Annotated in this window: 77 protein-coding genes, 3 pseudogenes and 2 riboswitches (1 of these 82 running past the window's edge); of the genes and pseudogenes, 55 read left to right on the forward strand and 25 right to left on the reverse strand. The window is 37.0% G+C overall.

Annotated elements, in window-relative coordinates; genetic code table 11:
- Window positions 1-628, reverse strand: partial view of a zinc-binding dehydrogenase gene (locus tag A4245_RS00320; RefSeq protein WP_067724548.1) — the 5' portion only. The gene continues 326 nt to the left of window position 1, outside the view; the window shows 628 of its 954 coding nt (coding positions 1-628); it begins with the start codon at window positions 626-628; the stop codon falls past the left edge of the window.
- 115 nt (window positions 629-743) lie between these two features.
- Window positions 744-1478: an SDR family NAD(P)-dependent oxidoreductase gene (locus A4245_RS00325; RefSeq protein WP_067724550.1), complete on the reverse strand. Its 735-nt coding sequence runs from the start codon at window positions 1476-1478 to the stop codon at window positions 744-746.
- Between the two features lie 151 nt (window positions 1479-1629).
- On the opposite strand from A4245_RS00325, the gene A4245_RS00330 reads away from it, so the two are divergent.
- Together A4245_RS00330 and A4245_RS00335 are read left to right on the forward strand one after the other, a co-directional pair.
- The gene (locus A4245_RS00330; protein WP_067724553.1) at window positions 1630-2214 is read left to right on the forward strand and encodes a TetR/AcrR family transcriptional regulator; all 585 of its coding nucleotides are present in this window, start codon (window positions 1630-1632) and stop codon (window positions 2212-2214) included.
- 173 nt (window positions 2215-2387) lie between these two features.
- A pseudogene (locus A4245_RS00335) lies at window positions 2388-3719 on the forward strand (PQQ-dependent sugar dehydrogenase).
- A 17-nt stretch (window positions 3720-3736) separates the two neighbouring features.
- Here the strand turns inward: A4245_RS00335 and A4245_RS00340 are convergent.
- Window positions 3737-4303, reverse strand: a complete 567-nt coding sequence (locus A4245_RS00340) for a hypothetical protein (RefSeq protein ID WP_067724555.1) — start codon at window positions 4301-4303, stop codon at window positions 3737-3739.
- 764 nt (window positions 4304-5067) lie between these two features.
- Here A4245_RS00340 and A4245_RS00345 point away from each other — a divergent pair.
- Both A4245_RS00345 and A4245_RS00350 read left to right on the forward strand, forming a co-directional pair.
- Window positions 5068-6348 carry an aconitase X gene (locus tag A4245_RS00345; protein WP_067724557.1) on the forward strand — a complete coding sequence of 427 codons (1281 nt, stop codon included), beginning with the start codon at window positions 5068-5070 and terminating at the stop codon, window positions 6346-6348.
- Window positions 6345-6761, forward strand: a complete 417-nt coding sequence (locus tag A4245_RS00350) for an aconitase X swivel domain-containing protein (RefSeq protein WP_067724559.1) — start codon at window positions 6345-6347, stop codon at window positions 6759-6761. Before A4245_RS00345 ends, A4245_RS00350 begins: the two co-directional genes overlap by 4 nt.
- Window positions 6762-6830: 69 nt before the next feature.
- Here A4245_RS00350 and A4245_RS00355 read toward each other — a convergent pair whose 3' ends face one another.
- The 3 genes from A4245_RS00355 to A4245_RS00365 form a co-directional block, all read right to left on the reverse strand.
- Window positions 6831-7634: a MetQ/NlpA family ABC transporter substrate-binding protein gene (locus A4245_RS00355; RefSeq protein ID WP_067724561.1), complete on the reverse strand. Its 804-nt coding sequence runs from the start codon at window positions 7632-7634 to the stop codon at window positions 6831-6833.
- Between the two features lie 600 nt (window positions 7635-8234).
- Window positions 8235-8350: riboswitch (SAM riboswitch) on the reverse strand.
- A gap of 592 nt (window positions 8351-8942) precedes the next feature.
- Window positions 8943-9986 (reverse strand): 5-methylcytosine-specific restriction endonuclease system specificity protein McrC, encoded by a 1044-nt coding sequence (gene mcrC / locus A4245_RS00360; RefSeq protein WP_067724563.1) that lies wholly within the window; start codon window positions 9984-9986, stop codon window positions 8943-8945.
- A complete protein-coding gene (locus A4245_RS00365) occupies window positions 9983-12460 on the reverse strand; it encodes an AAA family ATPase (protein WP_067724565.1) in 2478 nt (825 codons plus the stop codon). The genes mcrC and A4245_RS00365 overlap by 4 nt, the downstream gene beginning before the upstream one ends.
- 391 nt (window positions 12461-12851) lie before the next feature.
- Between A4245_RS00365 and A4245_RS19915 the strand changes: the two genes are divergently transcribed.
- Together A4245_RS19915 and A4245_RS00370 are read left to right on the forward strand one after the other, a co-directional pair.
- The gene (locus tag A4245_RS19915) at window positions 12852-13016 is read left to right on the forward strand and encodes a hypothetical protein (RefSeq protein ID WP_157087613.1); all 165 of its coding nucleotides are present in this window, start codon (window positions 12852-12854) and stop codon (window positions 13014-13016) included.
- Between the two features lie 51 nt (window positions 13017-13067).
- Window positions 13068-13475, forward strand: coding sequence for a hypothetical protein (locus tag A4245_RS00370; RefSeq protein WP_067724566.1), 408 nt, complete (start codon window positions 13068-13070; stop codon window positions 13473-13475).
- A 172-nt stretch (window positions 13476-13647) separates the two neighbouring features.
- Here the strand turns inward: A4245_RS00370 and A4245_RS20720 are convergent, their stop codons facing one another.
- Together A4245_RS20720 and A4245_RS20725 are read right to left on the reverse strand one after the other, a co-directional pair.
- The gene (locus A4245_RS20720; protein WP_267886886.1) at window positions 13648-13728 is read right to left on the reverse strand and encodes a hypothetical protein; all 81 of its coding nucleotides are present in this window, start codon (window positions 13726-13728) and stop codon (window positions 13648-13650) included.
- 47 nt (window positions 13729-13775) lie between these two features.
- Complete coding sequence (locus A4245_RS20725) at window positions 13776-13964, reverse strand: 2-hydroxycarboxylate transporter family protein (RefSeq protein ID WP_067724568.1); 189 nt, start codon at window positions 13962-13964, stop codon at window positions 13776-13778.
- Between the two features lie 312 nt (window positions 13965-14276).
- Here A4245_RS20725 and A4245_RS19485 point away from each other — a divergent pair, with 312 nt between their 5' ends.
- The 5 genes from A4245_RS19485 (at window position 14277) to A4245_RS00395 (ending at window position 18724) form a co-directional block, all read left to right on the forward strand.
- Window positions 14277-14411, forward strand: a complete 135-nt coding sequence (locus tag A4245_RS19485) for a YvrJ family protein (RefSeq protein WP_084268606.1) — start codon at window positions 14277-14279, stop codon at window positions 14409-14411.
- A gap of 382 nt (window positions 14412-14793) precedes the next feature.
- Window positions 14794-15522, forward strand: a complete 729-nt coding sequence (locus A4245_RS00380) for an AraC family transcriptional regulator (RefSeq protein ID WP_067724569.1) — start codon at window positions 14794-14796, stop codon at window positions 15520-15522.
- A gap of 209 nt (window positions 15523-15731) precedes the next feature.
- A complete protein-coding gene (locus tag A4245_RS00385) occupies window positions 15732-17105 on the forward strand; it encodes an MFS transporter (protein ID WP_067724571.1) in 1374 nt (457 codons plus the stop codon).
- Window positions 17106-17169: 64 nt separating this feature from the next.
- On the forward strand, window positions 17170-18021 hold the full coding sequence (locus A4245_RS00390; protein ID WP_067724573.1) for a creatininase family protein: 852 nt from the start codon (window positions 17170-17172) through the stop codon (window positions 18019-18021).
- Between the two features lie 475 nt (window positions 18022-18496).
- On the forward strand, window positions 18497-18724 hold the full coding sequence (locus A4245_RS00395; RefSeq protein ID WP_067724575.1) for a YdbC family protein: 228 nt from the start codon (window positions 18497-18499) through the stop codon (window positions 18722-18724).
- Window positions 18725-18759: 35 nt separating this feature from the next.
- On the opposite strand, the gene A4245_RS00400 is transcribed toward A4245_RS00395, so the two are convergent.
- Window positions 18760-23898 (reverse strand): AAA domain-containing protein, encoded by a 5139-nt coding sequence (locus tag A4245_RS00400; protein WP_067724577.1) that lies wholly within the window; start codon window positions 23896-23898, stop codon window positions 18760-18762.
- A 598-nt stretch (window positions 23899-24496) separates the two neighbouring features.
- On the opposite strand from A4245_RS00400, the gene A4245_RS00405 reads away from it, so the two are divergent.
- Together A4245_RS00405 and A4245_RS00410 are read left to right on the forward strand one after the other, a co-directional pair.
- Window positions 24497-25315: a hypothetical protein gene (locus tag A4245_RS00405; protein ID WP_067724579.1), complete on the forward strand. Its 819-nt coding sequence runs from the start codon at window positions 24497-24499 to the stop codon at window positions 25313-25315.
- Window position 25316: 1 nt separating this feature from the next.
- On the forward strand, window positions 25317-25751 hold the full coding sequence (locus A4245_RS00410; protein ID WP_067724581.1) for a GIY-YIG nuclease family protein: 435 nt from the start codon (window positions 25317-25319) through the stop codon (window positions 25749-25751).
- A gap of 148 nt (window positions 25752-25899) precedes the next feature.
- Here the strand turns inward: A4245_RS00410 and A4245_RS00415 are convergent, their stop codons facing one another.
- Window positions 25900-26583 (reverse strand): HAD family hydrolase, encoded by a 684-nt coding sequence (locus A4245_RS00415; protein ID WP_067724966.1) that lies wholly within the window; start codon window positions 26581-26583, stop codon window positions 25900-25902.
- Window positions 26584-27074: 491 nt separating this feature from the next.
- Window positions 27075-27645 (reverse strand): annotated as a pseudogene (locus A4245_RS00420) (DUF4256 domain-containing protein).
- A gap of 427 nt (window positions 27646-28072) precedes the next feature.
- On the opposite strand from A4245_RS00420, the gene A4245_RS00425 reads away from it, so the two are divergent.
- The 3 genes from A4245_RS00425 (at window position 28073) to A4245_RS20880 (ending at window position 31180) form a co-directional block, all read left to right on the forward strand.
- On the forward strand, window positions 28073-29488 hold the full coding sequence (locus tag A4245_RS00425; RefSeq protein WP_324609829.1) for an MFS transporter: 1416 nt from the start codon (window positions 28073-28075) through the stop codon (window positions 29486-29488).
- Window positions 29489-29661: 173 nt separating this feature from the next.
- Window positions 29662-30321, forward strand: coding sequence for a sulfite exporter TauE/SafE family protein (locus tag A4245_RS00430; protein WP_234402314.1), 660 nt, complete (start codon window positions 29662-29664; stop codon window positions 30319-30321).
- A 487-nt stretch (window positions 30322-30808) separates the two neighbouring features.
- Entirely contained in the window at window positions 30809-31180 is a 372-nt protein-coding gene (locus A4245_RS20880) for an SEC-C metal-binding domain-containing protein (RefSeq protein WP_407668339.1), read from the forward strand.
- 169 nt (window positions 31181-31349) lie between these two features.
- Here A4245_RS20880 and A4245_RS00440 read toward each other — a convergent pair whose 3' ends face one another.
- Entirely contained in the window at window positions 31350-32639 is a 1290-nt protein-coding gene (locus A4245_RS00440) for a 2-hydroxycarboxylate transporter family protein (protein ID WP_067724583.1), read from the reverse strand.
- Window positions 32640-32879: 240 nt separating this feature from the next.
- Between A4245_RS00440 and A4245_RS00445 the strand changes: the two genes are divergently transcribed.
- From A4245_RS00445 to A4245_RS00455, 3 genes are all read left to right on the forward strand, one after another.
- Window positions 32880-33863 carry an L-lactate dehydrogenase gene (locus tag A4245_RS00445; RefSeq protein WP_067724585.1) on the forward strand — a complete coding sequence of 328 codons (984 nt, stop codon included), beginning with the start codon at window positions 32880-32882 and terminating at the stop codon, window positions 33861-33863.
- A 115-nt stretch (window positions 33864-33978) separates the two neighbouring features.
- On the forward strand, window positions 33979-34476 hold the full coding sequence (locus A4245_RS00450) for a GNAT family N-acetyltransferase (protein ID WP_067724587.1): 498 nt from the start codon (window positions 33979-33981) through the stop codon (window positions 34474-34476).
- 145 nt (window positions 34477-34621) lie between these two features.
- Window positions 34622-35314, forward strand: a complete 693-nt coding sequence (locus A4245_RS00455; protein WP_067724589.1) for a phosphoribosylaminoimidazolesuccinocarboxamide synthase — start codon at window positions 34622-34624, stop codon at window positions 35312-35314.
- 297 nt (window positions 35315-35611) lie between these two features.
- Here the strand turns inward: A4245_RS00455 and A4245_RS20885 are convergent, their stop codons facing one another.
- The 3 genes from A4245_RS20885 to A4245_RS00465 form a co-directional block, all read right to left on the reverse strand.
- Window positions 35612-35683 (reverse strand): SEC-C metal-binding domain-containing protein, encoded by a 72-nt coding sequence (locus A4245_RS20885; RefSeq protein ID WP_407668342.1) that lies wholly within the window; start codon window positions 35681-35683, stop codon window positions 35612-35614.
- A complete protein-coding gene (locus tag A4245_RS20490; protein WP_067724591.1) occupies window positions 35674-36405 on the reverse strand; it encodes a HEAT repeat domain-containing protein in 732 nt (243 codons plus the stop codon). The genes A4245_RS20885 and A4245_RS20490 overlap by 10 nt, the downstream gene beginning before the upstream one ends.
- Before the next feature lie 145 nt (window positions 36406-36550).
- Entirely contained in the window at window positions 36551-36784 is a 234-nt protein-coding gene (locus tag A4245_RS00465; protein WP_067724593.1) for a hypothetical protein, read from the reverse strand.
- 408 nt (window positions 36785-37192) lie between these two features.
- On the opposite strand from A4245_RS00465, the gene A4245_RS00470 reads away from it, so the two are divergent.
- The 3 genes from A4245_RS00470 to A4245_RS20890 all read left to right on the forward strand — a co-directional run bounded on the left by A4245_RS00470 (window position 37193) and on the right by A4245_RS20890 (window position 40789).
- The gene (locus A4245_RS00470) at window positions 37193-38161 is read left to right on the forward strand and encodes an NAD(P)-dependent alcohol dehydrogenase (protein WP_067724595.1); all 969 of its coding nucleotides are present in this window, start codon (window positions 37193-37195) and stop codon (window positions 38159-38161) included.
- 115 nt (window positions 38162-38276) lie between these two features.
- Window positions 38277-40532 carry an ATP-binding cassette domain-containing protein gene (locus tag A4245_RS00475; protein WP_067724597.1) on the forward strand — a complete coding sequence of 752 codons (2256 nt, stop codon included), beginning with the start codon at window positions 38277-38279 and terminating at the stop codon, window positions 40530-40532.
- A gap of 176 nt (window positions 40533-40708) precedes the next feature.
- Window positions 40709-40789 (forward strand): putative holin-like toxin, encoded by an 81-nt coding sequence (locus tag A4245_RS20890; RefSeq protein ID WP_407668343.1) that lies wholly within the window; start codon window positions 40709-40711, stop codon window positions 40787-40789.
- 211 nt (window positions 40790-41000) lie between these two features.
- Here A4245_RS20890 and A4245_RS00480 read toward each other — a convergent pair whose 3' ends face one another.
- From A4245_RS00480 to A4245_RS00490, 3 genes are all read right to left on the reverse strand, one after another.
- Entirely contained in the window at window positions 41001-41645 is a 645-nt protein-coding gene (locus A4245_RS00480) for an FMN-dependent NADH-azoreductase (RefSeq protein ID WP_067724599.1), read from the reverse strand.
- 20 nt (window positions 41646-41665) lie between these two features.
- Window positions 41666-42499 (reverse strand): NAD(P)-dependent oxidoreductase, encoded by an 834-nt coding sequence (locus A4245_RS00485; RefSeq protein WP_084268609.1) that lies wholly within the window; start codon window positions 42497-42499, stop codon window positions 41666-41668.
- A gap of 138 nt (window positions 42500-42637) precedes the next feature.
- Window positions 42638-43957, reverse strand: a complete 1320-nt coding sequence (locus A4245_RS00490; protein ID WP_067724603.1) for a GntP family permease — start codon at window positions 43955-43957, stop codon at window positions 42638-42640.
- Between the two features lie 600 nt (window positions 43958-44557).
- Between A4245_RS00490 and A4245_RS00495 the strand changes: the two genes are divergently transcribed.
- From A4245_RS00495 to A4245_RS00560, 16 genes are all read left to right on the forward strand, one after another.
- Window positions 44558-45436 carry a LysR family transcriptional regulator gene (locus A4245_RS00495; protein WP_067724605.1) on the forward strand — a complete coding sequence of 293 codons (879 nt, stop codon included), beginning with the start codon at window positions 44558-44560 and terminating at the stop codon, window positions 45434-45436.
- A gap of 297 nt (window positions 45437-45733) precedes the next feature.
- Window positions 45734-46951: an MFS transporter gene (locus A4245_RS00500; protein ID WP_067724607.1), complete on the forward strand. Its 1218-nt coding sequence runs from the start codon at window positions 45734-45736 to the stop codon at window positions 46949-46951.
- A 959-nt stretch (window positions 46952-47910) separates the two neighbouring features.
- Window positions 47911-50133 carry a helix-turn-helix domain-containing protein gene (locus A4245_RS00505; protein ID WP_067724609.1) on the forward strand — a complete coding sequence of 741 codons (2223 nt, stop codon included), beginning with the start codon at window positions 47911-47913 and terminating at the stop codon, window positions 50131-50133.
- Between the two features lie 240 nt (window positions 50134-50373).
- Window positions 50374-50529: a hypothetical protein gene (locus tag A4245_RS20265; protein WP_199860628.1), complete on the forward strand. Its 156-nt coding sequence runs from the start codon at window positions 50374-50376 to the stop codon at window positions 50527-50529.
- Window positions 50530-51436: 907 nt separating this feature from the next.
- Complete coding sequence (locus A4245_RS00510) at window positions 51437-52645, forward strand: M20 metallopeptidase family protein (protein ID WP_067724611.1); 1209 nt, start codon at window positions 51437-51439, stop codon at window positions 52643-52645.
- Between the two features lie 13 nt (window positions 52646-52658).
- The gene (locus A4245_RS00515; protein WP_067724613.1) at window positions 52659-54251 is read left to right on the forward strand and encodes an ABC transporter substrate-binding protein; all 1593 of its coding nucleotides are present in this window, start codon (window positions 52659-52661) and stop codon (window positions 54249-54251) included.
- Window positions 54252-54327: 76 nt separating this feature from the next.
- Entirely contained in the window at window positions 54328-55242 is a 915-nt protein-coding gene (locus A4245_RS00520; RefSeq protein WP_234402315.1) for an ABC transporter permease, read from the forward strand.
- Between the two features lie 46 nt (window positions 55243-55288).
- Window positions 55289-56128: an ABC transporter permease gene (locus A4245_RS00525; RefSeq protein WP_234402316.1), complete on the forward strand. Its 840-nt coding sequence runs from the start codon at window positions 55289-55291 to the stop codon at window positions 56126-56128.
- Between the two features lie 90 nt (window positions 56129-56218).
- Window positions 56219-57205 carry an ABC transporter ATP-binding protein gene (locus tag A4245_RS00530; protein ID WP_067724619.1) on the forward strand — a complete coding sequence of 329 codons (987 nt, stop codon included), beginning with the start codon at window positions 56219-56221 and terminating at the stop codon, window positions 57203-57205.
- On the forward strand, window positions 57202-58233 hold the full coding sequence (locus A4245_RS00535) for an ABC transporter ATP-binding protein (RefSeq protein WP_067724621.1): 1032 nt from the start codon (window positions 57202-57204) through the stop codon (window positions 58231-58233). Before A4245_RS00530 ends, A4245_RS00535 begins: the two co-directional genes overlap by 4 nt.
- Window positions 58214-58912, forward strand: a complete 699-nt coding sequence (locus tag A4245_RS00540) for a hypothetical protein (protein ID WP_067724623.1) — start codon at window positions 58214-58216, stop codon at window positions 58910-58912. The genes A4245_RS00535 and A4245_RS00540 overlap by 20 nt, the downstream gene beginning before the upstream one ends.
- Window positions 58902-60404 carry a gamma-glutamyltransferase gene (gene ggt / locus A4245_RS00545; protein ID WP_067724624.1) on the forward strand — a complete coding sequence of 501 codons (1503 nt, stop codon included), beginning with the start codon at window positions 58902-58904 and terminating at the stop codon, window positions 60402-60404. Before A4245_RS00540 ends, ggt begins: the two co-directional genes overlap by 11 nt.
- Before the next feature lie 143 nt (window positions 60405-60547).
- Window positions 60548-62980: a golvesin C-terminal-like domain-containing protein gene (locus A4245_RS00550; RefSeq protein WP_067724626.1), complete on the forward strand. Its 2433-nt coding sequence runs from the start codon at window positions 60548-60550 to the stop codon at window positions 62978-62980.
- 244 nt (window positions 62981-63224) lie between these two features.
- On the forward strand, window positions 63225-63530 hold the full coding sequence (locus A4245_RS00555; RefSeq protein WP_157087614.1) for a biotin/lipoyl attachment domain-containing protein: 306 nt from the start codon (window positions 63225-63227) through the stop codon (window positions 63528-63530).
- A 40-nt stretch (window positions 63531-63570) separates the two neighbouring features.
- Window positions 63571-63744, forward strand: coding sequence for an aspartyl-phosphate phosphatase Spo0E family protein (locus A4245_RS19500; protein ID WP_084268611.1), 174 nt, complete (start codon window positions 63571-63573; stop codon window positions 63742-63744).
- Window positions 63745-64075: 331 nt separating this feature from the next.
- The gene (locus A4245_RS00560; protein ID WP_067724630.1) at window positions 64076-64783 is read left to right on the forward strand and encodes a gamma-glutamyl-gamma-aminobutyrate hydrolase family protein; all 708 of its coding nucleotides are present in this window, start codon (window positions 64076-64078) and stop codon (window positions 64781-64783) included.
- Between the two features lie 143 nt (window positions 64784-64926).
- On the opposite strand, the gene A4245_RS19930 is transcribed toward A4245_RS00560, so the two are convergent.
- Window positions 64927-65100 (reverse strand): hypothetical protein, encoded by a 174-nt coding sequence (locus A4245_RS19930; protein WP_157087615.1) that lies wholly within the window; start codon window positions 65098-65100, stop codon window positions 64927-64929.
- Between the two features lie 220 nt (window positions 65101-65320).
- Between A4245_RS19930 and A4245_RS00565 the strand changes: the two genes are divergently transcribed.
- The gene (locus tag A4245_RS00565) at window positions 65321-66988 is read left to right on the forward strand and encodes a ribonuclease J (protein ID WP_067724632.1); all 1668 of its coding nucleotides are present in this window, start codon (window positions 65321-65323) and stop codon (window positions 66986-66988) included.
- 677 nt (window positions 66989-67665) lie between these two features.
- Here A4245_RS00565 and A4245_RS00570 read toward each other — a convergent pair.
- Window positions 67666-68445: an acetoin reductase gene (locus A4245_RS00570; protein WP_067724634.1), complete on the reverse strand. Its 780-nt coding sequence runs from the start codon at window positions 68443-68445 to the stop codon at window positions 67666-67668.
- A 242-nt stretch (window positions 68446-68687) separates the two neighbouring features.
- On the opposite strand from A4245_RS00570, the gene A4245_RS00575 reads away from it, so the two are divergent.
- On the forward strand, window positions 68688-68933 hold the full coding sequence (locus tag A4245_RS00575) for a hypothetical protein (protein ID WP_067724636.1): 246 nt from the start codon (window positions 68688-68690) through the stop codon (window positions 68931-68933).
- Between the two features lie 86 nt (window positions 68934-69019).
- Entirely contained in the window at window positions 69020-69310 is a 291-nt protein-coding gene (locus A4245_RS00580) for a retropepsin-like aspartic protease (protein ID WP_234402317.1), read from the forward strand.
- Between the two features lie 434 nt (window positions 69311-69744).
- Here the strand turns inward: A4245_RS00580 and A4245_RS21010 are convergent.
- Window positions 69745-69847 (reverse strand): annotated as a pseudogene (locus tag A4245_RS21010) (DUF1569 domain-containing protein); the annotation flags it as partial.
- A gap of 265 nt (window positions 69848-70112) precedes the next feature.
- On the opposite strand from A4245_RS21010, the gene A4245_RS00585 reads away from it, so the two are divergent.
- On the forward strand, window positions 70113-70388 hold the full coding sequence (locus A4245_RS00585) for an acylphosphatase (protein WP_067724640.1): 276 nt from the start codon (window positions 70113-70115) through the stop codon (window positions 70386-70388).
- Window positions 70389-70450: 62 nt separating this feature from the next.
- On the opposite strand, the gene A4245_RS00590 is transcribed toward A4245_RS00585, so the two are convergent.
- From A4245_RS00590 to A4245_RS00600, 3 genes are read right to left on the reverse strand one after another with little or no spacing between them, the layout of a single operon-like run.
- Window positions 70451-71245, reverse strand: a complete 795-nt coding sequence (locus A4245_RS00590; RefSeq protein WP_067724642.1) for an ABC transporter permease — start codon at window positions 71243-71245, stop codon at window positions 70451-70453.
- A gap of 6 nt (window positions 71246-71251) precedes the next feature.
- Window positions 71252-72019, reverse strand: coding sequence for an ABC transporter ATP-binding protein (locus A4245_RS00595; RefSeq protein WP_067724644.1), 768 nt, complete (start codon window positions 72017-72019; stop codon window positions 71252-71254).
- Window positions 72020-72028: 9 nt separating this feature from the next.
- Window positions 72029-73081 carry an ABC transporter substrate-binding protein gene (locus tag A4245_RS00600; RefSeq protein WP_067724646.1) on the reverse strand — a complete coding sequence of 351 codons (1053 nt, stop codon included), beginning with the start codon at window positions 73079-73081 and terminating at the stop codon, window positions 72029-72031.
- A 488-nt stretch (window positions 73082-73569) separates the two neighbouring features.
- Between A4245_RS00600 and A4245_RS00605 the strand changes: the two genes are divergently transcribed.
- The 3 genes from A4245_RS00605 to A4245_RS00615 are packed head-to-tail and all read left to right on the forward strand — an operon-like array spanning window position 73570 to window position 76129.
- On the forward strand, window positions 73570-74832 hold the full coding sequence (locus A4245_RS00605) for a M20/M25/M40 family metallo-hydrolase (protein WP_067724648.1): 1263 nt from the start codon (window positions 73570-73572) through the stop codon (window positions 74830-74832).
- Window positions 74833-74855: 23 nt separating this feature from the next.
- Window positions 74856-75644 (forward strand): DUF3100 domain-containing protein, encoded by a 789-nt coding sequence (locus tag A4245_RS00610; RefSeq protein WP_067724650.1) that lies wholly within the window; start codon window positions 74856-74858, stop codon window positions 75642-75644.
- On the forward strand, window positions 75644-76129 hold the full coding sequence (locus tag A4245_RS00615) for a hypothetical protein (RefSeq protein ID WP_067724652.1): 486 nt from the start codon (window positions 75644-75646) through the stop codon (window positions 76127-76129). Before A4245_RS00610 ends, A4245_RS00615 begins: the two co-directional genes overlap by 1 nt.
- Before the next feature lie 267 nt (window positions 76130-76396).
- Here A4245_RS00615 and A4245_RS00620 read toward each other — a convergent pair whose 3' ends face one another.
- Entirely contained in the window at window positions 76397-78169 is a 1773-nt protein-coding gene (locus A4245_RS00620) for a putative bifunctional diguanylate cyclase/phosphodiesterase (RefSeq protein WP_067724654.1), read from the reverse strand.
- A 405-nt stretch (window positions 78170-78574) separates the two neighbouring features.
- A riboswitch (cyclic di-GMP riboswitch) is annotated at window positions 78575-78659 on the forward strand.
- A gap of 164 nt (window positions 78660-78823) precedes the next feature.
- Between A4245_RS00620 and A4245_RS00625 the strand changes: the two genes are divergently transcribed.
- From A4245_RS00625 to A4245_RS00670, 10 genes are all read left to right on the forward strand, one after another.
- Window positions 78824-78997: a 6-carboxytetrahydropterin synthase gene (locus A4245_RS00625; RefSeq protein WP_234402324.1), complete on the forward strand. Its 174-nt coding sequence runs from the start codon at window positions 78824-78826 to the stop codon at window positions 78995-78997.
- Between the two features lie 23 nt (window positions 78998-79020).
- Window positions 79021-79329: a hypothetical protein gene (locus tag A4245_RS20270; RefSeq protein WP_067724658.1), complete on the forward strand. Its 309-nt coding sequence runs from the start codon at window positions 79021-79023 to the stop codon at window positions 79327-79329.
- A gap of 17 nt (window positions 79330-79346) precedes the next feature.
- Window positions 79347-80270, forward strand: a complete 924-nt coding sequence (locus A4245_RS00635) for an ATP-binding protein (RefSeq protein WP_067724660.1) — start codon at window positions 79347-79349, stop codon at window positions 80268-80270.
- 14 nt (window positions 80271-80284) lie between these two features.
- Window positions 80285-80569 carry a hypothetical protein gene (locus tag A4245_RS00640; RefSeq protein ID WP_067724662.1) on the forward strand — a complete coding sequence of 95 codons (285 nt, stop codon included), beginning with the start codon at window positions 80285-80287 and terminating at the stop codon, window positions 80567-80569.
- Entirely contained in the window at window positions 80562-82148 is a 1587-nt protein-coding gene (locus tag A4245_RS00645) for a methyl-accepting chemotaxis protein (RefSeq protein ID WP_067724664.1), read from the forward strand. The genes A4245_RS00640 and A4245_RS00645 overlap by 8 nt, the downstream gene beginning before the upstream one ends.
- A gap of 4 nt (window positions 82149-82152) precedes the next feature.
- Window positions 82153-82479 carry an STAS domain-containing protein gene (locus A4245_RS00650; protein ID WP_067724666.1) on the forward strand — a complete coding sequence of 109 codons (327 nt, stop codon included), beginning with the start codon at window positions 82153-82155 and terminating at the stop codon, window positions 82477-82479.
- A gap of 1 nt (window position 82480) precedes the next feature.
- Entirely contained in the window at window positions 82481-83314 is an 834-nt protein-coding gene (locus A4245_RS00655; RefSeq protein WP_067724668.1) for a PP2C family protein-serine/threonine phosphatase, read from the forward strand.
- A 20-nt stretch (window positions 83315-83334) separates the two neighbouring features.
- Complete coding sequence (locus A4245_RS00660) at window positions 83335-85401, forward strand: FapA family protein (protein ID WP_067724670.1); 2067 nt, start codon at window positions 83335-83337, stop codon at window positions 85399-85401.
- Window positions 85402-85423: 22 nt separating this feature from the next.
- Complete coding sequence (locus A4245_RS00665) at window positions 85424-85744, forward strand: STAS domain-containing protein (protein WP_067724674.1); 321 nt, start codon at window positions 85424-85426, stop codon at window positions 85742-85744.
- 398 nt (window positions 85745-86142) lie between these two features.
- A complete protein-coding gene (locus tag A4245_RS00670) occupies window positions 86143-86772 on the forward strand; it encodes a YczE/YyaS/YitT family protein (protein WP_067724676.1) in 630 nt (209 codons plus the stop codon).
- Window positions 86773-87487 lie beyond the last annotated feature (715 nt).

The raw sequence follows: 87487 nt of genomic DNA on the forward strand, positions 1-87487 counted from the left end.
GTGCGATATCTGCTAATTCACGAACATCTTCGAAGACTTCCTTTACACCAAGTTCTTTTGCTAGTTCACGTGCTTTTGGACTAACATCTACTGCATATACATCGATGCCTTTAACAACTGCTGCACGGGCAGCAATCTGACCGAGTCCGCCGATTCCGATAACGCCAACTTTCATTCCAGGTTTAGCTTGACCTGTTTGGAACATTGCGTGATAAGAAGTCATACCAGCATCTGTTCCTGCTGCAGCTTGTGCGAAGGAGATTTCGTCTGGCATTGGAACTAAATCTACAGCCGGTGCGGAAACAAGATCAGAATATCCACCATCATAACCGTAACCTGGACCCATACCTACTTTACTTACTGGACAAACGCCAACACGGTCCCCAACTTTATAGTCTGTTACACCTGGTCCAACTTCTTTAATGACTCCAGCAACTTCATGTCCCATAATAATAGGCGTATGTTCAATTATGTCAAGCCATTTCTTATCGCGTAATGCACCTACATCCGAGTGACATAGGCCCGCTGCTTTTACTTCAATGACGACGCGCCCTTCTGTTGCTTTTGGATCTGGTTTTTCCACAAGTTTTAGTGGTTCGTTTGTAGTTGTAAACTCCCAGCCTTTCATATCTTATCCCTCATTTCTAAAAATTTAATAACCTATATTATTAGTCTATCGAATTGTCAATATCTACGTCAAAGAACCCGTTTACAATTAAAAACTACATGTTTATCGTAAAGAATTAAATTGTATCTTTCCCACCATCAACAATGTAAGTTTGTCCAGTCACATAAGAGGCTTCATCTGATGCTAAGAAACAAGCGACATTTGCAAGTTCAGAAGGTTCACCAATTCTTCCCATCGGAATGGCTTCGGAGTATACGTTTAACATGTCTTCGTCTACATCTTTTAAAATACCAGTGTTAACTACCCCTGGAGAGATTCCGTTGACACGAATGTTATCACGAGCATAATCGTGACCAGCCTGACGCGTTAACATGAGAACGGCACCTTTTGAAGTAACATAGGCTGGTGATCCCGGAGTAGCATGTTTAGATGAAATAGATACGGTATTCACAATGGAACCGCCGCCATTTTGTTTCATATAAGGAACAGCATGTTTTATACCAAAGAAAGGACCATTTATATTGATGCTGATTACTTTATTCCATTGTTCTTCTGTATATTCCTCGATATTTGCATATGCTCCAATAATACCTGCATTGTTACATAAGATATCGAGTTTGCCAAACGTAGTTACTGCTGTATCAATCAGATTTTTTACGTCTGCTTCTTTTGAGACATCCACTTTTACAGCTTTTACGTTGTCACCAAACGTTTTTTCTAAGTCAAATATATTATCTGTTATATCTCCAGCAACCACTTTGGCGCCTTCTTTAACAAATTTCTTTACCATTGCGTAACCGATCCCAGAGGCAGCTCCAGTTACTACAGCGATTTTGTTTTCTAATTTCATAAAAGATTCCTCCTTAATTTCGTTTAAAATACCCCACAACTTCAATCTAACATCTACTGGGAAAAGTTAGATAAACAAAAATACTTCAAATGAAGCTTTAACAACAGTTATACTAAGATTGTTGAGTATTTTTCTAATAGGAGCTGGACATATGGAAATTAAAATTGATCGAAGAGTTAAAAAGACGAAACTCTCTTTGATAAATGCATATATTGATTTAATTGAACAGTACTCGGAACATGAAATTACGGTATCCATGATTGCGCAATATGCAGATTTGAATCGAGCTACCTTTTATGCGCACTATTCAAACAAGGAAGAGTTTCTGGAAGAGGCTTTGTGTGATGTGTTAGAGGGTTTTAGAGAAGCCATTTTGTCCCCATTTGAAAATAAAAATACGATTAATGTTAATTCTCTAGCACCTACAACTGTTCAAATATTTGATTATATCGAAAAGAATAAACGAATGTTTTATGCATTGTATACGAGTCGTTCCGATTTTAAAAAGCGTATCGAGGAGTTGTTTTACGATATTTTTTCCAAAGATATTCTAATTGAGGTGCATTCCACAGTGAGTAAGATAGATTATGACATGTTTTTACATTACCAATCGAATGCCACCCTAGGATTAATTTTTTATTGGATTCAAGGTAAATTCCAATATTCGGCGAAGTTTATGATGGAACAGCTTACTGTTCTTTCTAATGCTCAGGTAGTGGATTTGAAGAGAATATAAGACGAGATAATGGATAGATGGAGAGGTGCATTTTGACACGGTACCTTTTCCTCCCTCTAACAGTTTTAATCATACTCTTATAAAAAGGAAACAATAAGAGGAGGTTAAGATAGTTGAAAGCCGTTAACGTTAGATTACAACCCATTGTAAGTAATATTAATTTACCCACAGTCTTGACATCGACCATACTTCCAGGTGATTCCATGGAAACATTATTTGTGGCAACCCAAGTAGGAGAAATATTTTACATAGGGAACCGCGATATAAGGGTATTTTTAGATATTCGCTCTTCAATAATAGAACTAGGTGCTGGTGGTGGATATGATGAACGGGGATTGTTAGGACTGGCATTTCATCCGGAATTTTATTATAATGGTTTGTTCTATCTTCATTATTCGGTGGCTGGAACACAAGGACAGGGGCTCTTCCTAAAGCCTTTCATCCTGACCCGTGTGATCCGAATACGTTAAATTTAAAGTGGGTAAACAGAGAATCGTTATATGATCATATTGATACCGTTGAAGAATGGGGTTTACAGGTTAATGGTATGCCTCAAAAACGACGTACATTACTTAACCTAAGAAGACCATTTTCCAATCATAATGGTGTTAATAGTTTAAACTTCTCGCCTGAAACAGGAAAACTTGCGCTAACAACTGGAGATGGTGGATCAGGCTATGATCCATTTAATTTAAGTCAGGATAATATGGAAATAGCCGGTAAAATCATTGAAATCGATGTGAGCAAGAATACATTGATCAACAACCCACCCCGTTGTTACACGTTTTAATGAACTTCCCGCAACGATTCAGGATACACTTACCGTAATGGCCAAAGGGGTTCGCAACATACCGGGGATTTCGTTTCAACGGGTTGATAATCGGTACATGAAATATACGGGGAATGTCGGACAGGACTTTGTAGAGTCAATTTTTTCATTCGGAAGTTATCAACCAATACCGGTTACGCAGCTTCTCGATTCTGAAACTCACCAGCAAGGATTGGTTAACTTTGGCTGGCGAGGATGGGAAGGTGTTTTTCCTACGTCGATTCTAAAAGGCTGCAATCATAATTCGTCCATAGATAAGAAGACAATTTCTTATTATGATGAAGCAGTAGCACTTTCAGCGAGTCGTCTTCAGCCTTTAACTAGTTATTTTCATCAAGATAAAAGACCCGATAAGTTTGAAGGAACTGCACTTACAGGAGTGCAATCCTATATGGGAACTGCAATTCCAAGTTTAACAGGAAGTGTTGTATTTACCGATATCGCAAGGAAAGAATCTCAATCTCCGGATAGAGGTGCTTTAGCCTATACCAGAGTGAGACCAGACGGTAAACAAAATGATTTTGGTGTGATCCAAACCGATTATGATTTTGGGTCACAATCTGCTTATTATGTTAGTCTGGGAACGAATCTGAATCAAAGTCGGCTATTTTTAGGGGTTTACAACTCTATGCTAGTGACTGATTTTAACCAGGGTACCATTTTTGAGATAGTTTGATGAACCAGAGAGAATTACTAAACAATCATCATCATTTTTATCCTTTTGAAAATGATTAAAGCAACCTCAACCCATAACCAGCTATAAAGGAAAGCAAATAAAGCAATACCTCCAATTGTTAGAAAAGAAAAGGAATAATCAGAGGCGACTGGGCCTAAAACTGGAAAGCGGAAAATATATAGCAGAATTATAATCCCCAGCATTAAAACGATTGCACCAGAAGCAGTCATACTTATTCTCTTTCTAAAAATGGAAAAAGCTGCGCCTATGCCAAGTCCTAACAATCCTGTAGTAAAGGGAAATATAATTAGTTCAGTTGGCTGTAAGATGAATAACAGCATAATGGTCAGAAAATAGGTCATTACTCCAAATCGAATAGAAAACATGGAACATAGCAAGATAGGTGCAGTGGCAAGCGGACTTATCAAATATCCTATACCTGGTAGAAAACCCCCTGAAGCCTGGAGAATAGCGGCAATACAGGCAAAAATAGACACTATAAGGAGCTTCCTTACTTTTTTATAGTTGCTGAATATTTCTTGAGACAAATGAACTTCATCAGAAATAGATTTAAAAAAATACAACTTCCCACCTCATTTTTAATAATTTATATGTTCTATACATTATATTTCTATTTATCAATGGTGGAACTTATGATTGTCCAAAGATTCATATCTTTAATCAGGTGCCTGTCCCCCCATAGCTTTAATCCTGTAAAGCGGTGGGGGACAGGCACCAATTTTGTGGAAAAACTCCCTCACCAAGGTCAACATAACCATTTTCTTCAAGTACAGTTGTATCAAAGGTAAATAATGTTCATTAATCAGTTTATTTTCATCCGTCCATAAATTTCATTTCATTGAAGTATTACAAAATGCGATAACAACGTGGTATAATAGGAAATTAAAAGTGAATATTGATATATTTGTAATAGATTCAATTTTAGGAAGGTGTCTAATTGGGAATACAAATAGCATTAGTCTATATTACTCTAAAGTTAAGTGTGAGGGAAAACTATAATTAACTAAAGTTAAAAACTAAGGTTTAATTAAACTCTTGAGAAATTGGAATATTTAATGTGAAATCCTAACAATGTGAAATATAGATAAAACTAAGGCTATTTGAGTTAGGAAACTTAGTAGTTCAAAAGATGATTTCTGCTAATTTAGTGGTAGGAATACCCTACAGAATTACTAATGATGATTTTAGTGAAGTTTCAGAGAAGCTAGGTTGTCTCTAGGTAATGTAAACCATAGGGGTTGGGTATATTGACATTCTAGAATAGGTTTTTTCTAGTCATTTATAGGATGAATAGAAAGCCTAAATATAAAATACGAGGAGGAATTTTATGAAACTGAGTCCTGAGGAATCTTATATGCTAAGTGGGGAAGCTGGGCCTGCAAAGCAATTTGCGATGAATATAATTGTATCAGTTGGAAAGGCGCTTGGGGCGCCATGCCTACAGGAGATAACGGCTGCTCACGTCGTCGATACTTTGATGACTGGTACTGGAGAGACCGGCCCTGATTTTGCTCGGGCGCTTGCAAAGAAGGGTGCAAAAGTTGCAGTTCCTACAACCATCAATGTCGGTAATGTTGATGCAAAGCACCGTTGTTTAAATGTACCAACAAGCGAGCATGATTTTGAAACGTCTCGAGAAGTTATGCGGATTTTCCAAGAAATGGGCTGCTCACCTACATATACTTGTGCTCCGTTCCAAGAACCCGAGAATCAATTGCAGTTCGGGGAACATGTTGCTTGGGGAGAATCGAGTGCTGTTCCATATGCGAATTCGGTATTTGGTGCTCGAACAAACCGATACGGGCACTTCATTACATCTGCTGCTGCCATTACAGGCAGGATTCCATTCAGTGGGTTACATTGTGAAGAAAATCGGCGCGGGCAAATCGTTTTTAACGTGGACCACCTTCCTAAGAAGTGGTTGGAAAATAGCCTGTTTTATCACATATTCGGCTATCAAGTAGGAAAAATCGCCGGTGAACGAATACCAGTCATTTCAGGGTTTGATCACGATATTTCCAAAGATAATCTCAAAGCGTTCGGAGCAGCTGCAGCAACTTCCGGCGGCATTTCAATGTACCACATTGTAGGCCTAACACCTGAAGCGCCGACTCTTCAAGATGCACTTCATGGTGAAGCGCCAGAAGAAATAGTAAAGATTGAGACTGGAGATTTAACGCAAACATACAAGGAACTCTCTATAAATGAACGTGGTACTCCGTTAGATGCCATTTGTTTAGGGGCGCCGCATCTTTCTGTTGATGAAGTAGGGAAAGTATATGAAATACTGGATCAAATTGGATGGAACCTTCAAGTTCCATTGTATATTTCCATGAGCCGACGTACGCTGGAGATAGCCGAGCGACGAGGTTGGGCGGAAAAATTTAATGAGGCGGGAGTTAAAATCGTCGTCGATCGTTGTGTTTATTTCCCTGGGATCCTCTGGAACGACGGATTAACAATCATGACTGATTCAGCTAAGTGGGCTCACTATGCACCTCGGTGTATTTCTGCAAAAGTCACGGTAGGCACACTGGCTGATTGTATTTCTTCTGGAAAGAAAGGTCATGTCGTTATGGAGAATGGTTTGGAGGAGGATGCAGTGTGAAGGAATTTCAAGCCAAGGAACTTCTGTCTGGAACAGTAGAAGCCCAAACATTGACGTTAGGTGCACCGCTTAGTCTTTGGGATGGAATCGATAGCAGTGAAGGAATCATAATTCAAGGGGGGCATCCAAATGAAGGGCAAAGTATAGCAAACGCTATTCTTGTTATTTCTCACGGTCTTAGTGGTGCAACCGGCGGTGGTTCATTGACGGAATGCTTTAGAAAGGGAAATGGTCCAGTTGCTATGATTCTTCCGGAAGCAGAGCCAATGGTCGTCGCAGCATCGGTTGTTGCAGGTGAACTGTATAATAAACAGATTCCTATCCTTCAAGTAGATTCGGAGGATATCGTCCGAATTCCAAATGGGGTACAAGCGACGATTATGAATGGCGTTATTGCTTTAAGGACAGAGTAGGTGAAAGGGACAATTCCAAACATAGAGCTAAAAAAGCAAGCAACCAGAATAGTTGCTTGCTTTTATCTGTTATTCCCAGCCAGGTAACAATGTTCCGCCAAAAACTTCCTCAATCTTATCTTTTACTGCATCTGATTGATAGGCATCTACAAGCTTTTGCACGGCTGGATCATCTTCGTTTTCAGCACGTACGACGATGTTGACCGTATATGGCGAATCTGTTGATTCTCTATAAATAGAGTCTTCTATTGGATTCAGGCCTGCTTCAAAAGAGTAGTTTGAATTGATTGCTGCAAAATCAACTTCGCTAAGCTGCCTAGGGATCTGTGCAGCTTCTAACTCAATAAATTCAAGATTTTTAGGATTTTCAACGATATCCATGACAGATGGGTTGGTTTCTTCTTCATTGACTTTAATCAAACCAGTTTCTTGCAACATTAATAATGCACGAGCACCGTTTGTTGGATCATTTGGAAGTGCGAACAATGCGCCGTCTTCCACTTCGTCTATACTTTCGTATTTCTCTGAGAAAATTGCCATCGGGTTAAGAAATGCTGCCCCTACAGGTACAAAATCTGTACCATGGTCCTCATTATATTGGTCTAAGAAAGGGAGGGTTTGATAGATATTTGCATCTAAATCGCCTTCCTCTAACGCAGTATTCGGCATAATGTAATCACTGAATGTCATAACTTCAATTTCTAATCCATCTTCTGCTGCAATCTCTGCTACAAATTCTACAATTTCCGCCTGATCTCCAGCCATCGAACCTACAACTAATTTATCCTCGCTTAAAGTACTTGTATCCTCATTACCACATGCTGCAAGTGTCAATGCAACTAAACCAATAATAGCTAATAATAATTTCTTCATGTTTATAACCATTCCTTTCGCTCGCTCAGGCACAAAGCGCTAAGAAATATACTTGTGCTGAGCAATTTTTTAATTATTCTAGGATTATAGGGAATCTCAGTTAACTATAAATCATATAGAGGTGAGTGGGCCATTTCGCTGGAGGAGTGACCGCATGTTTATATGTATAAATTGCCTTTTCTAGTACGCAGGCTTATCTATGTATAAACATTACTCTTTTATTGCTGACAATCAGTCAATGCTGCTCCATCCCTATATATTCTAAAATGGAGAATCTTTTATGGGTTTAAAAATTGTTTATCCCTTTTGTTTTGGAAATGATGTCCACAAAACCTTTGTCGTTGCGTGTATTGCTTCTACGAACAATAAAGGAGTTACTACTTACAAACGCCATGGCTTTCAACATTAAGGATGTTTTTATGGGATCTACCGGGAAACTTTTTAACGTATTAGAAGATTCCTATAACATCACGTTTGCACATAATATGTATATTTTGTTTTATTTAAGACTTACCTCCCCCAATTTTTTAGTTGATGATAATAAATAAAAAACCTCTCCTTTTAGTAAAAAGAGAGGTAGTTATTTTCATAGATATTCCTCTCTTATCTCTCAAAACAAAAAATGTTTTGCTGGAATTAGCACCTTTCTATGCATTGGATACATAGAGGGTTGCCGAGCTTCATAGGGCCAGTCCCTCAGCTTCTCTGGATAAGAGGTTATTTAATTGTTATCATCAAGATAAATAATAAGTTACAGGATATGTCGAAAAAAGTCAATCTCTTTACTGAAATTATGTATCAAGATTTTCTTGGTGAGTTTTTAACACCGATAGCTTAAATGAAATAGCGAAACTAAATATTAATCGAAGTGTAAAAAGAAATATTCTAAAGATAAACTGCCCTATCAATTAAGACTGTTGCATCAAGTTGCAATGCCTTTTACTTTGCGTTGGAATAAAGGGCTCACAGTCCCCCACCACGTTAAAGTGATATTGAAGCGGGCTGACCCAATAACCTAGAGGTGAAGTCCACTATGAGTAAGATAGATTATGATATGTTTTTACATTATTAAACGAATGCAACCTTGGGATTAATTTTTTATTGGATTCAAGGTAGATCAATATTCGGCGGAGTTTATGATGAAACAGCTTACTGTTCTTTCTAATACTCAGGTAGTGGATTTGAAGAGGATATAAAGAGAACCTTAGAAACAGGTGCCTTGTCCGATTAGCTTTTAGTTTAAACTATGGGACGATGAATATAACTGTCCCCTTGGACCTAGAGTAGTGGGGACAGGCATCTTTTAAATTAACTACCATTTAATAGAAAACTTTCAACCAAAATGTTGAGTTGGTCTGAGAGATTAGAGAAATCGGTATTCATATCCAACGTTTTTACCCCTATATGGTTTCCACTTAATGAAAATTCATTATCCGGTATAATATCCTCATCCGTCATTGCATAAAGTAAAACCCCACTAACATTACCGGAATTGTTACAGTCTTTATTTTTTACGTACGCAAATATCTGGTACATATTGTGAGAGTGAAAGCTTTTGCTATTATAATAACTATTTGATTGCATCGTATGCTGGTAGTATTTCGTATCTATAATAAGAGTCTTTTCTTTATAAGTAAGAGTAATATCCGTTTTCATAACAGGAAGAAACTCAATCATCCCTTGATCAACATCCCAATCAATATGAGAAGCGGAAGCATTGAATTGTGGAAAGTGTTTTCGATAATATTCCAGTACAAACTTCTCAAAAAGTTGATGCATTTTCTGATCATCCACAAATCTGGCTAATTTATGAGTACCCTCTTGTTCTGTTAGTAGTAGGCCTTCTATAACTAAATAGCATATATTAACGAGCATTTTATAGGTAGCATTGTTTCGATGGTATCTAATGCTTGACCACTGAATTCTTCGATAATCTATTTGGTCAACATTAGAAAAGTACAGCAATACTTTCTTTAAATCCTTTTTATGCTTATTTGCAACTTCTGGAGTCTTAATTAATAGTAAAGCGGTAGTTTTTAGTATTTGATTCATATAGGAATTTTCCGTGTACTCATCAAAACTACATACCAGTTGTTTATTAATCATGGTTTGTTGTTTTACGGAAAACGCAACATTGATTTTACCTCTTGGGGACCTAAGGGACTCTGTGTTATCAACATAGTCCTTAATTAATCCCCGTTTGATTTGAATACTGATGCCCTTAGCTAGTATTGCAGCAAATAAATCAGAAGCATATTCAAAGTGCTCTGTTTCTAACTCTGCATAGTTTCTCTTATTCAATACCTGGAATGCATAAGCAAGCATATGATAAATGTTTTTTATTCGGATCATTTTAGAGCACCACGGAGTCGATTTGTCCATTGTTCTACTTTAGACGGCTCATCAAACCAATATTCATCTAATAAAGGTATTAATTCATACTCTATTACCGATGATAACCATTCATCTGTTATTTCTTCATCAGCACATAAATAGCTGTGACCGATCTGAAATCCACTACCTAATGATTCATCATGCTTAATGTAGTTATTTAAAGCTTTTATTTGCTCAACAAGTGGACCAAATTTTGTATTATTTATCTCACTCAATATTTTCTGAAACCCTTCAGAATCAAATGCAGGTTCTAGTTTAAAGAAAGCAAATCTTCTTCTTAGTGCATAATCTAGCATGGCCAGACTACGATCTGCCGTATTCATCATTCCAAGAATATATACATTTTTAGGAACGGAAAACAATTGATTGGCATAAAGAAGACGCAATTTTTGACCACGCTTATCCTTTTCAAGTAACATCAGTAGTTCACCGAATATTTTACTTAGATTACCTCGGTTAATCTCGTCTATAATAAAGAAATAATCCCGATTACTATCTTTTTCAGCTTTTTTGCAGAACTCATAAAATGGTCCTTCTGCAAGCTCAAATCCATCATTCGTTGGGCGATACCCCATAATAAAGTCTTCATAACTATAACTTTGATGGAATTGAATCATCATTACTCGACTCGTATCTTTTTGACCCATAATAGAATAGGCAAGTCTTTTAGCAGAAAAGGTTTTTCCTACACCTGGAGCCCCTTGTAATATGACGTTTCTTTTCTTTTTCAGAAGATTTACCAATTTATAGTAGCGCTCTTTATCTATGAATACTTCATTAAGAAAATCTTCTTCTGTATAAGGATCATAATCAACTTCTCTTTCTTCAGTATCATCATCGTCTTCATCTATAAAAAGATCCTCCAGCTTTCGCACATAATCGGTATATGAGGTTATATCCGTAAGTGTCTTATTAACAGCCTTACCGGGATGTTCCCATTCTCCATTTTCCTTCCAATCCACTTTATGGATATGCTTGTACTCATCCCGAGTTGGATCATACATATACTCCGATTCAACTATGCCACGTCCGATTACTTTTGACGTTCCTTTTTTAACATAAATGGTATCACCTGGTAATAATTCATTAGCAAATTGCCATGTTGCATGAGCAGCATTCATAAACGTGTATTCTTGTCCGTATAATTCTTTCATTTTGGATTTCATTTCCTCTTTTGATGAAAACTGACTTAAATCACCCATCTTATCCCAACCAATTCCCATAATATCTTGAGAGTAAAATTCCTCCCACTTGGAAGCACTATGGCCAGGCGAATAAATCCAGTATCTTTTTTCCTTTTCGTTCACTACATCAGAAGGAGGTGAGGAATCTTCTTCTCGTTGCTTCTTCATTTTATCTACCCATTTGATGAATATGTCACTAGCTATTTCATCATCCATATCAGCAGTTTGTCCCTTTTCAGTTAGTGACCACATACCTCGAATTGAATTATCTATGTAACCGTCATAGACCAAATAATTTCTTGCAAAGGCGACTTCGTTATCGAACTTTTTCACTCCGCTTCTTCCACGAGTTTCATTCACAATTTCATCTGTGAGACTTAGGTCAGCTGCTATTTGATTACGAACTTCTTCTGGAGTACCAGAACCACCTAGTTCTTTTAGTGCATTTATAAGTGGAACAAACCATTTAAGAAAGCTTGCATTCGACTTTTTTCGATCGATTTCTTTAGGAGATGGTTGTTTCCATGCTGCGAATGATAAATTAGGAAAACTTTGATGCGGATTATCCTCTGTTTGAAAGGTATCCTTGAAATAATTAATTAGTTTTATGTAATCTTTGGCATTAGGTAAGTCCTTTAATTTTGATATCTTTGTAATATACTCAGAATAATAGCTATTTTTTTGTAATAAGTATGTTCTATTTCTTTCATCTAGGTTTAAATAAAAAAATGGACGAATCCAATAAAGTCCCATTGTTAGATTCCATTTAACCCCTTGCTGTTTTCTTACTTTATCATAACTATCAGTGAACTTTTTCTTTAAATCTGCAGATTGGTGATCTGCGTACTGTATTGCTGTTTCGAAGACATTCCAAAGATTTGGAATATCTTCTGGTCCTCTTTGATTTTTATATGCAAAAAACCATGCTTTCATATTGTTTAAAACAGGGATACCATTAAAATCAGTTGGAACAGGGGACTGAACACCAATTTTACTACTGATTCCTTCAGCTATCGCAATACGATTTTCGTTTGTAATTCCTTTGTTAAAACTACCGAAAACAGTGAATGGGCAGATGTCATCAATGGATTTCCCGTTTTCAGTAAAAGGGTAGCGTATATCCAAACTATTATAGACATCTTCTAATTTAGTTAAAAGTTCTGTTCTTTTTTCTTTGTATTGTAGAAGTTTATCAGCAAATTCCATGTAAAAATTAGACCATGAAAATGTTGGATTATCTGTTTTCATTTTTTACACCTCTAATCTTTTATAATAATATAGACTATACTAATAACATGATTTGAACATTTATACTAATTTCTATTATAAGGTTTTATGCTATTAAATAAAATGAATAGGTGTTAAGAGGCTTTCTGGTAATTTCATAAAAATGTTGCAAGTACCAAGGATAGAGACTTACTTTCTTTTTATCTAGGAAATTAGCTGAAATCAATTTATAAAGCTAGAGAGCGGTGGAACAAGGTTCTGTGATCAATGGATAACTTCTAGACAGTCAGCCTTGTTACTTGCAGTTGGAATTTTCTAAGCAAATACATTCTAATAAGAGATATAATAGTCTTAACAATCAAATATCATGAGTCTAAGTATAAGTAAAAGCAATGTACTGGGAGGGGAAGCTATGTCTAAAGATAAGAAAGTGCAGCTGGAATCACAAATTGATGGATGGCTACAAAGAGAAGACGAGGAGGATGAAGCGGATTTTAGGCAGGAATGGGTGAAGAAAGGTATAGAATTGTATGAACAATTTAAAATGTGTCGACTTTCCGATCAAGAAAAAGCATAGACTTACCATTCTCTAGCCGAATTGTATTTAGAGTATTGGCGCTCTGAGAAAATGATCGGTGGAAATAAACAAAGGGCTTTTACCTATTTACAGCGTGCGGCAAGTACCTCATCACAAAAAGGTGATACATTTTATCATTTAGCGTTTTTGGCTGAGGCGATGACATCTGGCAGAGAGCGATGGGAATCTTCTGCGTTTTATGCAAAAGAAGCAATAGAACGAGGAATTAATCTAGATAATCTGATAAAAGTGTGGTGTCTGTTGGGGAAGGCCTACCATGAATTGGGACTAAAAGAAGATGCAGCAAGGTGTTTTTCTGAATCCAAAAAGTTAGATAAAGATGATAATCATGTTCGATTTAGGGACAAATATAGAAAAAAAGAAAAGAGCAACATGAATTTCGCACGTTCAATCAATCGGGACAACGTATATCGAAGAGAGCCTATCAAGATGAATTAATTGAACGAAGCAAAGGGAGCGCGTGTTTTGTGCTTGGACGAGAGCATGGGCGGAAGTGTGGACTACAGTGTGAACCCCAATTAGTTGGTCATAAACAGTCTTAGCCTTTTCTTTCAAAGGGATCCCTATAGTCCGTGCAAATCTCTGCCTGCAAAAAAGATTCTCTATTCCATTAAAGTAAGTTCACAAAGATATCGGCCAGAAATAAGATCAGCGCCGTGCCCAACGTAGATGAAATTTGAAAAAATGGCATTAACTCTATTCTTTTGGCTGCTGCTAAAACAGAGACGTCTCTAGTTCCTACGATGATAATGTATTTAAGGGTAAGCGCATGAATGATGCATTAAGGCCGGTAAACGTAATTCCAATCCCAACTAATAGCGCAAATGTCCAATTCTTTACAACGAATTGATACCATGCACTTGATCCGTCCACAATCATTTTAGAAAGGATACCGGATATTTTTAGAATTGCTAATAAGATACTCATCAATGCAAAGGGATGAAGAGGAATGAATTCTCCCAACTGGAAATGAAACTATTACATAAACCGGCTGCATATATACAAGAAACAATGAATATAGCAGAAACAGGAAAAGATAAAAGAGTAAAATAAAAGACTGGCCGAACATGTATCGCAGACCATAGGTGGAAGAAAAAAAGGCACAGACCCCCACCATGTATTAGTGAGGGAGGGACTGACCCCCATAAATATGGGGCTTCAAGAGTGCAGGAGCTTCGTGATGACCAAAACAGACCAGTGGGCTTGGCCGCTGGTCTGTTTTGGTCAGGGGGAGTACACATGGAGACCTGGATATTATTCTTTACAGAAGTCGGCTTCCCAATCGCGGCAACATTTTACCTGCTTCATCGCGTAGAGGGAAAGCTGAACCAATTGATTGAATTAATTCAAGCGTTGCCAGAGAGAATGAAATAGAACCGAGTCGTGCAGTGGTAAGCTATTAACGATTATCATACCTGATATAATTATTCATATATTAAATAAGAAGATATATCCTATAGCGAAATAGAAATGTGAAGGATAAAACGGAATTTATATTTTTTATAGTTTTATCCTTTTTATATCCTCATCACTATTTTTAATCAGTAACCTAAATAAAGACATAAGAAAATACCTACCTGTATCTTGGAACAGGTTCCGGATAAAGAATCAGTCCCCTACCACGTTAAAGCGATATGTTGGACTAATCCTATATCCTGACCCTCTATACATTCATTTAGGGTTTTTATTGTAAGAGAGTATAGATAATTAAAGAATTTTTTATTTTAGCAACTTATGCAGCAAGGAGAAACCATCTATGGAATCGAATAGCAACTCCATGAATCAAAGAATTGAAAATGATCATCAATCTAGGGAAGCTCTTCTTCAAGCAATCCTAACTTGCGATACAAAGAAAATGGACTACTATAAGCAGGAATTAGTGAAGATCTTAAAAGAGGATACGTTAAATATTTTTAAACGCGTACCTGGGAACATGCTTCGTTCCTATAAGAATTTCCTGCTGTCACATAATACCCTTTATAGTTATAGTGCTGAAAAAGGGGGGCTCAGCGCTGCGAAGTCTCACTTTATTTCGGAAAAATATGCCATTATGATCGAACATACCGACCAAATCCATAAACTCGATACGATTCATCTGAACATGATTGATGAATATGGAGACCCCTCTATTCGTTACGATAAAATAACGAATCCAAGTATTGCGGATAAAGCGATTCATTATATTGAGACAAACTTTGCTGAAGAGTTTGTGATAGAAGAGATGGCTCATGATTTACACGTCCACCCATCCCATCTCATGCGTTCGTTTAAGAAAGAGAAGGGGACTACCATTAGCCATTGGCGTAATCAAAAGCGGATTAAAGAAGCAAAGGAACTCCTTATTCACTCAAATCTTTCGATAACAGATATTGCCATCATGGTTGGATTTAATAATTCTCAGTATTTTTCTAAAATATTTAAGAAAGAGGAAGGAGTCACGCCTAAAGCCTTCAGGGAAGCACATTTAAACAGAATTAAAGAATAGTTTGTTTTGTTTCCAGTATCCCTCCTAACTCATATATGCAATTTTAGTATAAAAACAGGAAATTTTAGATTAAAAATATTGTAAGCATTTACATTATAATTAGTCATATAACATTAAAACGCTTTCATATTTCTGACAAGTTATTTTGTTTACAAAACAAAGTAACAAACATGCATAGATAGAAAGAAGTATTAACAGGAGGGGTTAAGATGAAACAGAGAAAGTTTGGTGTGCGAGACCAGGTTGGCTATGCTTTAGGAGATATTGGGGGTAGCTTTATTAATTTATATATAGGAGGTTTCTTTCTATTATTTACAACCTCTGTATTAGGGGTAAGCCCTTACTTTATGGGGACATTATTTTTAGTTTCCAGGGTATTTGACGCGTTTACCGATGTTATTATGGGATCCATTCCAGACCGCTTTAAAATCGGGAAAAGTGGGGACAAGTTCTTACCATATATTAATATATCCAAATGGTTCTTAGCGGCTTCTGTATTGTTAGCGTTTGCTGATGTATCAAGTTGGGGTTCAGCGGCGACGCATGTGTGGGTAGTATTTGTTTACTTATTTTACGGCATTGCTTATACCGCTGATTCAATTCCTTATGGATCACTTGCAGCGGTTATTACGCAAGATCCAATTGAACGTACAAAGTTATCGCGTGCACGTGCGGTTGGTGGGATGATTGTCGGGATTGGGGCCCTTTCTTTCGTTCCAATGTTTATCTATGATAGTAATGGAGCAATTATCCCAGATGCATTCTTCATTATCTCGATTGTCTTTGCAATTTGTTCATTGCTTGCGTACACAGGTCTGGTGAAGCTTTCAACGGAACGTGTGAGAGATGACAATCCAGCTGGTAAGAAAATAGACTATAAATTTAAAGATGCTTTAACAGCAGCACTGAAAAACAGACAATTAATCGGGATGATGGTAGCTTCTGTTGGTTCGTTAATTGTTATCAATGGGGTAACCCAATTAGCTCCGATCGTATTTGCTGAGTACTTCGGTAGTCCAAGTGCCTTTGCAATTAACTCGTTTGTACAAATAGGGTTTATATTAATCTTATTCCTTATCATACCAAAATTAGTAAAATCATTTGGAAAGCGTAATCTAGTGATTGTAACATCTGTATTTAGTATCATTTCAATGGTATTCCTCACCTTAGTTCCAATTGAGAACGTTTACCTTTATATTGCAGTTTATAATACCGGTATGATAGCGAACAGTGTCTTTGTTGTGATTGTATGGGCACTTGTCGCAGATGCATTGGATTATACAGAGTTGCAAACTGGAAAACGATACGATGGAACGCTTTATTCGATTTATTCCTTCTCCCGCAAAGTTGGTATGGGGGTTGGATCTGCATTAGGTAGTTATTCCCTTGGTTGGGTAGGATATGGTTCTGAATCTGCTTCACAATCACAACAAGTGGCAGAAGGAGTCCTTCGTATGTATAATGGCTTACCAATTATTGCGTTTGCATTAATGTTGATTGGTTTATTGTTCATCTTTAGTTTAAACAGTCAGAAGACAAATGCAATGTATGAAGAACTAGAATTGAGAAGGAAATCATCATAATTCATTTACTAGAGAGGAATACTGTTAGGATTCCTCTATCATCAAATAGATAGGAGAGAGAAACATGCGCACAAGATTTTTATCGAAACTAACAAATGGGGAAGTAGAAGAGTATCTGGATAGAAATGATCTTATCTTTGTACCAGTCGGTGTAACAGAAACACATGGCGCATTGCCATTAGATTCAGAAACGGTTTTGGCAGAAGCGTTTGCCTTGAAAATGGCGGAGGCTGCGGATGGACTGGTTCTGCATAATCTCCCATATTTCTTTGCGGGAGCAACACCTACTGGACGTGGGACCGTACAAATGACAACAAAAGACGGTGCAGCATACTTAGATCGGATTGCACAGTCATTATTGAATCAAGGGTTCAGAAGGCAAGTGTATGTTACGTTACATGGGCCTGCATATTTAACAGTCGGTCCAATGATCCGCGACTTTTTCGACCGTACCAAAGCACCTGCTCTTTATATGGACTTAATGGTGACAATCGGTACGGTAAAAGATTTATCGTTTAACTTCTTTGAGAAGTTCAATGATATGGCAATCGGCGCATATGATATTTTAGGTAGATTGGAAGATGTTCCACTTAATGTACCTGAATCCAATTCTGTTAGCTATGATGTGGAAAAAGTAATGAAAGCAAATGCGGACAATCCAGCATCGCCCCTTGGAAAATATGCATTGCAATCTGGTGCGGTTGGCTATTATTTTGACCAAGCTTCCGATCACTTATATACACCACTACTGAAAACGCCAGATGAACGTAAAACCCATGCCAACTCTGGTGTTGCGGCGATCAATGAGATTGTCGAAGGGTTAGATATGCCTACGGTTGTGAAACAGTTGAGGGAAGTAGATGAATATACGCAAAATGTAAGTATGAAAAGATATGGGGACTGGCTTCCAAGATAACGCTTAAGGGACGGTAAATAATACCGTTCCTTTTACTATGTGCGTCAGGCATAGCGACTATCTTGGTGGTGAATGTCCAATTTATAGTGCTTCGCTACCATGAATGCACGTAAGATAAACTAGGGGAACGTTTCTGTCTCCATTAATTTTTAAGCACGATCAATCTGAGACAATGAATCTAGTTCTATCCCTTAAAGGTCAGTCCATGTATTAGCGACATTTATGGAAAAGTGGAACAGATACAAGATAATGGAATTCATGATTCAATTAATGACATAGGTGATAAAGTAGATAATATATCATTCAAATTAGACTTAATGGATTAACAGGAAATATATTGATATTCGTCAATGTTGACTGTTGGTAAAAGTATAAACCTATAATCCGCAAAAAGAAATTTATTTATTCAATCAACTGGAAAATAATCTATATTTATTGTATCATCGCATTTATATTAAATTAGGAAGTGAATACTTTGGCTGAAATAAAATACGACATAATCGAAAACCTCGCAGTATTGTCAGAGGGTAATAAGGGATGGAAAAAAGAACTAAATCTAATAAGTTGGAATGAAAGGGAGCCAAAATACGATATACGTGACTGGTCAGAAGATCACAAAAAGATGGGAAAAGGAATTACTTTTTCACTTTCTGAGCTCCAAAAGTTAAAAGAGTACTTAAACAATATGCCAGAATTAGAATAAAAAAAGGAGCCCGTTTACTTAAAGGCTCCTATATTCTATTTCCTTTTTTCACGCTTCATTTTTGCAAACCATGCTGGTTTATAATTCGTTAAGCTGTGTCCCTTTTCCAGGTATCGGAAAATAGTATTCGTTCGTTTAAAGTCTTCTATAATTGGAAGTAACTCTTCGCCACCTATTAACCAAACAGTTTCGGAAATATAGCGATTATCGATTATTTGATAGCCAGCATTTTTTAGCTCTTTTAACATTTGAGAAGGTGTCTTTTGAATCTGATTGTCTTCATTTGTTGCATTTTTCTTCTTATCTAATTCAGTGTTCACTATTGGTTGGTTATCATTTACTTTGGTTTCTAAGGTCATACTCCATACCGGTAAGCCGTCCGAAATAGGGAAACCTTTTTCATGAAAAGTAAATGAATTATTTCTTGGCGCAATGTTTTCAAGCTCTTTTCTTAAGACTTCAGTACCTGCAACATATATTGTGTTTGATGGAGGATTATCTTGTAATACTTCAAATCCCTTTTTTCTTAATAACACTATATATTTTTCGTGTTTTGGATTTAGAGTATTCTCGTTCCTATTAATATCTTCATTCAATCCTTCATCTTCCTGATGAATTAAAGGTTGCTCGTCTTCGTTATGTTCTTTTTTATTTTTAATGGAAACCATTTCTTCAAAGTTAACTAAATTGGAATCATCTTCTGTATTTCTGCTAGGTACCTCTATTTGATTGTAATTGTCTTTTTCTGATGTAGTTACTTCTGTGGTAGCGGCAAGTTCATCAAGTATATTGTCTTCACTTTCTGCTTCTTTCCATTCTAAAAATGGCTTAATTCCCATCTCTTCAAGTGTTTCCCATAAACTTTCAAGTGACTTTACAGGATTATTATAGTAGGTACTTCCAAGAATTCTCCAGAAAGTCCATCCTGCACGTTGTAGCACACGCTCTCTTAGAAAATCTCGCTCACGATCTTCAGGTGAAGTATGCCAATAATCACCATCGCATTCTACAGCTAGTTTCGTTTTCTCGCCCATTACAACTAAATCAATAAAATATCCAGCAACATTATATTGAGGGATTACACGAAATCCTTTAGAAGTAATACTATCAAATACACGGCGTTCAAAATCACTTTCGCATTTTGATCGGTTTGATTCTGTTTCTTCTTTTAATGGGTCCATCACGTATGAAAGAAGTTGATAACGCATGCAATCTCTATTGCTTATATCGTTCACAGTAATAGAATGCATTAACCATAATTGATCTTTAGCACGGCTGACAGAAACATTAAATCTTTGACGAGCTTTTTCATCAGCTAATGATGTAATACGAGTAGCCCCTTTTGCCGCAACCATTGTCAGGAAAATAACGTCACGTTCATCACCTTGGAAACTGTAAGCATCACCGCAAATAATTTTTCGTTCTTCAATTAGCTCAGCGCCAATCTCATTGAGTAGCTTTGTTTGAATAAGAGTGGCTTGTCCAGAACCGAGTAATGAAATCACACCAATTGTTTTACCATCGTACTTCGGATTATTAATACAATTTTTAATCTCTTGGACGATTGCATCTGCTTCAACTTCATTTGTAGCATTTTGTGATGAACCGACACGTACACCATGTGGTAAATAAACAGATTTAATTGGTTCTAATCGGTTTGATGGATATTGTCTTAACGGGACAAGTGGTTTGTCCTGATATGAAATTCGATTAGAAAACCCTATTATCTCTGGCATACATCTAAAATGTTCTCGTAAAGTAATGGTATCTTTAAACATGATGTAACAAATGTCAAAGAACGAATTTTTTAAGTTTAGGTCTGAACCAAATGGGAAATTGATATCTTTAAAATATTTGCGTTGTAGTTTAGTGACATCGTCATCATTAACCCCTATGATTGTAGGACTAATTTGTTTGTCATCTCCGACAATAATCATTTTTTTCGCAATATACTTTAGTAAAAGCGCGTCATGCCAAGATTGACTTGCTTCGTCAATAATAACAACATCAAAAAGGTTAGGCTTAATCTCAAAATGATCAAATACCTGGCTTAGAGGCATTATCCATGCTGGAATAGCATCAATGCAATACTCCATATGTTTTTGGGCTTCTGCTCGGTATTTTGCTGCATTTTTACCTGTTCCTTTTCCAATATTCCCTACTGATTTTACCCAAGCTTTCAAGTGCTTATTTTGAGAAACAGTCATGGATTGGAGCATATTAATCCAGGCTTTCGTTGTTCCCGTTTCAGTAATTGTCTCACTTATTTCCTTATCTATATCATCAAATTTCTCAGAAACTTCACTTTCACTTCTAGAAGAGAATTCGTCAATCCAATTTTTGGCTTGTTTCCATTCAAAAGCCTTCTGCCAAACTAGCAGCCGATTTTCCCATACAGGATCATCATATGTCTTTTCTAACGTTTCTCCTAAAGAATGAGATTCTTTCTTTAAATGCGTTATTATATCATTTAATGTGTTATCCCGTTTCATTACCTCTTGATAATGCTTATATAAACTAATATTTTTCTGGGTACTTTCAACTTCAAGAGAAGCTATATCATCGATTAAATCTTTATATAATGGATGTGTTTCTTCTGATATTAGTCGAATTAATTCTTGTTTAGCACTCTCAAGGTAATCCCTGTTATTTCGAATTCCAACCTCTATTTCATAAATAGTTATATTATCAAGGATTTTTGAAACCTTTTCTTCATTAAATGAATCTCTTGCTAAGAACGTAAACTTACTAAGAACAGCTTCTCTCCACTCGTTAACTTTCTGTGCTTTAGAAAGCTGATCAATGGCATTTTCGTATTCACTCAATAAAAATAAAGCGTTAGGTAATTCATCGTTAAGGAACCTTGGTACTAATAATTCTTTAATTTGTTCCTTAGCATGTCTTAATTGAGCGTATGAATAGAGTATCTCTACCTGCTTATTGTTTTTTATTGTTGAGCCATTATATTTAACTTGCTCTAATTGGGTTTTATATTCACGAACAATCTTTGGTTTAATAAGGAAGTTTCCTAAATTACCACCATTTTGAATATGTGCATATAAGTCTTCTGCCATTTTCCTAACTTCAGCTGTAGAAAGGCTTCCTGTATCAAAAAGTTGCTCATCAGCTTCGTCATTATATTTTTGAATTACTTGAAGGTGTTTTTTTGCATTATTTAGTATTTCTTGCCACAAATTCCCCTTGTTCATAAAAATTTCATTGATTACAATTTCTAATTTCGGATAGCTATTGTATAGCAATGGACGTTTAAGCTTGTTCAATTCTTGTAATTCAATCTTCAAAGATTCTCTTTCACTATCAGTTATAGTCATCAAATTATTTTGAATGGTTTCAATCGAAAGTGCTTTAATGGAATCTTGTTTAGCGTTTAATACTAGAATTTCTTTAATTGATTCTATTATTTTATCTACCCTGATTGTTTCCGGTATTGTTGGATAGCCAAATTTATTATATTCTTCAGGGACATCGAAGGGCATTTGGTTTAATTCGAGATAATCGGATACAAGTTGTTTTTCTTTTTCCCAAAATGATTCGGGAGTATCCCTTGTTACATCCGAGGAATACCAGCTGTATAAGTTAGCATTACCATTTACTTTTTCAGCAACTTCTTTTGCAGTTCCTTTATATACCGAATTAAAATTATGTGTATAAGTCTCTGCTTCACGAATTTCAAATAACTTGGTTTTCGTTATGTTTAGCTGTTGTTTTAGAGATTTGAGCTTCAATTCATTCTGTTCAACAAGTAATTTGTTTTTAGTTAGATCAAATTGCTCCTTATTTATCGATATAGTACCAACTACTTTCTCCAAATCCTTAATTGCAGCAGAATCTCCTCCAAGGAGACTAACGGTAAGATCTTGTAACTCAGGAGGAAGTTTCTTTTTTAAAACACTTAAGGCTTTAGCTGTTTGACTAGTAATTAATATTTTTTTACCAGAAGCAAGTAAGTGTGATGTTAAATTTGCAATGGTATGAGTTTTACCAGTTCCGGGCGGTCCTTGTACAAGTACGCTATTATTACTGCTTAAGGTTGATATAATACGACTTTGTTCTTCATTAGAAGGTAGAGGGAAGTAAAATTCCTTTACTGAAAACTCGTTTTCGTTATTAGCTGTACCATTTTCATTGTCCTGATCGACATTTTCAGGACTTAGAAACATATTTTTTAAATTACTTGGTATTTGAGAATCATCCGTTAGATGCTCTAGTTGTTGAACAGCATTTTCACATGCTTTTTGAAAGCCTTTTTGCGTCTTTTTTCTTAATACCAATGCAGGACTAAGAGAAATTAAAGGTGTATTAATTTGTCCAACAGTCGGTATTTCGAGTGTATCATTGTAAGCACCACGTGAATCAAGGGCATTTGAAATATTCTCCAAGATATTTTCTAACTGGGGTATTAACTCACTTTCTGAGTTGATTTCTGTTAATAGGCGTTGAATTTCTTTACTACCATCGCCTTGTAATCTATTTTCAACTAATAACATATCCTCTTCATATTCAAAAACTTTTCCTTTTGAAGTATGAGTAACAAAAAATTCAGCTTTCTCTTTATTAAAATGAAGTTCTACAGGTGAAATTAAAGCGTGGCGCTCCACAGAATTTTTACTATTACTTTTCCACTGTAGTAAACCAATACTAAGCACGAGCTCTACTGATTCTGAATTGTTTTGTATATATTGGAATATCGTAAATAGCTTGTCATAAAGGTCTTGTATTTTTCTAGCTCGCTTGGACTCGATAGCATATGCATCCCATTTTTCTTCAATGAAATGGTCTATTTCCATTTGTATTTCAGGTAAATCTGAAAGAAAAATTTCAGTTTCTACTACCTCTTCATCTATAACGTTTTCTTTCAGGATAGACTTCTGAATTTTGTACGAATAGTTTCTATTATCGGTAGTAACCCAATCTTTTATTTTAGTAGGTAATTTTGGCTCGATTGGATGTTTAGGTCTTTTTACATATAACCAATCTTCCGTATTATCCCGAAATGCATCAATACATTCGGGTTCATTGGGGATATCTTTGCAAAACCATAAAACTTCTTCGTACTTTTTATAACTCATTACCGGTTTTTGCCGCAGTTGAGAAAGTTCATTTAAATATTGAACTAATCTTGTTACTCTCGTATTTAATGACACCTCAGTCATATAAACCCACCTCTTACAATATTTCCATTTGATTGGCATCATTTTAATTTTAGCACAAGTATAAAATAAGAAAAAATTTTTGTAGTAAAATTGTCATATAAATTTTTACAATTTAGTAATGTTTTAAGAGGTTGTTCAAAGAGTTCGGAGAAAATGTACATTGAATTTCATTGTGGCTTGTTTTTCGGCTCTTAGCGAAAATGTGACCGGTTGTTGTATATATGTTTTAGAAAAATTAAATGATTAACAGGGGATACTTTCACTTGAATCAGAGGGGAAGAAGGGGCAGGCAAAGCTTGTTTTAGTTCAAACTACGAGACGATGAACCTGTCCCCGTGGACTTAGTTCAACAACGTATAGTGGAGTAAGAAGACCTAATAGTTGAATATTTTTCTTCATACTTTCAATATCAAGGTGTACCCTACTTTCTAAATCCCAAACAATCCAATCCAAACGAACCTCTAAGATGTCCATATACAACCCCCGTTCTAGATGATAATTTACTTTATGAATATCAGAGGTTGTCTCATAACAACTTGGTTCCAAAAAATTACATATCATTCTTGTTTTCGGCGAATACTAGGACGGGTGAAGAATCGTGACATATAAAATAACAACAAGACAACAAGCGACTTTGGATGAATTAAAAGCATTTCATTTTGATGAATGTCCTTCTATTAATTGGGTAAGGAAAACCAAGGAACCATTTCCAAGGGATTCAGTTGGACCAAATGAACGAACTTGGAGTCAGAAGGAGAGTGAATTTGATTCAAATTTATTTTCGCGAATAGCAGGAATAAACTCAATCATTAATAGTTATTACAGACTAAATATAAACAAAGCAATAAAAAGAGATACCTTACTTTATCAAAAATGGGAAGAGAATTACCCTTTCGCCAAAAACATGATGGAAGGGCATCAAGAATCATGGAGAGAAGCAATAAAGAAATATGCATCTTTCCATGAGAATTGTGATGTTGCACAGGCTTATAGTTTGCATGTTTTTGATTCTAGAACAGTAGAGTGTGATGTTTTTCTTCATAAGCTAGAAAAAATGATCCCCAGCAAAATTGAAAAAACAACCAAAAAGGGAAAAATTCGTTACCACGAAATGCCGAAAACAAAACGGTATGATTTATACCAATATTATGTGTACAGTTGCTTAAACAAGATAATAAATGATTTGTTTGCGGTGTTACCTTGTGAACGGGTATTTATTAATGGCGTAAGTGGTTCTTATGAAAACCATCAGCCGATTTTATCTATTGTTGTGGTACGAAAGGAACATAAACAAAACAGGTGTCCAAAGCGTACGCTAGTGAAACATCGACACATAGTAACGTTTAAAAAGAGAAGTGGTTTCTATCCTTTATATACGGTTTATTCCCCACAGATCCTTTTAAAGGAGAAGGGATAATATGGATTTATTCGTCCTGGCGTGTGTTGCTTTTTTCATCTTTTTCATTTATAAAGCTTATACAGCATTTGTTAAAGGGGAAACCGTAACATCTGAAATACAAGAATGGCACCATTTAGCACCTTTAAGTCAGCGGTATGATTCAAAAGGGTTGGATACTAGTTATGTTTATTTTATAAGGGAGTCAGGTATGCAACGTATAAAAATAGGCAAAGCAGATGACCCTGAACAGCGTAAAAAGGAGCTAAGCACCGGGTCGGCTAACAATCATGAAATCGTCCACCTTATAAAAAGTGAAAACCCGTATAAAACAGAAAATCTATTCCACAAACATTTTAGAGAGAAAAGGTGTAAAGGGGAATGGTTTGATATAACAGAGAAGGAGTTAAGGTGGATTCAAAGAGAAGATTATCCAAGAGAGATTGAAGATTCATAAAAGGGTACTAAAAAGCGGTGGAGGACTGGCACCATTTTTGATAAACTAATACCCTCAACCGTTTTTTATACTTGTTCATCAGCTTAGCATAACAATCAAGAAGTAGATAAAATGACAAACCCTTCTGTCGTTAAAGCACCAGTTAAACTTAATAATATTTTATATTAAGATGGCTTAATTTATCTACAATTAAAGGTACTTCCTTCAAATCTTCCACTATATAATCTGCTTTCACGTTATCCCATTGATAATCTCTTTTCCATACACCTTTCATACCAACATTTTGAGCAGCCTTTATATCTTTTTCTGGATGATCACCAACAAATATACTTTCAGATGGTAAAACATTTAGTTTATTTAAAGCTTTTAGGAATATCTGTGGTTCAGGTTTTTTCGTTCCTTCCCATTCAGATATAAGAATTGTTTTAAAGTATTTTTCTATACCTAAAGCCCTAATATTATCCATTTGGAACTGCCCTTTTCCATTCGTAATTATCCCCAGAATTATATTATTATTATTTAATTCTTCTAACATACTAATGAGGTTAGGGAAAGAAACACAACTATCTTTAAATTGACTGATATAGTCTTGGAGTAATTCATCCCAAGTCAAACCTGTAATGTCAAAATCATCCACTAATTGCTGGTACACTTTATCCTTCCAAACATAACCCCTATTATCAAGTTCAACAAATCTTGTTATGTATTTATCCTTTGGAATATGATTTAACCATTTATTTAGTCGGTGGTATTGCTTTTCAATAAAAGCTTTTACTGACACATCCCGGTTTAACAAAGTTCCATCTAAGTCAAACACAACAGCTTTTATAATATTCATCCACTCCCCCAAAAATAGGCTATAAATATTTTGCTTTCTTAATTTGTATGACAATAAACTTCTTTAACTATACTGCACCTGAGCGGCAAGGGGCTCAATGAGCAAAGATGAATGTCAATTCTATCATTTAATCAAAATTAACCACCCTTAGCCTTGCGAACAAATAGGAGTGGTTATTTTGATCCTTATTGTGAGCCGCCCCTTTGAAGGGCTTTGCACCACTTAACCGTTTGGTGTTCCAGCACCAGGCGGTTTTTATTATTGTATGATGTCCTATTTATAGTATACTCGATTTTTTTTTAAAATTAAAACCTCTCATAAATAAACCGAGGAATCGATCATATCTAAATTAGGAATAAAGGGTCAATCCCCTACCACGTTAAAGCGTAGGGAACTGGGGGACAGACACCTTTTCACATCTTTTCAATAATTAAAAGGAGAAAGCATATTAGACATATCTAAAAATGTTTTCTCCTTTAGTAGTTTTACACCCTTAGCGAGCCACGGAATCCTCTGGAACCATAGTAGGAGGACGCACCATTATGATACAAGAAGACATGACCATAGCGATAATCACAAAAAAAGGGCTCCGCCACGTTCTCTAATATCAGAAGGTGTTTGCACCCAGGTCGATGTTTTCATATCGAAGTTACCAAGCTCCTGCAATGCGCGATACTTTTCTTCCGTTAAAAGCTCAATACCCATATCAGTTGCCATATCAATCGCATTGTTTTCTGGTTTATGTTTTTTCCTGGACTCCAGCCCTTCCCGGTCATAACAAACACTTCTGCGGCCTTTGGGACTTTCCGGTGAACAATCATCAAATATGTATTCGTCGTTCTCTTTATCATAACCAACAACATCTGGCTCACCGCCAGTTCTCTCCATTTCGTTAAGCGACCACATTTTTTCAGGATTAGCATCGAGTTTTGCCATGATATTAGCCCATTCAAGCCCTTCATGACGGTTCATATTTTCCTCGAAACGGGCTTTCAATGCTCCCAGTAATTCTTCACGTTGTTCGACTGACAACTCCTTTTGATTGCTGTTTGTCATGTTATTCCCTCCCATTGTTTTACTCGTAACCGTAAATAGGAATATGGTTTTATACTCAATCGTATTTAATAATACTGTGAATTCAGTTTACCGTAAATTACAGGATTAAGTAAATTTCTATCTTCACAAACCGGTTTCCAAGCGAACTGGGAGACTGTCCCATTGGCCTCAAAAATAAAAACGAAGGCATATATGTACTAGTTAAATCAAAATAATGCGAGCTTTAATTGGAACCACCTATTATAATTAAAGTAAGCCAAGTTATTTTATAGCAAAGGAAAAATTTGTAAATAGATGGAAAGGTCAACATATTATAGGCTCTTATTAAGATAGACCTATACTCCGTTATGACGGAATATTTCATATAATGGGACGTTATGAAAATCTGCAATACACGCTGATGTACTGGGAAATAGGGGGAAATAAAATGATGGGTCAGGCTCATGAAGAAATAAAACCTGATTACGAAAATAATACGTTAGGTTCAGTGCAGCCTTTTGGTATCAGGGATAAATTAGGTTATTTATTTGGAGATTTTGGGAGCAGTTTATTTTTTATGCTGGTAAATACCTACTTAATGATTTATTACACGGATATCTTACATATTAGTGCCGCAATGGTTGGTATATTATTTTTGGTTATAAATATTTGGAATGCCTGTGTTGATGTACTATGGGGACGTTTTCTTGACTCAAGGAGAAATAGAAACAAAAGCAAATTCATCCCGTGGATATTCCGCATGTCATTTCCGCTTGTCATTGCAGGTGTCCTCATGTTTGTAAAAATTCCCGGAATGCCGGATGGCTTCTATGTTGGATGGTCAGTTGTTATGTATATTCTATGGGGCACTTTATATTCTACCGTGAATATTCCTTATGGTTCCATGGCATCCGTCATTACGAATAATCCAGTAGAGCGTACGTCACTATCCACATGGAGAACGATGGGTTCTTCGATGGCCGCTTTAATTATAAGTGTCGGTGGACCACTCATTTTATTTGAAAATAATATAGCAAGTGCGGACCGCTTTTTGTTAACAGCAATTATATTTGGATTCTTGTCTCTTGCGTTGATTCAAATGTGTGTCAGGTTATCAACGGAGCGTATTATGGTACCTAAGATGGAAAAGAAAACAGGTGATTTAAAACGAACTGCCAGCGCGCTTATGAAAAACAAGTCTCTCTTGTGGTTGTTAGTTGTCTCACTCATTTCTATGGCGACAATGTTGATGATTGGCGTTGTAAATATTTATTTGTTTAAGAATTACTTTGGCAACACGATTGCATTAAGTGTTGTTGGATTTATTCAAACGGCTACCGTATTTATTGCGATGCCAATGATTACCCCTGCAGTTGTGAGGTTTGGAAAAAAAGAGATAGGTTCGGCGGGACTACTTATCGCATCTGTTGCCTATTTACTTTTATATATGTTACCGGATGTCTCTGTAACCTTGTTTGTAATGTTAACCGCAGTAGCTATGTTGGGAATGAACTTATTCAACATCATCACTTGGGCATTTGTCACGGATGTTGCGGATTATCATGAGTATATCACTGGAATGAGGGAAGACGGGACCGTTTATTCGATCTATTCCTTTTCGCGAAAAATCGGTCAAGCACTTGCCGGTGGGCTGGCTGGGTTGGCAATAACGGCCGTGGGATACGATGCAACGAAGGGAACACAGTCACGAGATGTACTTGATGGCATTTATTCACTTGCCACCTTGGTGCCAGGGGTATTGTTTTTAGTAGGATTTTTAGTCTTAGCAATTTTTTATCCACTTAATAAAAGACGGACGAACCAACTTGCAGCTAACCTTATCACAAATAGAAAAAGAAAATAACTAGCCTTGAGGATTTAAAGCATGTGGAGTCAAAACATCCACTACATGTGATAAGCTAATTCTAAAAAGATTTAGAATGGGAGTATACATATGTTTGAACTATCAATTATGGAATGGCTTATTGTCATCCTTTGTGCTATTTCATAGGTTTTTCAAAAACGGGACTGCCAAATATGGTTATTCTCGTTGTTACAGTGTTAACATTCATTTTTCCAGCAAAAGAATCTGTTGGTATTCTGCTGCCTATGTTGTTGGTTGGGGACATTTTTGCAGTGACTTATTATCGGAGAAATGTCGTTTGGAAACATCTCATCAGCCTTATTCCCTGGGTGTTGATTGGAATTATAGCAGGCTATTTTGTACTTTCACAGGTGAGCAGTGAGCAGTTGAAACCCCTCATTGGCATCATTGTGCTGACCATGATTGTGCTTCAGCTAACACGGCAGAAATTCGGGAAAAGGTTCAATCAACTTTTGCCCACATCTCTCTGGTTTGTTGCATTAATGGGGATTCTAGGCGGATTCACGACCATCGTAGGAAATGCTGCTGGTGCCGTGATGACCATTTATCTATTAGTGAAAGGTCTATCAAAGGAGGATTTTATCGGTACGGCTGCATGGTTTTTTCTGTACGTGAATTTGATCAAGTTTCCATTTTACCTGCAATTGGGATTGATAAATCAGGCTTCATTGACTTTTAACCTCTGGATGGTTCCGGCAATTATTGCTGGTGTATTTATTGGTATTAAAATCCTGCCGCTGATACCAAAGAAGGTTTTCGGGAGGCTCGTCCTTGGACTAGCAGCGTTAGGCGGGATAAATTTGTTGCTATAAATTACAACAATGAAAATATCCCACAGGAATGACCACTTCAGCCAGCTGTGCGTTTATCCTGTTTCACTATGGGTATTAGAATATGAAATCGTGTTTCATGGGTTCGCGGGGTGAAGAAACGGTCTATATATCTGTATTAGAAGATCTAAGAAATGCGAGTGCAATAATTGAAGTGAACGGAATAGAGGGTCAGTCTCCTACCACGTTAAAGCGATACCATACTGGGGGGCTGACCCATTGACCTTGTGGTACAGTTTATTTAGAATAAGGATAAATAGCACAATGTGGAACTGGATTTTTAAGAAAGTCCGAAATATTTACTGTAGATCAAAGATATATACCTTTGATTTTGGCTAATGGGTATTTATCCTATCCATTTCAGTACCACCTTATTTTTAGTAAAGCAACACATAAGAGTAAAATAGAAGAAGAATAAACCGATATATGAACATTGGTATTTTATTAGGAAATTAAAGGAGAGATAGCAGTGGTCAACTATAGGTTAAGAGCTACACTGATGGAGGTGTTAGATAATCAATTACGTGATAACGACCCAAAATGTACAAAAAAGACCTTAAAAAGATTAATGGATCTTGGTTATACGGAGGATGAATCGAAGGAGATGATCGCCTCTGTGCTGGTTGAAGAAATCTTTGATGTTACGAAAAATAAAGAAAAATATAATGAAAAACGGTACTGCAAAAAGTTAGCAAAACTTCCAGAGCGATATGAAATGGAATATACGGACGCTGAGTCTGAAGCGAAAGTGCAAACTCCAGTCGTCAATGAACAAAAAATTGGCAGGAATGATCCCTGTCCATGTGGCAGCGGAAAAAAATATAAGAAATGCTGCGGGTAAGAATCGGATGGGAGTAATCTAGATTTCTATTCTAATAATTTAGCATTAAAATCACGTAGAAATTAGAACTAGCAATTTTGCAGGCAAGATATACTGCATTTTTTTCATCTAACATGGATCCCCATAAATCCGTGCAAATCTCTGCCTGCAAAAAAGATTCTCTATTCCATTAAAGTAAGTTCACAAAGATACCGGCAAGAAATAAGATCAGCGCAGCGCCCAATGTGGATGAAATTTGACAAAATGGCATTAACTCCATTCTTTTGGCTGCTGCTAAAACAGAGACGTCTCCAGTTCCTCCCATGTTAGCCATGCCCAACCCTGTGGTAATCGCTGCTTCAATGGGATAAAAGCCGACTAATTTCCCGATAAATCCCGCACCTAGAGTCGCACCTATGACGACAGTTCCTACGATGATAACGTATTTGAGGGTAAGCGCATGAATGATGACATTAAGGTCGGTAAACGTAATTCCAATCCCGACTAATAGCGCAAATGTCCAATTCTTTACAACGAATTGATACCATGCACTTGCTCCGTCCACAATCATTTTGGGAAGAATACCGGATATTTTCAGAATTGCTAACAAGATAATCATCAATGCAAAGGGATGGAGAGGAATGAATTCTCCTAGCATTTGACTGATGACCAAAATGAGCAGCCCGGAAATCAACCCAACGCCCATTTGACTAATGTTATATGTAGGTTCTTTGCTTTCAACATGAAGTCCTGGCATCATTACGCCATTACCGGTTAAATGTGGATGCTTTTTTCCTATGGCATTTAAGATGCTTGCGATCACAATGGCAAATAAATTACCTATAGCAATGGCTGGAACTAAAAGAGAAATATAATAACTAGGATCGTTGCCCAGAACGTCCGAGTACAATTGTGACAATGGTACTCCACCTATGCCCATGCCCCCACCCATAATTGGAAGCACAATAACTAGGATGGTTTTGATAAATCCATCTCCAAAAATAAACCCGGCCAGTCCTCCGAGTGTGATTGCAGTTGTTACAGATGCGAGCAAAGGTATGGCAAATCGACTGCCTGCTTTTACCAAAATTTTTGAATCGATTCCAAGAATGCTGCCAGTTATTAATCCTGCTATGTAAAAATTTAAAAATCCCCCCGTTTGCATGAAGTCGGTAATCATTCCTGCTGTTTCCTTGGGCATAATGTTCATATGTATCATGAAAGCAGAGCCGAAAATAGATAAAATTGCCCCACCACCAAGGTAACTTCTTAAAATTGGAGTTTTATCTCCAACCCAGCCGAAAAACTCACCTAGAACCATCATAAGAAGGATAGCTCCAACCATTCCTGCAGGCAAATTCCCAGTATACATTGCAAATAACGTAATCGAAAGGATAACTAAAAACCAACCAATCGGAATGTTAAATATAGTTATTTTTTCTTGGCTGTTTAATTCTTCCATCTTTTTGACTTGTGACATCTTCTTCCTCTTTTCAAAACTATTCTGGACTCTACTAAACTATTATTTTAATATGAGATGTTACAATAGGTCAATATATTAAAATTTTCAAGTAATTGAATCTCATATAATAAATGAAAATTAATCTAGCACTATTTAGCTTTTTCAGCGAAAATAGACATTTATCTAAAAACAGTTACAATAATATAGTAGAATTTACATAACTTATTTTAAAAGTGATTGGATAGAAGGAGGATAATGATGAAAAATAATAAACTTGCTATCGTAGGTGTCGGGCATGTTGGTTCTTATGTACTTGCCGATGCGATGAAGACTGGGCTTTTTTCTGAAATAGTTGTGATTGATAAGGATAAAGATGTTGCGTTTGGGGAAGCCCTTGATCAAGCCCACGCAACGGCTCTTCCTTATATGACAAATACCCATGTATTTGCTGGTGATTATGAAAATGTAGAAGATGCGGATGTCATTATTATTGCTGCTGGACCGAGTGTGATTATCACGGATAAAGATGCAAAACCAGACAGGGCTTTACTTGCCGGAGAAAATGCAGAAGTCATTCGTGAAGTCATGGCAGGTATTACAACGTATACGAAAGATGCTATTGTCATTTTAATTACGAACCCATTGGATACAATGGTATATATTGCAGAAAATGAATTCGATTATCCGCAAGGTCGGATATTCGGAACAGGAACGATGCTTGACTCCGCCCGTTTGCGTCATGCGATCGCATCCAACTACAATATCGATCCCAAAAGCGTCACGGGTTATATGATGGGTGAACATGGAATGACTGCGTTCCCTGTTTTTAGCCGATTAAATGTTCAAGGGTTCGGGGAAAAGGAATTGGATAGTTATTTTGAGGGGAAAGAACCGCTCGATCGAGAGGTATTCGGTCAAAAAGTTGTCGATACAGCCTATGATGTTATTACAAGTAAAGGTTGGACGAACGCTGCAATCGCCCAGGCAGCAATTACGCTGGCAAAGGCTATTATATTGGATGAACGAAGTGTGTATCCAGTCTGTACCACATTAAATGGGCAGTACGGTTATGAAGGGGATGTCGCTTTAAGCATGCCTTGCCTCATTGGTAAAAACGGTGTGGAACAGCAATTGGAAATAGAGTTAGATGAACAGGAAATGGAGCTATTACATAAATCGGCTGCATATATACAAGAAACAATGAATATAGCAGAAACAGGAAAAGATAAAAAAGTAAAATAAATGATTGGCGGAACAGGTTTCGCCCTCCATAGTTGGAAAAAATGGATAGCCCCCCAGTGATTATTCCTACCAATGTTTTTAGGTCAATACAGTCAGGAAAGGGATTATAGACAAGATGATTTCTTTAAGAAATGTTCAAGCTAAAGATTTAGAAAAGCTGTTAATTATTGAGAATGAAGCCTTTTCAATAGAAGAAGCTGCGACAAAAGAAGCAATGGCGGAGAGGATTCAGTTGATAGCTGATACCTTTATTGTGGCTAAAAAGGAAGGGGAAATACTTGGTTATATTAATGGTCCTATTATTGATCAACCTTATATAACGGATGATCTTTTTGAAGGAATCAAAGAGAATCCGAAAAGAGGAGGATATCAAAGTATTTTAGGGTTAGCGGTGTCCCGAAAGGCTAGAAATCAAGGGATTGCAAAGCTTTTAATTGAGAAAATGGAAGAACTTGTAGAAGAAAATGAAAGAGAAGGAATCACTTTAACATGTAAACAAGAACTAGTTTCTTTTTATGAAAAATTTGGATTTATTAGCCATGGCATGTCTGAATCAAAACATGCTGGAGTAAGCTGGTATAACTTGGTAAAATTAAGAGAGGGTAGGAATTAATTCTTTTTCACGCTGTCACCGATAATAATGGCAAACCTACTAGAATGGATAGCATTCCTTGTATACAAGTATAAGATTTAACTCATACGGTGAAATAATGCGGTAACGAGATTTTCTAATAAATTCTTCAAAAGAGGTGCATGAAATGAAACTTTTATATTCTGGTAAAACAAAAAATGTATATGAATTAGAAGATGGAAACTATTTATTAAAATTTAAGGATGATGTCACCGGTGAAGATGGTGTATTTGATCCAGGTGCAAATACAGTTGGGCTTTCTATTGAAGGTGCAGGGAAAGCTGGATTAAAACTGACTCAGTTTTTCTTTGAGAAGTTAAAAGAGCAAAATATACCAACACATTTTATTGATGCAGATATAGAGAAACAAGAAATGAAAGTGGCGCCGGCAACAGTATTTGGCCAAGGCTTAGAAGTAATTTGCCGTTTCCGTGCGGTAGGTAGCTTCTTGAGAAGATATGGTAAATACACAGAAGAGGGCCAACCACTGGATGCATTTGTTGAAGTAACGTTAAAAGATGACGAACGGCAGGATCCACCAATCAGCCGTGATGCATTGCATATGCTTGGAATTTTAGAAAAAGAAGAGTATTCCATTCTAAAGAATCTTACGAAAGAGATTTCCCATGTTGTGAAAGATGAGTTGGAAAAAAAGGGTATGGAACTGTACGATATAAAGTTGGAATTTGGTAGAAATGCCGGTAATCAGATTATCTTAATTGATGAAATTTCTGGTGGGAATATGAGAGTTTATAAAGATGGGGAATATGTTCAACCATTGGACCTGGAAAAATTACTATTGGGCGATCCCCGACAGTAATAAAGTAAACCCATTGTGGGTTTCTACTGGCCAGTTAATCTCAGGACAAAAAAGATGGAAAAGCCGAATACCATAAGGTTTTCGGCTTTTGCATGAGCGACCCAGCCACAGCGTCTTTAATATCTTTTTAATGTATCCTTCAATTAATGAGTGGCAAGGTTTATAGTTGCTTCGTATATATCTTCATCCGATATATTTTCATCTTTTCAGTTGAACTGTTCTAATAACCCAAGCTTTATTTATTTTGAAAAGAAAGGCTGGGCAGCTACCAAAAGCATTCATCTATTTCAATGTCAATCACTTTCCACAGCACTTCTTAAATTTCTTCCCACTGTCACAAGGGCAAGGGTCATTACGGCCTATACCCAAGCGTTTCGCGTCTCGTCGGGCTCTTTCCTTCTGTTGTTCATCCCAATAAGCATCTTTTTCCAATAGTTCTTTTTTCCATTCCTATGATTTGGGTGATCAACGCCATTAATGACACAATTCCCGTATAAAGGTTCTTTTAAATCAAGCAATTTCTCATCGTAGCCTTCCTCAATAAGTGCTGCCACCTTTGGGATAGCTTTTGTTGGTAGTTGGCGACATAATGCTTCACCAATCAGTGTTTTCGAACTTTTATCGGTTGTTTGTTCTAAGTGATGCAGCAGCATTTCTTCAGCGGCAGGGTGTTTGATATTTTCCAGCACATTAATTGCGAACATAGACGAATCATCATTTGTAACATATTTCTCCACTGCTGGAATTACTTCAGGTGTGCCAATCTTAATTAGGGCATCCATAACCTCTTCCAGCAAAAAGTCCTCTTCCACCCGTGTAAGTAACTCTGTAAGTTGCGGTATCAAGGAAGTAACTTTTTGTTCACCAGCAAGGTAAACATGATAAATGCCATTAAAGGAAAAGAATTCCTCGTCTATCTCTTCCTTTATAGCTGCTTCAATCTCCCAAAAATTCGGTCCGTCGAATTCTCCTCGTTTGATCAATTCTTTAAAAATTCTTTTGCCGAATTTGAAAAGGTGCTGATTAAACGCACCATTTTCCAGTGAATTCATGATACCAGCGATTTCCTCAAATAACTGTTCCGTATCCATCGAATGTAAGCTTACAATTGTTTCTAAAGCCTCTTTATTGACGAATGGAGAAAGTTGATGCTGATACTTTGCAATTAGATCGGTGTCACACCGTGCAATAATGGTTGAATACCAAAAAGAGTTATCATCTTTTTTATTTAGGCGTCTAATTATTCCTTATACAAAGCACATTTTCTGTGACAGGCATGTGCTTTGTATAAGGAATAATTCGATTAATCATTGGATGGGGTACCAGCTTGTCCAATGCTTGTAAGGCGTAGAAAAAAGATTGCTCTGTTCCCAGTTGACAATTATCAAGTGTTTTCAGCGCAAAATCACGTAGAAATTTATCGTCGCTTAGAATATATGGTTCGACTTTTGTTAAGAATGTATTAGCCATAATATGTATCCACCTTTACAACATCATGATACTACTTCAACTTCTCATTATAATCCATTTACCTCATATAGAATACCGATATCACCCGGGTATAATAAAAAGTTATGATTATATAAGTGAGAATGCACTGCCTTCTTATTTTAGATTTGGATAATGTTCCATTAAAATTTATTCTAATGTATAATTGATTTAAATAAATCTATTATTAAATAAAGTGGTTATAAAACGAACATCCAAACTCAACCAGATTTCCTCAAACGTGTACCTCAGCACCAATCGCCCAGCTATCTTGGTATAACTCCACAGACAGTAATTAGAATGAATGATGCATACCCAACTTAACTTAAGTCAATGCAGCATCAACATGTTCCAACTACAATGATAAAAAAAGCTAAAAGGAGGACGGAGATGAAAGCGATAATCTCTGAAAAATATGGAACACCTGATACCCTGAAACTCAGTGAGGTAGCTGCTCCTGCACCTAAGCAAAGTCAAGTATTAGTAAGAGTTCATGCCTCATCGGTTAACTTTGGTAATCTTGTTTTATTGACTGGGAAACCGCTGCTGGCCCGATTAGTATTTGGTCTTCGAAAACCGAAATATCCTATTCCTGGCGGGGACATGGCTGGAGTGGTGGAGGCTATCGGTGCGGGAGTTACCCAATTTCAGGTCGGTGATGAGGTGTATGGAGATTTATCCAGCTGTGGATGGGGTGCTTTTGCGGAGTATGTGGTTGTTGATGAAAAAGATGTGGCTTTAAAGCCTAGTAATCTATCATTTGCGGAAGCGGCAGCTGTACCCATGGCAGCTACCACGGCATTACAAGCTATAAGGGACATAGCTAAGATAAAGCCTGGACAGGAAGTACTGATCCATGGTGCCTCAGGTGGTGTGGGAACTTTTGCCGTTCAAATTGCGAAGGCATATGCCGCAAAAGTGACAGCGGTGGTGAGTACCAGAAACGTCGACATCGCAAGGTCCCTTGGTGCTGACCATGTAATGGATTATAAAAAGGAAGACTTGGCCAATCATGATATGGTTTATGATTTGATTATCGGAGTGAATGGAGATCAATCCATTTCGGCGTATAAAAGAAAGCTAAAAGAGAATGGATTATTTGTTCATGTTGGTGGTACAGAAATTCAAATGTACCAAACGATGATTCTCGGATCTTGGTTTTCCATGATTGGAAAAAAGAAATTTACCACCTTTCTGCAAAAAGCGAATCAAAAAGATTTATTAGTGATGAAAGAGCTTATTGAACAAGGCAAAGTAAAGCCGGTTATTGATAGAAGCTATTCTTTAAGTGAGGTAACAGAGGCATTCCAATATTTTGAAAAGGGCCATTCGCAGGGGAAAGTTATTATAACTATTTGATACAGGAATAGAGTAAGTGATCTAATAACAAAGCAGGTATAAATAATAAAGCGCTGGCTAGACTTGTAGCGAACTGAAAGGAAATATAGCAGATAAAATAAGAAAGGATGGAAAAATGTCCGAAATAAAGGATGAGATTATTTTAAGAGGGCTTAAAGAAAATAATTTAAAAAATATAGACTTAAACATACCAAAAGAAAAAATCATCGTATTTACAGGTCTTTCAGGCTCAGGAAAAAGCTCCGTTGTTTTTGATACATTAGCGACAGAGAGCAGAAGACAGATGATTTTGAACTATCCTCACTATGTCAGATACCAAATGCCAAGATACGAAAGACCCCAGGCCGATCTTATGCAGAACTTAAGCCCGGTTGTCGTAGTTGAACAGAGACCTATCGGAGGCAATTCCCGTTCAACCGTTGGCACCTATATGGATATCAATCCATTAATCAGGCTTTTATTTTCAAGGATAGGAAAACCATCAATCGGAGCTGCCAGCGATTTTTTGAGTCAAAGTTCCTTTGGAAGGTGCCCACAATGCAGTGGATTTGGGGAGGTCATTACGCCAGACCCAAATAAGATGGTCGATTTGGATAAGTCACTTCGAGAGTATGCAGTGAGGTTTAAGCCATTATCGCCCTCAGGCTGGCAAGGTAACTGGATGATGACGTGCGGATTATTCAATCCGGATATACCAATAAAGGACTACCCAGAAGAAAAACGCCAACTGCTATTATATGGTCCACGAGAAGGTGAGAAAGTCAATGCACCGTTTCACACAAAGAATGGACCTCAAAAACATGATTGGGATGGCTTATTGCCTAGATTTACACGCCTTTATATCAATAGAGATATTTCAAAGCTAAGAGGAGTAACTCAAGATGACGTGTTGGCAGTATCAACACATTCACTATGCCCAACCTGCCAAGGCTCAGGCTTAAACCCAAAGGTATTGGAATGTAGGATAAAAGGCTTAAATATTGCAGAGTACGATCAATTAGAGCTTACAGAACTGCTAGAAGAACTAGAGAAATTAAAAGATCCGTTGGGAGAATATATAGCACTGCAGGCAATCCCGCATATCAAACAATTGGTTGATATGGGATTAGGGTATTTGAGCCTGTCAAGAAAAATGGGCACCTTATCTGGCGGCGAAGCTCAACGGGTAAAAATCGCCCGTCATTTAGGGAGCAGTTTAAACAATATCACATATATTTTCGACGAACCCAGTGCAGGACTCCATCCAGAAGAAGTGGATATGTTAATACAGATGCTGAAAAGTATAAAAGACCAGCACAATACCGTCATCGTAATTGAACACGATCTATCCGTAATAAAAGAAGCGGATGAAATAATCGAGATGGGACCAGGAGCAGGTATAAGTGGAGGGGAAGTTATCTATCAAGGCAAACTAGAAGGACTGAGAAACTCTAAAGCCGCAACAACCCTAAACCACAAGCTAAAAATAAACAAGAATCCAAGAGATATAAAAAGTTATTTTTCAATAAAAAGAGCAAGTAACAATAACTTGAAAAATATAAATGTAAATATCCCTGAAAATGTCCTGGTCTCTATATGTGGGGTATCTGGTTCAGGCAAAAGTTCCTTAATGTCGGGTTCATTCACAGAAAATTATCCTGAAACCATCATGGTGGAGCAGGGCAGCATAGGAATCTCTACCCGTTCGACACTAGCTACATATATGGGGATAATGGATGATATTCGCACCATATTTTCAAAAGAAACAGGACAACCAGCAGGATTATTCAGCTTTAACTCTTCAGGAGCATGTCCTGTCTGCAAAGGAAAAGGAGTCATAGCACCCGACGTGGCATTTGCAGATCCAGTGACAATTCCATGTGAAGCATGTGGCGGTACGAGATATTCAAAAGAAGCACTTTCCTATCGATATCGAGATAAAAATATAGTAGAGATTCTAGATTTAACAATAGACGAGGCTATCAGCGATTTTAAAATACAAAAAATTATAAAGAGATTGAATACGTTAAAAGATGTAGGATTAGGATATTTAACCTTAGGACAGACGACAAGTTCTCTAAGCGGAGGAGAAATCCAACGCCTGAAACTTGCAAGCCACCTGCAAAAAGAAGGACAAATCTACCTGTTAGACGAGCCATCCTTAGGCCTGCACACAAAAGATAATGGCAAGCTCTTAGACGTCTTTCAACATCTTGTAAACAAAGGTAATTCCGTTATCATAATCGAGCACAATCTAGACTTTATCGCGGCAAGCGACTGGGTAATAGAACTGGGTCCAGGAGGGGGAAAACAAGGCGGAAAAATTATATTTGAAGGTACACCAGAAGAGATGTTACATGCAGAGACATTGACAGCGAAATGGTTAAAGTAAGTGGACCACGGGGACAGGCGCCGCGGTCCTTTTCTAATTAAAGCCAAGGTTTGTTTAGTCCTCCTTGCGCTCGAAAATTTACTCCACATTCCAAACAACAACTACATAGTATAGTGGGCGGTTGGCCATCTTCCTTATGAAGTGGTAAGGATGCCGACATATGAAGCAATGAGTTTATTTTACAATTCAGCTATTTTCTTATAGCATGCTTAGCACTAATTGTTACAATCATCGTCCTTCTAAATAAAAAGAAGTAACCGCCCCTGTGTACTAGGTTTTGCGATTACTTCTTTTTGAGCTAACAACTATACTGGTCAACCGCTCTTTATGCGGTTGTAGTTGTGGTACTTAGTAGTTACTGCTACTAAGTACCTTTTTCTTATTATTAGTATAGTTTGATATATTTATACTGTCAATCTCTCTCTTTGACAAAGTGGACCAGTGTTCCTGTCCCCGTGGTCCTTTTAATTATGCTTTAACAGCTAACTCTAATAAACGTTGTGCCGAAGATTTCACTTCTTCCATTCCTGCAGCAATAATTTCTTGTGCTTGATCAGGCATCGCAGCGTGACCTTCTATAATCACTTCATCGATGATTTGCATACCGAATACACCGCCGAATACGTTGCGCATGTAGTTAACGGCCATTTCCATTGGAGCTGCCTCTGGTGTGGAGTAAGCCCCACCACGAGCGTTTAGGAAAATAGCTTTTTTATCAGTCATTAATTGAATCATGTTGCCTTCAGCGTCATATTTAAATGCAAACCCTGCAGCATATATATAATCGATGAATGTTTGTAATTTAGCTGGGATGGTTAAATTCCATAATGGGAACGCGAATACGACTACGTCTGCAGCTGTGATTGCGTCCATTGCTTTTTGCTTTGCAGTTAAAAGACGTGATTCAACGTCTGTTAAATCTCCACCATTTTGTACTTTCCCGAAAGCGTTAAATAGATCTTGACCGAGGTAAGGTGTGTCTTCTTCAAACACATCGTAAGTTGTTACGTTTACGTCTTTACCTTCTAATTCAGCTATAAACGTTTCGTACATGTTGCTGGAAATTCCTTCTGTTGAAGGGCGATTATTTGCTTTTACTACTAATATATTCATTCTTAAAGAACTCTCCTTTTTTATGCTTCTGGTTTTTCTTTTTCCATAGCGTCAAATAATTGTGTGGATGATAATGCATTGAATGGTAGGGATACATTATGTTTAATCCCTTGGTTGTAAGCTGCTATTAAGTCTTTAAGTAGAACGGCCAAGGCAGTTTCTGCGGTCCATTCAGAAACATCACTCCAATTTCTGGCCACCCAACTATCACCAGTACTTACTTTTAATAAGTTTAATACCTCTTCTTCAGGTAAGTTATAGTGTTTTCCTAATTTAAGTCCTTCAGCCACAGCGTTCATGTTAATACCTAAGATAAGGTTGTTAATTAGTTTGGCTACTTGGCTGTTGCCTGGTTCACTTCCGTAATAGAATGTGTTAGAACCAATAGCATCAAAGTATGGTTCGAAAGACTTTACAATCTCTTCTTTACCAGATGTCATAATTGATAAAGTTCCAGCTTGAGCACCTGAAGCACCACCACTTACCGCAGCAGAGATTAACTTTAGTTCACTTTCCTCCTCAACTTTTTCACCTAATTGATTCATAGTTTGAGGATCGAGTGTACTCATAACAATAATTGTTTTATTTTTAGGTTTGGCAGATAGTAGACCATCCTCACCAAAAGTAATGTCAACATTTTGAGCATAGTCACGAACCATGGATATAATCGCTTCATCAGCTTGTTCTGCCACTTCTTTTAAGGTCTCTACCATGGTTAATCCTGCAGCTTCTGCTTTTTCATAGACCCCTTTAAAAGCATCATAACCGATTACCTCAAAACCAGCTTTCTTTAAATTAACCGCCATTGGAAAGCCCATTGTCCCTAATCCTACAAATCCAATTTTTTTGCTCATGCTTAATTCCTCCCATATTGTAATATATTTTTTCATAGTATTGAAATCTATACATAAAAAACTTTAGTATAAAGTTCTTGATACCGTGTCCAACTTGAATAATTCGTATCAGATATAAAAGCTTTCTACAGTTATGCTTTAAGCTAAACCAAACAATGCCATGACTACGATAACGGCCATTGCAATCCAATGGGTAACACTTATACTGATAAATCCATTTTTGAAGGTGTCTTTCATCGTTAATCCCGTTATATTGTTGAATATAATCAAGAATCCAGAATAAGGCACAATGGATAGAGCTCCAGAACCAATTGCGATTGCGCGGTGAATCGTTTCCGGATCTAATCCCATTTCCAAATAAATAGGGGCAAAATTTGCAACAGAAATGCCAATTGCGCCAACAGCAGAAGCAGTAATACCGCCTATAAGACCTGTACCAATCATTAATGAGAGGATGGGAGGTCCTGGAATGGATTGAATCGCTTGAAATACACCCTTAAACGCAGGAACACTTGTTGCAATGCTACCAAATGCAATTGTACTACCAGTTGTAATCGTTGATGATAATGATTCATTAGCACCTTGATTCAATACCTCTTTTTGCTGGGCAATTTGTTTTCGGAAAAGAATTGCACTCAAAAGAATAGCAACTATTAAAGCGACAATAATGATGTTGTTCACAGAACTAAATAGTAATATGATGCCTAATAACACGACGATAGGCAGTAAACTTATAATAAATGGTGGAAGTTCACGTTTAGATATCTCATCTTTACTTCCAGCCTTCTCATCCACATTAAATGTCTCGTTTTTACGCAAGCTTCTGGAAAGCGATAATTTCATAAATACTAGTATGAAGACAATCGCTACGATGGAAGTTACAATTCCGATAAGCGGTGCAGCTGTTAATGTGGTTCCCAAGGTTGTTGAAGGCACAATATTGTGTAGGGAAGGTGCCCCGGGCATCATTGTCATCGTAAACGTTGAAGTCCCGCCAAACACTGGAATGACAACTAATTTCCACGAAATATTAAGTTCTCTGAAGATCGGTTTAGCCATCGGAATTAATGCGAATATGATAACAAATACATTAATACCACCGTAAGTAAGGATGGCTGAAATGATAAATAATGCCACTAACGCGTTGTACGGATTTTTGGTTCCTACCACTGACAATACTCTATTTGCAATGGAAATCGTTGCCCCACTTTTATCCATGTATTTCGCTAAAATCGAACCTAATAGGAATATAGCGAAATTTGCTGCAATAAACCCAGCAAGTGCCGTCATATAAGAATTTTCTTGGCCAAATACGGTCTCTAATATCGGTACGTCGTTAAACAGTAACACAACGATCGTTGCGATCGGTGCTGCAATGATGATATTAAATCTTTTTATAATAAATAGAATGATTGTTAAAATACCTAACAATATTCCAATGATACCTAATATGTCCACTCTGCCCTTCTCCCATTCTCTAGTTGTTACGGATATTAAGTAAGCAGTCAATATCCTGACTAATTTTCATTACATCCATTGTTTTACAGTAAACTAGCAATCTCATGGTTCCAACCTACAACTTTGAGAGCTTCTCATGATGCACACCTCCTTTCATTAATGTTTTAATTACTAATAGATTATTTCAGGTATTATTAATTAAGGATAATTAGCGAAAAAATTTCAGAAATCCAAATAAATACTTTAATGATGGTAAAACTTTTGTGTTGATCATTTATTGTGAATACGAAATAGTAACGTTATCAATCCCCTTTAGACTACTATTACAGTCTCATTTAGTGTAACCACTCACCAGGTCATTTTGATGACGTTTTCAATAATCGAAGTCAATATCTTAATGCTATATTTCATTAATTGCTTTAACATAAATTAATTTAACAGATAATATTTCATAAGTAAAATGAATTTAAATTATAAAACCTATGCATTTTGTCTATAAGTAATACGTTTCGCTTCTAGATAGTGTACAACTAAGCTAATTATAGATAAAATGAATACTATACATAATAATAATGATATAAAGTTATGAGGAGCCAAAAAATGGATACGAAGCAATTATATTATTTTATCGAAGTGGCAAAGCAAAAAAGTTTTACACGTGCAGCTGAAGTTTTATGCCTATCTCAACCAACAATTAGCAAAATGGTAAAGAATCTAGAAAGTGAGTTAAAAGTGGAACTCATTGATCGTTCAGCAAAAAAAATTGAATTAACTGTTGCAGGAGAAATTGTATTTGAGGAAGGGCAGAAGATTTTAGAATCGATTGAAAATTTATCGGACCTTTTAAGTGATATGATGAATTTGAAGAAAGGAAAGTTAAAAATAGGAATTCCTCCACTTCTCGGATATTTATTTTTCCCAAAAATACTTAAAGGTTTTGGAGATTTATATCCCGAAATTTCGATTCAAATAGTAGAAAAAGGAGCAATTAAACTGAAGCAAGCTGTTAATGAGGGAATACTTGATTTGGGTGTAGTTGCAATACCTGTAGAGGAGGAATTTGATGTTATTCCTTTTGTGGAGGAAGATATGATGTTATTTGTTCATTCTTCTCACTCTCTCGCTGCTAGAGAGAAGGTTTCCTTACTAGAGATAAAAGATGAATCATTTGTTCATTTTCAAGATGATTCCACTCTCTATCAACAAGTTATACAGGAATGCAAACAAGCAGGATTTCACCCACATGTTTCTTACCAAAGTACCTATTGGGATTTTATCACGGAAATGGTTAAACAGAACCTTGGCATCTCCATTCTCCCTCGTTCCCTTGCAGAAAAAGTAGACCAAAGTGACATAAAAGCGATTCCGATCGTTGATCCACCCATCATTTGGAGGATAGGAATTATATTAAAGAAAGATAAGTATGTTACATATGCAGCAAGAGAAATGGTTGAATACATTTCTTCCTCGTTAAGATAAGGGTTCTTAATGTATCCTAAAGATTATCGACAAGTAATAGAAAATTTTCCTTTATTCTTTTCTTAAAATGTCGTTTTAGGGTATTATAGATAATGTGAACCTCCAGTTAGTGGGGGTTCTTCATTTTCCTATTATTGTCAGCACCACAAAAAGAGACTCACAGGCACTTATACGAATCGGGAGTTTGACTTGCTGTTCTTTTCCTATAAACAATACTTATTATTCCCGAATTCTGTTCGAAAAGGGGCTTGTCGCCAGTTAACCTGTGATAAACTAGAAAATTTAGAGGTGGAATAAATGGATCAAAAGAAGTCCCCAAATAATGTCATGCTGATTGTTGCTATTATGTTTGGATATGCATTGACATATATGGACAAAAATATGATTGCAGCAGCAATCATTCCAATGGAAGCAGAGTTGGGCTTAAATGCCAGCCAATCAGGCCTGCTAATGAGTATGTTCTTCATAGGATATACCGTGATGCAATTTCCAAGCGGATGGCTCTCTGACAAAATTGGACCGAAAAAAGTATTATTGATTTCAATTGGTACGATTCTAGTTGCAACCCTTTTCTTTGGATTTTTAAGCTCATTAATATTGCTGATGGTTATCCGATTAATTGCAGGGCTTGGGCATGCTGGAGTGCCGATAAGCTCGGCAAAGGTTGTAGCAAATACCATTAAGCCAAAACAAAAGATGTTTGTCCAGTCATTGATCTTATCAACATCTGGTATTGGAGGCATTCTTGCATTTACACTAGGATCCTCGTTAATTAATATGAACTGGCGCTATGCCTACTTCGGACTAGCTATATTATTTGCTGTTTCGATTCTTATGATTTTGATCTTCTTTCCGAAAGAGAAAAAGGACCCAAACGCGGAAAAAAAGAAAAAAGAGAAAAAGGTTCCAATCAGTGTTGTTTTTAAAGATAAGAATGTATTTATTCTATTTACTGCACTACTTTTTCTAAATATTGTTTTATACGGCTACCTTTCCTGGCTGCCATCCCTCTATGAGGCGGATTTTGGATTTGATTTAAGAGCAATAAGTATTATTTTGGGTATCAATGCAATTTTAATGAGTGCCGGTGCACTTAGTTCAAGCTTTATAGTCGATAAAGTTTTTAAAGGAAAGGATAAGCGGTTTGCTTTAACTGCTATTATCGTTTGTGGACTTGCGTGTATTACTTTTGCCATTGCCGATAGCTTAGTTATTTCGATTATCATGATGTTTCTTTTTACACTTACATCCAATGCAGTCTACGTTACGCTGTTTAGCTGGCCACATAAATTGATTCGGCGCGAAGTGATCGGGTCCTCAATTGCTATTGTCAATATGGGTTCAACTGTTGGAGGCTTTCTGTCTCCTACCATTACTGGATATTTAATTACTGTTTTTGGCGGTGATTACAATGTGGCCTTTATTGCAATGGGAATAAGCGCATTTGTTTGTGGGTTAGTCATTCTTTTTGTAAGAACAAATCAAGTAAATAGTGGGGAATATAAATTAAATTGAGGTTAAGAATTTGTGGTCAGTCCGTTGCTTCTCTTAAGTATTAGCGTGAAGGAGTCTGACCCTTTTTCTAAAGATAAAGTATAATTATTTGGCTATACCACAGCGTTTCTAGCGGTGGTATTTTTAATATACGGAGAAAAACATTTTGAAACGATTTTTTTGATAATCATCAACCTGAAACGAACCAACTGTGCTACGGGAGGGTGACACTGAAATTGAGCGAACATGCAAAGTATTGTAAGAACAGAAGGTTACAATATCTATTCTACCAATAAATTTTGGAATGCATTTTTGGACTGTTAGACGAAAAATATAATAAATAGTTTATTTTTTCTTTATTTTATAATATGTTCTGAATATTTATGTTAAAATAATTTTGAAGGTTGCAAAATGGGGGTTTTAACTAAGGGAGAAGCACGACAATTTTTTGTCATAAGCATTTTTGTGCAGAAAGAAAAGGGAATTCTTTTCTAAATTCCAACTATACAACCAAAGATGAGAAATGATAGAATCATGTTTCTTGAAACCCTCCGTCAGTCACACTCCTGCATGCGTCTTAGCTGACAGGCAACGGATTTGGAGTACAGGTGGATTGACACAACGAATGCTACAGCCATTTCTTCGTAAAAGGTATGCCAATGGATATGCCCCACGGCTGATTAATGTAAAGGTCTAAAGTTAGAAATAGGGAAATCCTATGTACCATCCAATGATGAGTTGAATGGTGTAAAGTAAAAATGCAACCTATAAAACATGCTATACCGAACAACTAGTGGTATCCATCCCATGGGCTTTTACTCCTGCGTCTAGTAAGGTAGCTGGGTTGTGCGGGACTTAGGTTTCGTAAATCTCCATTTTTACGCCATAAATCTCTCGATAACATATTTTATATCATTAAAGCATTGAAAAAGTAAGAAGAACCATTTTAATTATTACTTTTAATAAAATTGAGGTGAGAAATGAAGTATTTTAGAGGGGAATATTTAATTAAAATGCTTCTCATACTTGGTGGAAGCGTGGTCTTCATATTTTTATTAGTGTTTTTTTCTTTTTATATCAAAACAGCTAATTATCTTGAAAGAGAAGCTATAGATAATAGTGTTGAAATTATTAATCAAGTCAAAGATCGGTTACAGAATGAGTTGAATCAAGTTGAAAAGAGAGCAACAGAAATCGTATTAAACCAAGATGTAATAGAATCAATTTATGACAGAGAATTAGAAAATAATAACGAAAAAATATTTTCAATTTCAAAAAGTTTAAATCAATTTTCTCAGACAATTAATCAAATACAAAGTGTAGAATTATTTATTCCAGGGTCATCATTATTAATTTCTACTGCAAATGGTGTAGATACATTAGATAAGTTTTCTGATAATAAAAGGCAATTTTATCAAACAGTTGAAGCTTTGAGAAAAACAACTTGGAATATTAATAGCGTAAATAATACTATTTCTTATGTTCAACCATTACCTGTTATATCAAACTTTCCACAAGGATATTTCACTATAAATTTAAACCAAGCTTTTCTTACAGAAAGTTTAGAGTCTTATTATTTAGTTGAAGAATCAAATTATCAAATTATCAAGTCAAACGGAAATGTCCTTTTTCATAAAAAAGAAGAAAATGCTAGTCTCTTTGTCGACAATACACAATTCCTATCCATGCTTAACCACACGGATCCAGTTGGATTCCTAATAGACGAAAGAAACCAAGTTATCCTTTTCCACGCAAAAATCCATTCGGGTGAATGGTTAATATTATATGAAGTCCCATTTGAATCATTGTTCTATAAAAAAAATGACTTTATGCAAAGTTTAAATTTAACCGCTTTGATCGTACTATTAATAGCGTTGTTGGTGGTATTCTGTGCATCTATCTATCTTTATTCTCCTTTAAGACAATTGGTAAAAGGATTAAGTGTTAAAAAGCGCAAGGGTTTAATAAAGGAATGGGCTCTCTTAGCTTCAACAATTAGTAATATGAATGAAAAGGTAAAAAACATAAATAAAGAACTTATAGAAAGTCGAAAATATAATTTCGAAGCATTTTTAAGTAAATGGTTATTTACTGATTTAAATGTTAATGAGTTAAACAATTACCTTGATGAAGTAGGAATAGATCCATCATACAACTATATTGTTTTGGTTATAGAATATGAAAAGGTTGAGAAAGACTCAGTTTTTCTAGTTCATGAAAAAGCGGGTGACGTTATCTCTGGTTGTTTAAGTCAATATAATTTGTATCCGTTCTTTCTTCCATTGCAGGAACGATTAGTAGTGCTGTTACCGATACCTAAAAGAGAAAAGCATATTCAAGATAAGCAAAAACTCATTGACCTTGTTAATACGGCACACCAAGTAATCAACAAACATCTAAAAATACAAAGTTCAATTGGAATAGGGACTTTAACAGAAAGTGCGGATGAGATTAAAACTTCTTTTTTGAATGCAGAAGAGGCATTAAGATTTAGGTTAAATAAAGGAATGAACCAGGTTATTAGTTATGATGAAATGCAATATACCAAATTCCTAATTTATCCTTATCATATAGAAGAATCAATACTTAAAGGAGTAAAAAACAATAATCAAGAAATCGCTCTTACTGAGTTAAATAATTTTATCAAATTTATTAGGAAGCAAACTTATAATTATAAGTCAATCTATCATGCATTTACGATGTTATATATTTCTTTGTATCGTATTTTAGATGAAAATTGTAAAGATGATAAAGTGAAAATAAAACATGATTTCCATAATCAATTATTCGAAAAGAAAACATTAAATGATATTAAGAAAATGTTTGAAAAGGATATCTTACCTGGTTTTTTTGATAAAATTATGGAACAAAGTGAGAATAGTGGAGTAAATACGATTAATTCGGTAAAAAGGTTCCTTATGGACAATGTTACTGAGCCATTAACATTAGGGGAAGTTGCTAATCACTTTGATATAAATCCTAGCTATTTAAGCCGGTTATTTAAGAAGCTAACAGGTCAAAGTTTCGTTGAATATTTTTCAGCAATAAAAATCGAAAAATCGAAAGACATGCTTAAAAATACAAAATATTCAATTTACGAAATAGCTGAAAACGTTGGATATACTGAAAGAACCTTTGGCCGTGTTTTTAAAAAGGTTACGGGTGTAACTCCTTCAAATTATAGATTAGAACGTAAAGGTTAAGAAATTAATCTTTATTTGCAGAAATGACAGGGTTGTTTGATTTAAAGACGTTATATATTTAAATAAAAGAGACGGCTAATGATTACAGCCACTGAAATTTACCACCTCTGCCATATTATTTACCACAGAATGACGAGGAATTTACCAACGATTGCCAAACTGTTTACCAGTTCAAACCTCCTATATAATTAGTGAACACACCTATGGTGGTGTGACACTTTTAAATAGGAGGTTTTTTGTTTGATACATTATCGAAAGATTTTGGAATTACATCATAACAAAATCAGTCTAGGAGAAATCACCGTATGTACGGGTAGTTCTCGTCCGAAGGTGATTACAGCCAACCGATTGAACCAGTTATGCCATCTTTTGGATGCACCTGTGACAAGAAAATGAGCCAATTAAGACAAAGGTGATCCACTCACTAGAATATAACACTATCTTAACCACAGCTTTAGCTGCTTGCCCTTGACCGACGTGCCACTTCTAAGTTCCGCTGGAAGGGGACGGGGCTCCACCAGCGGAACTTAGAAGTGATTGTCCGTGGTACGCTGCTAATGCGGATGGAGCCCTATAAGCTGTTTTATCGCCATCCGCCATCCAAACCACTACCATGGACACAAACAAGGTCAAGGGTGGTGGGATTGTTGCTATAACAGCATCAAGTATACTGACTCTCTCTATGGGCAACGGTGGCTCAAAATTGTTTCATAAGTGGATCAAAAACATGGCAAGACTGGATTAACTTCATGGCAATATTCTTAACTTTTACTTTGCATTAAACAACTTCTACATATTTATGGTAAATACATTGGCAATCGATGGTATATTTTGTGGCACTTTGTGGTAAATAACATGTCAAGAGTGGTAAATTCTGATGGCAGTATTCAGGCTAAAAGTAAAGTGCTGAATTTTAGCCGTTTATTTGGTGAATTTTTCTAAACGAGAACTCCTTACATCAAATACCATAATTCTTCCAGTTTGCTCTTGGTCATGTATTAATGAATTGATTATAGATAAAATAAAATTTAAATTATAGCTTCAAGCCCCAAGAATATTCCCCGTCATTTTTTTACTCTGTAATAAATATTCAGTAAAATAATGGCGGGTTTATCTCATTAAGATTCTCAATTTTAAAGGAATTAAAGTTAGAAAATTATATTCTGAAAATTTAAGTAAATTATTGACAGTTGATGACATAAAAAAAGACATATACCATTAGTTCAAGGTTGATGGCGCCATTACACCTCATATGCAAATTATAAAATGAAACCGATTTCAAGATGTGGAGGAGGTGTGGGGAATGAATGAACTTTTATATAAAACAAAAAAAATGGATTTGGAGGTAAGGAGGTGGAGAAGAACTTTACATCAATATCCAGAATTGGGATTTGAAGAATTCAATACTTCTAACTTTATCTTAAGAAAGTTGAACGAATTCAATATCAATAATGTGAAACGAATTGCAGGTACGGGTCTAGTTGGGTTGATTAAAGGAAAAAAGGAAGGTCCTACCATCCTATTACGAGCTGATATCGATGGATTACCTATTAATGATGAAAAGAAAGTGAATTATGCTTCCAAAGTAAATGGTAAAGCTCATCTTTGTGGACATGATGCACATACGTCCATTTTACTGTGTGCTCTTAAGGTAATTAAAGATCATGGTATTGAAAGAGGTAATGTGAAGTTTATTTTTCAGCCAGCGGAAGAGGGATTAGCTGGAGCAAAAAAAGTAATCGAAGAAGGTGTTTTAGAGAATCCTAAGGTTGATACAGCTGTCGGATTACATGTATATCCAAATGAAAAAACAGGGAGAGTTGCAATTTGCCCGGGTCCTTGCACATCTTTTTCAGATAGGTTCAATCTTACAATAATTGGAAAAGGAGGGCACGCTGCTCATCCACATATGGCTGTTGACGCGTTAGCTATTGGATCGATCATTGTAAATGCATTACAACAAGTCGTAAGTCGTCAAATTGATCCTCTTAGTCCTAGTGTTCTAACAATCGGAAAGATAAGTGGTGGTTCAGCCTACAATGCTATAGCGTCGTCTGTAACATTAGAGGGTACTGTAAGATTGCTAGATGAGAGTTTGAGGTATGAAGTAAAACAGAAAATTGAGGATATAGTAAGGGGAATATGCAGCAGTTTCGATGCTACATTTGAACTTAACTATCATCATGGCTATCCTTCTGTTGTAAATGATGAGGCACTAATACCGAAATTTAAACAAACAGTCAGCCAAATTTTAGGAGAAGATAGTTTCTCGATTATAAATCCATCGATGGGTGGAGAAGATTTTTCATATTATACGCAAAAGGTTCCGGGCTTATTTTTTAGACTTGGTACAAGATGTAATGAAGAAACATCTTATCCTCTTCATCATCCAAAGTTTGATATAGACGAAGAAGCACTTTCGCTAGGAGCTGCATTACTATCACAATATGCTTTGAATTTCTTGCATCATCATGATAGTCATCGAGACGAAAAAATAAATTTAATTAATTAATAGGGGGAGTACAATGTTGAAATCTATAAAGGTTTTTACACTCATATTTCTAGTAGTTGTATTAGTTGCATGTAATGGAGGGCAAAGTTCAACCTCTACCTCTAGTGGTAGTACAAATGAAGAAGCTGGACAAAATAGTAATGAAGTGGAAGAAAGTAATAATGAGGAAGATCGGACACTAGTAATTGGTATTCCTACTGATATTAAATCCTTTGACATCCATGACCATAACCAAATCATCACAGAAGCTGTCCATATTAATATTTTCAGTTACTTACTTAAACGTGATAAGGAGATGGAGGTTCAACCTGACCTTGTAAAAGACTATAAAGTCATAGACGATGAGGTTTGGGAGTTTGATTTAAAAGAAGGAGTTACTTTCCATAATGGAGATGTTTTAACTGCTAATGACGTTAAATTTACATTAGAAAGAGTTGCCAAGGATGAAGCGTTAACGGAACATTCTAGATTGAAAGTCATTAAGGAAGTAAAGGTGTTAGATGACCATAAATTTCAGATCATTACTGATGGCCCTCAACCAACGTTAATCAATCTTCTTTCACGCATTGGGTCTGGGATACTGCCACAAAAATATATTGAAGAGAATGGTTGGGACCATTTCTTAAGCAATCCGATTGGCTCAGGTGCCTTTAAGTTTGTAGAATGGCGCCGAGATGATCGTATCATTTTAGAACCATACGAAAATTATTATGGAGGAAATATCCAAGATGTTGACCAGGTTGTATTCAGAGTTGTCCCTGAAGTAATGACTCGTATTAATGAGCTTATAACAGGAGGTGTTGACATAGTTACTGACTTAACCCCTGACGATATAACAAGAATAGAGGATGCTGAGGGAGTTTCAGCAACATCTGCTCCATCCCAACGTGTAGCTTTATTAGGGATACAACATAGAGAAGGTTATGTCACTTCTGATCCTAAAGTGCGTGAAGCCATAGAGTTAGCTATTGATAATGAAGCAATTACAGAGCACGTGTTAAAAGGAGAGGCAACACCTACTCGAACGAGAGTTACTCCGGGAAATTTTGGTTCAAACCCGGATTTATTCAATACACAACTATATGATATTGAAAGAGCAAAACAGTTGTTACAAGAAGCAGGGTACCCAAATGGTGTAGATATTACTCTTACAGTTCCAAGTGACCGTTATTTAAAGTCAAAAGAAGTAAATGAAACAATTGCCGCTATGCTAAAGCAAGCTGGAATTAATGTGAATGTTCAATTTGTTGAATATAGCCGTTTTGTTGAAATGCGTAATACTGGTGATTTTGGAGATCTATATTTCGCAGCTTATGGTAACTCATTATTTGATGGTTCAATTGCTCTTGAGGAATTTGCTACAGAAACAGGAAAAGAGCGTGCAGGATATGAAAATCAAGAAATAGCCGATTTATGGAATGAAGCCCATACAAATATGAACACTCAAGTTCGAAGCAAGCAATATCAAAAAATACAAGAAATTGTAGCAGAGGAGAGACCTCACCTATATCTATATCTACAAAATGAAGTATACGGGACTAGTGATAAGGTGAATTTTACTCCTAGAACTGACAGTATGATTGTCATCGAAGATTTTATTCAATAATTATTTCATAATTTACGAGAGGAATGATTTTAACTCAATTCCTCTCGCAAATATTCTAAAAAGGTGGTGAATGTATTTGACTTACATTATTAGAAGGTTATTTCAAGTTATCCCAGTCTTAATTATTGTTTCTTTTTTAGTCTTTCTATTTGTCTATCTTTCAGGGGATCCTGTCGCCTTAATGTTACCGGAAGATGCATCACAAGCAGAAATTGAAAACATGCGTAAAGTGCTGGGACTCGATAAACCATTCATCGTACAATATGGTATTTTTCTTTTAAATGCGGTAAACGGAGATTTTGGTCAATCGTTTATATACAAACAAGAAGCACTAGGAATTGTATTAGAACGATTGCCAGCTACCTTTGAACTAATGATTGCATCGATTATTGTTTCTACGATTATTGCGATTCCATTAGGGGTGTGGTCAGCGATTAGAAGAAATACATTTGTCGATTTGTTTATTAGTAGCTCATCTATATTAGGTAAGGCAATGCCAAACTTTTGGTTGGGGATGATGCTGGTATTATTGTTTTCAGTTACATTGCAACTGTTACCGGTATCTGGAAAAGGTACTATATATCACTTGATATTGCCAGCAATTACAGCAGGAACAGCCATGGCAGCTCAATTAACTAGAATGTTACGTTCGCATATGATAGAAGTACTTAGTCAAGATTATATTCGAACAGCCCGTAGTAAGGGGTTAGGAAGTTTTGTGATCATTTTTAAACACGCATTAAGAAATTCTATGTTGCCTGTTATAACGATCATCGCACTCCAAATTTCTACATTAGTTGGTGGTGCACTTATAACAGAGACAGTGTTTTCTTGGCCTGGTTTAGGGCAATTAATTATACAAGCAATACATGCAAGAGATATGGCAGTAGTTCAAGCATGTGTCCTTGTAATCGCTGTATTTGTTATAGTAGTAAATCTGTTAGCGGACCTATTATACCGGGTTGTAGATCCTAGAATTAAGTACAATTAGGGAAGGTGCACAAATGTTCATTAACTTATCTAAAAGGAAAACCCTCATGAAATGGGTAAAAATGTTACTTGTAAGTAAAGTAGGTTTAATAGGAGTTATTATAATCATACTTTTTACATTTACAGCGATATTCGCTCCTTTGATTGTTCCTCATGATCCTACTGAGGTGAATCTTGGAAAGAGTTCTTTACCACCCATTTGGTTAGACGGAGGAGAAAGTACTTATCTATTGGGTACTGATAATTTGGGTAGAGATGTTTTTAGTAGAATCATTTATGGCTCACAAATTTCTATGCTTGTTGGTGTGTGTTCAGTTTTGGTTGCTGGGCTAATTGGGATACCAGTAGGGTTAATCTCTGGTTACTATGGTGGTTTGGTAGACAGCTTACTAATGAGAATAGTAGATTCCCAAATTGCTATTCCCAGTATACTATTAGCTCTTGTAATTCTTGGCTTTATGAACCCAACATTACTAACTATTATTTTTGTAATTGGTGTATCAAGTTGGATCGCCTACGCAAGAGTGGTACGAAGTGAAGTATTAAGCTTAAAAGAAAGGGAATATGTTAAAGCGGCTAAGACAATGGGAGTAAGGCATTCATTTATTATGACGAGACATTTGCTGCCAAATGTATTTTCGTCAATCATTGTCATATCGACGATAAATGTAGCGACAAGTATTATTACAGAATCATCTTTAAGCTTCTTGGGTCTGGGTCCTCAAAGTATATCTTGGGGTTCGATTTTAAGTGAAGGTAGAGATTATCTCGCCACTAATTGGTGGGTTGCAACATTTCCTGGAATTGCAATAACAGTAACGGTATTAGGTATTATATTATTTGGGGATTGGCTACGTGATGTGCTGGACCCACGTACTGAAGTGTAACGGATAATATTCAATATCCTTATGAAATAGACTCTGCTAAAAAGAGATTTTGGATTTCATCCTTATGGAGTACCAAGGAGGGCGTAAGCCGTGAGCAAGTTATTACAGATAAATAATTTAAAAACTGTATTTTATACAGAGGAAGGTCAAGTTCCATCGGTTGATAATGTTTCACTAGACATAAAAAAAGGAGAAACAGTCGCAATTGTAGGAGAGTCGGGGAGTGGTAAAAGCGTTACGGCTTTATCCATCTTGGGTTTAGTGCCGTCCCCAGGGAGAGTCGTAACTGGAGAAATCCTATATGAAGGTAAAGATTTGCTTAAAATGACTGATAAAGAGATAAAAAAGATTAGAGGAAACGAAATATCTATGATATTTCAAGAGCCCTTATCTGCCTTAAACCCTGTCCTTACTGTGGGGAAACAAATTCAGGAAAGTATCGAGCTACATCAAAAAAAGAAAGGAAAACGAGCAAAAGAAAAGGTAATCCAACTTTTAAACAGAGTAGGTATCCCAAGACCTGAAAAAGTCTACTACTCTTATCCCCATACGCTCAGTGGAGGAATGAGACAAAGAGTTATGATTGCAATGGCTTTATCGTGCCGGCCAAAATTAATTATAGCAGATGAACCTACTACTGCCTTAGATGTTACTACTCAAGCACAAATACTAAACCTCATGAAGTCACTAAGTGAAGAAGAAGGAACCACGATATTAATAATTACACATGATCTAGGAGTAGTGGCAGAGATGGCTGATCGTGTGGTTGTTATGTACGCTGGCCAAGTGGTTGAACAGTCAACGGTATATGATCTTTTTGAGAAACCGGAACATCCTTATACAAAAGGTTTACTTGATTGCACACCAAAGATTCATGGTGAGTCCGAAGAGCTGCTTGCGATAGAAGGAACGGTACCGACTATACAAAATAGACCTACAGGATGTAAATTTCATCCTCGATGTAAATTCACACATGAAAAATGTAAAGAAAAAGATCCAGAGCTATTTACAATAAAGGAAAAACAAAAAGTGCGCTGTTATCTTCATGAGAAAGTAATAGAGGAGAGATTAAAATGAATGATTTAATTAGAAAGAATGATGAAATATTGTTGGAATTAAAGAATGTTAAAAAATATTACGATATTTCGAATTCATTTTTAAAGAATAAATCCTATCTTAAAGCAGTTGATGATATAAGTCTTCGTGTACGAAAGGGGGAGACGATTGGTATAGTTGGCGAATCTGGGTGCGGGAAATCTACGCTGGGCAACCTTATCATGCAAATGCTTCCGCTAACAGAAGGCCAGATTTTATTTGAGGGCGAGGATATGAGTAATTTATCGGCAAATCAATTAAGAAAAAAAAGGTTAGATTTCCAAATGATCTTTCAAGATCCTTTCTCTTCATTAAATCCACGTATGAAGGTACTCGATATTATAGCAGAGCCTTTGAGAACATACCGAATTGCAAAAGGTGAGGAGCTTGAAAACAAGGTTTATAGTTTGATGGATTTAGTAGGGCTCAATAAAAGTCAGGCATACCGATACCCGCATGAATTTAGTGGAGGACAGCGTCAAAGAATTGGTATAGCACGGGCATTAGCGCTAAATCCAAAACTAATTGTATGTGATGAACCTATCTCCGCATTGGATGTCTCCATTCAGGCTCAGATATTAAATTTATTATCAAATCTTCAAAAGAAACTGGGCTTAACCTACATTTTTATCGGTCATGGTATACCGGCAGTCAAATATATCAGTGACAGAATTGCGGTTATGTATATGGGGAAGATTGTAGAAATTGCCGATAAAAATGAAATTGTTAAAAACCCTAAACATCCTTATACAGAAGCATTGCTATCAGCTATACCTGTACCAGACCCAAAATTAAGGGGTAACAAAAAACAGACGGTTATAGAAGGGGATGTTCCTAACCCAGTAAATCCTCCTAGCGGTTGTCGTTTTCATACTCGATGTCTTTATGCTGAGGAAAAGTGTAAAAGAGAAGAGCCTCAAATGAAAAGGTTACACTCGTACCACCAATTTGCATGTCATTATCCTATTAACCATCAAGGAGGTAAAGAGTTTGAAAACGGAACTGCTTAAGTCCATCGCTAGTGCCTATGAAAGTCAATTCGCACTTAATGATTATAAAGGAAATATATTAGCTAAGCATTCTTATGAAAAAAGCTTTGGCTCTATTCCAATTTTGTTATCTATGCCCCACAGTGTAGCTCAAATGCGGAATGGAAAATTAAAAGATTCAGATGATTATACTGGAGCAATTGGTTTATTTACCCAAAAACTTTTAGACTGTCATTGTATATATTCAACCAGAACATCTGAGGAAGATCCTAATTACGTGATCGAAGGGAAATATAAGATAGAGTTAGAGAAAATCATAAAGAAAGGCAATATTAAGTTTGTGATAGATCTACATGGAGCATCGTCAAAAAGAAACTTTGATATAGATTTAGGAACTATTCATGGAAAAACAATGAGTAGCAATACTATTAATGAAATCAAAGAGATTTTCAGTAACAATGGCATCATGAATGTTCTTGAGAATGAAATGTTTGCAGCGACACATAAAGGGACGATAACCTCATTTGTACATCATGAATTGAAGGTACCTTGTTTCCAAATGGAGATCAATAAAAAATTTAGAGATCCGTTAAATCGAATTGATTCATTTAAAATTTTAATAGCATCACTGGTTGATATGATTCATTATTTAAATTCTTATCATATCAATGATTTAAATGGTACTTCACATGAGAATTAACCATAAAAAAAAATGGTGTGGGGTTAGTGCAGCACATCCAAAGGCTGTTGACGTTGGTGTTGAAATTTTGAGAAAAGGGGGAAATGCCGTTGATGCAGCAATTGCTGTTTCTTATACGCTAGGGGTTGTGGAACCTTATGCATCAGGTATAGGGGGAGGAGGGGTAATGCTTATTCATTCTGTAAATGACAAACCGATATTTTATGATTATCGGGAAATGGCCCCTATATCTGGTGAAACTAGTAAAAGCATTGGGATACCTGGTTTTGTTTTAGGGATGGAGACGATACATTCGGAGAGAGGAACATACCCATTTGATCAACTTATTGAACCTTCCATTCTGGTAGCTGAGGAAGGATTTGAACTAAATGATATCCTCCATAGTAGACTGCAAGAAGCAAAACACTTATCTAAAATAAAACTACAGCAATTCTATTCTGATGAAACTCCTCATCCAATTGGCAGCATTATAAAACAAAAAAAATTAGCTTTAACGTTAAAGAAGATTAAAAGACATGGTTCAGAGTGGTTTTATAAAGGACCAATAGCAAAGGAAATTCATAACCTTATCAACGGGCAGGAAGTTTCTGATATTTACAAATATAAAGTAATAAAAAGGGAACCTGTTGTTGGTAGGTTTTTGGAATTTGAAGTTATATCAGCTCCTCCTCCCCTTGCTGGCGTTACGTTGATTCAGGCTTTACATATGGTTGAAAAAATGAAGTTGCATGAACATGCAGATGCTAGTTTTGAATTTATTTTAGGGTTAAGTCAGATAATGCAAAGGGTACATTTAGACCGCTTAAGTACAATGGGTGATCCGGATTTTGTTGACATTGATGCTTCAAAAATAATTAGCAGTGACTATATTGAGAATATGTTTTACGAGATTTATAAAACCCCTTTTGAAGTAGCCTCATCAAAAGAGAATAATGATTTTAACAATACTACCCATTTTACTGTGGTAGATAGAGATGGAATGATGGTTTCCGTTACGAATACAATCAGCGACTTTTTTGGTTGTGGTGAAAACATAGCAGGTTTCTTCCTTAACAATCAAATGAGAAATTTTACCAAAACGTCATCTTCACCAAATGTCATTAAACCCGGAAAACGCCCACATAGCAACATAGCGCCAACAATATTATGCCATAATAACAAACCTTTTCTTACAATTGGGTCAGCCGGAGGAAAAAGAATACCAACTATGCTGACTAGGATATTATTAAGGACATTGCAAAATAACTGGTCGCTTGAAAAGGCAGTAAAGAAGCCAAGAATTTTTGCCCATGACTACACTTTGTATTTGGAAGAGGATATAGATAGCCAAATCAAAAGTAGATTAACCAAGAATGGTTATAACGTAAAGTATCATCCAATTAATATATTTTACGGTGGTGTTCATGGATTAATGTTCGTAGATGAAGATAATGAATTAATCGGGGTCGCCGATCCGAGGAGAGGAGGCACCTCCGAAACATTGAAAATTTAAACTCTTTAAATGATATGTTTTAAAAGGAGGTGGTTAAAGGTTAATAAATGGATGGTGTATTGTAAACTTGATCATTTTAGTTCTTGGTGGAAGTATGCTTTTTCTTAGGCAAAAGTTATTTTCTTTGAAAAGGAGAGGGAGGAATGAAGATTAGAAATGTCTTAAATTTTATCGGTATAGCGACTATTTGTTTGGTTTTGATTATGACATTGTTCCAACCTAAAGCGTGGGCTTCAAGTTCAGCAATTGCTACAGGGAATTCGACAACAGACGGTCGTCCAGTAGCATGGAAGAATAGAGATCATTGGTCGACAAGCGACGGGTGGAAAGTTATACCATACCACTATCAAGCTGATGGCAGCTCATTTGGAGCTGGGGATCGTTATTTATCAAGTTTCAATTACTCAGGTGTTTCAGCAATTGGATCATCAGGAATTGATGAACATACAAGCATACAGATACCATGGGTTGGGGCAAATGACAGAGGGCTTGGACTCGTACAGGTTGCAGGGCATACTTTAACTTCAAGTTTTGCGGAAGATAATGGATTTCCAGTTTCACAGGATTTAGAAAATGGTATGAGAGCTGGCTACTTAAATCACATTATACTTTCTCGTGCTGAGCATATTGATGATGTTGAACAAATATTAAGAGATACAAATGATGGTGGTGGCTTTAATGGAAGCTTTGCCAGAAATACTTCTACTATTATAAGTGTATTTGATCGCTGGGGAAATGCAGCTACATTTGAGATTGATGGTGATAGTTTTACTCGTGATAATGTAACGGAAGAATATGCTCAAGATGCTAATGGATATTTCACGGCATTACATGATGATGATAAAGATACAACTAATCCGTTAGATGGTGAGTATAGTGGTTTTGATTGGAGAACTAATTTTTCAAAAGTTAATTGGACAAAATCAAATGGCTTTCCATATTTTGTTGATAATCAAGTTACAGATGTGGATGGTAATGGAAATATAACAAGTGAGGGTACAATTCCTGATGGTATACATGACTGGTCTTATTCATCAAGTGCTGTGAAACGATATCCAAGGGCAGGGATTCGTATGGATGACCCCCATTTAAAAGATTATCGCTACTTTATTCAGAAAGATGTTGGTTCATATGCATTAGGTGATAAAAATAGCATTGAAACCCTCTCAAGGAATATTGGGTATCTGCCTAGAGAGGAAAAGCCAACAGGTTGGCATTTAAATCGCTTTGTATCTACATTTGGAACTGTATTAGTTGGATCGAAAATCGATGATCCTTATGAAGGAAGATTAACTACGATTTGGGTAGCATTGGGAGAGCCAGCTGCGGGAATCTTTGTACCGATTTTTCCTTATGCAGGTGAGGTTCCTGAAGAACTAATGGATATGTACTCATCCATCAACGAAAAGCGTCGCCAAGTTTATGACTATACGGATGATAACGCCTGTGGCTATAGTTGCGGAAGAAACTCGGACCATGATATTGATACTTATGCGTTAACAGGTGAATATTATGGTGAATCAGGTGTTATGAAATATACGTTTGATATTGAAAATTGGGCTTTTGATCAATATGATAACTTTATGACTGAGCTTAGGGATGGATCAAGAACACTCAATGAATTAAAAAGTGATATGATTCAGTGGCAAAAGGCAGTTGCACAGCAAATGAAAGAGTATTATGAAAGTGAAACAAGTATATTCCCAGCAGTTGAAGATGCTTATGTTCGTTCTGATAATCCTGATAGTAATTACAATAATTTCTTAAGTGTACAGCATGATGATCGTATATCTTATCTAAAATTCAATTTAAAAGGAGTTACAGGAAAACCAATTCAGTCTATTAAATTAAGACTCACGGAAAGTGACAATGGTTTGGCAGGTGATACAAATTTCTTTGTTACAAAGACAACTTCCTCTTGGAATGAACAAACTGTTACTTGGAATACAAAGCCGAGTACAGATGGTAAAACATATGGGACATATAACGCGGGGCAGCTAAATGAAAATGAAGTGATTGACATCCCTCTAAATCCATCATTTATTGAACAAGGTGATGGAGAATATAGTATTGCCCTTGTCGGAAGTTCTGGTTCAATGGATGATGAATTTTCAATGAGGGAAACATTAAAAGGAGCAAAGATCATAGTGGAGTTTGGAGATCTCAATAATATTGAGCTTGATAATAGAGATGCAACGATGTACTCTGAATGGTCTAGTTCTAGTACCCAGCCGAATTATTATGGTGATAATTATTTATATCGATCAACAAGTGGAACAGGAAAAGAAGTTGTATGGACACCGTATATTACAAATCCAGGGAACTATGAAATATATTATTGGCTCCCAGACGGAACATCTAATAGAACAACAATGGCTCCATATACTATTAATTATTCTGGAGGATCCACAACGGTTTTTGTAGACCAGACTGTATCTGGAGGACGGTGGGTTCAACTTGGTAATACAGCATATCCTTTTGAGGCAGGAATTCATGGTAACGTAGAATTGAGTAGCAGTGCATCGGATGGGAAGTATGTAATAGCTGATGCAGTTAAATTTGTAAAAGTAAATTAAAGGGTTTTAACATCAAAATTGGGATGTCTACTAACCTGGATAGGAAGGCATCCCTATAAAACAAAAAGATTGATCAATTCATTAATGTAAAAAAATTTTTTGATAAAAATAATGGGATTCTGGGGTAAGACACTAAGACCTTTAAACTGGAGGACATTATGCAAAAAAAGACTGAAGAATTAGAAAATTCAGCTTCTATGCGAACTGCTGCATACATGGTAGGAGTCCGCAAAGTGGCAGAAGCATGTCTCTATCGTGGATGGGTCTAAAAATACAATCTAGAAGTGAAAGAAAGTTGTTTCAAAAAATTCATGAAGTTAAACCGTACTGTACTGGTAAAGTAATGAATGTATATGTTACTCCCTCAACATATGTGTATGAATGGGAACCTTTATTCTCCGTAATGAATGGTGATGGTAAAATAACGGAAGTTTACTTAGGGGTAAGTGGAATTATAAAAGATATTAAAGTAACAGTAGGTGAACATGTATTCCATAATACCATACTAGCGAACATAGAAGATGATATGAAACTTTCTGGAAGTGATTAATTACAATTTTTAAAATTAGACTTTTATTTTGGAGGATAATATGACTGTTAAAGAACTATACATTAAGGTAGAGGAAAAGAGAAAAAAGATGTATGAAATAGCAGCTGCCAAGGGGCTTACAAACATTGAAACAATTAACTGTAGTGTAGAGTTAGATGTCTTACTTAATCAATTAATCCTCCAAACAAAACAGGAATTGTATATCTGTTCTTGACTGAATTAACATAGAACTGTACTTAAGTTGGTAGATATATCTTTGTTGATATGAAAGTGCTGCATTTAAATTATTTTTAAGAGTTGGTCAGGCCGCTAATAACCTGCATATATCGCAACGAGGGTTAAGTAAACAAATTATGCTCCTTTAAGAAGAACTAGGGAATAATCTCTTTGAGCGTTCTACAAAACAGTTTACTAGAGGAGGGGGAAGGGGAATCTTTATATAAAAATATTCTCCCTTCTTTTAACAATATTGGAAGAGTGGTTGATGATGTGAAAGAAACGGGTGCCATTCCGAAAAAGAAAATACGGCATTGGAGGAGAATTTTGTGAAGAAAATAATTGGAATTACGACAGATATTAAAAACGAAAAATTATTAACTACAGGTTTGGATAACATTAAATCAATCGTTAAGTCAGGTGCAGTACCAGTCGTTTTACCGAACCTGGACGACGAAGATTCTATCAATCAACTAGCTGAATTAATTGATGGATTACTTGTTACAGGTGGCGGCGATATTGACCCGACCCTTTTTGGAGAAGAACCACATCCTAATTTAGGTGAAATTTGTCCAGACAGAGATCGTTTTGAAATGTTGCTAATTACTAAATTACTCGAATTGGATAAACCGATTTTAGCAATTTGTAGGGGATGCCAAATTTTAAATCTAGCAACGGGTGGTGATATGCATCAAGATATCTATGCTCAATCTCAAAGACCACTTTTACAACACTATCAAAAGGCACCACGAACACATACCTCCCATTACATTGACGTAACTGAGAACTCTTTTTATCAAAAAATTGTCCAAGCAACTCGTTTTAAAGTAAATAGCTATCATCACCAGGCTGTTCGAAAAATTGGAGATGGTTTTGAGGTATGTGCAAAATCAAGTGATGGTATAATTGAAGCTTTTGAAAGTAAAAAGCATCGATTTGTCATTGGTATTCAGTGGCATCCTGAGAATCTGTTCCAAAATGAGGATATTTTTTCCTTGATATTATTTAAATATTTCGTTTATTCAATTGACAATTAACTTGTATGTAATGTACTTAGAGTTAAATGAGGGGGAAATTGATTGGGTAAGCGATTATTCACTTCATACTCAATTTGTTTCAAAACCTTTTTCGACTGATGGATACGTTGCTAGTACCACCCCTAAATTCCCCACAACCTCTTTTACGCTTTCACGTTCTCACCTTTCGAAAAGTAATCTTTACTGTTAATAAATAACCTAGGATTATAGGCATCATTTATTGTCGTTAGTTCAAATACAAACCAAGCCTCCGAACCATTTTCTAAGCAGATTACCTCATTAGTGATAGATAGAGGGTGGATACGTTTTTTTCGCATACTTACATCTCTTACTCATTCATTGACTGTACAACCTTAAAACCTCACGTTTATTAATCTAAAAAATACCCATAAATCCACTGAAAGAGCAGTGGTCATTATTACAGGGATGGCTCTCCCCAGTAAAGCTGGTACTATTTGGACGATGTTCAGTACCCATGCAATTAAAAACAAAAATCAAGGGTATACTAAACCATATTTGCTACCAGGAGGTATTTATATGCGAACAAAGGATAATGTCTTATCTGTCTTTGCCCTTGGCGGTTTACATGAGATTGGGAAGAATATGTACGCGATTGAATATGGAAATGATATTGTAATTATCGATTGTGGAAATAAGTTTCCTGACGAAAGCTTATTGGGAATTGATCTCATCATTCCTGATATTTCTTACCTTATCGAAAATAAGGATAGAGTACGTGCCTTGATCGTTACACATGGACATGAGGATCATATTGGCGGAGTGCCTTTCTTTTTGAAAGAAGTAAATGTGCCAGTGTATGCGACGAGCTTCACACTCGGGTTACTTGAAATCAAATTAAAAGAACATCGTTTTTTGCGAGAAAGTGAGCTTATTGAAATCAACTCCGATTCGGAAACCCAAATTGGGGAAATGAATATTAGCTTTTTCAAAGTGGCCCATAGCATTCCGGATTGTTTAGGGATTGTATTCGACACTCCAGATGGAACGATCGTACATACTGGAGACTTCAAGTTTGATTTGACTCCTGCAACTGATGAAAGACCAGATATCCACAAAATGGCTGACATCGGCAACAAAGGAGTATTGCTTCTTTTATCGGAAAGTACCAATGCAGAACGACCTGGTTACACTCCATCAGAAAAAATGGTAGGTAAAAATTTGGAACAGACCTTTATAAAGGCAAAGCGGAAAGTGATTGTATCTACTTTTGCTTCAAATGTCAGCCGTATCCAACAGGTTGTCCATGCTGCACAGAAAACCGAGCGAAAACTGGCATTACTTGGCCGGTCAATGGTAAATGTAGCGAAAGTTGCGATGGAGCGTGGCTACTTAACAGTTCCTGAAGGCATGTTAATTGAACCACGGGATATTAATAAATTGCCTCCAGAGATGGTGGCAATTTTATGTACCGGGAGTCAAGGAGAGACGATGGCGGCCCTTAGCCGTCTGTCCACGGGTAACTTTCGCGATGTAGAAATTTTACCGGAAGATACGGTTATCCTTGCAGCCGGTCCAATCCCCGGGAATGAAAAGAATGTAACCAGTATTGTCGACAACTTGTATAAGCTCGGAGCACATGTCATTTATGGTTCAGGAAGCAGTTCCGGTATGCATGTTTCGGGTCATGGTTACCAAGAGGATTTACGCCTCATGCTTACCTTAATGAAGCCGAAATACTTTATACCTATTCACGGGGAATATCGAATGCTGCATCATCATCGGATGCTCGCAGAATCTGTAGGCGTAGAAGAGGGCAATACGTTTATCTTAAAAAATGGTGATATTGTGGATATTGAAAATTCGATTGCCCGCAGTACGAGAACAATCCCGAGTGGGAACACGTATGTTGATGGAGTGGATGTAGGGGATATGGAATTTGTGTTACGGGATCGCAAACAAATTTCTGAAGATGGAATGCTCATGATTATCATTCCAATGAATAAACAGGAGGAAAAAGTCCTCGCAGATCCCGAATTTATTTCTCGCGGATTTGTCGATCAGAATTTCTCTGAACTACGAAAGGGAATGGATCGAATTACGATAGAAACAATTAACGAGCTTCATCAAGCGAATCGATTTTCCAGGAATGTCATGAAAAAACAGATCAAAAGGGCCATCGCGCAATATGTCAAAGAACATACGAGGAAGGAGCCGATGATTGTTCCTATATTGTTGGAAATTTGAATTCGGTGCAGTAAAATTCTGTAATGAAAGGCCAGCACTTTAGTTAATTCAAAGTGTTGGTCTTTTTTAGGGTCCGCTAGTAGTAAGGAGTGGCAAACTGACACTATCTTTTTATATAGCCCTGACAGTGTTTAGTAACATGGGTAGTTTGGGCATGTGGGGCAATAGCCGTATGATGATATACTATACAAAATATGTGGAAAAGGATGAAGTAGGACTAACAGGTTCTGTTTTTAGGTGTAAAACACTAATTAAACAATTAAATAAGATGTTTAGAATTAGTGAATTAATTTGAAAGGATTTAGATGAAATCTTTTTGAATATAAGAGAGAATCCTTCATTCAAATATTGATTTCTTCTGCAACAAACTGATGCGCAATTGGAATAAGATTTGGGAGTAAATTTTATATGAAATAAGGATGGGTTCTAGAAAATGATTCATTCAATAGGACCGAGGGGACAGTTTGTAGTCCCGATTAGTTTTTAGGTTAACTACGGGACGATAACCTGTCCCCATGGACCTAAGGTAAATTTAATAATCAGTTGTTGGGAGAGTGAGGAAGTGTTAATAACAATGAAAACGAACCTTTTAATCTTAATAGACCCCAACCAGAGGAATGCTCAAATTGGGGTCTATTAAGTATATAGTAATTTTACCTTTTAAAAAAAATCATTGATTATCTGTAGACCATACCACCATCAGTTAAGATTGCCTGCCCAGTAATGTAATTTGCATCCTCAGAAGCTAAAAATGAAACTAAGTTAGCAACATCTTCTGGCTCTTGTGTACGACCTAATGAAATCGAAGAAGCGAATTGTTCTAATGCTTCACCTTTTTTAGTACCTAATACATCCATAAATTTCTCATCTAAACGATCCCACATACCTGTTGCTGCAATCCCAGGACAATATGCATTAACGGTAATCTTATCTTTTGCTAACTCTTTAGAAGCAACTTGTGTTAAACCGCGAACCGCAAATTTAGAGGCACTATACGTCGCTAAGAAGTCAAAGCCTTCGTGACCTGCAATACTTGCGGCGTTGATGATTGTGCCGCCGTGACCTTGATCTTTTAATTGCTTTGCAGCAGCTTGAATACCAAATAATACACCTTTAACATTTACATCTAATACAAAATCAACGTTTTTAGGAGCGATCTTTTCAATTTGTTCAACTTCACCTTCAACACCCGCGTTGTTGATATATACATCTAATTTACCGAACTTTTCCACAGCATGTTTTACCAGGGATTCATGGTCTTCTTGCTTCGTTACATCTGCTACTACAGCACTTACTTCATAATCTTTAGCTTTAAATTCTTCTAACGTTTCATTTAAAACTTCTTCATTAATATCGCTTAATACAACTTTGTATCCTTGTCCGCCTAATTTTTCTGCAATACCTTTACCTAAACCCTGTGCTGAGCCGGTAATTACTACAACCCTATCGAATGCCATGTTCATTCCCTCCAAGTAAAATTTTATTCCCATTTTATATTACCCTTTAGTTTGAAATATTAATCCCAATTGGGTGTAAGGATTATTGATTTATACGAGAAATGTCGCGACTATGGCAAAAGCACCGGGGGGCTAGGTTCCTTGTCCCATGGACCTATTAATGGGAAATAGTATTATTCAGCTTGTAGTATATGACTATTTTATACTATCCATATATAATTATAGAAAAGGGAGGGATTTAAATGAAATGGCAAGAAGCAAGAGATTTATTCCCTAATCAATTTCTTTTAGTTTCTATACTGGATTACCATTATGAAGGTGACAAGAAAGTTGTTGACGAAGTTGCGCCAATCCGTCCAATTAAAGATGAAGATGCAAATGAAGCGTTTTTTAATGCGGAAGAAGGTACAATAGTTTATCACACAGCCAATAAGGATTTTATCATCCATATTCGTAGAGACCCTTTGATGAAAGTGAGAAAAATCTAATGAACCTCCTTTATGATGGACAGCTTATTACTACTTCTTTCATCGTAACTTATCGAGGTAAGTCTCTTAAAATAGGCGGCGTTATAGTGGATACAGGATCATCCCATACCGTTATTTCACCAGACATATTAGAAAGTATTGGGGTTAACTATGAGAACGTCGATACGATTTATGAAGCCTATGGAATCGGAGGAAGTGTTCCTTTCTATACAAAAGTAATGGATAGTTTAAAAATCGATGCATTTATAATAGAGAGTTTTGAAGTGGATGTAGGAATGTTACCAAAAGAACACCCTGCACTAATTGGATTAGATGTTTTAAAATCATATAATTTCATCATTGATTTTGGGAAGTTAAAATTGTACCCAGGAACTTAAAAAAAGAGGATTTAGATTGAAAAATGTCTAATTCTCTTTTTATTTTATTAAGAGAGATTGCCTGTTTAACTATGGTGCTTTAACACAATAAGGTAATCGTCGATTTGAAAGCCTATCTTGTTCTAACTGGCAGTGGCAGAATAGTTGGGTAAGTAGCTAATCAATAGGGGGGATACCAATGGGGATTGTTTATACTATGTTAGTTATTTTATCATCGGCAGGTTTCTTATATTTTATGGGGAAGCCAGACAAGAATTCTGAAAATCAAGAGGATAACGACAAAGACTAATCGCTTTTTCTAAAGAGTATTTTCACCCTTCAACTAATTGGGTGCGATAGCACAATAAGAGCAGTCGCCTTTTATTGTGCTATTTGGCAGATTAGTTTTAGATTGAAAATGTGTTTATAGTAATATTACATATTAGAAAAATTGGTTATACTCCAAACTGTTTCAAATGATGGTCAAGGTGCTTGAAGATGCCTTTCCCCTTGTTCGGAAGTCAGAGTCCCGAAAAAAGGATGTGGATGATTTGTACAATCTAGGAACCTGTCCCCATGGACCTAAAGGCTAGCACTTAAATCAAAGTGCTGGTCTTTTTATGCAAGTAAGAAAGCATAAACTTCCTTACTTGCATAAGTGTTACTAAGGTACCCGCCCAAAATCTTGGCGTATGCCAGGTTTTCTAACTGAAAGGGTCGCGAGTATGTTGTTAATCTATGGTGTTGCATTATTCTGCTAAGAAGAATAGGAAAATTTATTCTAGAATTCCTTTGTGATAATATAGGGGCAGAGGTGATCTGCATGGAATACGTAAGAGTTAACGTAAGTGGTCATGTACAAGGCGTTGGCTTTCGCTATTTTACGCAACATACAGCAGTCGAATATAACATTACCGGTTGGGTGAAAAACGAGGATGACGGCAGCGTACTTATGGAGGCTTTTGGCGACGAAGAAAATCTATCGCTATTTTTGGATGTGATTAAAAAAGGGCCATCGCGTTTTGCTGAAGTCCAGGGGATGGATGTAACAACCTTAGCAGGAGATCCGCAGTTTAAATCGTTTGATATTAAATATTAGGCTTGAAAATCAAAAAGGATTAGCTGATGTTTCTATAACATCAGCTAATCCTTTTTGTTTTGTTATTCTTTCCAAGGTATCAGCTTGTTCTCCAACCACCTTAGGCCCCTATTAAAGATTAAACCAAGGAGGGACAGGATAAGTACTCCGACCATCAGCTTCGACGTAATCATTAAATTTCCATAGTGCAGCACCATGGAACCAATACCTTCTTGAGCAGCAATCATTTCAGCTGACACAAGTAAAAGTAATGATGTCCCTGCGGCAAGCTTTAAACCAGCAAATATCATTGGCAGGGAGCCAGGTAGAATTACCTTACGAATCACATTAATCCGATTCGATCCAAAGGTTACCGCAGCCTTTATAAGCATCGGATCAACGCTTTTTACTCCGGAAAAGGTATTAATAACGACTGGGAAGAAAACCCCCAATGCAATAATGGTTACCTTTGATAATTCCCCAATTCCTAACCAGAGGATAAATAAAGGTAGTAAAGCGATTTTCGGGATCGGGTAAATAGAGTAAACGATCGGTGTTCCGATTGCATCTGCCACTTTGAAAAATCCTAGAATCAATCCGATTAATATACCGAAAGTAGCTCCGATAGCATAGCCAAGAACAATTCGATAGAGACTCGCAGTCAGGTTCCCATATATCTCTCCACTTACAAACATTTCCCACCCCGTGATAATAATGTTAGACGGGGCAGGCAGGAATAATGGGGAAACGATTCCAATCCGAGATATGATTTCCCATAAAATCAGGATACCGGCTATACCTAAAAAGGAAGTGTAGAATGGAACTTTTTTATCAAGAAAGGCAACGCGATTCGTAATGACTTGTTTTTGTTTTTCCATTTCTGATCACTCCTTTAGTGCTTCTTCAGCATCATGCCGAATCAGCTGCCAAATCTCATCTGCATACTTGCTTGATTGTAGGCGGTACTTTTCATCATTTCTGCCTGTTTTCGGTAAATCAATGTTAATAATCTGTTTGATTTGACCTGGGTGTCTTGATAATACAATGACACGATCGGCTAAATAAACCGCTTCTTCAATGTTATGCGTCACATAAAGCGTGCTTAATTTTGTGCGATTCCAAATGGTAAGCAGCTCCTCTTGCATGAGAGTCCGGGTCTGGGCATCCAAAGCGGAGAAAGGCTCGTCCATCAATAATAAATCCGGTTCTACTGCCAGCGCTCTAGCAATGCCAGCCCGCTGCTTCATACCACCCGATAGTTGTTTCGGATACGCATTCTTAAAATCACTCAGCCCAACCATATCAATATAGTGATTACCAATTTCCTGTTGTTCTTTCTTGGAGGCACCTTTTTCCTGCAAACCATAGACGACATTTTCAAAAACCGTGCGCCATGGGAAGAGAGCAATTTCTTGAAAAACAATCCCTAAATTCGGGTTTTCTTCGATTTCCTCAAAATAAACACTGCCGCTCGTTGGGGACATTAGCCCTCCTACAATGTTCAGTAAGGTTGATTTGCCGCATCCACTAGGACCAACAAGGACAACAAATTCCTCTTCTTGAATGGTGAAATTTATATTTTTTAATGCCGTTACTTCCTTCTTTTTCGAATCAATAAATATTTTTCCGACATCCTCGATGACGATGCTCATAGCTGTTCACTACTCCAATTCTTTTAGTGCTTGGTCGAGAAGATCTGTATTCACAATTTCCCCTGCATCAATCGGTGCTTCGATGAGTTCTTCCTTTGCGTACCAATCGATTTGGGTTTGGATATCCGAAGCAAGCAGCTGACCATCGCGATCCATGTATGGTAGACCACGTTCGATAATAGCTGGTTCTTGGTCAGTGTACTCCGCAATAATCCCGATAACCTCATCATAGTTTTCCCCTGGTACAATCTCACCATTTTCCTTTGTGAGGACAGCATCATAATAGTATTGTGTTGCTTTCGCATATGCTTTTAAGAATTTAGTCGCTGTGTCTGTATCTTCAGCAAAGGATTTAGAGAAAAATATCCCGGAGGTTTGATAGTCGATCACATCGCCTACTTGTTTAATTACCTTGCCATACCCTTCATCCATTACCCTCGTAATATTCGGTTCGTTTAATAAAACAGCATCGACTTGCTTGCTTTGCAAGGTTTCCATTAGACCAGGGATACTGTTTACAGGTACAAGCTCGACATCAGCCGAGGTTAGCCCATGTTCCTCCAATAATCTGCCAGCCATATAATGAAAGGTTGAACCGGTTTGGGTAATCCCAATCTTCTTATCCTTTAAATCTTCAACACTTTCGATGTCTGAGTCACTATGTACTAGTAATGCGGAGGAGGAATAGCCTTGCTGTTCTCTACCTTTATCCGCAACAATAACGAGTTCTTCTCCACCCGCAACCATATTGTACAGACTTGCTGTAATCCCAGTTGCACCAACATTCACATCCCCACCAGCTGTTGCTACGGCGATAGGCTGTGCAGCTTCAAACCAACTGACCTCTGCATCAATACCTTCCTCTTCAAAAAAGCCTTTTTCAATAGCAATAAATAGCGGCGCAGAGCTCGTCAATTTCAGCATGCCAATCTCAACGGATGCTTGTTCTGCATCTGAGTCTCCTGTGCCTGATGAATCATTTGATGACTCCTGTCCACAAGCTACTAACATAAATGCTAAAAATAGTACTGAAATAAGTGCAAAAATAACTCTTTTTCTCATCTTGCATTCCCCCTATAGTTTGCAAGTAAGAAAGTATAAACTTTCTTACTTGCATAAGTGCAACTAAGGCATTCGCCGAAAAGGCATGGCGCATGCCAAGTTTTCTAATGAAATATGTTAAAAAAGAAATTAAAAAAGCACAGGCTTTTGCTTACTACCTGATTTGCCAGTTTAATTAGATTTTTATAAGAATATCACAAATTAAAAAAGGATTCCATATAATTGTTGGAAAAATAGAAATTTTGCTGGTTTTATTGGATTATTTTGGGGATGTATTACTTCATCAAGAAAACTAGACTACTTAGCTAGAAAAAAGAGCAATCTAGAATAATAGCTATTTCTTTGCAAATATTAAAATCCGTACATTAATCTATTTGCATAATATAAGGTACGGTATTGACGAACAATATATCAATGTGATAGTATTTATACTGTTCTAAAACCGAAACACCAAATCTTTCATGCAACCTAGAAGGAGGAACATCCTTTTGACATTCAAACAACAATACGAAGAGATCAGACAAATTGCGGAGGAAATTTATTATCATCCGGAATTGGGATATAAAGAAACGAAAACAAAACAGACTGTCATCAACTATCTGAAAAAAGTAAACGCAAACCTGGAGATAGAAGATTTCAGCTTAACTGGCTTCAGGACTACCCTTGGAGGAAATGACAAAAAGGATTTGCATCTCGCGTTTATTGCCGAGCTTGATGCTGTATATGCACCAAGTCATATGCATGCAGATAAAGAAACAGGTGCGGCACATAACTGTGGGCATTACACGCAAGTCGCTATTGCTCTTGCCTTGTATACGCACTTACTAAAAACGGAAGCATACAAGGACTTTGACTATAAATTAAGCTTTATCTTCGTTCCGGCAGAGGAATATCTGGATTTGGATTACCGTGAAAGCCTGATAAAGGAAAATACAATCACACATTATGGCGGAAAGCCGGAAGCGATGAAGCTTGGTGTGTTTGACGATATCGATGCTGCCCTTTGTGTACATGCGATCGGTGGAGAGTTTGAGGAAAGAACAATTAATACCAATAGTGATTTAGCTGGTTTTATGTATAAGAAGTACAAGTTTAAGGGGAAAGCTACACATGCTGGTTTCGATCCATTTTCTTCTAAGAATGCATACAACATGTCCACATTATTCAATGTTGCAGTAGGACTGGCAAGACAGCAAATGAAAGATTCCGAAATGGTACGGGTCAATCCGATTGTCATGAATTCAGATATGTCTACGAATGTGATACCTAATCATATTACGGTTGGAACAGATTTGCGCACGAAGACAGTCAACTATTTGAAGGAAACAGCAACCAAACTGGATGATGCTGCGAAAGGAAGTGCTCTGGCATTGCAGGGGGAGGTCGATATTTCAACTCAGATGGGATACCTGCCATTTCTCCAGGACCGCTATCTTTCCGAGTTTGTACAAAAAACATTTGAAAATACCGATGAAATTGCCGTGCTTGATGATGGGGATGCGATTAGTGCAGCTGGCGATATCGGAGACCTTTCCTTTATGATGCCATGCATACAAATAGGATACAGTGGTTTTACCGGTACAATTCATGGAGATGATTTTATCGATGTCGATCCAGAGTTTATTTACGAGATTTTCCCTAGGTTTCTGTCCGAGGTTTTGAAGGAAATGAACGGAAAAATTGATCGGTCGAAATTATATAAGAGAACATATAAGGAATATACAGATTTGATTGCTGACATTGTCAGCTAGATGACAACTTAGGGGGACATACGATGAAAGGGAATTTGCTTTATTTAATTGCATTTGCATTAATTGTGATATTTGTGGCTGAAATGATTGGTTTTCAAATGCTTCCGATTGGAGGATTTACGATTGGTCTGTTGCCACTTGTATTTGCCATCATCATTACGATGGTTCTTGGATTGAAGATCTTTCGCAAAGGGTTTTGGAAAAAGGTATATAGCGAGGGGAATATCAATTTCTCCAGTAAGTATCTGATTTTCATTATGCTTCCTCTAATGGCAAGATACGGAGCGGATGTGGCACCGCATATCCGTGAAATCCTGTCCATCGGCTGGGTGTTCATCATTCAGGAGCTAGGTAATCTCGGAACCGTTTTAATCGGGCTTCCAATTGCGATCATGCTGGGGCTTCGCCGTGAGGCAATTGGTGCAACCCTTGGTATTGGCCGAGAAGGGGAGCTTGCTTATATTTCTGAAAAATATACCCTGGAATCCAAAGAGGGTAGAGGGGTTCTATCCATCTATATTATCGGCACATTGTTCGGTGCCATCTTCTTCAGTGTGTTTGCACCAATATTGATGGATTTAGGAATTCAAGTAGAGGCACTTGCAATGGCATCAGGCGTTGGGTCTGGAAGTATGATGAGTGCAGCTTCAGCGACACTTGTAGCAACTGTTCCCGATATGGAAAGTACGATTTTGGCATATGCTTCTGCCAGCCAGCTGCTGACGAGTTTCCTTGGTACATTCACCATGGTGTTCCTTGCAGCACCACTGCAGCAATTTATGTACAAATTGATGGTTAGGGGTGAAGAGTAATGGCAACTGGAATGAATAAATACGTCAAATATGGTCTTGTTCTGCTATTAAGCATTGGATTGATTTTATTTACGCAGGAAATTAAATTACTGAAAAACCCGGAATCCACACCGGTCACTGCCATGACATTATACGGACTTGTGACTTTATGGGCTTTCTCGATGATTGGGATATTCGTTTCCGATTTGATGCAGCATGTTCGGGTCAAATTCATACGTGATTTTCCGATCCTTGGCTGGGTCTCGCTTACGTCACTTGTATTCTGTCTGGCTTCTGACTTTTTCGTTCAAGCTGTTTCAGCGGTAGACTTTCTATCGATCACAACTCCAATTCTGACATTTGCAGGAATATCTGTAGCAAATCGTTTGGTAGATTTGAGAAAAACATCCTGGAAAATTGCAATTGTTGCTATCTTCGTTTTCACAGGTACGTATGTCGGAAGTGCGTTGCTGGCTCAGTTGGGATTGTTCTTAGCAGGGAATTAATAGACTACAGAAACTAGTACTTGGCTAATGTAAACATGCTCTTACCATTATGAAAATAAAGCCTCCTGAATTACTGATTTATGGTAGTTCAGGGGGCTTTTTTTACCAATTGGGAAAGCATGCATAAGTGCAACTTAAGGTGTCAAGGCTTTTTGCCAACCAAGCTTTTTAATTGAGGTTTTTTTATTGCAATCCTCTAAAACTCATCTAATGGGAGGCACCATAGCTTATATTTAATTGGAAAAATATAAAGCCAGAAGCTCTTTCTTAGCGATAGAATGTGTGATACCATTTTTCAAAATCATCAATTGGCAAAGGTTTGCTATAGAAATAGCCTTGTCCATAAACACCGAGCTTCATCAGGAATTCCATTTCCTCTGCTGTTTCGATACCCTCGATAACGACTTTTGCCTCTATTTTCTTCCCGATTAATACAATGGTCTCCAATAAGGCACGTACTCTTTTGTTATCCAAGGCGTCATTGAGGAAGGATTTATCAATCTTTAGCTCATCGATGTCGATATTTTTAATCATGCTTAAGGAAGAATATCCGACACCAAAATCATCTAAGGATATGCCTACGCCAAGTTTACGCAGCTCCATGAGGTTGTTTTTTGCATCTTCATAAAATAGAAGGGCTGATTCTGTAATTTCAAGAGTCAGTGAGCGGGGATCCGTATCCTCCTCAACGAGTATGGCTTTAATACGTTCCACAATATTTTGGTGCATGAGCTGTTTGGTTGATATGTTTACTGAAATCGGGAAGCCTGCAAGTCCATGATCCTTAAAACGCTTGTAGTGGCGGCACGCCTCTCGGATTACCCATTCACCTATTTGGATGATGGATCCAGTATCTTCGGCAATGGCTATAAATTCATCAGGCGGGATTTTCCCCATGTCACACTCCCAGCGTAATAATGCTTCTGCCCCTGCTAAGCAGCCGGTAGAAAGGTCGATTTGCGGCTGATAATAAACCTCCAGCTCTCCTTGTGAAATAGCCTTATGCAGTCTTGTTTCCAAAAGCACCTTTCGCTTCATTTGCCGATTTAGCTCCTCATTGTAAAACTGATATGTGTTTTTCCCACTTTTTTTGGCTAGGTACATTGCAAAATCAGCCATTTCAATTAATGATTCTGCATTATCCGCACTTTGAGGAAATAAACTTATTCCAATACTTGGAGTGGATAGAATTTCCGTTCCGTCCACCGTATAGGGGTGATTCATTTCTTGAATGATATATTTGGCAGTTTCTTCAATTTCACTTACATTATCCGAATGGACCAGCACCAGAAATTCATCTCCACTTTGTCGTGAAACAATATCTTTTTTTCTGATGCAGGCCCGTAATCTTTTGGCGATTTGTATTAATAAATGATCTCCCGCCCGATGGCCTAAAGTATCATTGACCCGTTTAAAGTTATCAAAGTCAATGAACATCACGGCAACAGGCGATTTTCTTTTTATCGTTGCAAGCAGGTGATCCTGAAACCAATTTCTGTTGGGAAGTCCTGTTAAGGCATCTTGAAAAGCCAGCTCGTTTATTTTTTCCTCGGCCTTCTTTTGGCTGGTAATATCAAAAATAACTCCTTTGACTTTGATCATTTCCCCTTTTTTATTGAAAATTGGTGTTCCACGGTCCTCCACCCAGCGAATACTGCCATCCAAACGGATGATCCGGTATACTACTGTTGTCTTTTTGGCAGCCTTCTGTTCTTCCATCGCATCCAGCAATATGGACACATCATCCGGATGAATGGAGTCAAAGAAAATATTTGGGTTACGTTCAAAATCCTTTCTTGAAACTCCATATATTTGGGCGTTTCCCTCTGAAACGGTTACTTTCCCCGTTCTTACATCTCTTGTCCAAAACGTAAAATCATTATTATTTAAGCTGCCCAGTATGTTTTCTTCTTTTGACTTAAGCTTGCCTGCTATGTATCCGGTAATAAAGGCTGCAACAAAAACGATTGGTTTATTAGTTGATGTTACTGCATCCTGGCTATTGGATGGCTTACCCTGCCTCCTGCTGTGATCTTTCATGATTTTCAACTCCAATATATTTTCCTGATCGATTGATAGACTCTTTTATATCTATTATCGGATAAAATCACTGTACCTTTAAGACTGCAGTTTCCAATTATTTTTTATTCCTATAAAATGTACTGGTTAAAAAAATCACTCTAAACTTTTATAAAAAATTAACCGATATATTAAATAAGTTATATGTCAGTTCTAAATTTAAAAATCAGACTGAATAATTATTTGTTACTTTATAATGTTATCGATTAAAATGGCTGTTCAGTTGTATCTTACAATTTCCTGCTATATTACCACGATGGTTTTTGACAAGGGAAATTCGATTCAATAGTAGGGTCCTATTAACTAGTAGAGCAGGGTTGTGACAAAATAGGAAAGAATAGCCATTGCTTATATAATTATTTATACCTATGATAATAGCAAACTTATTGAAAAGTAAGGACGCAAAGCTACGGGTCTAAGGTCTTGTGACTATGATCGCCGGGTTGCCAAAAGGGTTGGATACGACATCGCTGTTCATTGTATCTATTAAAGATATGCACTGAACAATCTAAGTCCACCATTCTTTTTGGAGGGGCTTTTTTATTTTGGGAAAATGGGGGATGAAAATGTAGGCAGATGTGTTAGAGCATGGTTAATCAGAGCACATATGTATGGATGCAAGCAATAGGTGAAAATTTTGACCATAAACATTTAAATTTGGATACAGAAGAGTTCGAAGGTCTAAACCTGACTTCAGAATCAGTTGTAAAGGTAGTTTACGACATGTTGACCCCTATCTTCCTAATCTACATAGAAATGGTTTGTGGAAACAGAAAAAGATTATTTTGAACCTTGGCTAAGGGGGAATAAGAATGAATTTAGCATATTCAAAAGATAAGGTTGTAGCCATTATTGGTGCCAGCAGTGGAATCGGAAAGGCCACTGCAGATTTACTGAGGGGACATGGAATAAAATCGGTCCTGGGGTCAGGAAGTATTAGCGAGGCAGAACTGGAAAACGAGCAGAAGGCTATATCTATTTTTCAGCTCGATGCAAAACCACATACGGCAAGCATGATTCCTATGGGTTCGATTACAGAATATATTGCCTATCTATTATGGCCGCCTAAAAACTCCGTAGTAGATGAAATTACGATCCAGCCCCCGGGCGGTATTCTATAGAGGGGATGTGGCATAAAGTGAAGCATTTCTTTACAAAAATACTTCGTGAGCCACCTAAGCAGAGTGAAGAAAAGGAAATTATCCAAGCTCCCAAGCTTGCACATTTAACTTCTTATCAACATGTGAAGAATAGGGCTTTAATTGGTTGGATAGTATCCCAATTCGCGACTGCCATTGGTTTGAGTGAAACAGAAAGAGAAACATTGTTTTTTTTAGCCATTACTTCTGAGACGCTGGATGACATTCAGGAAGAGAAGATTCGTGAGCTAATGTTGCTGGCGAGTTCTGCTGTGGATTGGATACAAGCCCATGTAGTGATAGAAGAAGAAATGAATTTAACTTCTGCTGCAGCTTCTTCCTTATCAAACGAAACAATATCCCGAATTTTAAATGAAATTCAAACGGAAGTTCATAAGGAAAGTGTAACATCCAGTGAAAGCGAAAAAGTATGGAAAGTATATCGGGATGTAATATATGCATCTACACAAGGAAAATTCCTCCTTATCGATAAAAGCGACACGGTGCGTTATAAAAAAGGAAAGCTTTTATGTGAAGTGGAAATTCATGAACGAAAAGATATACCGATCGCCCGAAACTTAGCTAAAGAAACCTTTGAAAAAGTTGGATTTAAATCATCCAAGACAATGAGTTACAACCTGATTATTTCAGAGGCGATAACCAACATATTGAAGCATGCGATAAGCGGTAAAATGATGATCTATAACGTTGAAGATGCTTTTCATGTTGTGGTTGAGGATAGTGGGTCCGGTTTTCCTTTGAACATCTTACCGAAAACGACACTAATGTCTGGATTTTCAACGAAGGAATCTCTGGGACAAGGGTTTACTTTAATGATGAAATTGGCTAAACAGGTAGTTTTAGAAACCACGTCTTCAGGATCAACGTTGATTTTAGTTCTGGATAGAGAAAAGCGAGATTAAAGAGGGTGAAAAGGATGACAGCTATCCAAAAAACGCTAATTTTTGACGGATTAAGGGATCAATCGGTGTCCAATGGATTACATCGGTCCGATATAGAAGCGGTACAGGAAGCATCGATCAGTATTAATAGGCGGGTGGATTCGTTTGCTGAAGCTGCTGAAATAAATCATCAGGGTGTAAATCGAAGTGAACAGAAGGGTCTTGTCGGTCAGGCGGATGATTTATATCCATACATCGGCCTTTATTACAATTTAATTCACTGGATTTTTGAGAAAGTAATGGTCCGAAAAAATGAATAACAAAAAAACCTTACAGCGACAATTTGTATTTACTATGTTTATTACATTAATCAGTATCACTATCTTATCTGGGGCCTTACAGTTTATTTTCATTCAAAACCATGTGGAGGAAAATGTTGAACGTGAGACAAATATGATTGCCAAAAGTGTAGAACAAGGTATTGCGGAAACGGATATTGCCTCACGTGCAATTGAACAACAAATTGATTATAAGCTAGAAATGGTAACCAATCTGATTAGCGATCAATTGCCAGCAAGCACCGAAAGCATCACGAATGAGCAGTTGACTAATTTAAGTACAGACATGGATATAGCAGGTATTGACATCTTTGCGTACGATGAAAACGACGTGATCTCAGTAGTAAAGTCAACTGAACCAGAGGAGCTGGGCTTTACTCTGAAAGGGGTATCTGAGGAAGGATATGCAGCGTTTGAAAATATTTTAGGTGGAAACGTTACAGAATTCACCGGGCCGGCAAGCTACATCAATGACAATACGATTGTATTGTATACGGCACAGGCAGGTTCGCGTGAAGAATTGCAGTTTTTTAAATATGCCTATCATTACGAACCGGGCAGAGATTATTTAATCAGTACATTTATCGAGGCGAATGAAGTTAATCAATTCACAGAGGAAGTTGGTCCAGAAACCTGGATTCAAAAAGTGCTGGACGAGAATAAAAACGCATTAGAAATTGCGGTATTGGATCCACGTGTATTTGCAGATCCAAGTTTGGCTGAAGCGATGTATCCGCCGCAAGAAAAACTCGTGTATGGAGACTATAGGCTGAAAACCGATGAACAGGTGCTTATCAACATGGTGGAGAGCCCCGAATTGGTAACTACAATAGATGAACACAAGAATGAAAAAGTTTATAAGATGTTCACCCCATTTGATGATGGACGAGTTATATACGTGGCGATGGATTATGAGAAAATTAGTGCACCATTTAAAAATTATTCATTCATCCTAATTGCATTTGGCTTCATTTCATTAGTCATTTTATTTTTAACGACCACTAGATTCTTTAACAAAATTTACACTCACATCACGAAAATTATTGCTCAGATTAAATCCTATGAAAAAGGAGACTTTACTGAACGCAGCAAGATAAAAGGCAGTGGGGAACTTGGCAGATTATCTCAAAGTACGAACAAGATGGGAGAAACAATGCAAGGTGTCCTAGGGGAAATGCACAAGCAGGCTGTTAAAACAGAGCACCATGCTTATCTATTGGAGGCTGAAGCAAACAACTCTGTCGAAAAAATCTACTCCATCTCAATGGAAGCGACAACCGATGCAAGGGAATCTGCTGAAGAACTAGCTTATCTTATCACTCAGATTGAGAAGATTCTGGAAGAGAATAAGATAGCGGATCACTTGGTCTATGAAAACTTCTCCAGAATTCAAAGTCTTATGGAAAACCAAGCAACTTCAACAACTGAAATGACGATTACATTATCAGATTTATTAAAGTCTTTACATGGCCAATCTGCCTCTTTATCAGAAATAGCCAAGAAATTACTTAATAACCTAGAGCAGTTCAAACTAAACGATAATAGTGACATGGGGGAATGATCGGATGGAAGATATGATAAATATTGAAACAAAGAAAGAAGGAAATACTTGCACCATATTTGTTAGTGGAGTCGTAGATTATTCAACGATGGATCCTTTTATCAAAGAAATTCGGGCGGTGGAAAGGGGAACGGCAGAGGTGATCGTTAACTTCAAAGGCTTAGAGTTTATTGATTCAACAGGTATTGGAGCAATTATTAACCTTGCTCATGAGGCAAACGATAAACAATTTGCTGTTAAGCTTGAAGGAATGAGTGAAGAAACCAACGAACTGTTTGACATGATAGGTGTTTTTCAAATCATGCAAACCTTACAAAGTGAGGGACAATAATATGAAAGAGCATGAGGAAAAATATTATGAAGCTAGCAATGGAGAACTAAATAAATCGTTAGTCAGAGAAATCAAGCTTGCCCGGAATATCCAAATGAAACTTCTAAACGGGGAGCAGCCAGAAATAGAAAATGGCAGTGTCTCGGGTGTGTCTATACCAGCCCGTCTGATAGGAGGGGATTACTATGATTTTTATCCCCTTACAAATGGTAAGCTGCGTATTGTGATCGGGGATGTGATGGGTAAAGGAATTCCGGCAGCCATGCTGATGATTCTAACGAGAGGCGCGTTTCGGAGTGCTGCCGAAAGTACACAGGGACCTGGTGAAACCGTCACTGCGATGAATAACGCAATGTATGATGACCTCCGTAAGCTTGGATCGTTTGTGACGCTATTTTGCGCTGACTGGGATCCAGAGGAGAGAAAATTGACATTTGCTAATGCGGGGCATAACAGCCCACTGATTGTTAATGCCAATAAAGATATTCGTGAATTTCCAAAAGTGAAGGGTGTTATGCTTGGAGGCTTACCTAACCAGGAATATCCCGAAGAAACGATTACCATGACGGAAGGGGATATTGCCTTTTTCTATACGGATGGAATCGTGGAGGCACAAAACTGCAACGGGGAGATGTATCGAATCGAACGGTTGATGGATGTGCTTGCAGACAGCTCCAGCTGTGAGGTAACTGAAGTCGAGGATATAGTTGTCAATTCAATTGAAGCCTTTGTGAATGGCGTTCCGCAAAGAGACGATATAACAATGGTTTTGCTGAAAATTGAAGCGGATAATACCAGTATTGCCAGCTACAATTCTCCAATTATGAATTCATAGGAGATAGGAGGTCAGCCTAAATGCAAAGTATTGTTTCAAAGGGAAAAAACTTGCAGGAAGCTATTCAAATTGGACTAAATATATTGGATGTCAGACAAGACCAAGTAAATATTGAGATTATCCAAAACGAGACCAAAGGGTTATTTGGGATCGGCGGAAAAAAGGCAGTAGTGAAATTAAACCTGTTGAAGGATAGGATTCATGTGAATTCTACTGACCAGAAGAATCCAGAAAATCCAAATGATACAATTGAAAACCTGATCGAAACCTTAACTGTTGACAATAATGCTGAACAATCACGTTTACAAGCAAAAAAGGAAAAAACTGATAAGGTTGACATGAAGGGCAAGGTTTGGATTTCAAATGGGATGATTCATGTGAAGGATTCCCCTTTGAAGTATCCAATGGTGACCATTAATAAGGGTGTCACGTTAATTAAAAATAATGAAGCGGTCAAAGAGAAAAGTACAGTCGTGACTGAGAAAGACATTCTGGCAATTAAACTCGACGAAGATATCGAGGAGACCAAATGGAAAATAACCACGGATGCCCACAAGATAAAAGCAATCTTAGAAGTGGAACCAGGTTATAAGATATCCAGGGAAATCCAGGATGTTGCACCCTCAGATCACCTTGAACTGACCGCTGAAGAGGTAAAAGAAGTCAGCAATACGCTTGATAACAGTGAAGTTTTGGCCCAATTGGAGTCTCTCCGAATAACTTATGGGATCAATGAGAACGAAATAGCAAAAGCAACCAATTGTTCGGAAAGCGGCAAATTTGAGGTTGCAACAGGAAAGCTTGCAGAACCGGGAATAAACGGTTCTATCGATCTTAAGGTTGACACAGAAATTAAAAACGTTCTGACTGAAGACGAAAACGGAAAAATTAATTTCCGGGAAAGTACAATAATTCCAACTGTTGAGCAGGGTGAAGTTTTAGGTATTATATATCCACCAGTTCCAGGGAAGTCAGGAATCACTGTAACAAACGAGGTTCTTCCATCAAAACCTGCTTATTCAATGAAGGTGAAGATTGGAAAAGGCACTCTGTTGGTAGAAAATAAGATTATAGCTACAGAACCTGGTAGGCCTTCCATCGAAGTAAGAGGACAATTAGTGAAGGCGTCCATTATGCCTAAATTGGTCCATCAGGGTAATGTAAATATCTCCTCCGGTAATATTCGTTTTTATGGCGATATCGAGATTTTGGGCGAAGTCGAAGAAAATATGATTGTTGAATCGGGCAGTGATCTGATTATATATAAGTCTGTCAACGATTCGACTGTAACAGCATCCAATTCAATTATTGGCCGTGGTAATATATCTAGTTCGGTTTTAACCGCAGGAAAAAATAATATGACGATAGTGGAATTAGGGCAAATTTTAGAAGTGATGAGCTCTCAATTGGAAAATATGATATTGGTGATTAACCAGCTAAGCCGAGCGCCAGCCTTCAAATCGAGCGACTTCGCAAGAGGAGGTTTGCAGCCGCTGATCAGAATTCTATTAGAGAAAAAATTCAGCAATTTCTTAGGCCTTTCAAAAAACTATGTAAATATAGCTAGTAAAAATAAAGAATTTTTAGATGAGGATTGGATAACGGTTTCTACTATTATCAATAAAACCTTTTTAATGGTGAATCACCCTGTCACATCTGTTGATCAACTTAAAGATCTATTGAACCAAACAATCGAATTGTGGGAAATAAGCAAGACTCCTATTGAACCAGGGTCCTATCTCACTGTCTCCAGTGCTTTAAATAGCAGCCTGTACAGTAGCGGAGATATTGTGATTGTTGGTCAGGGTAGTGTGAATTCACGGATACATGCCGGTGGTCAGGTTAAGATCAACGGGACTACTCGTGGCGGAGAAGTATTTGGAAAGCAGGGCGTCCACATAAATGAGGTAGGTTCCAATGGTGAGACAAAAACAATAATCGAAGTTCCCGCTGATAAAAGTATTCAGATTGATAAGGCATATGCAGGAACTGTCCTTAAAATCGGAAATGTGAAAGTCACATTAGAGACAGCAAGAAATAATATTAATGCTCGATTGAATGAAGATCAGCAAATTATATTCGGATAAATTAAACAGGAGGCATTTTCGTATGTTTACATTCAAGACGATCGGAAATAAAGACAGATTAGAAGTCATATTAGATGGTGACCTGGATATTGATGGCACAGAGGTTGTGGACAACGATCTGCTTCCACTGCTGCTGAAGTCAAATCGGGTTGTTATAAATTTCAAAGATGTTCCATTTGTGGATTCATCTGGAATGGGATTATTCATGAAAATAGTTCAGACATTAAAAGAGATAGAAATTAACGTTGCTGTTACAAATATAAAGCCAGATGTATATGAAGTGTTTGAGTTATTGCAAATCCCGGATATTGTAGGCAAGGATGTATTTGAAGGATCTATGTAAACGAAGGAAAAAGCCACTCGTAAATGAGTGGCTTTAATAGTTATATAGGAAAGCATGAAACTTATTATTGTTAATATTGCCTTCACAGTAATGTAACATGTCCAAACACTTAACCGAGTTACAGGAGCAATTTTACATACTGCTGGCAAAAGAATGGGTGAAGAAGCAGCGTAAAGGCCAATGAAGGTTTTCGATTTCCCAAGTTGACTATTTAATTCTTTAGATTATAATTGTTGTATGGTCAAATACTAACCGTGTTGCTTTTAGTTATCTGTGCATTGCACTTGTCATGGATTCCTTTCCTTCCTAGAAGTTTCGGTTCAGGGTATTAATGAAAAGAGGCAGGTTCTTGCCTGTTTTTTTTAATGCCTTCAGATAGAAGAGGGGGTTGTTGAAAAATGAATTATATCTTTCGATGGTCTTTTTTTGTTTTAGGGGTTATTATATTCAGTTATGGTATTGCATTGACGATAACTATGCAACACTTGGGAATTCATCCATGGGACGTATTGAACGTTGCATTTTCTAATCAAGTCGGTCTTACTGTAGGATCTTGGAATATCATTATTTCCGGTATCTTAATTATTTTATCCTTGATTCTTGACAAAAGCTATATTCGATTAGGTACTTTTGCGAATGCGCTTCTTGTAGGCTTATTCGTAGATTTGTATTTATGGCTGGGGATTCTTCCATCAGCCACCAGCTCTATATATGATATATTCTTTATGATACTTGGAATTATCATTATGGGATTTGGCGGCGGGATGTATAATGCTGCAGGAGTAGGTTCAGGGCCGAGAGATGGATTTATGCTGGGCATTGCAAATAAGACAGGGGTCTCGGTTGGGAAGGTCAGAATTATTACGGAAAGTGTTGTGCTCGTTATCGGCCTTCTAATAGGTGGTCCGGTATTTGCATTTACCTTCATCTTTACGTTTATCCAAAGTCCAATCTTCCAATACACGTATATCCGACTCGGGAAATTCGTGCTCAAGAAGGATTATAAGCGTACCGAATTGTCTCATTGACTTACCTGACGATTTGATAAATCAATAGATAACCGCTTATAAAAATAGACAGTATTACTGTCTATTTTTTGTTGTTCTTCATTCTTTACAGTTTCTGTGAAGATATATGTGCTTCTGCTGTCGTTCGGGATTGCTCTGTGCGTAAGCTTTCCACGACACGAACCAAAGTCACGTCTGAAACTATTATCATGCTGGATTGATAGAAGTTGACGGTCATTCGATTTATGAAAATCAATTGGCAGGGGAAAGAGGAGGGAAATGACGTTCATCGAGCTGGATGAAGATCAATTGGCTGGAGAATCAGTGTGGAAATGAAGTTCATCAGGTTTATGAAGATCATTTGGCCGGAGAGTCTGTGTTGAACTGAAGTTCATCAGGTTTATGAAGATCAATTGGCGGGAGAATCAGTGTGGAAAAGATGTTCATCAGGTTTATGAAGATCAATTGGCTGGAGAGTCTGTGTTGAAATGAAGTTCATCAGGTTTATGAAGATCAATTGGCTGGAGAATCAGTGTGAAAATGAAGTTCATCAGGTTTATGAAGATCATTTGGCCGGAGAATCAGTGTGGAAAAGATGTTCATTGGGTTTATGAAGATCAATTGGCTGGAGAATCAATGTGGAAATGAAGTTCATCAGGTTTATGAAGATCAATTGGCCGGAGAGTCTGTGTGGAAATGAAGTTCATCAGGTTTATGAAGATCAATTGGCTGGAGA

Source organism: Oceanobacillus damuensis (genome assembly GCF_001618145.1).
In the GTDB taxonomy this organism is placed as follows: domain Bacteria; phylum Bacillota; class Bacilli; order Bacillales; family Amphibacillaceae; genus Oceanobacillus; species Oceanobacillus damuensis.

Excerpts from the sequence above, each read along its gene's own strand:
- A4245_RS00325 (WP_067724550.1), bottom strand. The coding sequence starts at position 1,478 with ATGAAATTAGAAAACAAAATCGCTGTAGTAACTGGAGCTGCCTCTGGG.
- A4245_RS00330 (WP_067724553.1), top strand. The coding sequence starts at position 1,630 with ATGGAAATTAAAATTGATCGAAGAGTTAAAAAGACGAAACTCTCTTTG.
- A4245_RS00345 (WP_067724557.1), top strand. The coding sequence starts at position 5,068 with ATGAAACTGAGTCCTGAGGAATCTTATATGCTAAGTGGGGAAGCTGGG.
- A4245_RS00355 (WP_067724561.1), bottom strand. The coding sequence starts at position 7,634 with ATGAAGAAATTATTATTAGCTATTATTGGTTTAGTTGCATTGACACTT.
- mcrC (WP_067724563.1), bottom strand. The coding sequence starts at position 9,986 with ATGATCCGAATAAAAAACATTTATCATATGCTTGCTTATGCATTCCAG.
- A4245_RS00365 (WP_067724565.1), bottom strand. The coding sequence starts at position 12,460 with ATGAAAACAGATAATCCAACATTTTCATGGTCTAATTTTTACATGGAA.
- A4245_RS19915 (WP_157087613.1), top strand. The coding sequence starts at position 12,852 with ATGTCTAAAGATAAGAAAGTGCAGCTGGAATCACAAATTGATGGATGG.
- A4245_RS00370 (WP_067724566.1), top strand. The coding sequence starts at position 13,068 with ATGATCGGTGGAAATAAACAAAGGGCTTTTACCTATTTACAGCGTGCG.
- A4245_RS20720 (WP_267886886.1), bottom strand. The coding sequence starts at position 13,728 with ATGCCATTTTTTCAAATTTCATCTACGTTGGGCACGGCGCTGATCTTA.
- A4245_RS20725 (WP_067724568.1), bottom strand. The coding sequence starts at position 13,964 with ATGAGTATCTTATTAGCAATTCTAAAAATATCCGGTATCCTTTCTAAA.
- A4245_RS19485 (WP_084268606.1), top strand. The coding sequence starts at position 14,277 with ATGGAGACCTGGATATTATTCTTTACAGAAGTCGGCTTCCCAATCGCG.
- A4245_RS00380 (WP_067724569.1), top strand. The coding sequence starts at position 14,794 with ATGGAATCGAATAGCAACTCCATGAATCAAAGAATTGAAAATGATCAT.
- A4245_RS00385 (WP_067724571.1), top strand. The coding sequence starts at position 15,732 with ATGAAACAGAGAAAGTTTGGTGTGCGAGACCAGGTTGGCTATGCTTTA.
- A4245_RS00390 (WP_067724573.1), top strand. The coding sequence starts at position 17,170 with ATGCGCACAAGATTTTTATCGAAACTAACAAATGGGGAAGTAGAAGAG.
- A4245_RS00400 (WP_067724577.1), bottom strand. The coding sequence starts at position 23,898 with ATGACTGAGGTGTCATTAAATACGAGAGTAACAAGATTAGTTCAATAT.
- A4245_RS00410 (WP_067724581.1), top strand. The coding sequence starts at position 25,317 with ATGGATTTATTCGTCCTGGCGTGTGTTGCTTTTTTCATCTTTTTCATT.
- A4245_RS00425 (WP_324609829.1), top strand. The coding sequence starts at position 28,073 with ATGATGGGTCAGGCTCATGAAGAAATAAAACCTGATTACGAAAATAAT.
- A4245_RS00430 (WP_234402314.1), top strand. The coding sequence starts at position 29,662 with ATGGTTATTCTCGTTGTTACAGTGTTAACATTCATTTTTCCAGCAAAA.
- A4245_RS00440 (WP_067724583.1), bottom strand. The coding sequence starts at position 32,639 with ATGTCACAAGTCAAAAAGATGGAAGAATTAAACAGCCAAGAAAAAATA.
- A4245_RS00445 (WP_067724585.1), top strand. The coding sequence starts at position 32,880 with ATGAAAAATAATAAACTTGCTATCGTAGGTGTCGGGCATGTTGGTTCT.
- A4245_RS00450 (WP_067724587.1), top strand. The coding sequence starts at position 33,979 with ATGATTTCTTTAAGAAATGTTCAAGCTAAAGATTTAGAAAAGCTGTTA.
- A4245_RS00455 (WP_067724589.1), top strand. The coding sequence starts at position 34,622 with ATGAAACTTTTATATTCTGGTAAAACAAAAAATGTATATGAATTAGAA.
- A4245_RS20490 (WP_067724591.1), bottom strand. The coding sequence starts at position 36,405 with ATGGATACGGAACAGTTATTTGAGGAAATCGCTGGTATCATGAATTCA.
- A4245_RS00465 (WP_067724593.1), bottom strand. The coding sequence starts at position 36,784 with ATGGCTAATACATTCTTAACAAAAGTCGAACCATATATTCTAAGCGAC.
- A4245_RS00470 (WP_067724595.1), top strand. The coding sequence starts at position 37,193 with ATGAAAGCGATAATCTCTGAAAAATATGGAACACCTGATACCCTGAAA.
- A4245_RS00475 (WP_067724597.1), top strand. The coding sequence starts at position 38,277 with ATGTCCGAAATAAAGGATGAGATTATTTTAAGAGGGCTTAAAGAAAAT.
- A4245_RS00480 (WP_067724599.1), bottom strand. The coding sequence starts at position 41,645 with ATGAATATATTAGTAGTAAAAGCAAATAATCGCCCTTCAACAGAAGGA.
- A4245_RS00485 (WP_084268609.1), bottom strand. The coding sequence starts at position 42,499 with ATGAGCAAAAAAATTGGATTTGTAGGATTAGGGACAATGGGCTTTCCA.
- A4245_RS00495 (WP_067724605.1), top strand. The coding sequence starts at position 44,558 with ATGGATACGAAGCAATTATATTATTTTATCGAAGTGGCAAAGCAAAAA.
- A4245_RS00500 (WP_067724607.1), top strand. The coding sequence starts at position 45,734 with ATGGATCAAAAGAAGTCCCCAAATAATGTCATGCTGATTGTTGCTATT.
- A4245_RS00505 (WP_067724609.1), top strand. The coding sequence starts at position 47,911 with ATGAAGTATTTTAGAGGGGAATATTTAATTAAAATGCTTCTCATACTT.
- A4245_RS00510 (WP_067724611.1), top strand. The coding sequence starts at position 51,437 with ATGAATGAACTTTTATATAAAACAAAAAAAATGGATTTGGAGGTAAGG.
- A4245_RS00515 (WP_067724613.1), top strand. The coding sequence starts at position 52,659 with ATGTTGAAATCTATAAAGGTTTTTACACTCATATTTCTAGTAGTTGTA.
- A4245_RS00525 (WP_234402316.1), top strand. The coding sequence starts at position 55,289 with ATGAAATGGGTAAAAATGTTACTTGTAAGTAAAGTAGGTTTAATAGGA.
- A4245_RS00535 (WP_067724621.1), top strand. The coding sequence starts at position 57,202 with ATGAATGATTTAATTAGAAAGAATGATGAAATATTGTTGGAATTAAAG.
- ggt (WP_067724624.1), top strand. The coding sequence starts at position 58,902 with ATGAGAATTAACCATAAAAAAAAATGGTGTGGGGTTAGTGCAGCACAT.
- A4245_RS00550 (WP_067724626.1), top strand. The coding sequence starts at position 60,548 with ATGAAGATTAGAAATGTCTTAAATTTTATCGGTATAGCGACTATTTGT.
- A4245_RS00555 (WP_157087614.1), top strand. The coding sequence starts at position 63,225 with ATGTCTCTATCGTGGATGGGTCTAAAAATACAATCTAGAAGTGAAAGA.
- A4245_RS19500 (WP_084268611.1), top strand. The coding sequence starts at position 63,571 with ATGACTGTTAAAGAACTATACATTAAGGTAGAGGAAAAGAGAAAAAAG.
- A4245_RS19930 (WP_157087615.1), bottom strand. The coding sequence starts at position 65,100 with ATGCGAAAAAAACGTATCCACCCTCTATCTATCACTAATGAGGTAATC.
- A4245_RS00565 (WP_067724632.1), top strand. The coding sequence starts at position 65,321 with ATGCGAACAAAGGATAATGTCTTATCTGTCTTTGCCCTTGGCGGTTTA.
- A4245_RS00570 (WP_067724634.1), bottom strand. The coding sequence starts at position 68,445 with ATGGCATTCGATAGGGTTGTAGTAATTACCGGCTCAGCACAGGGTTTA.
- A4245_RS00575 (WP_067724636.1), top strand. The coding sequence starts at position 68,688 with ATGAAATGGCAAGAAGCAAGAGATTTATTCCCTAATCAATTTCTTTTA.
- A4245_RS00585 (WP_067724640.1), top strand. The coding sequence starts at position 70,113 with ATGGAATACGTAAGAGTTAACGTAAGTGGTCATGTACAAGGCGTTGGC.
- A4245_RS00590 (WP_067724642.1), bottom strand. The coding sequence starts at position 71,245 with ATGGAAAAACAAAAACAAGTCATTACGAATCGCGTTGCCTTTCTTGAT.
- A4245_RS00595 (WP_067724644.1), bottom strand. The coding sequence starts at position 72,019 with ATGAGCATCGTCATCGAGGATGTCGGAAAAATATTTATTGATTCGAAA.
- A4245_RS00600 (WP_067724646.1), bottom strand. The coding sequence starts at position 73,081 with ATGAGAAAAAGAGTTATTTTTGCACTTATTTCAGTACTATTTTTAGCA.
- A4245_RS00610 (WP_067724650.1), top strand. The coding sequence starts at position 74,856 with ATGAAAGGGAATTTGCTTTATTTAATTGCATTTGCATTAATTGTGATA.
- A4245_RS00615 (WP_067724652.1), top strand. The coding sequence starts at position 75,644 with ATGGCAACTGGAATGAATAAATACGTCAAATATGGTCTTGTTCTGCTA.
- A4245_RS00620 (WP_067724654.1), bottom strand. The coding sequence starts at position 78,169 with ATGAAAGATCACAGCAGGAGGCAGGGTAAGCCATCCAATAGCCAGGAT.
- A4245_RS00625 (WP_234402324.1), top strand. The coding sequence starts at position 78,824 with ATGCAAGCAATAGGTGAAAATTTTGACCATAAACATTTAAATTTGGAT.
- A4245_RS20270 (WP_067724658.1), top strand. The coding sequence starts at position 79,021 with ATGAATTTAGCATATTCAAAAGATAAGGTTGTAGCCATTATTGGTGCC.
- A4245_RS00640 (WP_067724662.1), top strand. The coding sequence starts at position 80,285 with ATGACAGCTATCCAAAAAACGCTAATTTTTGACGGATTAAGGGATCAA.
- A4245_RS00645 (WP_067724664.1), top strand. The coding sequence starts at position 80,562 with ATGAATAACAAAAAAACCTTACAGCGACAATTTGTATTTACTATGTTT.
- A4245_RS00650 (WP_067724666.1), top strand. The coding sequence starts at position 82,153 with ATGGAAGATATGATAAATATTGAAACAAAGAAAGAAGGAAATACTTGC.
- A4245_RS00655 (WP_067724668.1), top strand. The coding sequence starts at position 82,481 with ATGAAAGAGCATGAGGAAAAATATTATGAAGCTAGCAATGGAGAACTA.
- A4245_RS00660 (WP_067724670.1), top strand. The coding sequence starts at position 83,335 with ATGCAAAGTATTGTTTCAAAGGGAAAAAACTTGCAGGAAGCTATTCAA.
- A4245_RS00665 (WP_067724674.1), top strand. The coding sequence starts at position 85,424 with ATGTTTACATTCAAGACGATCGGAAATAAAGACAGATTAGAAGTCATA.
- A4245_RS00670 (WP_067724676.1), top strand. The coding sequence starts at position 86,143 with ATGAATTATATCTTTCGATGGTCTTTTTTTGTTTTAGGGGTTATTATA.